Genomic DNA, 115,343 nt, shown 5'->3' on the forward strand with positions numbered 1-115,343 from the left:
GAGAGGCGTTCTACTGAAAAGAGGGCTGATCCGACCGAGTTGCGAAGGTTACTGAGTCTGATAACGAGAAGCAAGATGACTGCGCTACAGGCCAGGATTTGCACCGCAAGCACTGATTGAAACAACCATGGGAAGCTGAGGCAGATGAACCCCATGCCGATATGTACAAGCTTACGTGCACTCTCGGGGCATAGCTTGCCCGACCTGCGGCCCCAAGTTGCCAATAGGAGAATGACTCCAAGCAAACTTATGGTGATCAATATGGAAATGGTAGGGGGCACGGAGTTAGCTTTTGGTGTGGACGGATTCTTCTACGATGAAGGCTGAGTAAAAGAAGGCCTTGTCTTCATGAAAGAGCGACTGGCTTAGTTCACCGAGAGCTTTGAGCTTGCTCGCCATCTGACTTGGTCGTGACCGGGGTGCCAGCATGTTCCAGTAGGCTAGACGCGCGCCATGCGAGCTTCCTGAGTGAATCCTTTGAAGGAGACTTTCCGTGTTGTCTTCAGACATATATTCAAAAATATCGCTGAGGTTGAAAGCATCGTATATTTGCTCGGGGTCATTGAGAACGGCTTCCAGCGGTCGGGGGTCGATCGTGACACGATCTAAGTTCTCCCGGATGGTGTTGAAGTTTTCCTCGCGTAATGCATGAGGGAGTGCGGTCCCGTATCGGCCCATGAGAATCCACTGGAGGTAGGGGTTCTTTGCGGGCTCGAGTGTGACTAATGCATGGCGTGTTCGCATCAGGATGCGGTCAGCGACAGATCCTTCCACGTACTTGAAAAATGCCGGGTCTCGTCCGAGGCGCCCCATGACAAAGCGGGAAAAGAATAACTTAAACAGAAGCCTCCAGCGCCAAGTGTTCCACTTCTCTTCATAGAAGGCATTGCGATCCCTTGCCGATTTAGATGTCAGCAGCTCAGCCGTGTGCTTGTATGAATGCACCCAGGGCAAGAACTTGTCGCGGAACAGCGTGAAGTAGTTTTCAAATTTTCCAGCTCGGCCAAACCCATTTTGGATGTGTTCGTGAAAATGATGCCAATACTCCTGGGTTGTCGAATCAAGGTCAGGGAGACACTTTTGATAGAGCTCGACTCGCTCCTCGGGCGTAGCATCGAGTTCTCCTAGAAGGGTTAGAAACTGCTTGTGGCTGAGACATTTGTAGGCCGCGATGCGCAACTTGATACAGGAAACCTGAGCGGGGTTCATTTCCGAGATGGTCACCTTGCGAGCACCTGCAGCAAGCAAAGAAAATGAGTTATCCCCAGCTGAGCCAATACTCAGACAATGGCGGCCTTCTGGTTGTAGCGCGCGAATCAGGATATCAGCATCCTCCCAGCAGTTTGCATAGCGAACATGGTTGAAGTCGGCATGTTGTTGGATTTCAGATTGCATGAGGGTGGAATTTACGGATAGTGCTGTATTCAGGGCTTAGGGTTGAGAAGTTTGACTTCACCGGTGCTTCCGTTCATTTCTATCAGATCCCCAGATTTGAGGATGGTGGTAATGCTGCGAATGGAGACGACACATGGGAGTTGAAGCTCACGAGCTACGATGGCGGAGTGAGAAAGAAGTGAGCCCCGCTCAACCAGAAGGCCTGATGCCGCAGGGAAGAGCACGACCCAGCCTGGGTCCGTCTGCTGAGCTACCAGGATTTCTCCTTCTTGAAGCGTGACGTTTTGAGGATCGGTGACGACACGGACGACCCCTCGCACGACCCCCGGGCAGGCTCCAGTGCCCTGAATGGTATTCTCATCCATTGGTGAAGTCCCGGTAGCGCTGCGGGTGGGTGAAAATGACGAGTAATGTTCAAGAGGTCCTCGAGTTTCAAACCGATCAGGTGGTGGACAAGTAAACGATGCTTGTTCCAGCTTCCTTGATTCGATAGTCGGGCGAAGCGCTTCAACAGACGTGGTGTTTTCATAGACGCCCATGACTTCGGAGATCGTGAGAAAAAAAACGTCACGCGGGGTGGCTATGTGGTTTTCGCGATGAAGCCGCTTACCGAGTTCGACGATGATTTGACGGACCCTTCCAAAGAGGCGAGTGCGTTCAAATCGTAGATTCTCGCGGTCGCGCACACGATCTTTTGTGTTTTTGAGAACCCAAAGAAACAGCTTTCGTTTGATGCCGGATAGTGACTTGGTAACATCGGCAACCGGTTCTGGTGACTGATTGGGCGTGGATGATGCCATACGATCGCTCTGGTAACGTTGAGCCATGACTCCGATGCTGGTGAGTAGCGATTGGGGGTTGTCGCCGACGGTGGGTGACTCCAGTTTGAGTTCTTCCAGACAGCGGTCGCCGAAGTCTTCGAGGTAGCTGACGAATGCTTGATAGATCGGGGGGCTGCTTCCTAGGGCTGTGAGCTTTTCATCGCTGCTGAAATCCGGGCAGGCTAGGATTTCTGTGAGCTTGTTGTCATCGGCGCACAGCTCTGCCATTGCGAGGATTCGTCTGGGTGGCTCCGCACTGATGATTTCTCCGGCGTCGATGAGTAAGGTGTTTTGCAGAGTGCCATCACCAAGCCATTTTTCACAGAGTGATTTTAAGACACCGTAGTAAATCATAGCAAAAAAATCATTGATGAGTGGAGCGTCCCACCGCTTGAGTAATTGCGACTCCAGATCCCGGTAATGACCTGCGAGCTCGCACCCATTCATTTCGGTGAGTGGTTTTGGTTGGGACTCCAGCGCCTTGTTGAGTCGCAGGTAGAAAGCGTCACACTGCTTTTCCAGTGATCGATGGTTTTTGATCAGTCCGATGAATGTATGGATTAAGGCCGCGGCGTCTTTGATCTTGGTGGTCTGCGTCCTGTGGAGGATCTCCTGAACGACTTCGTCGGGCATGGGTTCCTTGACCCCCATCATCTGTTCCATAAACGATCGGTTGACGGTGAATCCGGGTAGCATGGCCAGCACATGATACCAGCTGTTCAGATTGTAGTAAACGTGGCCATGGATGTGTCCAAGCATGTTAGGGAACACTTCGCCGTTATCCGCGATACGTTGTTTCGGTACCGAGAGTAAGGTGCAGAACTCACGGTAAACATATTCATAGGCACGCTCCGCAAATGAAAATGTCATTGGCGAGGTGATGCCTGAGTAACTTTCGGCAATGTTGCTGTTATCCCAGACCGTCAGAGGTAAGGCGGGGTCGGGGGTGTGGTCGAGTGTGGTGATTGGCCGACTTTGGAGTAGATACAGCGTCCCTTGTTCATACGCCCATTCAATGTCCTGTGGACAGTTGAAATACGTGGCACATCGCCGGGCCATGGTCGCGACTTCGATGAGTTGGTCTTCTGTGAGGCAGGGGATGTGACGTCTTTCTGGTTCTACTTTTTCAAGTGACACTCCTTCGTCGCTTTTGCTGCTGGCGGTGTGTTGATGGACCTTGTCGGCAATCTTGCTGTCTACAATTTTGTTGTTCCGGTCCAGACTCCATACATCGGCGTCAGCTTCCCCAGAGACGAGTGCACTGCCGGTTCCCCATAGCCCGGAAACTAAAACGTGATCTCTGCTGCCCGTTACAGGGTCGGCGCTGAATGCCACTCCACTGACCTCGGGGGTGAGCATGCGTTGAACCAGTGCGGTCGGGCAGTCAACTTCATCGATATGTTTACTCGATTGATAGGTTTTGAGGTGCTCGCTCTGGTCGCTTTGTTGTACACGTTCAATTCTATCGAGAAGGTCATCGTGTTGGACGTATAGAAAGGTGTCATACTGTCCGGCAAAGGAATGCTCCGAGCCATCTTCTCCCCGGGCCGATGATCGCACAGCATAGTAGCTGCATGAAAGACCCTTGGCCGTGGTGATGATGTCATCAGGATCGCAGGGGTGTCCTGCGGTAACTGCAAACCATGGCGGTATGCGGCAGCCTGTTTCCTTAAGGAGCGCGAGAGCCTTGGCTTTTCCTCCCAGCAACTCGTAATACTCAGTTTGGTGAGGGTGAATGATCATAGTGGCTGGGTGATAAGGGGAATGATCCCCAGTGAAAGATAAAGAGCGAGTGTCCAGACTCCGGAAATGAGTTCAAAGGTCTTCGACGGTGTCCGGTGGGCGTGTCGGGTATGTTTGAACGCCCATAACAGCAGAAGACAAAGGACGATGAAAACGGGCACCGCAAAATGCACGAAGCTAGCCGCGATCACGGCGAACACCGTGGTGCTCAACAAACAGCCAAACCAAACCCACGCGGCGGTTTGTTGCCCCCATAGTTTACTGTAAGTAGGCACACCTGTTTCTTCTCCACCGGCTTGGCGTAGCTTGCGTCCGATCTCAATGACCAATCCGTTGCAAAAACTGGCAGCTAGAAAAAAAACGAGCCCGCCCCATGGTTTCTCACCACTGGGAAGCCAATGGCAGGCCGTGGCATAGAAATCCACGATCGGCATGATCAGCATGTGAGTCCAGAGATAGGTGACGGGGCGGCTTTTGAGCCAACCCCGAGCAAAAAACTCCACACTCATTAGAGCCAGATATGCCCAGGCAATCACGAGGACAATCACGAGTGCGGGCGCGTAGGCCCAGGCAATCACGAGCTGGATGATGGCTGCAATCACAAAGATGACACCAAGCTCTGAGAGCTTGACCAAGCCTCTGGGCACGGCGCGATGGGGCCGATAAGTGGCATCCTCCTCGGCATCTTTGAATTCATCAGCGATTCTCAGTTGAAGAAAAAACAACAGACAGGTGACAAAGGCTATGGCAAAAGTTTGCCACACTGGCGGCGCCCCTGTCAGCATCGAGGAATAGGCCACAGCACAGGAGCTAAACGCGGCGACGAGAGGGCCGTGCTGGAAAATAGGGAATCGTTCTTTCTGGTAGGTCCACCAACGCATACTAGAGTTATAATAGGGGACGTTGCATTTATGAAATCGATTGTTTTTTTATATTTATCGTTTTTGTTGATGTTTATCTTGCGAGTTTTCGATGAGCTCGTGTGAAGTCACCTGTGGCAAGAGCCGCAATAATCGAGAGTTCACCACCAAGTAAAAGCCCTGCACATACCTCGGCGAGTGCTCCGCTGTGCCCTGATCCGTAAAGCCCCATGAGTTCCAAGCTGGCTTTTTGGCTCGGTAATCCGGTGCCTCCGCCGACCGTGCCCACCATAACACTGGGGAGACTGACCGAAGCGTATAGATCCCCATCATCCGTTAATTCAAAGCGGGTGACTCCAATCGCAGATTCCGCGACACATGCCGCATCTTGACCAGTCGCAAGATAGAGCGCCGCTAATCCATTGGCAAAGTGGCCATGCACCCCCATGGTGCCGCTCAGCACACCGCCAATGGCGGACATCTTCCAGTAATCCGTCATTTGTTTGGGGGTGGTGTGAACGTATTTTTTTAGAATATGGGCAGGGATGAGAACTTCAGCTGAAACTTTTCGCCCCCGCACAGAGGTATATGCCTGAGCACTGGCTTTTTTGTCTCCTGAGAGATTGCCTTCAACATAGAGTTGTTTGATAGTCACCGGGCAGTTAGATTCGATGAAATCGCAGACCGCTTGAGTGGCGATGGTAACCATGTTCTGCCCCGAGGCGTCACCTGTGGTAAACTCGAAATTGAGGTAAACGTGATTCCCTTCGACGGTCGTTCCTACATCGACAAGTTTACCGTGGTTTGTGGTGCCGTTGGCCACTTCTTGAAATTGTTCGAAAGATTCCATCGCCCATACGACAAACCGTCCGGCAGAAATAATGGAATCGAACGCAAAGGCCGGTGAGCGGTTGACTGCTTGGTAGAGCAACATCGCCGTGCAACCTCCAGCCGCGGAGATCATACAGGCACCCCGGTGGTAGCTTGCAACCAATGCTGCTTCTGATGTTGCGAGAGGTAGCGGGTAGTCGCCTTGGGCATAAAGCCCGTTGACGCGAAGTGGTCCGGCCACACCGAGCGGAATCTTGACCGAGCCTATACAATTTTCAATATTACCATCAAAGGATTCGGCATTTGCCGACGTCCAGTCGTCGAGTAAATCCGGATGAGGAGCCTTTCCCATCCCTTTCCAAAAGCGTTGAACCCGCCGTTGGCTTACGGTTGAATGGGGAAGGTAATGTTTTGCTGGAGGCGAAGTCTTTGGGGTCAGTTGACGTTCCAATGATTCTAGATCCTGATGGTCTAAGAGTGATTTGAGGTGCGCATTCGTCAGAGATCGTTTGCCAGCCATGTGGTGACCCTATCAGTATGGGGGACTGGGTCAAGTGAGGAGCTTGATCCAGTGCGTATCTCCTCGGATAGCAAAAGGAAATCCGCCAAGCCTTGCTCGTTAGTGGGACATCAATGACACGAGGCTGGGTCTTGCTCTCAGGATGGGTGAGGTGGAGTCCATTTCCTATAGATGCGCTGAGTGAACGAGGACCGCCGTTGTGTTAACTTGGAAATACTTTGGATCTGAACTCTATTTAACAAATCGTTTTTCGATCAGTTGGAGGGGGGCACTCTCAGGGGGCGCACTTGAGATACCCATAAGGGCGTATGTGAGCTTGGCTGCTGTGTAGGAGCAGGAGTGGAGCTCTTGTTTTGGAGCGAGTTCGACGATGTCGAGGCCGACGATGTGGCGGTTTTGGGCGATGTTTCGACAGATATCGAGAGCTTGCCACCAGAAAAGGCCTCCAGGCTCGGGGGTTCCGGTAGCGGGCATGAGGGAGGCGTCGAAGGCGTCGATGTCGAATGTGAGGTAGAGGTTGCGGGGGAAGTCTTCGGGAAGGATGGTTATGGGTATGCCGTTCTGATAGATGGCCTCGGCATCAAGAAAACCGATATGGTGCTGTTTGCGGTAGTTGATTTCCTCTTTGCAGAGGTTACGGATGCCGATTTGAAAAATAGGGATGCCTAGTTCGTGAATGCGGCGCATGACACAAGCGTGGCTGTTGGGGTTACCTTCATAGGTGTCCCGGAGATCGGCGTGGGCATCGATCTGAATAACACCGAAATCTTGTCGGGTAGCGTGGAGGGCGCGGACTGGGGCAATCGAAAGGGAATGTTCTCCTCCGAGTGTGACTGGTATTTTTCCTGTCTGATAGGCTGAGCGACAGGCTACTTCGAGGTTTGAGAAACAGGATTCGTCATCTCCTGAACAGTCAATAGCCTCCGAGGTGTAGATCCCTAGTTCTCCAGGGTATGATGTGCCATCATAGGCTTCAAGTTGGTAGGATGCATCAAGAATAGCTTGAGGACCCAGTGCCGTGCCCGCACCGTAGGACACGGTTTGCTCCATCGGCATGGGAATGATGTGGAACAAGGCGTCTTCGGGAGATGACTGAGGAAATTCAGAAGAAAGAAAGTGCATCGATAGTTAATGTGAGGTGTTTGGTAGAAACAAGTGCTTACGAGAGTCGGTCACGATAGTCTTCGTAGGTGAATTGGCGGTCGATGATGACTTCGTCTGTTTGATGGTGATAGCGGCCAATAGCGGGGTGGTCGACGCCGTTGAAATGATTGGTTTTGACCATCGAGTAATGGGCCATATCGGTGAAGACGAGTCGATCACCTACTTTGAGATCTTCATCAAACGACCAGTCACCGATGACGTCTCCTGCAAGGCATGTGGTGCCACCCAGGGTAATGGTATGTTTTTTTTCTCCAGGATCACTAGCTCCAAGGATTTCCGGACGGTATGGCATTTCTAACACGTCTGGCATATGTGCCGCGGCGGAAGTGTCCAGAATGGCGATAGGGTGACCGTCTGAATTAAATCGATCAATGACACGGGTGATGAGAAATCCGGTATTGAGCGCCACCGCTTCTCCCGGTTCGAGGTAGACTTCGAGGTCGTAAGCGGCGCGGAGGTGCTGGATGAGTCTGACCAGTCGATCCGTATCGTAGTCGGGACGAGTGATGTGGTGGCCTCCTCCGCAGTTCAGCCATTTCATCGTTTGAAGATAGGTGCCAAACTTGGCTTCGACGTGTTCGAGGGTGCGTTCGAGCGTATCGGAATTCTGCTCACACATGGTGTGGAAGTGGAGTCCGTCGATGCCTTCAAGGATGGATGCGTCGGCATTTGCCAAATCGGTAGCAGTGATACCAAAGCGTGACCCTTTACGGCAGGGGTTGTAGATGTCAGTTTCGACTTCTGAGTATTCTGGATTGATGCGGAGTCCGAAGGATGCGGTTGTCTCCGGTTGGTTGACGTGGTGTTGGAATCGTTGCCATTGGCTCAAACTGTTGAGGGTGATATGATGGCAGTGTTTCCGGAGAAAATCCATTTCAGGATCACGGTAGGCAACACAGTAGGCGTGAACTTCACCCCCAAACTTCTCCATGCCGAGTCGTGCTTCACTGAGTGAACTGGCAGTGGTACCACAGAGGGTTTGAGATATCTGTGGGAAGGTGGACCACATCGCGAAGCCTTTGAGGGCAAGGATGATCTTCCCCCCGGATTCTTGTTGGACATGGTCCAGAATTTTGAGGTTTCGCGCCAGCAGGGATTCATCCATGAGGTAGCATGGGGTGGGAACCTCGTCTCGCTGGCTGATCTCTAGAATAGAATGTGACATCGCGCTGTTGTGTCAAAGAAGCTCTTGCCTGTCCTTAGCCTAGGGGTTGTGTTTTTGAAGCTGCTCTAAAAAGGGTGCGCCATCAACTACCTCCCAAGGAAGACCATATTGGTTCAGAGCCTCCATAAATGGATCGGGGTCGTTTTGCTCCATATTGTTTACGCCGGGCTTTTTCCAATGACCATCGAGAATCATTTTAGCCCCAATCATGGCAGGAACGCCCGTGGTGTAGGAAATCGCTTGGGACTGAGTTTCCGCATATGCTTCTTGGTGATCACATACGTTGTAGATGTACTTTTGCAGACGCTTACCATCTTTGACACCGTCAATCACACAACCGATGCATGTTTTCCCTTTGGTCAGTGGCCCGAGCGAGGCAGGGTCAGGAAGAACGGACTTGAGAAACTCAAGAGGGGCGATTTGTTGGCCTTGGAAATCGACCGGTTCAATCGACGTCATCCCCACGTTTTGCAATACGGTGAGGTGGTTGATGTAATTCTTGGAAAACGTCATCCAGAATCGGAGTCGGGTTACGCCGTTGAGGTTTTTGCAGAGTGACTCCATTTCCTCATGGTAGAGGAGGTAGATATCTTTGGTTCCAACCTCGGGGTGGGGGAAATCGAATGCTTGGTGGATCTCCAATGGTTCTGTTTCCTTCCATTCTCCTTCTTGCCAGTAGCGTCCTTTGGCTGTGATTTCGCGAATGTTAATTTCTGGATTGAAGTTCGTGGCAAATGGGAGTCCGTGATCCCCGGCGTTGGCATCGATGATATCGACGGTGTGGATTTCATCGAAGAAGTGTTTCTGGGCATACGCACAGAAAACATTGGTGACTCCAGGGTCAAAGCCTGACCCAAGTAAGGCTGTTAGCCCGGCATCAACAAATCGGTGGTGATATGGCCATTGGTATTCGTAAGAAAAACGAGGGTCGTCCTTCGGCTCATAATTGGCAGTGTCGAGGTAGTCGACACCGGCTTCAAGACACGCTTCCATGAGTGTGAGGTCTTGATAGGGAAGGGCTACATTGATCAGGATGTCGGGTTTGATTTGGTTGAGGAGTGCTACGGTGGCCGCTACGTCATCGGCGTCGATGGCGACGGTGTCAATCGGGTAGTCAATCTCGGCTGCGATACAATCGCATTTAGATTTTGTGCGTGATGCGAGTGTGATTTTTCCAAAGGTTTCGGGGAGTTGTGCGCACTTATGGGTGACAACTCGACCTACGCCGCCGGCTCCGATAATGAGTGTGGATTTCATAATGGGTAGATGGGTAATGAGTTAAGTGTTGGGTGATTCGTAATAGGTATAGCCCGCAATACTTTCTCGGTAAGAGTCCATGATTTGACGGCGCTGACTGGGGGTGATTTTCCCTTCTTCGACCGAGCGCTCCGCAAGGCTTCGGAAGCGTTCAACAAGGTTTTTTGTGTCGTATTCTACATAGGACAGAACATCGGCAATGGTGTCACCGGCAAGTTCGCGGCGGTATTGCACCTTGCCATTTTTAACCCCGACACTGACAACGTTGGTGTCGCCGAGCAGGTTATGCAGGTCCCCCAGGGTTTCTTGATAAGCGCCAACAAGAAAGACGCCAAGAAAGTAATTTTCATGATCGTTGAGTGGGTGCAATGGAAGATGATCCTGATGCTCACCCTTGATAATGAATTGGTCGATCCGGCCATCGCAGTCGCAGGTGATATCCGCTAGAGTGGCCCTGGCGGTAGGTTCTTCGTTCAAGCGATGAATCGGCATCACCGGGAAAAGCTGGTTAATAGCCCACGAGTCAGGGAGCGATTGAAACAGGCTGAAATTGCCGTAGTAGACATCACGGAATGGATTGCCCTCTGCGAGGGCTTCAGGTGCTTGTTCCATGGTGTCTGCGATCTCGTGAATGCGAGTCATGATTCGCGTGAAGAGAGAGTTGCAATAAGCGCGTTCACGGAGAGAAACGTTTCCGTGCCTGAAGAGAGAAAGGATTTCCTCTCGGTAGTAGATAGCGTCATTATAACACTCCTGAAGATTAGCTTCCTCTAGATAGCCTTCGACCTCGCTGAGCTTCATCGTATGGGGGTGCGGCTTTTCTGGTATTCTATTCGGGATCGAATCGGCAGATGGACTATTGACATCCAGGATGTTAAAAATCAGGACCGAGTAGTAAGCGGCAACAGCCCGACCTGACTCACTGATGATTGTGGGGTGATTGAACTGGGCTTCGTCACACACGGTTTTAACCACCTCTACGATATCAGCGGCATACTCTTGAATCCCATAGTTTCGGCTACTGTGGCTATCACTCCGTGACCCGTCGTAATCGATCCCTAAACCACCGCCGATATCAAGCAAGCCCATGGTAGCCCCCTCATGAATGAGGTCGGTGTAGATGCGTGATGCTTCCGTGGCGGATTCGCGGATTGATTGAATATCGGGAACTTGGGATCCCTGATGATAGTGGAGGAGGCGGAGTGTATTCAGCATGCCGTGATCCCGCAGTGTGTCCACCGTATTCAAAATCTGATTGGTGGTGAGTCCAAAAACGCTGTTCTCCCCACTGGAATGTGACCAATGACTATTGTTGCATGTCGAAAGTTTGGCTCGAACTCCCAACATGGGCCGAACTCCGAGTGCTACCGAGCGCTCTAGAATGAGGTTGAGCTCGCTGGGCATTTCAATCACCAAGATGATTTGTAGTCCCATCTTGGTACTTTGCAGGGCAAGGTCAATAAACTCCTGATCTTTGTAGCCGTTGCAGATGATGTAGGCATCAGGATCATGCATATAAGCCAAAGCTGCAAGAAGTTCAGGCTTGCTGCCGGCTTCTAACCCGTAGTGATACAGCTCGCCAAATTGGGTGATTTCTTCGATGACCTGCTGCTGTTGATTGACCTTGATCGGGTAAACACCCCGGTAACACCCTTGGTAGCCTGATTGAGTGATCGCCGAATTGAACGCTATGTTGAGGTTGCGAATCCGGTCGGCAAGTAGGTCGTGAAAACGGAGTAATAACGGGGTGTCAAGACCACGTTCTCGGATACCATCGACAATATCAGGCAGACTGACAGCTGTCTTTTGATCTTCATCGTGAAGGTGGACATGCAAATGGCCATTTTCAGAGATACTAAAAAAATCATTGGCCCAGTTGTCGACCCCATACAGCTCGTTTGACTGCTGGGTATCCCATGAAACTTGGTTTGATGGCTTGTTCATGATGAAGTAGGGGTGTCTGGGCGACCTTGATTTTATGTGTGTTATATGGCGCGGAATATAAGTATGTGTTTTTATATTTGAACAGCATAATTGTCATGAAATTTAGCGGGCGGTATTTCTCTGTAATTTAGCATGATCTTATTGGAATTTAATTGACTAATGAGTGTTTAAACTCGATTGCTATGCAATCAGTGTGTTCCGCACTTTTTCGTCAACCATCAGCTCAACTATTCCCATGCGATTAACGATACTTTCGAGAGCTCCCCAATGCTACTCCACTCGCCGGCTTGTCGAGGCGGCTAAGAACAAGGGGCATAAAGTGCTCATTCAAGACCCTCTGCGTTTTGCGATGGATATGGAGGAAGGTGAGCCCGATCTCTATTATAGAGGAAAAGCGATTCGTGTCCCGGATGCCATTTTGCCTCGGATTGGAGCGTCCATTACCCGTTATGGAACAACGGTGGTGCGCCAGTTCGAGCAAATGGATGTCTATACCCCCAATACCGCGAATGGCATCGGCAACTCACGTGATAAATTAAGAAGTATGCAGATATTGTCGCGCCACGATATTGGTATACCGCGTACGGCTTACGTTAGCCATAAGAGCGACGTCGCGGGGGCGATCGAACGTGTGGGAGGCACCCCCGTGATCATTAAATTAATCGAGGGAACTCAAGGGGTGGGTGTCATTTTGGCGGATAAACCGGAAATTGCGAAAGCGATTATTGAAACACTCCATAGTGCCAATCAAAATGTGCTGATTCAGAAATTTGTCGCCGAAAGTAAGGGCAAAGATGTTCGGGCATTTGTGATTAATGATCGTGTGGTCGGGGCTATTCGCCGGACAGCTCAGGGGCAGGAATTCCGCAGTAATGTCCATCGTGGAGGCATGGCTACAGCTATTGATCTTGATCCAGCCTATGCCAAGGCCGCGGTTCGAGCAGCCCAAATCATGGGTTTGAAGGTCTGTGGCGTTGATATGCTGGAAGGTGTCAACGGTCCGCAAATTATGGAGATTAATTCATCACCAGGTCTGGAAGGGATTGAAGCCGCTACAGGCCTGGATATCGCAGGTGAAGTGATCGACTTTATTTGCGATCAGGCCAACATGCCGGAAATTGACTTAAGGCAACGGCTTACAGTGAGTCGAGGCTACGGGGTGACTGACATCATTATTCACGATGGCAGTATTTTTGTCGGGCAGACGATTAAGCAAACTGGTCTCAGAGATCAAGATGTTGTGGTATTAACTCTTAAACGTGGTGATTCTGTGATTTCCAATCCCAAATCATCACGAAAACTTGAAGCTGACGATACGCTGCTTTGCTATGGCAAAATTGAAATTATGAAATCCATGATTCCAAACAGGCCTAAGCGTCGCCGCAAACTCAAGCCTCTCCCTTCAACTCCTGTCACCGAAGGGACTACACATGACGAACATTTAGACTCATGAGCGATACACCTCGTAAAAAGCGACCTATTGGGAGTTGGCTAAGAAAAAAAATCAAGCCTGGAGAAAAGAAGCGCCTCCTGCTCAAAGCGGGAGAAGGGTTTACTGGCGTGGGGGTTCACCTTCCTTTAATGGTTTGGCGTGGGCTCGAAGATGGCCCCGTCTTAGGAATCACGGCAGCCGTACATGGAGACGAAATTAACGGCACAGGCGCGATCAGAAAACTTATTCAAGAGCCTCCCTTTGAGTTGAAGCGGGGAGCATTGATTCTCGTGCCGGTGGTCAATATCACAGGTTTCGAGCGTCACAGCCGTTATACCCCAGATCGTCGTGATTTAAACCGGACTTTCCCTGGCAATGAAAAGGGTAGTTTGACCGCGCGACTGGCTCATTTGATTATGGAGGAAGTGGTTGGCCGGTGCGATTATATCATCGATTTACACACTGCTGCTGTCCGCAGAACAAACTTCCCTAATGTCCGCGCAGATATGGATGATCCGGATTGTGCACGGCTGGCTGAGTCCTTTGGAGCTGAAGTTATTGTGAACAGCTCTGGACCTGCTGGGTCATTGCGCCGTGAAGCATGCAGGGCCAGATGTCCAACGATTATTCTTGAAGCAGGGGAGGCTTTAAAGGTTGAGCCATCTGTGCAGGACATGACTCAACGAGGTCTTACACACATCATGGCTGAGCTAGATATGATTGATGTTGCAGATGACCTTCGGCCCGATACAGCTCCTCATCAGATGATCGTGCAAGGTTCAAGCTGGGTTAGGGCTGGAAGCGGTGGATTTTTAAAGTTTCACGTAGCTCCGGGAGATACGGTTCAAAAAGACCAACCGCTCGCAACCAGCACAGGTTTGCTTGGGAAGGAGCATGAGACCATTGTCTGCCCGCATCACGGTATCGTGCTTGGCATGACGACGATGCCAGCTGTCTCACCTGGTGATCCTATTCTTCACATTGCTTTGCCTGATACCCGGAAGCAGTTCCACTCACTCGAAAAAAGTGTTGATCGAATTGAAGAAGACACCCTCGAAAATCAAGTCAGGGATCATCTTGCCACGAGCATTACGGTGGTTGAGCACACCTTGGTGGATGAAGATGATGAAGTGGAACTCAAAGAAAGCGACGAGATATGAAGCAGCTCACAACAATAGGCTGGAGAGAATGGGCGAGTCTGCCCGAATGGGGGGTAGAGGTGCGTGCTAAGGCCGATACTGGAGCGCGTAGTAGTGCGATCGACTGTTCCAAGATTGAGGAGCTTCCTGGCAATCGGGTTCGTTTCACAATAAGACTCTCACGCAAAACGAATCGAGATCTTACACTTGAAGCACCCATAGCAATGCGTAAGCACGTTCGTAGTAGTACAGGCCACGGTCATGACCGATTATTTGTAGAGACGATCCTAAGGATAGGAGGTAGAGAAAAAAGCATTCTAGTTAGTCTGACTTGTCGCCAGCGAATGATTCACCGTATGCTACTCGGTCGTGAAGCCCTTTCAGGCGATTTTCTAGTCGATAGTGGTGTCGATCACTGGGCGACCCCTCGAAAGAAAAAGAGGCAATAGTAGTTGCTAGGTCTTCAGCCACTCAAATGCATATTAAACGACGTGAAATCGATTCCCTTGAAATTCGGTCTTGGCCGGGAATGATGGTATGTTAATCTCCGATTTCCTGGCTTCACCCATCTCTCTTTGTTCTATGAAATACTGTTCTGTTTTTACGTTACTGTTGTTGGTTCTGATCTCCGCTTGTGCAACAGCTCCTCAATACGACGGCCCTGGAGCCTTTGACAAAACCGCTGATGCCAAAGCTCAGGTCTCCCGTTCTCTTTCCTCTGCTAAGAAAAGTGGCAAGCACGTTTTGCTCATCTATGGAGCCAATTGGTGTTCGGACAGCACGCGGACGGTGGCTCTGTTGCAGTCTGATCCAGAGATATCCCGTATCCTACGGGATTCGTATTTAGTGACTCGCATCGATGTCGGACCAAGTGATAGTGGCCGCAATGCCGATTTGGTAGCCAGATATCACGCGACTATCAACAAAGGCATTCCTGTTTTCGTAGTCCTCGATGGCTCCGGTCGCCTCCTGAATGATACACGTCAGACACGTCTCCGTGATTCAGATCACAAGCGCCCGGAGCGCATAGCCGACTTTCTAAAGCAGCATGCTCCTACCTTTGAAACTCTGTCTCCTTAAGTTAAAATAACTTTGGTGTAGCCTCTAAAATCAGGGCAAAAGGAACCCCACCGATCGGTGAAGATACAATGGGTTATAAAGTATGCAGACTGGGGCTTGAACCCAGGTTTGACTTGATGTTGCTTGCTTATCATCAATGGGCTGTAGGATTTCTATCTGGGCATGTGTTAACTTGGCAATACTTAGAGTCTACATTTTTTCTAACATTTGATCGCTTTTGTTGGCTCGAGAAGCTGATGGTTCTATTGATGACAGTATGGTTTGATGGGGCGCATTCGAAGCGTATGAGGCTAAGAGGGCGAGCTATACTCCTTCACAGAAGCGGAGAGTGGTGCATATCCAGATATGAATGATAGAAAACGCATTGCTCTTGCTGGTATGTTGTCGTTCACCAATGCTCAATGGCATTGATGATGAGTATGATGATGAACAGAACAGTGCTCCTGCTTGTGTGGCTCAGCCTTGCCCTCGCTGTGCATGGTGAGAATACGATCACGACGCCGCAGGAAATCGAAAACCCTGAGGTGTTTGAAATAAACAAACTGCCTCCAAGAGGAAATGCGTGGCCATGCCCCGATTTGGCATCAGCTCGACTATGGCGCGATGGTATAACGGATTCGCCGTGGATCCAAAGCTTGAACGGGGAGTGGAAGTTCCGCTGGCTGGCTCAACCCGTGGTAGAGTCATCTGCATGGACAAACTCCAATTTCGACGATTCAACATGGAGCCATATTCCGGTTCCGTCCACCTGGGAGAGTGAGGACTATGGCAAGCCACTCTATTCAAATTACAGATACCCTTTTCGTGTCAACCCGCCACAGGTGATGGGTAAGCCGAAGCCCAAATTTACGTCATTTAAGCATCGGAATCCAGTGGGTTACTATCGTAAAACGTTCAGTGTGCCAGCCGAGTGGGACGGTCACAGAAAGGTACTTCATTTTGGAGGTGTTCGATCGGCAATGTTCGTGTGGTTGAACGGAAAAAAAATGGGTTTCTCACAGGGGTCACGTTTGCCCGCAGAGTTTGATATTACAGATGCTTTGCTTCCAGGTGATAATCAGTTGGCAGTGCAGGTGTTCAAATACTCAGATGGCTCGTATTTGGAAGATCAGGATTTTTGGCGCTTGAGTGGCATTTTCCGAGATGTGTTGATTACTGCCGTCCCTGCCGATGGACTATGGGATCTCTATGCGCAGTCGGATTATGACCCCAAGAGTGGCAGTGGTTCAGTGAAGCTCCACGCGACCAAGATGCCGAAAGCTTCGGAGGTGGAAACAAGGGTGACTTTGTATTCGCCCGATGGTGAGGTCGTTGGGCGAGGTATGAGAGAGATTCTTTTAAACAAGGTTCGCCCTTGGTCGCCTGAATCGCCGCAGCTTTATGTCGCCCTTGTTGAGGTGAAGCGTGAGCAGCGAGTGATCGAAGTCTTCCGTCTGCCAGTCGCGTTTCGCAAGTTGGAAATTCGCGATGACTTACTCGTGTTTAATGGTCAGCCATTCAAAATACGCGGGGTCAATCGTCACGAGTGCGACCCCGCTAACGCGCTAGGTGCTAACCTCTTGAACATACATTGTGGCGATGGCCGCCTTGAGTGATCGGTCGCTGCATGAGCCCTTCTCCAGCAGCGAGGTCTGGAACGTTATGTCACTGTTGCGCACCTAGGGAACATCCAGCTTGATCATGTCTACAGCAGTCTGGAATGATCTTGATTTAAAACCGTTGGCATAGCCGTTGCGCTGCTCCGCGTTCCTTTCGTAGGGGGGCGGCTCCAATATGATGGATGCGCCCAAGCAGCATGGCGGTGTTCATAAGAAGTTCAGCGATTTTCGAGAGACTATTTTCAAGCCCGTCGGCGAGAAGAAGGTTGATGATTTCGTCGTTTTGGGTAGTTTGGTTCTGTCCGTTCATTGCTTTTTTTTGCCTGTGTTAGAACCGTCATTCAAAAGCTTTGGACGGACACTTGCAACCCTGAAGGGGATGGCGCGCCGCCCGCAACGGCAGCCGATTCCGCGATGCTCCATCGGCTGCCGTTGCTGCGGGCTCAGGGTATAGCAGCTTTTACTGACAAATTTTTACACTATCATCGTCCATCAATATGCAAGTTCAGCTTCCCAGAATAATCTTCGGTTCCAGTGCGCTGGGCAATCTCTACGAACTTGTGCCTGATGAGGTGAAGCGAGAGATTGTTCAAAATTGGGTGAATACCACCGATACGGCGTCATCCCGGTCGCCATATACCGTGATTGACTCTGCCGGTAAATACGGTGCCGGGCTGGCTTTGAAAAATATTGGTCGTTTCCTCAAGGAGCTCTCAGTGGATCCAGGCCAGGTGGTCATCAGCAATAAGCTTGGCTGGAAAAGTGTTCCGTTGACGACTTCAGAGCCAACTTTTGAGCCGGGAGCGTGGGTTGGACTGGAAAACGATGCCGTGCAAGCGATTAGCTACAATGGCATTCTGGAGTGTTATGAGCAGGGGGATGAACTCCTTGGTGACTACAATGCCAAGCTTCTTTCGATTCATGATCCTGATGAGTATCTCGCCCAAGCGACGTCACCCGAGGAGGCAGAATTGTATTATCGGGATATTCTGGATGGCTATCAGGCACTTGTCGAATTGCGTGAGGCCGGAAAAATTTTAGGCATTGGCGTCGGCTCGAAAGATTGGCGTGTGATCAAGCGGCTGTTTGATGATGGAGTGCCTCTCGATTGGGTGATGTTGGCCAATAGCTTTACCTTGCTTACCCACCCTCAAGAGGTTATGGAATTCATGGAGCAGTTACATCAGGCGGATGTAAAAATCATCAACTCGGCGGTGTTTAATGCTGGATTTTTGATTGGCGGGAAGTGGTTTGATTACAAGATGGTCACTCGTGAGGGAGAACCTGAACTATTCGAGTGGCGAGATCGGTTTACCGAGGTGTGTTCAACCCACGGGATTTCACCTGCCTTGGCCTGCTGCCAGTTTGCTCTTTCATTCCCAGGAGTTGTTTCACTGGCGTTGAATACAAGTCGGCCGACGCGTGTGCCGGAGAATGTTGCGCTTGCCCGCGGTAATGTATCGCCCGCATTTTGGCAGGAGCTCAGGGATAAACGATTATTGGATAGCGACTACCCCCATCTTTAAATTTCATGAAAATTGACGCACATCACCACTTTTGGAAATACGATCCCGTTGAATACGACTGGATTGATGACAGTATGTCTACAATTCGACGTAGCTTTTTACCTGATGACCTCAAGGCTGAGATTGACCAGGCTGGGATTGATGGCGTCGTGAGTGTCCAAGCGCGCCAAAGTCTGGAAGAAACGGACTGGCTGCTTGGGATGGCAGCTGAAAATGATTTTGTCAAAGGGGTCGTCGGGTGGTTGCCTCTGGCGGATGAGAGCATTGATACGATCCTTGACCGATATAAAGGCGCAAGCAAGCTCAAGGCTCTGCGTCACGTTGTGCAGGGGCTTCCTGCGGGGTTCTTCGACGATGATGACTTTAATCGTGGTATTCGCAGTTTGACCGCGCGAGGACTGGTCTATGATATTCTTATATTTGAAAACCAACTTGAAGAGGCGATTCGTTTTGTGGACCGTCATCCCAACCAGGTGTTTGTGCTCGATCACATCGCCAAACCTCAAATTAAAGACAAGCTTCTTCAACCATGGCAGGAAAACATGCGTGAATTAGCCAAGCGCGAGAATGTCACCTGTAAGCTTTCCGGGATGGTGACCGAGGCTGATTTTAATGCTTGGACAGAGGAGCAAATGTTACCCTATTTGGAGTCAACCCTTGAGGCGTTTGGCCCTGACCGCTTGATGTTTGGGTCCGACTGGCCAGTGTGTCTTGTTGCCAGCAGATATCAGCAATGGGTTGATCTGATTCAACGATTTATCGATCCTCTTTCAACACAAGAACAGGCTTCCATCATGGGCGGTACAGCTGTTTCGTCCTATCAACTCGACTAACTCATTTTCCAACTAATTCTTATTATGAAAGCTATCAGCATCACTGAGCCGAACCAATCCGAGCTCGTAGACATACCAGCTCCGGCCGCACCTGGCGCCGGTGAAGTGCTTCTTAAAGTCCGCCAAGTGGGCTATTGTGGATCGGACCTGACGTCTTTCCGTGGCCTTAACCCGATGGTGAGTTATCCCCGTATCCCAGGACATGAAATTGGAGCCACGATCGAACAACTGGGGGCGGATGTGCCTGAGCCATGGGTAAAAGGACAGAAGGTGCTGGTTTCTCCCTACACCAGCTGTGGCAAGTGCGCTGCATGTAAGGCCGGTCGGGTCAATACTTGTAAATCGAATCAGACCATGGGTGTTCAGCGTGACGGAGCGATGACCGAATATGTGGTGGTCCCTCACGAAAAGCTTTTTACCTCTGACAAACTAAGTCTCGAGGAAATGGCACTGGTGGAGCCGCTGACGGTTGGTTTCCATGCGGTGGCCCGCGGTGAGGTGACATCCGAGGACACTGTCGTTGTTTTTGGCTGTGGCGCAATTGGTCTTGGAGTGATTGCTGGTGCAGCCGCTCGCAATGCCAGAGTGGTTGCCGTTGATATCGATGACGAAAAACTGGCTCTCGCCAAACGTTGCGGTGCAACAGACACGGTTAACTCAATGAATGAGGATCTGCACGAGCGCTTGCAGGAAATGACCGATGGAGAGGGGCCTAATGTCATGATTGAAGCGGTTGGCTTGCCTGCGACATTCAAAGCTTGTGTTGAAGAAGTATGTTTCGCGGGGCGCGTGGTTTACATTGGCTATGCCAAGGCTGCCGTTGATTATGAAACCAAGTATTTTGTGATGAAGGAGCTCGATATCCGCGGATCACGCAATGCCATGCCCGAGGACTTTGACGCTGTCGTTCGTCACCTCGAAAGCGGAGTATTTCCGACTGATGCCGTGATTACCAAAACGGTCTCTTTGGAGGATGCCCCTGCGGCACTTGCTGCATGGAGTGAAAACCCCGGTGAAATCACCAAAATCCACGTTAAATTTTAACTTATAACAATCAGATATGAAACTTAACCGACAAACCGCTGCGAACCTGCCCGTTCGTCCTGAACGTATTATTCAGTTTGGCGAAGGCAACTTTCTCCGTGCCTTTGTGGACTGGATCATCCAGCACATGAATGAGAAGCAGAACTTTGATGCTTCCGTGGCTGTGGTCCAGCCGATTGCCCAAGGGTTTGCCGATATGATTAATGATCAAGATGGTCTTTATCACGTGATCCTCGAAGGCATGAAGGATGGAGAACCTGTTCGTGAGAAGCAGTTGATCGATTGTATCAGCCGTTGCCTGAATCCTTACAGTGAATTTGAAGCTTACCAGCAACTGGTCGAAAGTCCTGATGTCCGTTTTGTGATTTCAAACACGACAGAGGCGGGGATTCAGTGGGCCGACGGCGAAACGCTTGATATGAAGCCTCAGCCGTCTTTCCCTGGTAAGATGACCGCTCTGCTTCACCAACGCTATCAGAAATTCGATGGGGCCAGTGATAAAGGGCTGATAGTTCTCTGCTGTGAGCTGATTGAGGACAATGGTGACCGACTCAAGGAGATGGTTCTGAAGCATGCAAAGAATTGGGGGTTTGCTGATGATTTTGTCGGTTGGCTAGAGAATAGTTGTGCCTTCTGTTCCACCTTGGTTGACCGAATTGTTCCTGGCTTTCCCCGTGATACGATCAAAGAGATCCAGGCTGAACTTGGCTATGAAGACAATCTAGTCGTTGTCGGGGAGCACTACCATAACTGGGTTGTGAAAGCGCCTGAGTGGGTGGCGAATGAGTTTCCTGCCGACAAAGCCGAGCTGAATGTTAGCTTTGTCAATGAAGAGCAGCAGCGCGAAATTCGTGACCAGAAAGTGCGGATTCTGAACGGCTCGCATACAGGTACTGTCGCTGTGGCTTACCTAAGTGGTTTGGATGCAGTGCGTGAAACCATGGAAGATGAAACGCTCGGTGCTTTTGTCAACGAGATGTGTGCCGAGGAAATAGTTCCAAACATTCCAGGCGATCAGGAGTATTTAACTCAGTTTTCCAAGAAAATCCTTGAGCGGTTCTACAACCCGTTCATCCGTCATGAGTGGTTGACTATTTCGTTGAACTCAATGAGCAAATGGGAGACTCGTGTGCTTCCCAGCCTTCTGGATGCCGTAGAGAATAACGGAACGCTGCCCAAGCGTATTACGCTTTCTTTAGCCGCGCTTATTGCCTTTTACCGTGGAGAACGTGGTGATCAAAGTTATGAGTGTAAAGATAATGCTGACATTCTCGAACTCTATGCGAAAGTGTGGGGCGAATATGACGGTTCGGCCGAAAGTCTTCAATCACTGGTTAGTACGGTGCTGGCCTACGAGGAAAATTGGAAACGAGATTTAAATGAAATTCCAGGGCTTACCGATGCCGTGACGGGTCATCTTTCCAGCATCCTCGATCAAGGGATGTTAGCGACTCTGAAGACGCTCTAATTTGAGTCTACAAATTACTGATCACGATGATGGCAACTCCACTCGAAGAAATTGCACGTTTTCCCATTGTCGGGGATAATGCAGCGATCGCCCTGAAGGACCTGAAACAGGGGACTTGTATTCAGAATGGTGAAGATGTGCTGGAGTTGCAACATGATGTGCTTACGGGGCATAGGTTTGCGTCAGAGGCCATTCCCAGAGGCTCTTACATCACATCATGGCACTATCCTTTTGGCAAAGCCGCATGTGATATCGAAGCTGGTGAATATCTCTGTAATGAGCATGTCTTGTTTCGACTTTCACTGCAGGAGGATACCCGTTTTACTGCTCTTAAATTGCCGGCTGAGGCTAATTTCACAGATGACATTGATGCCTATAGCTTTGACGCTGGTGCCTGGGAAGCCCCGGCCGCCGTCGATGAATACCAGAACTCCGGATCATTTATGGGATACAACCGAGGGGCGCGAGGAACTGGAACGAGAAACCATTTGGTGATTCTCGGGACTAGCGCTACGAACGCGCCATTGGTGGAGAAACTAGAGCATGCATTCAAAGATGGCATCGAGGGGTATGAGCATGTTGATGCCGTTGTCGGCTTGCGTCATACCGAGGGGGCTGAAACAAATTCTGTCGAGCGGGAGCGCACCTTGCGGACTTTGTCTGGCTTGATCAGTAATCCGAATGTAGGGGCTGTTCTTTCGATTGAAAGCGGTCTGGAAGGTGAACTGACTAACGAGGAGTTAGAGCAGTGGATGAGAGCGGACGGAATCCCAGTGGATGATATGGATATTGTGTGGATGAAATCCCACGAGACATTTACCCGTAATCTGGCGGCCGCCAGTAAACATGTCAAAAGCCTGCTGAAGCAGCTCAATGCGCATCAGCGGTCCGAGCGTCCGCTGAGCGAGCTGAGGATCGGTCTGCAGTGTGGAGCGTCAGATGCGTTTTCCGGCGTATGTGGAAATGTTCTATCAGGCTCGATTGCCCGGGAAGTGATTCGTTACGGGGGGAGTGCGAACCTTACGGAAACACCCGAGCTTTCCGGAGCTGAGGATTACACCTTGTCATCGATCACGGAGCCTGAAATAGCCCCACGTTTTTTATCGATGATGAGCCGCTTCAAGGAGCAGCTTGGCTGGCACGGAGGGAAGGTGGATAAAAATCCATCCGAGGGAAATCTGCTTGGTGGGTTGTATAACATCACCTTGAAGTCGCTTGGTGCGGCAGTGAAACGCGACCCTGATATCCCGATCCGGCATTTGATTGAGTACTCTGAGCGTATGACCCAGCCCGGGTTCTACTTCATGGATGGCATGGGCGGTGACATCGCCAGTTATACCGGCCAGGCTGCCGCTGCCTGTAATATTATTCTATTTGTCACCGGTCGTGGGACGCCGACGAACTCATCGATCGTACCAACGGTCAAGATTGTCAATACCACGGAGCGGTACAAACTTATGGCGGATGATATTGATATCAATGCCGGTCAGTACCTAGACGGCAAATCCATGGAGAGCCTGACAAGTGAGGCGATGGATCAGGTTATTTCCATTGCATCCGGTCAAAAAACGCTGGGTGAAAAACGGAACCAGAATATCGATCTTCTCTGGCGTCAAAAATATTTTCAATCATCACCCGATCAAAAGGCTGAGTCTTATGCATCCCGATTCGATGGAGCCCCTGTTGCCTGTGATTTAAGCTCATATAAACCGATCGAGATCGTGTTTGATGGGATTCAAGGGCCAGATAGAGTCATGCCTAAAGAACGGATTGGTTTGATCATTCCGACTGTGGGCTGTTCGGTAGCTACTTCCGAGCAAGCTGTAGCAAAACTCAACAGTGGTCCACTAGTGCAGAAGGGGGCAATCGACCGTTTTGTGACACTGACCAACACCGAGGGCTGTGGCACCACGACTGGGGCCGAGGTGTTAAACTTTATCCTGAGTTACGCCAAACATGATATGGTTGACGCCTGTGCTTTTGTTTCGCTGGGCTGTGAAATGGTTTCGCCTGGATTTATCAAGTCGGCGATGCGGGGCGGTGATGTTAGTTTTCCCGAAATATCATCCAGTGCCATCGTCGCCGGTTATAATCCGGAAGATTACGGATGGTTGACCATTCAGGAATGTGGAGGCACCGAGGGAACGGTGGATTCCGTGGCTAACTGGTTTGAAAAAAAGTTGGCTGACCGGAAGGAGCCTATTCCAGCGAAGGGCTCGGGGCGGGATTTACGGATTGGTCTCACTTCGACAGGGCCGCTTTCTGATGAATCGGCTCAACGGCTTGCCGAGTTTGCTGCCAGTGTTCTCGCTGCGGGCGGAACGGTGATTATCCCGGCTCATTGCAGCCTTGTTCAGAACCCAACTTTTCAAGAGGCTTTATCTGTCCATCAGGCAGCACCCAGCCTGACGTTCGCCCAGGTTCCGGAGACGAGAGGGCTACATATCATGCAAAGTATTACCGAAAACCCAATCGAAACGGTGACTGGCCTGGGGGCTGCGACGGATGTGATTGCACATTACTCGGATGATGTGGCTTCTCCCGCACATAGTCTGGTGCCCACGCTCAACATCAGCAAAGACAAGGTGAACGATGATTTTGACGCCGAGCTTTCCGAGGATTTGGCTAGCTTGATCGCGGAAGTCCTGTCGAATGATTATCAGCCAAAACAGAACCATCTGGCCAATAGTGGCAATCAAATTCCCCGGGGGCCTCGTGCACACGCCATTTAAAAAAAAATGCCTTGTCCCCAAACTTTGGTGTAGACCCCTAATTTGGTGTAGACTCGGATACTAAAAAGCGCCTTACTCGTTAAGAATAAGGCGCTTAGAAAAATGGTACGCAGACTGGGACTCGAACCCAGGACCAATTTGATATTACATGCTCATTGTCAATGACTTACATGGGTTGTTGCTGAGCATGTGTTAACTTGGAAATACTTAGAGTCTACACTTTTTCTCATAAATTAGGAATTCAGGCGTGGGATAGCTGCGGAGGTATCAATAGGAGTCCCATTTCTGAGCGGCCGATTATTCGCTATTGAGTGAAAGCTCTGATCATTTTGAGTGGGGCGTCTTCGAGCATTTTGCCCATGCCTTGGTTGTGGGCTGTAATGACGGCGACGAGATCGAGCTCGGGGAACATGAAGATAAACTGACCTCCAGCGCCTCGGCCGGCTTTGCAGATGTATTTTTTGCCATTCACTTCCGGGTGGGTCACCCACCAAAAGAACCCATAGTGGTTTTCACCATAGGCTTGGGCGAGGGGGCTTGTTGCGAGCTCAACGAAATCAGCGGGGATGAACTGCTGACCGTTCCATTTGCCGTTGTTGAGAACGAGTTGTCCGAATTTGATCATATCGCGTGAGCGGAAGCTTGAACCGGCAGCTGATTTCGGAAGTCCGGAAATGTCATCTTGCCAATGGTAGTTGGTGATGCCCATTTTTGCGAGAAATTCAGTTTGGATGAAGGCCTTGGCTGAACCGGGAACAACGGCATCCAGAACCTGTATCGTGATGGCAGGGTCGGAGGCTTGGTATTTAAATGCTCGCGGTGCTGGGGGGATGGGTTTGCTGTGTTGGAGGTAAGCCTGGATTTGACCTTGCCCTTTGAGTCGGGCAGGGGTGGATCTAAGCAGTTTGATTTTTTCCTGAGATAGGCGGATTCCCGAGCGCATGGTCATGGCCTGCTCAAGGGTGATTTGATCCGCACCTTTGACCATCGTCGTCGGATCGGTTTGTTTGAGAAATTGAATGACCGGCGTGTTCAGGTCTTCCATGGTTAAATGTCCAAGTTGAATTGCACGGCCAAGGGCAAAGGCTGTGTAGGATTTGGTAATGGACATCTGGTAGTGAGGGTAGTTCTGTCGACCCCGACGGAAGTAGGACTCAAAGATTAGTTTGCCTTGATAGCTAATGAGGAAACTGTCTGTGTTGCCAATTTTAGGATCGGATGATTTTTTTGAGATTTGATTGGCGAACTGAAGAATGAGTTCTTTGTTGCCACCATCGGGACCGAGTCTTCCAGGTGTGATGCCGTCTTTGAGATCACGGGGTGAGGGCGTGATGAATGGATGGGGGAGATAGGGGATCTCTTTTTCCCGTGCATAGGAGACATCCTTGGCGTTGAGATCGGTGATTTCAGGGGCCAAGCCCGATGATGCTTCGCTGGGCGGACTCCCGTGGAGAGGTGAGAGAGCGAAAAGCAGAAGTGCGGAGACAAAAGGTTTCACGTTGGGTGACGGTTGAGATGACGGTGTTGTTAGTCGGCGGGGAATCATGTGATGGATGGAGAGAACAGATGCTTCCCATTGCTTTGAATAACTTTTTGATACCAAATTGCCGACTCCTTGGGGGTGCGTTTGAGCGTTTGGTAATCGACGTGTATCAGGCCAAAGCGTTCGCGGTAGCCTTGGGCCCATTCGAAATTGTCCATCAGGGACCAGTGGAAATATCCGGCAAGGGGGATGTTATCTTCGTGGGCTCGGCTATATTGGGCCAGGTAGCGGGTGAGGAAGTCTATGCGATGATGATCTTTGACGTTTCCTTCCGTATCCACCCAGTCCATCGAGGATAGTCCATTTTCAAAGACATAGAGTGGAAGCTGATACGCATCGTAGAAGAAGCGAGATGCCCAATAGAGCCCGGATGGGTGAACTGGCCAGCCGATCATGGTGCGGGGTTCTCCCGCCTGCTCAGGCAAGGCTTGCCAGCCTTTTTCGTTGTCAGCGGGTTCAACCACAATGCCGAAGTAATAGTTGTAGCCGAAAAAATCGAGAGGTTGGCAAATTTCCTCCATGTCGGAAGCCGGGAATTGATCCAAAAAGCCAGGAAGGTGCTTTTCCAATATTTCCGGATAGCGGCCATGAATCATGGGGTCGGGCCACCAGGCGTTGTTCAGGTAGGTGGTGTGTTTGTCGCTGCCATCTTTCCATTCCGGATGAATGGTGGCTTTTCTTGCTGCTTCGATATGTGCTGGGTCGTGCTCGTCTGCAGGGATTCCAATTTTGGTGGCAATGGCAATGCCTACCTTGGCATCTTTGACGAACTCTCTAATTTTTTTTGTCGCCCGGCCATGGGCAAGATTGACATGGTGTGCGGCTTGAAACACTTCTTCATGGGGGAGCGATACGCCCGGGGCATGGGTGCCATCAGAATATCCGAAACCGAGGAAAATTTGGGGCTCGTTAAAGGTAATCCAGTCTTTGACCCGGTCTCCAAGACATTGGACAAGCGTTTCGGTATAACGGGTAAACCAGTCTGCAATATCGCGGTTGAGCCATCCACCTTTGAGCTGAAGGGCTTGGGGGAGGTCCCAGTGGTAGAGGGTTACATAGGGACGAATACCATTGGCGAGGAGTGCATCGACCAGTTGACTGTAGAAATCCAAGCCCGCTTGGTTGATTTCCCCCGTGCCATCAGGAAAAACCCGCGACCAGGAAATGGAAAAGCGGAATGCTTGGAGACCCATCTGGCTCATGAGCGCGATGTCATCGTGCCAGCGGTTGTAAAAATCACAGGCTTGTGAGGTGGTATCCCCATTGAGCACATTGCCTTCTTGGCGGCAAAAGACATCCCAAATGGAGGGGCCTCGCCCGTCTTGATTCCAGCCTCCTTCGATTTGGGCTGACGCGGTGGCGGCACCCCAGACAAACGCGTCTGGGAAAAAAGGGTCTTGAGTGTGTAAGTTTGGCATGGATGAAACAATGGAATCTGTAGCAGAGCTTTGTGGTGATGGAAGAAGGCCTGTTACTTGGGCGCTGGACCTGTCGAGGGGCGGGCGATGAGTTTGCCCTTGAAGATAGTGGTGGCTTCGTCCGGACTCATATCTTGTTTTTCGATCTGCTTGAGCAGGACCATCGCTGCATGTTCACCCATTTGTTCCAGTGGCTGGGTGACCGTGGTGATGGCAGGTTCGGCTTCGGCTGCAATTTCATGGCCATCAATTCCAGCGATGCTGATTTCCTTTCCTGGCAGCATACCATAAGCGCGCACGGCTTCACAGGCTCCCAGAGCACTGTAGTCGTTGGCTGCAATGATAGCCGTGGGAGGGTTGGATAGGCTCAAGATACGGTGTGCGGCTTCTCTCCCGGCACCATAACTGAATTCCCCTGATTGGAGCCAATCATTGTGCCATGGGAGTTTGAGCTGTTGCCGGATGGTATGAAAAGCATTCGATCGCTCCGTGGCATCGACGATTTGTTCCGGGCCTTCAATGAAGCCTATTTTTTGGTGTCCCAGTTTAGCGAGGTGGTTAACGAGGAGTTCCATGGCGTGGTAATTATCCAGATCAACCCATGGTACTTGGCCGTTTGTTGCTCGTCCGCCAATGACAAGAATGGAAGTAGCAGCCTTGCTGAAGCTGGAAATGAATTCGGCTTGATTGGATGGTGGCGCGAAGGCGAGCATGCCTTCCACGCGCCGCTGGTCGATTAAGCGAGAGAGTCGCCTCCCGTCTGCAAATTCTTCTGATCCGGTGTCAAAGATGACAGAGCGGTAGCCCGCATCTTCTAGATAACCATGAGCGCCTTTGAACAAGTGGGCGAAATAGCGGCTTCCCATTAGATTACTAACATCTACGGCGACGCCGATTAAGCGGGAACGACCTGAGGCAAAATTACCCGCTAAAGCGTTGTATTCGTAGCCTAGTTTTTTGGCCGCAGCCATTACCTTCTCTTTCGTGCTCTTCCTCACATTGACCGACCCCGTGAAGACTCGTGAGATCGTCATTTTGGACAAGCCTGTCTCTGCAGCGAGGTCGGTCATAGTTGAGTGCTCGTTTTGTTTGCGTGATTTTTTTGTTTTTTGGCTCATGGGTGATGAGATCGGTTGAAGTTTGGTTCGCCTGTCAGGCGCGATTTGTAGCGATGGCGAATGAGTGTTATGTAACATATCCTACAAAACAAGCCTATTGTTACTAATATCATTCATTCCGTGTAACTTAATGGATTGTTTGGCGCTATTGACGATGTTATCGAATTATTTTGATGCCATGTGGATTGTTTGCTTGCCATAAGATTCATTTTTGATAACGGTAACATTACCGAGCGGGGGCATGTGCTGCTTATCGCTTCCTCGAGTCTTTAAAGTGTATCCCGTATCAATGAAAGCGTTAGTCGTAAAACGATTCTTAAGGATTCTTGTTGCGGGGTGTAGTTTTGTCCTGTTGAGTCCACAGGTTGCTGTGGCAAAGGTCATGCCGAACATTTTGTTTATCTTTTCCGACGACCATGCAGTGCGTACAATTTCTGCTTACGCTGGGAAAAATGGAATCAATCAGACGCCGAATATTGATCGTATTGCCAATGAGGGGGCTGTTTTCACACGAAGCTTCTGTGGTAATTCCATCTGTCAACCGAGTCGGGCATCTATTCTGACCGGAAAGCACAGTCACAAGAATGGTGTGCTGAGCAATGGCTCAAGGTGGGATAACCAGCAACAGATATTTACGCGTCTATTAAGTGCGGGTGGATATCAGACCGCGATGATTGGGAAGTGGCATATGCACCCTACGCCCTCAACGGAGTTTGACTACCACTGCACACTCACTGGGAATGGTGGGCAAGGGCGTTATTATAATCCTGAGTTTATCAATCATGATGGGAAAACGGAAACTGTCATGGGTTACTCAACAGACGTGATTACGTCGAAGTCGATTGCGTGGCTCGAAGGTCGAGATAAGTCAAAACCCTTTATGCTGATGACTCAGTTTAAATCTCCCCACACCAATGTCATGCCGGCGTTACGCCATCTGGACAAGTATAAGGACGTGACCTTCCCAGCTCCTGCAAGTTACCACTCGGATAACAAGGGGCGGATCGATTACCTTGACCACACTTGGATGAAGATGCACGGTATGAAAGCTCCGGATGTTTTAAAGACAGGACCAGCCAAAGGGACGTATTCGCTTGCCGTAGAAAACAAGGCTTCTCAGCGAACCCGGAAGAATCACAAAACGTCAAATTTGCCTAAGTACTATTCTTACATGACGCCCAAGCAGTTGGATGCCTGGCATGCCCATTACGATCCGATCAATGCTGAATACGGTCGTCGTTTAGCTGCTGGTATGGTAAGCGAGGAGGAACAGGCTGAGTTTCCCTATCAGCGGTATCTCAAGGATTACCTGCGTTGTGTGCATGCGGTGGATGAAAATGTGGGCCGATTACTCAAGTATCTCGATGACAAAGGGCTCACGGAAAACACGATCGTTATTTACAGTTCGGATCAAGGGTTCTTTTTGGGGGAGAATGGCTGGACCGATAAACGCCTCATGGATGAGGTCACGATGCAGATGCCATTTATCATTCGCTGGCCGAAGGTGATCAAGGCAAGTCAGAGGATTGATTCCATGATTCAGAACATCGACTACGCACCGACGTTCCTCGAAATTGCCGGATTGAAGGTTCCGAAAGACATCCAAGGTCGTTCGCTGTTGCCGATATTGAAAGGAAAGACACCATCTGACTGGAGGACGTCACTTTACTACAGTTACCATCAAGCGGGTGCTTACAATTTACCCAGGATCGAAGGGGTGCGCGGCGAGCGTTACAAGCTGATCCGCTACTACGATCACCCGAAACTCAAACTGGGCGAACAGTGGGAGTTGTTTGATCTTGAAAACGACCCGGCCGAACAGAATTCTCTAGCCAAGGACCCTGAATACGCCGAGGTGATACAAACAATGCGTAAAGAGCTGAAGACTCTTCGTGAACAATACGGTGTGGAGGGCGTATCCAATCAATAATCGATGAAGCATATACCACGACATCCAGTCTCAGCGACTGATCGAATATCCAACCAGCAGTTGGTTGCCTATGGCCTGGGGGGACTGATCCCGATTGCCTTGTTTAATATTGCAGGGCAGTTGATGGGGTTGATTGGCAACATCGGTCTAGGCCTGAGTGCATTCTGGTTAGGTGTGGTGCTGATTATTCCACGCTTGTGGGATGCTGTTTCAGATCCCGTGATGGGGCACTTTTCCGATAACATTCGGACCCGGTGGGGGAGACGTCGTCCCTTTTTGCTGATGGGTGGAATTGCCGTGGCTCTGAGTTTTGTGCTCATGTGGTGGGTTCCCAAAGGCCCGGCTATCGAGGCGTGGTTTGGTAGTGAAGCTGCCTATGAATGGTTTCAGTTAGGTTACATTCTTGTCTTCCTGCTGATCTTCTTTACGGCATGCACTATTTTTGAAATTCCACATGGCGCGCTGGGTATGGAGATGTCAAAAGACCCGCATGAACGAACCCGGCTTTTTGGGGCCAAAAGCTTTTGGGGCAACCTTTTTGCCATGGGCACCCCCTGGCTTTTTGCCCTAGCCAATCTTGATTTCTTCAAAGGCACGGGAGGTAATGAGGCGGATGGGATGCGTTGGGTATCCATGCTCATTGCCGTGGTGCTAATCCCTCTGTCAATCTGGTGGTTTGTGGTTTGCAAGGAGCCTGGTTTTGAGCGGGTTCAAAAGCAAAAGAAGGAGGGGTTTTGGCATAACATGAAAGTGGCGGTAAAAAACCAGACCTTTCGCCGTCTTGTGGTCATCATTTTTGCTCTGGCGATGGGGTTTAATTTTGTTGGCTTGCTCAACTACTACATCACCATCTTCTATCTCTATGGTGGGGATAAAGCTGCGGCGGGCCCCCTGTTGGGGATCAACGGCACAATCTGGGCTGTTACCGGCTTGCTGGCAGTTTTTCCTCTTAATTGGGTTGGACGGAGTCTGGGAAAAAAGTGGACGCTGGCCTTGGCGATTGGACTCATGAGCCTGGCCCAGCTTTCGAAAATCGTCTGTTATAACCCAAGCTCACCGTATCTTGTCATTATTCCAACTGTTCTGCTTTCCGCCGGCATGCTGATGTTTTTTACCATGGGATCATCCATGCTGGGTGATATCTGTGATGAGGATGATTTGGCAACGGGAACCCGATCTGAAGGCAGTTATTATTCCGTCTACTGGTGGTTCATCAAACTCGGCACGGCTTTTGCCAGTTTTGTGACTGGCTCGCTGATTGTTCTCTCCCAGTTTGATGAGAAGCAAACCAAAGGGGTGGATGAACTGGAGGGGGCAGTCAAAAAGGCCCAGGAGCAATTTGAAAAAGAGAATCGGGAGTCGGCAAGCGGGCAACTCGAGCAAGCGAAGAAGATCTCATCTGAACTGATCGCTCATTTTTCAGAAAAGGGGGATGCGTTCCCGCACAGCCGGGATCATTACGACCTTCTTATCGAACAGACACAATCCGTCAACCATCAGCTTGACCATATGCTAGGGAGCCAAACCGAGGATCCGGTTTCCGCAGCATCCTTTGTCGGACTGACCGATCAGATCGAGCCGATCACGCAGCAGACGCCGACCGCTTTGCTGAGGCTTCGCATCTTTGAAATTGGCTTGCCGCTGGTGCTATGCGTGGTGTCATTTTGGCTGCTTCGCTTTTATCCGTTGACAGACAAGAGATCCTACGAAGTCAAACATTTGCTCGAAGAACGAAATAAACTGGGAGAGGAGGAAGAATGAAAAAATCGTTATTGATGGTTCCATTATTAGCAGGATTAGCAGGAGTAAGCGGACTTTCTGCTTGTAAGAAAGTTGAAAAAAACGAGGAAGTGACAGTCGCGCAAGCCTCTGCTTCTTCTGATGCTGTATCGGCGGAAGATGATGCTTTTCTCGCCGACCTCGAACGCCGATGTTATCGCTATTTCGAAGAAACGGCAGATCCTGATACTGGCTTGATTGCTGACCGCTGGAAAGCCGATGGCTCGGATACCTGGGACACGGCGGGTATCGCGGCCACTGGGTTTGGCCTTACGGGTCATGCCATTGCCGTCAAACGTGGCTGGATCACCAAGGATGAAGGGATTGCCCGTTCTAGGAAAGTCCTGCTCTTTATGCGCGACAAGGTGGAGCATAAACGTGGTTTTTACTATCAGTTCATCAACCGAAGCACGGGAGAACGTGAGCCGAACTCTCCGGCATCGACGATTGATAATGCGCTCTTTGTTGTAGGTGCTCTGACGACTGCGGAGGCATTCCCTGATAGTGATATTCCAGCCATTGCCAATGAGATCTATAACCGAATGGACTGGGCATGGATGTTGGATGGAAATGAGTTTCTTCAGCATGGCTGGAAGCCTGAAGAGGGGTTTCTCAAAGCCGAGTGGAAAACCTATTGTGAGCACATGGTGCTTCTCTTGTTAGCCGTGGGAGCGGAAAAGAACCCCATTCCACCCGCATGCTGGGATGTCTGGGAGCGTGGTCCATTACTTGAATTTCAAGGTGAGAAATTTGCCCATTACCCACCGCTCTTTATTCATCAATACTCACAGGCGTATTTTGATTTTCAAAATTACAAAGACAAACACCTCGATTACTGGAGGAATTCCCAACTTGCGACCTTGGCTCAAATCGATTACATGAAACGCTTGGCCGAAGCTTATCCGGACCAAATGGGCCACTACAGTGATGATTTGTGGGGTCTGACCGCTTCCGACGGCCCGGATGGTTACAAGGACTGGGGGGCTCCCTACAAAGATCCTCGCTTGCGGCCGTGGCGTGGGGTTGACGGCACACTCGTACCTTCCGCGCCAGGCGGGTCGTTGGCGATTTGTCCGGAGCCGTCGATTCACACGCTGAAAGTCCAAAAAGATCGCTTCGGCGATCAAGTTTACGGCCGTTACGGCTTTGCCAACGCTCATAACCCACGGACGGGCTGGGTCAGTGAATATTGCCTCGCCATCGATACCGGAATCACCTTGTTGATGGCGGAAAACACACGATCCGGATACGTCTGGAACACCTTTATGAAGCACCCTGCGGCGGTTCGTGCCTTTGAACGCGCTGGTTTCAAAAACATTCAAAAACCAAACAAATAATGACTCAATCTGTCTTAGAGATCAAACGAGACTGCCAGACCTCGACAACACTAGCGAAACACGAGCAGTTGCTTGCTCATACATTGGGTGACCCATCAGGTCTTCATTTTCAGTTTCTTTCTGGTGGTCGATTGCATGCGGTCCGCTATGGTGCGGAGTTTTTACTGAACCTGATGCTGGGCTGTCCATTGTCAGGGAGCTTGCAACGGCTCTATGTCGAGTTGGATACCGCTGGGCAACGGCGTGTCGTCACCGTGATGGGGCCCGGATCCCAGGCCGAGTTTGCGATGGATGCCAGCCGGGCTCAATGGCGGGTTGTCGACGGTGATACGACGATTGTGACCACACTTAGAATCCATGATTCGGGTAAGGGCTGGGATTTGATTGTGGCCGTTGACAATCAGGCGGACGCTCCGATTACTTGGCGGGCGTTTCATGGTCTGGATGTCGGGTTGTCCCATGTTGGGGCCTTGAGGATCAATGAGGCCTATGCCAGCCAGTATCTCGACCATCGTGCGCTTGATCATGCCGATTATGGCAAGGTGGTGGCGAGCCGTCAAAACCTCGAAGTGGACGGGAAACATCCGGTGATGCTTCAGGCTTGCTTGAGCGGATGCGCAGAACTCGCCACTGATGGGCGGGATGTTTTTGGCGGACCGCTCGAACGGTCTAACCTGTTGCCCCTGCGCATGCGCGAGGGCTCACAACGTATGCCCGGGGTCAAACAAGGTGAAATGTCTTATGTCGCTATGCTCTCGGATGATCTTTCGGCTGCTGCGGGAGCTCGTTCAAGCTGTCAATTTGTGGGCGTCTTGATTGAAGATCACCAAGAACCTACGTCGGATGAAACTTTGCACCATCTCGATCAAGTGTGCTCTGCCGATGGCGCAGATCGACCGGTCGAGGCCGTGTTTTCCAGAAGTCAGCGATCCCTGTTTGATGCACCGAACGTGGTCCACGGAGTGGACATGCTGGACGATGAGCTGAAGGTGTTTTATCCGGATGCGTGGAGCCTTGAGGAACGTTCGCCAGAGGGGACATTGTGGTCATTCTTCACGGGTGATGATGCAAGGCATGTTGTGACCCTCGCCAAGGAATCATTGATGGGCCGGCCTCATGGCACGATTTTACGTTCCGGAGCTGGTGATTTCCCCGCACCGGAACAATTATCCAGCACCTGCTTCGCTGCGGGGATCTTTCATTCGTTACTGAGTGCCGGACACGTATCGTTTAACCGTATGCTTAGTTTCCCCCGTGAGGCCTGTGGCCTGATGACGGCGTCGGGGCAGCGTATCTGGATGGCCAATGATCAAGAGGGCGAAACCAAATGGTCTCTCCTGGGGGCTCCTTCTGTGTTTGAAATGGGAATGACCATGGCCCGTTGGATTTACGTTTTGCCGGAACGAACCGTGGAGGTTGTTTCCTACGTGGATGATGAGAAAAGTGAGTGTGGCTTGGATATCAGGGTGATTTCCGGAGCCGATACTGAGTTCCTCATTACCAGTGGCTTGATTGGTGGTATTGCCGAATACGATGCCCCCGCGCAACTGGATATCGACACCAGCCGTGCGTTGGTTCGATTAACTTCCGCTCCTGATAGTATGTGGCGACAACTTGATACCGAGTCATCCTTTGTTCTGCAGGCTGAAGACCCGGAATCAGTCGCCGATATTTCAGGCGCTGAAGCGCTTGGCGGAAGTAGCTCGCATGCGATGCTCGTGGTGCAAACAAAGTCCGTGAATAGCGCACGCTTCACCATGAGGGCCGAGTTGGGGGTAACGGATGGTTTTGATGGTGAACGTTGGACGCAAATGGCGAGTGCCCTGAAGTTTAAAGGGGATACGCCTGAGGTTGAACGCCTGAATAACATTGTTCCTTGGTTCGTACACAACGGTATGATCCACTTTACTGTTCCCCACGGGATTGAACAATACAACGGAGGCGCTTGGGGGAGTCGGGATGTGACGCAGGGATCTGTGGAATTGCTCCTGTCCTTTGGTCGATATACCAGCTGCCGGCGTGTCCTCATTGATGTGTATCGTCACCAATACGCAGAGGGGCACCACTGGCCGCAGTGGTTTATGTTGGAACCATTTGGCGAGATCATGCAGTCCCATAGCCACGGTGACATTCCGATGTGGCCGATCAAGTCACTCTGCGACTATCTTGAAATAACTTCCGACTTCGCCATTTTTGACGAACCCGTGCCATGGACCAACCCCGATGGAAGTCAGTCGAGTCAAGTCACGACCTTCAAAGACCACGTCCAGAAAAATCTCACTTGGTTGCGTGAGCACTGCGTGCCAGGTACCGCATTGATCAGTTATGGAGACGGCGACTGGAATGACTCCCTGCAACCTGCAAAAGCGGAACTCAAGGAGAATCTTGTCAGTTCATGGTCGGTCGCTTTGTGTTACCAGACGGTCAGCCGTCTAGCAGAAGTCTCACGCCAGAGCGGCATCTCCTTCGATGGCCTGGATGGCTTCGCCGATGCAATCCGCCGCGACTTTCATGATCGTTTGATCATTGATGGGACTGTCTGCGGTTTTTACCTCTTTGATGGTCATGGGCATGGGCAGGGGACACCACTTCTCCACCCACAGGACGACCAGACTGGGATTCATTACCGACTTCTTCCCATGACACGTTCCATGATTGGTGGGCTTTTCACTGCGGATGAAGCAGAACATCACAACCGCTTGATCGAAGAACATCTGCTGGCTGCGGATGGAGCCCGTTTGATGGATCGGCCACCCCGGTACAAGGGGGGGCAGAATGATATGTTCCAACGCGCGGAAACGAGCCCCTGCTTTTCCCGTGAAATTGGAATTTTCTACACCCACGCGCACTTGCGCTATATCGAGGCGATGGCCCGTCTGGGTAAAGCGGATGAGATGTGGACGGCCATAGGGAAAGTCAACCCGGCCGGGATTGGCGATTCCGTGCCTAATGCCTTGCCTCGTCAAGCCAATGCTTACTTCTCGAGCTCCGACGCTGCGGTGGCCACCCGCTATGAAGCGGATGAAAACTACGCGTCTATCAAGTCGGGAGATATTCCCGTCGAAGGAGGATGGCGCATCTATTCCAGCGGTCCGGGAATCTTTCTTCAGGTTGTCATGAGCTGTATGGTCGGGATCCGTCGCCGTTATGATCACGTCGAGATCGACCCGGTGCTCCCCCGTTGTCTGGACGGACTTGAAGTCGTGGCCCCATGGGGTGACAGATCGTTGAATATCACCTTCAAGATCAAAGGTAATGTGAGCGGACCCGAATCGGTGAAGCTGAATGGCTCGCTACTCGAGCCAGTGGGGAGAACGGAAAACCCATACCGCAAGGGAGGCTGGGTGATTGATGGTAAGAGCTTTGACGCTCTTTTTCAAGAAGAAGGTAACGAACTCGAAATCCAACTTTAAACTATGAAAAATACAATAATTGCGGTGTTTTCCGCTATGATGATACTTCCCGTTTTTGGTGAAGTCGTTGTGAGTGTCAATGAGGGAGAAAGTGCCCGCGAAATGATTCAGAAATCGATTGATTCTCTACCCAAAGAAGGTGGCTCCATCTTTATTCCTGCGGGTCGTTACGAACTTGACGGTATGGTGCATATCAATCGCTCAAACGTCACACTACGCGGAGAAACGGGGACCTTGTTGGTACTCGGTGATGCCGTCAAACAGCCGAATATTCTCATAGGTAGCGATGCCGCACATCCAGATCCTAAGAAGAAGATTAAACATATCACGATTGCCAACCTTGAGTTAGACGGGAATAAAGACAGGCAGGATAGTGAATACCATCCGACCAAACCATGGCTCCGGAATAACACGATCGATATCCGTGGCGTCGATGACTTGCGGGTTGAAAATGTGGACTGCCATCACGCTCGGAGCGGGGGGATCGTTGCCAGCTGGGGGTGTGAGCGGATCTGGATCCGTGGATCATCGTTCCACCATAACTTTTTCGATGGCATCGCCCTCTACACGAGTGACGGCATCATGGTGTCGGATTTCTACTGTTATGAAAATAAATCAGCTGGACTCAGTTTGGACAACAAGCTGAAGAATGTCACCTTCACCAACGGTCATATTTATAAAAACAATGATTGTGCCATCTTTGCCCGGGACTGCACGGCGGTGAATTTTCGTAATCTAAACATCCACGACAATGGCGAACATGGTGCTTTTTTAGCCCATCAAGTTTACCCGGAGGGGCATAAGAAGGAAAATCAAATCGTGCCCGACAGCGGAATGCACGATTGTTCATTTACGTCCTGTTCCTTTACCAACAACGGCGGCCATGGAGTGTGTTTTTCTTCCTCCTCGAAGATGTCCAGTGGGAATAGCATTATCGGATGCCTTTTCAGCCATAACAAGGAGTCGGCCGTGAGCAATGTGGAAGAGGGCTTTCTGGTGCAATCTGGAAACATCGAGCAGAAGAAAGGGGACTATCGCCCAATCAAAAAAACACCAGCGAAAGGGCAATAACTGCAAAAAGTGGCATTCCTCACTGCCACCCTTACGAAATCGATTCAGACCAATACCTATAAGATCAAGATGAGCATTCCAATCAAACTCGCTCTGCTTCTAGCCGCGTCATCACAGGCTTTGGCTCTCACTTTGCCGACCGTCTTTACCGACCATATGGTTCTCCAACGTGGTCAGAAGGTTCCTGTGTGGGGGACGGCAGATCCCGGTGTCGGGGTGACGGTTTCTTTTGCCGGGCAAATCGCATCAGGTACATCAGATTCCCAGGGGAAATGGCGAGTTGATCTTGCTCCGTTGAAGGCGAACAAACAGCCTGGTGAGCTCATCGTAAAATCCGCTGGAGAGCAGACTGTGATCAAGGATGTGCTGGTTGGAGAAGTCTGGTTTTGCTCCGGCCAGTCGAATATGCAGTGGTCCATGCGGCAGAGTGGTAACCCGGATGCGGCGATCGCTGCTGCCAATTTCCCTCTCATCCGACTCTACAAGACCCCACTTGTGCCGTCGAATACACCATTGGACCAAATCAATGCAAGCTGGCAGGTTTGCAGCCCTCAAACGGTTGAGCACTTCTCAGCGGTCGGTTATTACTTCGGAAGAAAACTTCACCAGGAGCTTGATGTGCCTGTGGGGCTTCTTCTCAGTGCTTGGGGGGGGACAAGGATTGAACCATGGACCCCACCTTGTGGTTTTGAAGGGATCGACGCTGTTGCTGATATCCATGAGATGGTTAAAAGAACCCTGCCAGATTCACCGGAGTATCAAAAAAACATGCAAACGTATCTCAAGGATTTAGATGCGTGGCGTGACCAGGCAGGGGAGTCCTTGTCTCGTCAAGTAGCGGTAACAGAACCTCCCAAGTTTCCCAAAGAGCTGATACTCGGTGGCAATCACCAGACGGCAACGAAGCTATACAACGGCATGATCCATGCGCATGTTCCGTTCGCCATCAAAGGGGCAATTTGGTACCAAGGTGAATCCAACTACCGTGAAGGCGCACTCTATACGGAAAAAACCAAGGCCCTCGTCCGTGGTTGGCGAAAACTTTGGGGCTACGACTTCCCTTACTATTTTGTCCAGATTGCACCATACAAGTATGGAAATGACGCTCCGGAAAAACTCGCGGAGTTCTGGGAAGCTCAGGCGAATATCGTCAAGACGGTTCCCAGAACGGGAATGACCGTCGTCAGTGACTACACCACGCTCAATGATATCCACCCTCCGAATAAGTTGATTCCGGGCACGCGACTCGCGCGTTTGGCTCTTGCCCACGATTACGGTAAGGATGTTGTCTCCACAGGACCGGTATTCCAGAAAATGATCGTGCAGGGGAGTTCTTTGAAACTCTTGTTTGATGCTGCCAAAGGTTTGAAAACCCGTGATGGCAAAACACCGGACTGGTTTGAGCTTGCAGGCGAAGATGGTGAATACCATAAAGCCGTCGCTCAGATCCAGGGTGAGGCGGTGATCGTTAAATCCGTTGAAGTTGCCAAACCCTTGGCTGTCAGGTTTGCCTGGCACAAGCTGGCCACTCCCAATTTAGTCAATGAAGCTGGCATCCCCTGCGCCACATTCCGCGCCGGTAAACTTCCCATCCCGCCCAACTCGGCCTCCGCCCATGTTCCCGAAGCCAAAGAATACCGCGTGATCTATCAGATTGATCTTCCGAAAGATGCCAACTACGCCAAAGGGGGAGCCCAATACCAGATCGATAACAGCACCAAGGATAAGTCTCCTTTTCAGAGAGTTGCCTACTATCTCGAGCTCGAGAGCCGCGATGGGAAAAAACAATACGTGTTTGCTTCGATGAACAAATTCACCGATGATTTGAAAAAACTGGGCATCCCGACAGCCTCCAGTGGCGCCCGTTTTATGCAGAAAGTGTCCGGGTTAACGATCCGGACCAACGTTCGTGGTTTAACTCCCTGCACGAATTCCGACGGCGGAAATATCGAGTTTTGGCCAGGTAATTATGGCCCTGCCAATACCACAAAAATCCCAGGAGCCAGTGACAAATTATACGACTTCGGCGACCAGTCGAACTCCCAAATTCCAGGATACGGATCCATGCAGATTCACCACTGGAAAATGAAGCAAACCGCCTTTGCTCTGAATCACTGGGGGAATAACGGCATGCTCGATGTGGGTATTGGTAATGCCAGTGTGAACAATACGGATTGGACCTTTTCCGCCAATGGTGGACAATATAAAACGATCCGGCTCACCGTCATGGTGAAGTAAGTGATGAAGCTGTCAATAAAGGCCAATACGGTGGTTTTAGCCCAGTAAAGTTAGCCCTCAGAAAAGGAGTGCTTTGTGAAGCGCCCCTTTTGAGTAAATGGCTTGTTGCCTCTCTTGAATAACAATCTTCAACAGCATAGCTTACTGTGGAGCTGAAACGTTCCGTTTGGAATGAGTCCGTTTAAAAGATGCATGGGAACTAAAAAACGGGAGAGCCGGAGCCCTCCCGTTTGATTAAACACACAAATGAAAATGATGAGTTCCTGCGTTGCAGGGACTTTTGTCTTTCTTAGCCTTTACGGCGACGCAAGATGAGTGCGAGGCCTCCAAGTCCGAGAAGGGCTGTAGTGGAAGGCTCGGGGACCGCATTGACGGTGAGAGCTGCAACAGGATCATCATCTGCTTCAAAGGTGAACATGCGGATGTTGTCGATGTCGCCTGTAAACGGATTTACCCCGCCACTCGCAACTGCCAAGTGACCATTATTGGCTTGATCAAAAACAGGAGCTTTATCTTGCGCAACCGGGCTTCCGATCGGCTGGCCGTCGATGTAAAAGGCAGACACTCCATCATCTCGGATTACAGCAAGATTTACCCACTCATTTGCCACTGCTGCAGCACCTCCCCCCCCAATGAATGAAACATTCTGATAACCTGCCATCCAATTTCCATCATTACGCAAATAAAACTCAAGTGCGCCAGTTAAGGTTCCGGTTCGAAAAACTTCAGCGATATTCGTACCAGCACCTTGGGTGAGATTACTCGTGCGCACCCACAACTCGACAGCAAAATTATCGGTCGCGAATCCAGAGAAGTCTGCTCCCCAGTTAAAATCAGCATCAAACGAAGTGTAGGTGCCAGATACCGGGGAAGGGTTCGTGGTATTTGCTGTCGGAGATCCGCCTCTTCCCGTGAAATGAGATGATCCAACAGAATCTTGAGGTATGCCAGACTCAAGGGTCCCTGTCTCACCCAGTTCATAGAGGTGCGTTTCTGTAATAGCGGCCTGGGTCATAGTCGTGGCGCCTGCCGTGAGTAATAAAAATAATTTTTTCATAATCGTTGTTGTTGGTTTTTGAGATGTGGTTCTGCAGATCGCTTTTTGAGAAATAGAATAATACACCCAAGAGTTATGTGATAGGTAACATTTTGTAGGAGGGGGGCAAGATTAAAGTTTCATTTTTTTATCATGCGAAATGAAGTTTCCTGGTTTTACGAGGGGTCGATAAAGGTAATGTTTACTATGCTTCATCTTGAATAGTTACCATTAACATAGTTTGTGTTTTGGAGGGGATGTCGATGTGGAGTTCTTTTTGTGAATGGGTTTTGATGGGTTTGCCGTTGAGGGTAGCGGATTTGATCTCGCGTGGGAGAATCACCCTGAGTGTTTGTGCTTTGGAGGCCTCGATGGTAGCCTGAACGTTCGCTCCTCCTTTGGACCAAATAAGTTGATTGAGAGAGATACCGCCGCGGGCACGCATCCCTCGCACGGTGCCAGTTGGCCATTCCTTGGGCAGGGCAGGCATGAGTTTGAGGACGCCGGGGCGGGAACTGAAGAGCATTTCTTGCACGGCGGAGACAAAACCCATGTTGGACTCGATCTGGAAGATCGGGCCTTGGCTCATGGTGACAGGGCCACCGCGCCAGTCATTGTGGGTCGTTAATAAGTTTTCTAACACACAGGCTTGGGCGAGCCATTTCAAACACTGGTAGGCCTTGGCTCCCTCACCGCCGCGGGCGTAGAGGTTGGCACTGTGCATGAGTGACCAACCGGTGTGATGCTCGAGCCCAGCTTCCAGGCGTCGATTGACGATGTTGACAAAGGCGTCGAAGAGTTCCGGTGAGCTGTCCTCCTTGTTGATTTCCATGCCCGGCATAAGCGAGTAGGCGTGGGTCATGTGGCGATGCGCGGGATTGTCGAATAGATCGGGGTGAAGCCATTCTTTGGCCGCTCCTTCGGCGTTGATTGCGTAGGGGCGGAGTTTTTTGCACATGGCTTTCCATGTGGGTAACTCCTCGGTGTAGACGCCTGCGATCTCGGCACCTGTGACCAAGTTGGTCAGCATCTCGCGGATGGCGGCATATTCCCAAGTCGAATTCATTTGTGTGGCGAGGTGGCGACCTCCAATGCGCTCGCCGTCTCGGGCGAAGGGGCCGTTTTCAGGGGAGTTGCTTGGTATGATGTCGTAATAGCCATCTTTATTGAGCACGAGATAATCCTCATAGAAATGAGCGGCCTCGCGCATGAGGGGGAGCGCACGCTCGGTGAGGAAGGTAGCGTCATCGGTGAACTGGTAATAATCCCAATAGTGCTGCGCTACCCATGCGTTGATGCCTGGTAGGTGAATGAGGTGGGGGCTGTTTATTTTAACAATACCATCCTCTTTTCCGCAGGGGATGGGGTTCAGGTAGATCCCGCGAGTGCCGTAGAGGCGTTTGGCATTGATGCGTGCTCCTGGCAGCAGGGCGTCGAAGAGATCGAAGAATGGCAGCATCTGCTCTGCCATATTGCCGTCCATGATATGCCAGTGAATCATGGGCATATTGATGTTCATGAGGTGGATCGCCCACATCGGTGTATAGTCGGCGTTCCACAGTCCGGTGAGGTGGACGGGGTCGCCTCCGGCGCGGCTGCCCACCACGTTTAAATAACGTCCCATCGCCCAAAGGCGTTCAGTGAGGGCAAGAGGAAGGTCGCCTTGATAGGCGCGGGCGAGCAGGGCCTCGTTGGGCAGTTGCCGCTCACTTGCGGTGGCGTTGAGATCGACCGTCGCCGATGAAAACAGGGCTTGGTGGGCTAGAACGTGTTTGGTGAGGAAGTCTTGATAGGTTCCGCTGAGGGCTTCGAGCTCGTTGTCCAGACGGTCAAAAGCATCGCTGGCATCCGCATAATGAAAGGTTTTAACTGCCAGTAAAGCGTGGCTTGCTCCTGACAGCTTCAGTCGGCCGTCCTGGTTGTTTAATGTTCCATCGTGCGTGATGACGCGTGCAACGGCTCCGAAGTCCTTGAGCGCGGACGGGGTGCCCGGGTTGCTTGCCTTGTAATGAATAAAGTCACCACTGGCCGTTGTTTGTGCCTTGAAGCGTGCAGGGTTTCCGATGCCGCGCGCCGTTTCCGGGGCGTGCAGGCCCAGGCTTAGTGCTGCCTGAAGTTTTCCTGGGTGATCACATTTCAATTGGATAAAAAGAATGTCCTTCTGATTGTTGGCCCGGGATACGAAGGTCCGGCGCTCAAAGCGGGCCCCATCGGATTTCCATGTTACGGCGGCTTCGGCTTTGTTCATGTCGACGGATCGACGGTAGTCTGAGTAATCGACTTTAGGAGAGGTGATGTGGACATCGCCGATCATCAGAGGGCTTCCATTAGATGCTTTGTAGTCGCTTTGTTTGATTGCTTCGTAGTAAATTTGTCCAGCCTTGGTGAAGGCTCCATTCGGTTTGTAATCTTTACTGGTGAGCAGGGATCGAAGGTGCTTCAACTTGCCACTGACGTTGGGTAGGTTGGTGGGGCTGCGCTTCATCCACCAGTGGTTGGCGTGCATCATCATCACACGTTCATCTTCAACTCCACCGTAGACCATGGCTCCAAGCTCACCACTTCCGACGGGGTAGGCGTCACGCCAGTGATCTTTGAAATTCATCCCCTTGAGCTCATGGTGTTTCCAGTCCGCCGGTTTTGTGCTGGAGAGTTGATACGGCAGGGGGGATTGTGTCGGAACTGTTGAGCTCGGCTCGATCGGGCTTAGCTCCTTGAGCGGGCGAAGAATGATACGTTTTACATTGATCGGTGCCCACTGGTCTCGGTGTGGGCTGATCGTCAGCGAGTGCCGTCCCTTCTGCAGTGTGAAAGATCCAAGCTGCAGGGTCTGGTATTGGTCGTAGCCACCGGTGGATTGGGTGACGACCGCTTGTCGTTGATCTCCGACAACGAGGTCGAATCGGCTGCGGGGTGAGTCTTGGGCGATTTCGGCCTCGAGCGAAAAACGTGCATCATGATTGGTTTTGAATTTCCACGATACCCATGATTGGGGGGATACCCAATAGGCGATGTTGTTTCCGTGCGGGCTCTTGGCCACGCCGGTTTTTTTCTCGTCGGGGTTGTGGATGCTTGCACTGTCTGCGATGAGGTTGAGCATTCCGTTATCTGCCTGACGAATGGTTTGCGCTTGGGTGGGTGTTAATAGGCCGGCTACCAATAGGCTGAGTAGCATGAAGTGTTTTTTCTTGTTGGTCATGGTCTTGATCTTGGTGAGGCGCTCTTGTTGGGGATTAGAGGGCGCAGAGGGGTTCTCGGTAAAGGGTGGGCTGGGTAAAGGGTGGGTGAAATTTGTCTGTGTTTGATTACTTGTTCAGATCCTTGTCGTCAGGCTTGAGTTCGTCTTGGGATTGATTCCAGAGGCGGTATGGGTCATCGAGGCGGCGCATTTCCGAAAGCAGCAAGGCTTCCATTTCTGCAAGTTTGGCTGCGTGTTGCGGCTGCTCTGCGAGATCGGTCAAATGGTTGTTCTTTTTACCGTGTTCGGGGAGGAACTCATGGGGGTTTTCTTTGAGGTTGAAGAGTTGGGTCTCGCGCACCTTGCCATCCATGGTGTCGTATTTGATCAATTTCCAGTCGCCCTTCTTGACAGCACGGATACCAGGCTTAGTCCCGCCGCAATACACTCCAAAAAGGGTCTCGCGAACGACGTCTTTTTTGCCTGTTAGCACGGGCTTCAGGCTTCTGCCTTCAACGGAGTCAGGCGTGGCTACTCCAGCGAGGCCGCAGAGTGTCGGCAGAACATCGAGAAGATAGGCGTTCCCTTGGACGCGTGTTCCGGGCTGGATTCCAGGGCCTTTGACGATGAACGGCACGCGCCACGTATGTTCATACAGGTTTTGTTTCCCCTGTAGTCCGTGGCGGCCAATGGCCATGCCATGGTCAGCGGTGTATATGATGTAGGTATTGTCCAGTTCTCCCATCGCCTCGAGCTTTTTCAAGACCCGAGCAATTTGCCTGTCGATATTTTCGTTGCAGGCAAACTCGCGGCCCAGTTCATTGCGAATGGTGAGGGGGTCTCGACGTTCCCATACGCCCGACACCTGAACCTCGTCACGCAAGTGCGGGTGCCCATGAGGGAAGGGATGTGCTTCAAGGTGATTGACGGGCAACTTCGGTTGTCTCGGGTTGGCAGGAGGGAGGCTGTTTTTGTCTCGATGGTTGGTGGCTCCGTATTTAGCGATCAATTCGGGCGTGCCGTCGCGGGTATCATGGGGGTGGGAAAACCCGAAGTAGATCAGGAAGGGGGCTTTGTTCTGCTTCTTTTCCCTCTCGTTAAGGTAGTCCATCACTTGGTCGCCATGCCAAGCGCTTCCACTTTCGGCGGTTCCTCCTCGTTTGGTTGCGTCGCGGACGACTTGAAATTTTCGGTTGGCCGCCGCGTAGCTGTTGCCTTTTTTACACGTACGCATCGTATCGTAGTTCGCACGGTTAAAAACGGCGGCCATGACATTTTCCTCAATGTCATCCGGGCAATGTTTACCTTTCTGCGAATTGGGCAGGTGCCAAAGTGTGCGACCGGTCATAATCATATGGCGTGATGGTGTACACACCGCTCCACTGAATGAACCCATGTGGTAGGCCCCATCAAAAACCATGCCCTCCGCTGCGAGTCGGTCGATTGCAGGAGTGTCTTGGATGGATTCAGGATTGTAAATTTTCAAATCAAAGGGGGATTGGTCATCGACGAGGATAAAAAGGATGTTTGGGCGATCCTTGGTAAAATTCTCGGCTGAAACGGTCAAGACGGTTGTTCCCGACAGCAGGACGAGGGACAGGGTCGTCAATCCTTTTCGTATCGATGTGTGCGCGAACTGATGGCATGGGAGAGATTTTAATCTCTGGAATACACGAAGAGGTAATCTCTGTTTAGTGTTCATCGTCATGTGGGTATGCTTGTTCTGGCCCTACGTCAACAAGAAATGTTATCAGTAACGCTATTTCGACTTTTCTTGTGACAGGCGGTTGAAAAGATCATCATCCGGTCGCCGTATCCATCGAAGCCGACGACTTGGAGATTTTAATCTGTCAGAATACACGACACCTCCATTGTTAATCATTTAGAAAAGGTGATTCCGATGATTCGAGCCTCTCTCCCCTTGGGTGGGGACGGCGAGTTGATGACGATTTTTTCATTTTCCACTTGTGAATCTGCTTAAATTAGTTACTGGTAACAAAGTCGTCGTTACCCTTGATGGGATGAATGTGATGAGGAATGAGAGACAGAGAAGGCCTAGCCTGGTGATTCGAGCCAATCGTGAAAACCCAAACCATCATCTTTGGAATAACCAGGGGGTGTGGTGGTGTAATATGACGGTTCACTTTTGTGATGGGACATCGGAGCGGCATCGGTTTTCATTAAAGACCCGGGATATGGAGCAGGCTCGAGCGAGACGTGATCGGATATTCGAAGATATTGAGAAGCTCTCCTATGAGTTGAAATAAGATGACATTTGCTGCGATAAGCCATTGAAGACTTTATACGAATCGACAAGATAAACAGAATATTATAGTTAGATAGCTAAGGACCATGAACCTAATACTTCCAATCCATCATGCCAATCTCAGGCGATCTGCCCTGTGTGTAGTCTCCTTGTTGTTCTCTGGCCTATGCAGCGTGTGGGGGGATGAAAAGGCGCCCAATATTGTGATCATTCTGGCCGATGACATGGGTTACGCGGATGTGGGCTTTAACGGCTGCAAGGACATTCCGACACCGCATTTGGATGCTCTGGCTGATTCCGGAGTCCGGTTTGTCCAAGGTTATGTTTCTGCTTCGGTTTGCGGGCCGTCACGGGCAGGTCTCTTAACGGGGCGGTATCAACAGCGCTTCGGTTGTGGAGAAAACGCTCCCGAAGAAGGGTGGCCGGATCATCCGCGTTGCCGCGATGCGGGGGTTCCCCGCTCAGAACAACTACTCAGCGAACTGCTCAAGCCCGCGGGTTATCGTACGGGGGTGATCGGGAAGTGGCACCTAGGTCTGGATGAACCGCTCAGGCCAAACAGCCGTGGGTTTGATTATTTTTATGGCTTTCTCAACGGTTCTCATTCGTTTACGCATGCTCATAAAAAGTGGGGGAAACACCCTGAATTGTGGCCGATCTACCGGAACCGTGAACCGTTGGATTACCGAGGGTATTTGACGGATACCTTCACGGATGAGAGTGTGCACTTTATCGAACGAAATAAAGAACGTCCGTTTTTTCTTTATGTGACTTATAATGCGGTGCACTCCCCGTGGCAGGCTCCTGCCAATGTCGCTGACAAGGTTCGGCACATTGCCGATAAAAACCGCCGTGTGTATGCCGGGATGTTGGTTTCTCTGGACGATGGTGTGGGCCGGATTATCAAGTCGCTCAAGGATCAGGGGGTTTATCAGAACACTGTGGTTGTTTTTCTTAGTGACAATGGAGCCCCTAAAAGCTCGTCGGCGAGTAGTGCCCCCTTGCGTGGATTCAAAGGGGATACCTATGAAGGTGGGACCAGAGTGCCCTTTGTCATGTCCTGGCCTGCTAAAATCCAAGCAGGTACTGTTTATGCACACCCAGTCAGCTCCCTTGATTTGGTCCCGACCATGGTTCAGCTAGCAGGTGCGAAGCCGGCAAAGAAGAGATTGGACGGCGTGGACCTCATGCCTTTCATTCTTGGTGAAAAGCGAGATCGTCCACATGAGGTGATGTTTTTCCGTCGAGATGACGATTATGCGATCCGTCAGCAGGATTGGAAACTGCTCTGGAACAACGGGGCACCTTCCGGCACCAGAAAAGTCGAGTTGTTTAATCTCGCAGATGATCCGAATGAAACAACGGATTTGATCAGTCAATATCCTGAAAAAGCTAAAAAGCTTCAAAAACAGTTCGATGCCTGGGATGGTAAGTTGCCCGATAATGCATGGTGGGGTGGCCCTAAAAACCGAAAACGCTAATCCTTATACAATACAGCAAGCGATGAACATTCAATCGACTCTTGGCTGCCTGATGGCTTGGCTTGTGTTAGTCGCGTCTTCCATGGCCTCTGACAAGCCAAACATCATTTTTATCCTGATCGATGACCTCGGTAAGGAATGGCTCAGTTGCTATGGTGGTGAAGGTATCAAGACGCCCGCCATCGATGAGCTTGCCAAGGAAGGCATTCGCTTTAATAACGCTTACTCGATGCCGCAGTGCACGCCAAGTCGGGCTTGTTTTCTGACCGGACAGTATCCTTTTAGAAATGGCTGGGCAAACCACTGGGACGCCCCACGATGGGGAGTGGGGTACTTTGATTGGGAGAAAAACCCATCGATCGGGCGGACGTTGAAATCCGCTGGATACGCCACCGCTGCAGCTGGCAAATGGCAGCTCAACGATTTTCGTGTTCATCCCGATGCCATGGTGAAACACGGCTTTGACGAGTATTGCATGTGGACCGGAGCCGAAGGGTCGAAGGTGCCGGGACATACGCATAAAAGCGCCCAACGCTACTGGGACCCCTACATCCATACCAAGGAGGGCAGCAAAACCTATCCAGGGAAATTTGGACCGGATATCTACAACGATTTCATTCTGAACTTCATCACGGAAAACAAAGACAAGCCGTTTTTTATCTACTACCCGATGGCACTGACACACGGGCCGTTGGTACACACCCCTCTGGCTCCCGACGCGAAGTCGAAATTGGAAAAGCACGTCGCCATGGTCGAATACACCGATTTCCTGCTTGGTAAGATTGTTAAGAAACTTGATGAGCTTCAAATTCGTAAAAACACCCTTGTTATTTGGACTTGTGACAACGGAACTTCCGGATCGATTTCCAACAAACGAGAAAGCCGCTTGGTCAAAGGAGGTAAAGCCAAAACGACAGAGAATGGGGTGAATACACCGTTCATCGTCAGTTGTCCTGGGCTGGTTCCTCAAGGTAAAGTCAGCGATGCCTTGGTCGATTTCACTGACATGCACAAGACCTTCGCCGACCTGGCGGGGGTAAAACAGGAGCCAGGTTATGCATACGATGGCTACTCTATGATGGATGTCTTTCTCGGAAAAAAAGAGAACTCGGCACGTCCGTGGATTCTGGGTATGGGGTGTCACCCCGCCAAGCTAACCGATCAAGGGGTGGAGACCACACACCTGTTCCGCGATCGTGTGATCAGAGAGAAACGATTCAAACTCTTTGTCGGGCCCGACCGCAAACCGGTCAAAGTCGTCGATGTCATCAACGACCCCGATGAACAGATCAACCTGCTCAACAACCCGGAATACAAGGAGGTGTGCGACCGACTCATCGCCGTCATTCCAACATTACCCAAAGTCGACAATGACCCGCAGTATCGCCCCATTCCATCTGAAGACTGGGAGGCAAAGTCCAAGGCGAAAAGCCAGCTGCATAAAAAGGGACATCCGGATTACGTTTCAGGTCCTAAAAAGGAGCGAAACCGGAAGAAGAACAAAGCGAACAATTAGCCCTAAAACCTAATCTCACAGTAGAATGAAAAAATTAATCAAACCCATGTTACTTGTCACGATATTGTGTGCCTGTGCCGGTGACGTGCGAGCCGATGGCGTTACTTACAAAGAACAAAAAGACATCGCGTACCGGACAGGGGCGAAAGATGCTTACGCGAAGGAGCGTTGCGTTCTGGATATCTATCACCCTGAGAAGGCCGAAAAAGGATTTACCACGGTTGTCTGGTTTCACGGCGGCGGGATACAGGGCGGCGAGAAATTTATTCCCGCGTCATTGAAGCAGAAAGGCATCGCCGTGGTTGCTCCCAACTACCGATTGCACCCTAAAGTCAAAGCTCCGGTATACATTCAAGATGCCGCGGCTGCGGTAGCCTGGGTATTTGAAAATATTGAGCGCTTCGGTGGTGATCGTTCCAAGATCTTTGTTTCCGGACAATCGGCCGGCGGCTATCTGACATCGATGGTGGGCATGGATAAACGATGGTTGAAGGCTCACGGTATTGACGCGAATGATATCGCTGGTTTGATCCCGTTTAGTGGTCACACCATTACCCACTTTACCGTCCGCAAAGAACGCGGCATTAGCGGCAAACAACCAGTGATTGACGATCTCGCTCCGCTCTATCACGTACGAAAAGACGCACCACCCTTGTTGCTGATTACCGGTGATCGCGAGTTGGAGTTGTTAGGCCGTCATGAGGAAAATGCCTATATGATGCGCATGATGCGTGTGGTGGGCCATCAAGATACTCGCATTTTCGAGCTCGACGGTTATGGTCACGGAATAGCGGAAGCTGCATTTCCGCTGTTACTCAAAGAAATCAAGCGCGTCATCAAGCGGCAAAAGTAATCCATAAAATTCCTATTTTGATAATTCTATGATCCGTTTCTTCATCATACCGATTGTCTGTCTGCTGAGCCAAGTATGGGCCAGTGAGGGCAGGAAGCCCAATATCATCCTCATCGTTGCCGATGACTTGGGCTATGCCGATGTGGGTTATCACGGCTGCAAGGATATTCCGACCCCTCACATCGATTCGATTGCGCACCGTGGTGTTCAGTTTACCCATGGCTATGCCAATGCCGCGGTCTGTAGTCCTACCCGTGCCGCGATGCTGACCGGCCGGTATCAACACAGGTTTGGGTGTGAGTATCACATCGGGCAGTTCAGGCGCTCACCTGAGCTGAAAATCGGACTTCCTCTTGAAGAGAAAACGATCGCGGAACGGTTGAAGCCGCTGGGTTATGCTACGGCGATGTTTGGCAAGTGGCATCTGGGAGGAGAGGTTTTGCAGGATAGATCCATTATGCCGAGTTCACGTGGGTTTGATGAGTTCTTTGGCATTTTGGAAGGGGCGTCACTCTACGATGATGTTAAGAACAGGGAGCGTAAATATCGTCGGGGATATGAATTGGTCGACGGGGAACCTGAATATCTAACGGATGCATTTGGGCGTGAGGCGGTTTCCTTTATCAAACGCCATCAAGACAAACCGTTTTTCCTCTACCTGCCATTTACGGCTCCGCATGCGCCTCGTCAGATCAAGCCAGAGCACATGGAAAAGTTCAAACATATCAACCCGTTGATTCGTCGTGAACTGGTGGGGATGGTTTACTCGCTTGATCAGAACATTGGCAGGGTGTTGTCGACGGTTCAAGAGGTGGGGATTGAAGATAACACCTTGGTGATTTTTCTCAGTGATAACGGAGGGAAACCCAATGATAATGGCTCGCTGAATCATCCATTGCGCGGGCAGAAGACGCAGTATTATGAGGGTGGAATCCATGTGCCTTTTTGTATGATGTGGCCGGGTAAGATCGAAAGGGAGACAAAGTATCACAACCCAGTGATTGGCATGGATTTGTTTCCGACAATCCTCAAGCTTGCCGGGGGAGAAATCAAACCGGACTGGGATATCCATGGAACCGACTTGATGCCTTATCTGACCGGTAAAAATGAAGGGCGACCCCACGAGACAATATTCTGGAAATCAAACAAACACTATGCGGTTCGTCACAAAGACTGGAAATTAGTTAAACAGGGGGCACAAATGGAATTGTTCAACCTCGCTGAGGATCTTTCTGAATCAAACGATTTGGCGAATAAACATCCTGAGCTCGTCCAACAGCTCCTGAAAAAATATCATGCATGGGACAGTCAAAATATCCCGCCGAGTTTTGGACATCACCCATCCATCGGTGAGAAAATCGAACGTGTCCCACGATAATGAATCATAATTAAAGCAAAGAATATGATGAAATCATTCACTCAGAAAAGCCTGCGTCAGTTGGGGTTACTTACTGTTGGTGTATATATGTCGGCAGCTCCCTGGAACACATTACGTGCGGATTCAGATCGCCAATTTCTTGGAGAGCTAATGAAGGACACTTGGTCATGTCTCGACGCGATGCGTCACCCGAAGACCGGATTGCCCTGTGACACCCAGAAACATGAAGGATCGACGAATACCACCAATATTGGCCTCTATCTCGCTAGTCTCTGTGTGGCTAAGGAACTAGACTACGTGACGCCCGAGGATGGCCGCAATCGCGTGGAGAAAATCCTGACATCGCTCGAGTCCTACAATCGCATGCATGGCTTCATGCCCAACTTCATTGAAGTCGACCTCAGTGCCTCCGAATCCAAAGGCGTGATGGCGGTGTCCGATTTTAACAAATTGGCAACTGGCTTGATCATGGCGCGCCAGACCTGGCCTGCATTGGATAAACGCATCAGTCGCTTTCTGGATAAGATCGAGTGGAGCAGGCTCTACGATGCCAAGACAGGGCTAGTAGGCTGGGGCTATGATTTTGATAACGATCGTTGTGCCGGTTGGGGCCGCCTTTGGCTGACAGCAGACACACGGTCGGCTGCCTTTATGATGGTTGCCACAGGGGCAGCACCACCTGAAATTTGGAAGAGGATGGATCGACAGCACATTCAAACACCATATGGAACCATTTGCCGTGGCTACGGATTGGGGGGGCTGTTTCTCCACGCCATGGATGGAATTTTTCTTCCTGAAACCTACACCGAGGTTGGTGAGTCGGCCGGCAACCTCGCATGGCAGCAAATTCAGTTTGCACGCAAGAAGGCTTACCCGCTTTGGGGGTGGTCGAACTGCTATAAGCCAGATGACGGTTACACCGAAGGTGGCTATCTATCGGAACATGTCGTTACTCCGCACTGTGTCGCTTTGATGATTGAGTATTACCCCAAACATGTCACCGCCAACTTGCGTAAAATGACAAAGCTCGGTGGCACGGTTCCTCCCAAAGGCTATGAGGGAAAAAAATGGGGGCTTAGGGATTCCTACAACATGCAGACCAAACGCTGGGACCATCGCTACCTCTCTCTTGATCAAGGCATGCTCTTTCTCAGTTTGGCGAACTATCTGCATGATGGGGTCGCCCGCAGTATCTACGGTCGTGACCCCCAGGTAAAGCAGGGGCTCAAGCTCTTGAACCCCTACATGCAAACCAATCCCACTCTAGCCGACCGCTGGCAACAACGGGACGCAAAATTTGGAAAACAGAAACCTCACACACAACCAGCATCGAAACCTGCCGTGCATCACGTGCCGTTATCAGCAGCCAAGTCGAATAACCCGAAGGTGCTGACCGTTCACAAGCAGGGTGGGGAGGCCGCCCTGATCAAACTCGATCGCCGGGAGAAGGAGGTTGATTGCAAAGTGACCATTAAGTTTCCTGCGCTCGACCTGCAGCGTCTGGACAAGGTCGAGCTCGATCTCTCCGTTCTGGATTCCTCACCCGGGCCTATTGGAGCACTTCGCCTGCTGGTTACCGACCGTTTTGGCCAGCAACGCTACGCCCACTTCGAGCTTTCCAAGGATCAATCAACCTACACCATCCCCGCCAAAGACCTCTGGGGGATATGGATCGATGGCGCCAAGGTTGATACGATCCAGCTCCAGTTCTGGAGTAATGCCTGGTTCTATACCACCAAGCGCTGGCAGGCGCAGAGGAGCAGCCTGTTGCTCAAATCCATCCGCTTTCATTGCCAATTGTAGTTCGCGATTGCCGGAAATTATCTTTGTTTGCTCATTATGGGACCCACCCACCGGAATCGAGAGGCATTCGCTTGCGATCGGGTTTGACCGATACAGGGCGGGGAAGGCATTGGAACTTTTTTTGATTTGCAGGATGATTTTTTTCTTGTCGTTGGCAGGGGGGGGGTGGTATCGGTAACACGGTGCAGGGCAGAAGAGAGGTGGTATGCGCCCGCCTCTGTGGCTTTGTGAAATCCAATACAAAAAGCAAAACCCAATGAAAACGAATAAGTTCAATAAGCTTGTTAGCATTCGCCAATGCGTTGCTGCTTCAATTCTTGCCTCTTCAAGCCTTGCTGGTGCCGCGACGATCACCTGGACTGGTGCCGGTAACGGGATAAGCCTTTTCGAGACCAACAACTGGGACAACCCTGGTGGAGTCATCTCTGTTAGCAACTTTAAAGACGTGCCCGTTCCCCACGATTTTGTGATTAATGACGGTGCCGCTACGGTGGGCGGCACAGGTGGTGTAAGCGGCACGCTGGATCTCGACGGAACAGGTACGATCACGGTAAGCGCCGGGGCTTTCAAACTCGGTGCCGGGGCAATCATTAAAGACGGTTCAGCGACTTTTGCGAATACAACTGGATCGAACTCCCAGCTCCAAGGAGTGTTTGATAACGTCGATGCTTACAGCGGCTGGGGCACGGGTCTGATCGGAGGCTTGGCTCTCACCAACGGCTCCACATTCGATACAGGCTGGTTTTTTTCAGGCTCTGCAGTAACCTCCAGCCTGGACGCCGGTTCCATCCTGACCATCCGAGAAGACGCCTCAGGCTCCTATGGCAGCAATATCGTTGATTTTCTGGATACCAATTCCATGATTGTATATAGCAATGTGAACCGTACGATCGCCGAGGTCACATCCGAGCATCTGCCGAACTTTACAGTTAATGGCGCACCCGCAGTTGTGGGGAGCAATATCAATATCTACACAAACGGCAGTGGACTTACCACGGTACAGGCCATTCCGGAACCTTCATCCCTTGCCCTGCTCGGTCTCGGCGGAATCGCTCTCATTCTTCGCCGTCGCAAGTAGGTGGAGGAAGGCGCGTCTTTTTCACCCCATGACAAGCACTCCGAACACCTCCCTCAAAAAGCAAATTCCTAGCAGTTAGCTTTCGGAGTGCTGCGGCACGACGCAGCTTTTATGCTCTGTCACGCAGCCATGATTCCCATTTAGAATCCTCGGTGTGAATCTTGCAAAGGGGCATATCCTGCGGTTTTCACCGCGTGCGTCAAGCCGCACCTACCACAAAGCTTCGTCAAGCCAGAGCACTCCATATCAAGCCCCTCAAAACCATGAAAGGGTAAGGTTGATCGGCTTACTTCCTTCGGCGCAGGGTGAGCGTTAGTCCGCCGAGCGCGAGCAGCATTGCCGAGCTTGGTTCAGGGATGGCGATCACGCCGAGCGTTCCTGTGGTGTAGAGCTTGGATGTATCAAACTCGAGCCCCTCATCGAGAGCTGTGCCAGTGATGTTGATGGCATCGAATTCGCCGCCAGCAATGGTCCAGTTTTCGAAGATCAAGAAGCTGTCTCCGTCGGCTGCTGTGTATCCAAGATCAAGATCTAATGTGCCGCCGTTGATCGTCAGTGCGTTGGATGCATCACCATCGACCACGTCGAACAGGCCAGCACCAAACTGAGCCACGGAACGCGGCTTTTTATTGAAACCACTATTTTGAATAAAGGCACCGCCTTCGCCAGTGTCACCACCGCTTGTGCTGTACGTAAAACCTCTGCTCACCGTTGCCCAGGGCCACGTGTTGACACCAGTAGCCGTGATGATGTCGCCCTCGAAATTGACCTTCACGTTGGCTCCATCCAAGTAGTATTCCAGAGTTCCGCTTTGGTTGGCATAATGCGAAGGTTCGCTATTCAGGGTTCCGTTTGTGATGATTGCCGCCTGGTCTCCACCTACTGTGAGACCTGCAGCAGTGTATGGAGGATATTACTCGTTGGAATGAGCAGGGGTATTCGTATTACATTGAATTTGAAAGCCATTGGCTTCTATTCAGAATAAGAGTCACATTGTTGTTCAGTGATATGGGGATGAGTAGGTTTTGATAAGCATTCAAAATGACGATGAAAGTCTTATAAATCGAGGTTTTTCGCTTAGGAAGGTTCTGATAATAAACAGCATTAATCATTTTTGTATTTTTTTCTTGATTGGGTGGGATTGCATGTTATCAGTAACATATCGACCGGACGTTCATTCACTTTTCGGTCCCAAAACACATTAAATCAAAAGATAATATGATGAAAATGAACATGAAAAATAAGCCGGTTTGCATCAGTCAATGCGTTGCTGCTGCAATTCTTGCCTCTTCAAGCCTTGCTGGTGCCGCTTTGTCTGTCACCCCGATTACCAATGGTGATTTTGAAACCGATCTCGGTTCGACTGTTGGCTCAGGCATTGCTAATTTTACCCAATCTGCTAGCGATTGGTTTGAGAAAAACGGTACCACCAAGGGGGATGCTCTACAGTGGGATGTTGGCAATGCAACCATCCCGGACAGTGCGAATGGTGAGGTATGGGGTTTACTTAACGTTTCCACAATAGCGCAGACCCCTGCGAGCTCTCCCGGTGCTTTTTATCAAGCTATTGGTACCAATGAAGCTAATTTCGACGTTTATGTGTCCCTAGACCTTGGTATTCGTGATAATCTTCCTTTCACTACTGTGAATGTGAATCTCTGGTCGGGCAATGTGACTGGTGCGGATGGATCGTCGCTGTCGGGGTTGGGCGCAACACTGCTGGACACCGTCACGATCGACGACTCGATCTTTAGTTCTGGTGGCACTGTCCCGGAAACTGTGACTTTATCGAATTTGAATCTGAATACGGGCACCTCCGGTGTTGCTGGTCAAACGCTGTGGCTGGAGCTTGCTGCCGTCAATCCAGGAGGTATTGATCCCAGCAACCAAGCGCTGGTTGATAACGTGTCGGTGTCTGCGATTCCAGAACCTTCATCCACTGCGCTACTTGGACTTGGAGGTCTGGCTCTCATTCTTCGCCGTCGCAAGTAGGTGGACGAAGGCCAGTCTTTTTCCTATTTCAAACGACCAGACTCTGAACCAGGGCTGGTCGTTTTTTATCAAAGTGGCCTAACCATTGCCGCTAATTTTCCAGTAAACATAGCAATGAACTTAAACCGTTTACCTTGCCTCGCAGGTAAGATTTTATTATTTACTTTTGGTTCCTTGTGCGCCGATGTCAATGATGGTTCAAATGCCAGCTTGGATATTTTAAAAAAGGGGGCTGTGGATGCAGAGCAGCGTGTTGCCGACCGCAAAGACAAGGATGGCAATTATATCATGGAGTTGCAAAACGAAGTGCTGCCGCGTGCATTGCAAGCTCATGGCAAGCCATACAAAAACCGCCCGGTCAGGCGCTGGGGCAGCAAGTTGTCGGTTGCCGGTAAAGTCTATGATAAGGGCGTGAGTGTTACTCCGGATAGCGTGATTCCCTTTGTTCTGGATGGTCAGTCAAAGCGCTTTTCTGCGCTTTGCGGAGTTGATGACGAGTCAAAAAACGCCAATGTCATCTTCCATGTGAATGTGGATGGCAAAGAGGTATGGTCCAGTGGCGAAATGAAGAAGGGGGAGCCCGCCAAAACTCTGTCCATTGATCTTAAAGGGGCCAAGGAAGTGCAGCTGCTGCTCAGTGGTAGAAACCCGAAACACCAGGCACATGCCAACTGGATCAAGCCAACGATCACTTACGGCGGCAAGCGTCCGGAAAATGAATTTTCATTTTTAAAAGACGCGCCGCGTAACGATTGGGAAAACGAGCTGGTTTTTGGCCGGAACAAGGAGCCTGCCCGTGCCACTTTTTACCCATACTCCGGCAAGGATGCCGCCATTAAAAATGATTACCTGAACTCCGATCGTGTGTGTTATTTGAACGGGGACTGGAGTTTTTATTGGTCTCCAACTGTGGAAAAACGCCCGATGGACTTCTACCGTGATTCAGCGGATGTTTCCGGTTGGCACAAGCTCCCGGTGCCGTCGAACTGGCAGATGTATGGGTATGGCAAGGCCATTTATACCAATGCCATGTACCCTTTTGATTATAAGGTGTTCCCCTGGATTTCCACTCCTGAGCCGCTTAAAAAATATGTTCGTCATGTGGGTAAAGATTGGTTTGCCGCGACAGCAAGCAGCCCTGTGGGTTCTTATGTCCGTCTGTTCAACATTCCGTCCGACTGGAAGGATCAGAGGATTATGCTCCATTTCGCCGGTGTGCAAAGTGCCATGAATGTCTGGTTGAACGGTGAAAAGCTGGGCTACAGCGAGGGCAGCATGACGCCTGCCGAGTTTGACATCACCAAACGTCTCCGACGCGGCGAAAACCGCCTGGCAGTTGAAGTTTTCCGCTGGAGCGATGCCAGCATGATCGAGGCACAGGACTTCTGGCATCTCAGCGGCATCTACCGCGACGTTTATTTGAAAGCCGAGCCGATGGTGCGCATTCGCGATTTTTCGGCCGTGCCGCAACTCAGCGACAACTTCACCAACGGCACGCTCGACGTCACGGTCAAACTAGATAACGCCACGGGAAGCACTGCGATACGCAGAGTCTCCGCAATGCTACTGGACGCAAACGGTCAACGCGTCGCCCAAGCAAGTAGCGACTGGCTAAGCATCGCAACTGAAGACGACACGCAGGCAGACCTGGCACTGAGCGTAACGAACCCCCTGCTTTGGTCGGCTGAAGAGCCCAATCTCTACCAACTCGTGCTCAAACTGGAAGGTCAGCGCGGACAAGCAACCGAGTTCCTGACGACAAAGACTGGTTTCCGAAGTATCGAAGTCAGCGGTAAACAAGTCCTGATCAATGGCCAACCCATCCTGTTTAAGGGAGTCAACCGGCACGATATCGATCCCGATTTCGGCCGCACTATGAGCCGCGAGCGCATGTTGCAGGATGTCCTGCTCATGAAGCAGGCAAACGTAAATATGGTTCGCACAGCTCATTATCCGAATGATCCCTACTTCTATGAGCTGTGTGACCAGTATGGTCTTTACGTCATGGACGAAGCCAATCAGGAATGCCACGGCTATCTAGACCTATCGAAAATACCAAGCTGGGCGCCCGCCTATGTGGACCGTGGCGTCTCCATGCTCGAGCGTGACAAAAATCACGTGTCGGTCATCTTCTGGTCGCTTGGCAATGAGTCCGGTAACGGCGTGAACATCGAGGCCATGGCCAAAGCGATGCGGCCGCTCGACCCAAGCCGTTTGATCCATTATGAGGGGCAAAATGAAGTCGCTGACATCGACAGCAAAATGTATCCAAGCATCGACTACATCCAAAATCAGGTGCTGAGCAAAGACACAAACAAGCCTTACTTCTACTGTGAATACGCTCACGCCATGGGTAACTCCGTCGGTAACCTCGAGGAGTATTGGGAGCAGATTCGGGCGAATGAACGCCTGATCGGTGGCTGTATTTGGGACTGGGTGGATCAAGCCTTCCGCGCTCGCAAACGCCCCGGCGACAAGAGGGCGACCTTCTCACACCTCGCCGACTTCGGCACCGAGGCTGACGATTACTGGGGCTGGGGCGACCTGTTCGGCGGGCATCCGGCACACGGGAACTTCTCCGTCAACGGTATCACCACTCCGGATCGCCAGTTCACGGCCAAACTTCAGGAGGTAAAGTATGTTTACCGCTCCATCCTGCTTTCGCCGAAGCAGCTGGAACAAGGCACACTGAACGTGACGAATGAATTTGCCTTCACCAACCTCAAGGAATTCCCGATCTCCTGGGAGATTTTACAGGACGGCGTTACGGTCGATAGAGGGGGGCTTGCTGGCATCGACATCGCCCCACTCACTCAGGGGCAGCTCAACATTCCGCTCAAGCAGCCAACGCTTCAAGCGGGCTGCGAGTATCACCTCAATGTCAGTTTCCAGCTCGGCCACGATACTGCATGGGCAGACAAGGGCCATGTCATCGCCAGCCAGCAATTCGCCCTGCCGTGGAAGGTTGCGACCGAATCAAAGACACAGTCCAGCCAAGCTGAACTATTGGCAACCGATACTCCGGCGACACTGCGCTTGGTCGCGCCGGGCTTTGCCGTTGAATTCAGAAAGAGCACCGGCATGCCGAAGCTGCTTAACTATAACGGGGAAGCGGTCTTAACTTCAGAACTTAAGCCAAACTTCTACCGCTCCCGACTCGATAACGACAACTGGATTTATAACGAGTGGGACTGGGCTGGATTCGACCACTTGAGCGTGGAAGCAAAAGATTTCCGCTACAAAAAGATCAGCACGGGCCAAGTTGAGGTAAGCGCCAGCGTGGTTTCCCGTCCGCAACATTGGCGGGATAACCCGCAGATCTTCCACCTGACATGGACGGTGCATGCCAACGGGCACATTGAATGCGCGGCTAAATACGAGAAAGTAAAAGGCATCGAGAATATGCCACGCATTGGCCTGACCTTCCAGGCAAACGATTCGCTCGATCAGTGGAGTTGGTTCGGTCGCGGCCCCTTCGAAAACTACCGCGACCGTAATCGCAGTGCTTTTGTTGGCGTATATTCCCTGCCAGTCGATGAGATGGGCGAAGCCTATGTGAAGCCTCAGGAGAACGGTAACCGCACCGATGTGCGCTGGGCTGAGCTAGCCAATGCATCCGGCAACGGCATAAAAATCCGCTCCCTCGGCGAGCCACTCAACATGAAAGCCATCCCCTACACGGATATCGAGCTTCATCAGGCCGACTACTCCGACGATCTGCCGGAAACCGGTCGAACCTTCGTCTATATCGACGCGGCACACATGGGCCTCGGCAACAGTAGTTGCGGACCGCGACCGATGGATCAATACCGACTGAGCGATCGTTCACTCTCGTTTGGATTCAGTATCGAGCCCATGAAGCCACTCTCCCCGAAAGCAGCCGTCCCAACGCCGACACCAGCAGTCACCGTAGAGATTCCGGATTACAGCGCCTCAAGCGCGGAGGACAAGAATCCAACCAAAAACGCATTTGACGGCGACCATAACACACGCTGGTGCGCCGCAAATGGTGAGGCCAGGAATTGGCTTTGCGTTGATTATAAGATCCCAACTGCGGTCTCAGGCGTAGAGATCCAATGGGAGCAACAAAATCAAAAATACGGCTATGTCATTGAAGGTTCCGATGATGGCAACGCATGGCAGAAATTGGCAGAGGGTGATGCGACTTCAAAAGACTCCAAGCATCACTTCGATGCCAAGAAACGTTTCTACCGAGTCAGAATAACCAAACTCCCCGGACACTATTGGGCCAGCATTCGAGAACTCATGTTCATTAAAACGACAGATTAAAAAGGAAAGAAATGATGAAAGATATAAGCGCGTATGAGCTCAACTAAAAAGCATATTGCATGCTTGGGCCTGCTTTTGATTGGGGTGAACACGGCTTTTACCAGCGATAGTCGCCCGAATATTCTGTGGCTCTTTTCCGACGACCACGCATTTCAGGCGATCGGGGCCTACGGCGGACGACTTCAGTCGTCCAACCTGACGCCTAACCTCGATTCCATCGCCCGCGAAGGGATGCGCTTCGACAAGTGCTACGTGGGCAACTCCATCTGCGCCCCTAGTCGCGCCACGCTGCTGACGGGCAAGCACAGCCACTTGAACGGAAAAATTGATAACCTCGGTCCGTTCAACCATGATCAGCAGCAATTCCAGAAAATTCTCCGTCAGAACGGATATCAGACGGCGATGATCGGTAAAATCCACCTGCACGGCAAGATGCAGGGGTTTGATTACTGGGAAGTGCTACCGGGTCAGGGACGCTATGAGAATCCGATATTCATCTCTGAATCGGGCAAAAAAACATACGAAGGCCACTCGACCGATGTGATCACCGATCGGGCGCTCCAATGGCTTAAAACCGGCCGTGATGAAACGAAGCCGTTCATGGCGATGGTTCACTACAAAGCGCCGCATCGCAACTGGATCCCTGCCGAACGGTTCCGTAAGAAATTTGAGACCATGAGTTTCCCTGAGCCGGACACTCTTTTTGATGACTACAAAGGCCGTGGTACCGCAGCGCGCAAACAGGATCTGTCTATTGCGAAAACTATGACGATGGGTCATGACTTTAAGGTAGACCGTTGGGCGTATCGAAAAAAGGAACTGCTTGAATCCGGACTGATCGGCAAAGAGCTGGTACGTGCCAAATACCAAGCCTACATGCGCGATTATCTCGCCTGTATTGCAGGGGTTGATGAAAATGTAGGACGGTTATTAGATTACCTGAAGGAGAGCGGACTGGATAAAAACACCGTCGTCATGTACTCGGCGGACCAGGGCTTCTATCTGGGCGAACACGGCTGGTTCGATAAACGCTTTATGTACGAGGAATCGTTCCGCACCCCGCTGCTGGCCAAATGGCCGGACGTCATTCAGCCCGGATCCGTCAACACCGATCTGGTTCAGAATATCGACTTTGCCGAGACCTTCCTTGACCTCGCCGGCATCGGGGCGCCCGCCGATATGCAGGGCGAGAGCATCGTCCCCCTGCTCAAAGGCAATACTCCTGCCGACTGGCGTGACAGCCTCTATTACCACTATTACGAATATCCCGGCTGCCATAGCGTCCGCCGTCACGAGGGCGTAGCGACCCAACGTTATAAACTAATCCGCTTCTACGGGCAGGATGTACCGAACGCCGAGGAGTGGGAGCTGTACGATTTGGAGCGCGACCCGCGCGAAATGAAAAACGAGTATAATAATCCCGAGTACAAAGCAGTAATGCAAACAATGAAAAAAAAGCTCACCGCACTGATTAAAGAATACAAAGTGCCCCAGTAAAACCGACCAATGGTGAGCAGCAACAAAACAAAATAACTTTATTCTATGCTTATAAAAAAAATAGGATGTTTCATCTTGGCGACAACGCTAGTGACCTGTTCACAGGCAATGGACAACAACGTGGCCGATACGATCAGCGACGAAAAAGCAGAGCAGTTGGCGGATTCTATCCTGGCACAGCTTACGCTCAAAGACAAAATCCGGCTCTGTCATGGTAGCGGAACGTTTACCCTAGGCGCTATCCCGCGCGTCGGCATTACGAAAGAGTTTAAGATGAGCGACAACTCCAGCACGGTCCGCCCGGATGTGGAGCGTCTCAGCTGGAAAAACGGGAATGAAACCGCAACCGCCTTCCCCTCCCTGTCCGCACTGGGGGCAACGTGGGATCGCGAGCTGGTCTATCAATTTGGCGATGCACTGGGCAAGGAGGCGCGTGCCCGTGGTATGGATATGCAGCTTGGGCCGGGCGTAAACATCCACCGCACGCCCGTCTGCGGACGGAACTGGGAATATTTCGGGGAAGATCCGGCACACGCAGCCAAATTGGTTGTGCCGTATGTGAAAGCTGTTCAGAAAAATGGCGTCGCGAGTACGGTTAAGCACTTTGTAGCGAACAACCAGGAGCTGGCACGTCACTCCTGTAGCTCCGATCCGGACGAACGCACCCTGCGCGAGATTTATCTGCCGGCGTTTAAAGCGGCTATTTGTGAAGGCGGCTCGCTCGCCATCATGAACGGCTACAATAAGTTCCGCGGCGAAAAAGCCAGCCACAGCGACTACCTGAACAACAAAATCCTCAAGGGCGAATGGGGATTCAAAGGGCTCGTTGTATCTGACTGGGGTGGATTGACCGACACGCTGGGAGGCGCGCTGGGCGGCACCGATATCGAAATGAGCATGGGCGCGAATATTCGCCACTTCAAACAACCGCTGCTCGATGCAGTCAAAAACGGCTCGGTTCCTGAAGAAATCCTCGACGACAAAGTGAAGCGCATCCTCTATGTCATGGCGAAAACACAGTTTATCGGAAATGACGGCACCCGCGAAAAAGGTGCGTTGGAAACCCCGGAACACACCGAACTGGCTCGCGTCGTTGCCGAACAGGCCGTCACCCTGCTGAAAAACGACAAGAACGTTCTGCCGTTAAAGAGCGATGCGATTAAAAACCTGCTGGTAATCGGCGACAACGCCATCCGCAAACACTGCCCGGGCGGCGGAAGCGCGACGGCCAACCCAAAATATGAAGTCAGCCCGCTGGAAGGAATCAAAAATCGGGTCGGAAGCGGAGTGGATGTACAGTTCCGTAATGTAAAAGACAGCGACGGCAACATCGCACAGATTCCTGACGTATGGATCAAAACACTGGATCCGAATTCAAAACGCATAGGTCTGGGTCAGCCAGCATTCAAAGCTGAATACTTCAACAACACCAATCTGGCAGGAACGCCGGTGCATGTCCGCTACGACAAAGAGATCAACCTCAAAGGCGGTAAAGCATCGTTCCCACAAGGGGTCAGAAAAGATAATATTTCCGTGCGCTGGACGGCAAAAATCAGCCCGGTACAGAGTGGCGACTACACCTTTGGCGCAATGGTCGATGACGGGGTTCGCATCTTTATCAACAATCAGCCGATTGTGCAAAAATGGCAGGCAGGCGGAACGCGTCTACTCAAAGGCGAAAGCATTCGTCTGGAAAAAGGCAAAGAGTACGACCTGCGCGTCGAATATCTTGAATATACCGGCGCGGCCGTTTGCGAGTTCGGCATGATCGAAGAGGCTGTGTACGACTTCACTCAGCTAGCGAAAGAAGCCGCGGCAGCCGATGCGGTCATCTACTTCACCGGCAACCAGCACTACGGCTCTAAGAATGTCGAAACGGAGGCTGTAGACCGTAAAACTATGAACCTGCTGAAGTGCGACAATCAGGCTATTGAGGAAGTACTAAAGGCAAAGCCGGAAACCGTCATTGTCAACCTGAGCGGTGCGGCAGTGGAAATGCCTTGGATTGATCAGGCTGCCACGCTGGTGCAGTACTATTTCAGCGGACAGGAAGGCGGCAACGCCATCGCCAATGTGTTGTTCGGCAACGTCAATCCGTCCGGCAAACTCACCTTCACCATGCCGAAAAAACTGTCCGACTCACCGGCGCACGCACTGAACGACTACAACGACAAAGCGGTGGAATATAAAGAAGGCGTCTTCGTGGGCTACCGTTGGTACGATGCCAAAAAGATTGATCCACTCTTCCCGTTCGGGCACGGCCTGAGCTACACCACCTTTAAAGTCGGCAAACCACAACTATCCAAATCGTCGATCAAAGAAGGCGCGCCGGTCACGGTTAAAGTTAATGTGACCAACACCGGCAAAGTGGCTGGCGCAGAAGTGGTTCAGCTCTACATCGCCGCACCGAAAAGCGATATCGAACGCCCCATTCGCGAGCTGAAAGATTTCGGGAAAGTGTTCCTCCAGCCGGGCGAAACCCAAGCCGTAACCATGCAGATTGAATGGCAGGATCTGGCCTACTGGGACATGGAGCGCAGCCACTGGAACGTGGTTCCCGGCGCTTATCAAATTGAAATCGGCACATCGTCACGCGACATCAAACACCGCGCAACGCTGTCCGCCGGAAAAACGACGACCGCTGAAGTGTCCGATAAAGACGCCATGGATTTGGCTAACCAGATTCTCAAACAGCTGACACTGGAAGAAAAAGTATCGCTGACCCACGGTAGCGGCACCTTTACGGTCACCAATATTCCGCGTGTCGGCATCACGCACGAATTCACCATGAGCGATAACTCCAGCACCGTGGCCACGGACATCGAACGCAACAGTTTTCGCGGAACTCCGGTGGGGAACAAGCAGACGGCAACGGCGTTCCCATCCATGTCCGCACTGGGTGCGACGTGGGATCGTGACCTGGCCCACCGACTTGCGGGCGCACTCGGTCGAGAGGGACGGTTCCGAGGGAAAAGCATGCAGTTGGGGCCGGGCGCAAATATTCACCGCACTCCGCTCTGCGGGCGGAACTGGGAATACTTCGGCGAAGATCCGGCGCATTCCGCCAAAATGGTGGTTCCGTATGTAAAAGGTATTCAGGCAGAAAATGTAGCCGCTACGGTCAAACACTATGTCGGCAACAATTCAGAATGGGGCCGCATGGGTGTTGATGTGGATCTCGACGAACGAACCTTGCGCGAAATTTATCTTCCCGCCTTCGAAGCCGCCGTTAAAGAAGGTGGCGCGCTAGCGATGATGAGCGGGTTTAACAAGGTGAATGGCGAATATTGCAGTCACAGCGACTACCTCAACAACCAGATTTTGAAAAAAGAATGGGGCTTCAAGGGGCTCGTTGTCACCGACTGGGGCGGCGTGCACGGGACGGTCGCAGGGGCGCTCGGCGGTACGGATCTTGAAATGGCTGCGGGAGCGGGCATCCGCTTCTTTAAACAGCCACTACTCGACGCCGTTAAAAATGGAACGGTTCCGGAATCGGTCGTCGACGACAAAGCGCGTCGTGTTCTCTATGTCATGGCGAAAACCAAATTTATCGGCAACCACACCGATCGTGAACCGGGTATCTATGAAACGCCGGGGCATACGGCTATCGCCCTTAAAGTGGCCGAAGAATCAGTCACGCTGCTCAAGAACGAGAACCATATTCTGCCGTTAAATCCCGATGCGATGAAAACCGTGCTGGTCCTCGGCGACAACGCGATTCACAAACACTGCTCAGGGGGCGGAAGCGCGCGGGCACGACCGAAATATGAAATCAGCCCGCTGGAAGGAATTAAGAATCTGCTCGGCGATGGCGTTGAGGTCAAATTCCGCAATGTCCAAGGCGCGGAAGATCAGGTCAAGCAGATCCCGGAAACCTGGATCCGCACACTGGACCCGACGGCCAATCGGACCGGACTGGGACAGCCCGCCTTCAAGGTTGAATATTTCAACAATACGGAGCTCTCAGGAGCACCCGTTCACGTCGGTTACGACAAAAATATCCAGTTCAACAAAGACAAAACACCGGTTCCAGAAGGCGTGCGGCGCAAGAATATGTCGATTCGCTGGACCGCAACCATCAGTCCGAACCAGAGCGGCGAGTATCTCCTCGGCGCAGCGATCGACGACGGCGTCCGCATTTTCGTGAACAATAAACTCGTGGCTGAGAACTGGAAAGCTGGCGGACGGCGTATCGTCAAAGGCGCCATCTATCTGGATAAAAACAAGGAATATGAGCTGCGCGTGGAGTACCTCGAATTTGCCGGAGCCGCGATTTGTGAGTTCGGCATGATCCAAGATGCCGTGCGCGATTTCAGTGCCCTAGCCACCGAAGCAGCAAATGCCGACGCCGTCATCTACTTCACCGGAAACAACCACATTTATGTCACCCCCGTGATTGAGAGTGAAGGATGTGACCGTAAAAGCATGGATCTGCACAAGCATGACGATCAGGCGATTGCCACGGTGCTGAAAGCTCGACCCGATATGGTCATCGTCAACCTCAGCGGATCGCCAGTCGCTATGCCATGGATCGACCAGGCCAAGGCATTGGTTCAGTATTACTTCAGCGGGCAGGAAGGCGGCAACGCCATCGCCAACGTACTCTTCGGCAAAGTGAATCCGTCTGGAAAACTGACGTTTACCATCCCGAAAAAACTGTCCGATTCTCCCGCACATGCACTGGATGATTACAATGACAAGTACATGAAATACAAAGAGGGTGTCTTCGTGGGCTATCGCTGGTTTGATGCCAAAAACATCGAGCCACAATTCCCGTTCGGACACGGACTGAGCTACACCACCTTCAAGGTCGAGAAACCGAACCTCTCCCGCGAACAAGGAAACGTGATAGTGAAAGCTTCTGTAACCAACACCGGCAAAGTCGCCGGAGCGGAAGTCGTTCAGCTTTACGTTGCGCCGCCAAAAGGCGAAGTCGAGCGCCCAGTGCGCGAGTTGAAAGATTTCGGCAAAGTGTTCCTGCAACCGGGCGAAACCAAAACCGTCGAAATGCAGCTCACAGAACGCGATTTCTCCTACTGGGACATAGCAACTCGCGACTGGAAAGCCACCCGTGGAACCTACCGCATCGAGATCGGCACTTCCTCGCGCAACATCAAGCAAACGCGCACCTTTAAATATTAAAAATAATCTCCTGCTCAATCGCCCTAAAGGCCACGCTGTAGGGCGATTGGGCAAACCCTTAAACTGCGAAAAGAGGTACTATGTTGAACAAAAGCGCAATGATACTGGCCGGGCTTTGCCTGGCTGGAGCTAGTGTGGCCACCGAAACGAGACCACCCAATGTTATTTTTATTTATGGTGATGATGTCGGTTACGGTGATGTCGGCGTATATGGCTCCGAAAAAATACCCACGCCGAATATCGACCGACTGGCCAAAGCGGGCATACAATTCCTCGATGGACACTGCACCGCGGCAACATGCACGCCATCGCGCTTTTCGATGCTGACCGGCCTGTATGGGTTTCGACAGGGAGTCGGCATTCTACCACCGGATGCCCCGCTCTGTATTCCCACCAACATCCTGACGCTGCCGAAAATGTTCAAAAAGGCAGGATACGATACAGCAGTCATCGGGAAATGGCACTTAGGACTCGGTCAACAAGGAGTGAAAACCGACTGGAATGCAGCGGTCAAGCCTGGCCCCCTTGAGATCGGCTTTGATTACTCGTTCCTGCTACCGTCAACCAACGACCGAGTGCCCTGTGTTTACCTTGAAAATCATCATGTAGTGAATCTGGACCCGAATGATCCACTGTATGTGACGCATGAACCAGTGGCACCTGCTGGTTTTACGGGAACCGTCTATCCGGACGGACGCAAAAATCCGGAAGCGCAGACCTACTATGCAGCGGATCATCAGCACAGCTGTTCGGTCATCAACGGTATCGGACGCATCGGCTATCAGTGGGGCGGGAAGTCCGCGCTCTGGAACGATGAAACCATGGCGGATGAATTTGTTAATCAGGCGAAAAAGTACATTGCCGCTAAAAAAGATAAGCCGTTCTTCCTCTATTTCGCCTCGCAGGATATCCATGTGCCGCGCGCGCCTCACCCCCGGTTTCAGGGAAAAACATCCCTCGGCAAGCGTGGCGACGCCATGGTGCAGTTTGACTGGGTAACTGGCGAGATCGTGAAAACGCTTGAAGAACACGGGCTGCGCGAGAATACGATCATCATTTTCTCATCCGATAACGGGCCGGTTTACGACGACGGCTATAAGGATGGATCCACGGTTCGCCAATCATCACAAGAGGGAGACCACGGTCACGACGGATCAGGCCCCTACCGAGGCGGCAAATATCAGATCTATGAAGGCGGCACCCGAGTCCCCTTTATCATCAGCTGGCCTGCGAAAATCAAACCGGGCACCTCGAATGCACTGGTCAATCAAATCGATTTTATCGCATCGTTTGCCGATCTGCTCGAGGTTGAATTAAAACCAAACGAAGCGGTGGATAGCCGCAACATGCTCAAGGCATTTCTCGGAGACGATCCAATCGGCTTGCCGTTCATGCCCGAGGAGTCCTTCAGAACCTTAGGACTGAGGCGCGGACCGTGGAAATATGTGACCGGTCATCAGGAGGAGCTCTACAATCTTGAATCGGATATCGGCGAAGCCAACAATGTGATCGCGCAATATCCGGAAATGGCCTCAATCATGCGTCACACGCTTGGGCGCATCCGGAAAGAGGGACGGATACGTAAGCTTCCTGGCGACATTGAGCTGCCTGAATATGCTGCCTCAACGGAAGAATCTCACAATCCGGTTGAGCACGCATTCGACGGAAACGAAGCGACGCGCTGGGCCGCAACAGACCGTAAGGCCGGACACTGGTTGAGAGTTGATTATAAAAAACCGACCGCAGTCTCAGGCGTGCAGATCGTATGGGAACACAGCGATAAAAAATACGGATATATCGTGGAAGGTTCTGACGACGCTACATCGTGGGAAACACTGGCAGAAGGATATGCCGACACCCATGGCTCAAAACATAACGTCTCTGCCGAAAAGCGCTATTACCGAGTTAGAACAACCACCGAAGGCCCCTACATTTGGCCAAGTATCCGAAAACTCAATTTCGCAACCGAGCACGCCGAACAGACGGTTGCGGGCGAAGTGTCTGACGAACAGGCCATGAAGCTTGCGAACGAAGTGCTCGGCAAACTGACACTGGAAGAAAAGATATCGCTCTGCCACGGCAGCGGAACCTTTACGATCACTAATATCCCGCGCGTCGGGATTGAGCGTGAGTTCACGATGGTCGACAACTCCAGCACCGTGGTCGGCGATGTGGCGCGTATGAAATGGGGGACCACCGAGGAAGGCAAAAAGCAGACCGCCACCGCCTTCCCTTCCCTCTCCGCTGCAGGTGCGACTTGGGACCGTGAGCTGGTTCGGCAATTCGCGGATGCGCTGGGCAAAGAGGCACGCTTCCGCGGCAAGGATATGCAGCTCGGGCCAGGTGTGAATATTCACCGCACACCGCTCTGCGGCCGCAACTGGGAATACTTCGGCGAAGATCCGGCCCATGCCGCCAAAATGGTCGTGCCTTACGTTAAAGGGCTACAGCAAAACCATGTCGCTGCGACCGTGAAGCACTTTGCGGCGAACAACTCGGAATGGAACCGTTATCGAGTCGACTCGGATCCGGACGAACGCACCCTGCGCGAAATCTACTTCCCCGCCTTCGAGGCCGCCGTCAAAGAAGGCGGCGTACTGGCCGTGATGAGCGGCTACAATAAAGTACGCGGTGAATGGTGCAGTCATAGCGACTACCTGAACAACCAGATTCTCAAAAAAGAGTGGGGATTCAAAGGATTAGTGGTAACCGACTGGGACGGCCTGCACAGCACGATGAAAGGGGCACTCGGCGGCACGGATCTTGAAATGAACATGGGCGCTAATATCCGCTACTTCAAAAAACCGCTGCTCGAGGCAGTGAAGAACGGAACCATCCCGCAGGCAGTGCTCGACGACAAAGTCCGGCGCGTGCTGTATGTGATGGCGAAAACCAAGTTTATCGGCACCCACACCGACCGCGAAAAAGGCGCGTATGAAACACCGGAACACACCGCCATCGCGCGCAAGATCGCTCAGGACGCGATCACCCTACTCAAGAACGAGGATGACGTACTGCCGCTGAACCGCGAGGCAGTAAAAAGCGTTCTCGTCATCGGCGACAATGCCATCCGCAAACAGTGCCCCGGCTGGCACAGCGGTCGCGCCAACCCTAAACATGAAGTCACCCCGCTCGAAGGAATAAAAGAGCTTCTCGGCGACAACGTGCAGGTGACATTCCGCAACGTAAAAAGCGCGGGCGATCAAATTAAACAGCTCCCGGAAACCTGGATTCTAACACAGGATCCGAACTCCAAGCGCGTCGGGTTCGGACAGCCGGCATTTAAAGTTGAATATTTCAACAACACCGAACTCACGGGTGCGCCGGTTCATACCGCATACGACAAGCACATCGATTTCAACAAGCGCAAAAAACGGCTCCCGGAAGGGGTGCGCCAAAACAACATCTCCATCCGCTGGACCGCAACCATCAGCCCGGATCAGAGCGGAGAATACGTACTCGGCGCCAAAATCGACGACGGGGTGCGCATTTTTGTAGACGGCCAGCTGGTCGCTGACAACTGGCGGCCCGGTGCAAAACGGATTGCCAAAGGAACGATTCAGCTGGAAAAAGACAAGGAGTATGCCCTGCGCGTGGAATACCTCGAAATTGCCGGCGACGCGCTCTGCGAGTTTGGGCTGATCGAATCTGCCCAGAGTCTTACCGCGCTGGTTGCGGAAGCGACGCAGTCCGATGCCGTGATCTACTTCACCGGAAACAACCACGACATGAGCCAGCCGGTCTGTGAAGGCGAAACGGTCGACCGCAAAAGCATGGCACTCTACCCGCATGACGACCGCGCGATTGCCGCGCTGCTGAAAGCCAAACCGGATGCCGTTATCGTCAACCTCAGCGGGGTCGCGGTCGCGATGCCGTGGATCGATGAGGCCAAGGCGCTGGTTCAGTATTACTTCAGCGGACAGGAAGGCGGCAACGCCATCGCCGACGTGCTCTTCGGTAACGTCAATCCGTCCGGCAAGCTGACGTTTACCATGCCGAAAAAGCTGTCCGATTCTCCGGCACATGCACTGGATGATTACAATGACAAGTATATGAAATACAAAGAGGGTGTCTTCGTGGGCTACCGCTGGTTTGATGCCAAAAACATCGAGCCACAATTCCCGTTCGGACACGGACTGAGCTACACCACCTTCAAGGTCGGAAAACCGAAACTCTCCCGAGAAAAAGGAAAAGTGATAGTGAAAGCTTCTGTAACCAACACCGGCAAAGTCGCCGGAGCGGAAGTCGTTCAGCTTTACGTTGCGCCGCCAAAAGGCGAAGTCGAGCGCCCTGTGCGCGAGCTGAAAGATTTCGGCAAAGTGTTCCTGCAGCCCGGCGAAACCAAAACCGTCGAAATGCAGCTCACAGAACGCGATTTCTCCTACTGGGACATAGCAACTCACGACTGGAAAGCCACCCGTGGAACCTACCGCATCGAGATCGGCTCTTCCTCGCGCGACATCAAGCAAACGCGCACCTTTAAATATTAAAAATAATCTCCTGCTAAATCGCCCTAAAGGCCACACTTTAGGGCGATTACCATACGGGAGTCATTGGGAAGTGGCACCTGGGTCTGGATGAACCGCTCAGGCCAAACAGCCGTGGGTTTGATTATTTTTTATGGCTTTCTCAACGGTGCTCATTCGTTTACGCATGCTCATAAAAAGTGGGGGAAGCACCCTGAATTGTGGCCGATCTGCCGGAACCGTGAACCGTTGGATTACCGAGGGTATCGAGGGTATCGAGGGTATCGAGGTCACACGCCTGGGCGCATGGATACTGGTGCCATCGCTCTGACGGCGGCTCTTTCATCGATGCCTTACCTGCCAGACGAGGTCTATCGCTGTGCGATCGAAATGTACAAACGGGGGAATCTTCTTTGGGGGGCTTTTGGCTTTTACGATGCTTTCAACCCCTCCAGAAACTGGGTGGCAAATGCCTATCTTGGGATTGATGTAGGGCCAATTGCTCCCATGATCGAGAACCAACGGACGGGAATGTGCTGGGCGGTTTTCATGCGCGCTCCTGAAGTGAGAAAGCTGACCCGGCTTATTCAATAGCAGCTCTTGTAGCAGGATTGGAACATGTGAGCTCATAGGTTATTACGACTGAAAAAAAAGATAGCTTTTTTCTTGCGATGTTACCTATATCATATAAATGAAATCTTATTGGATAGTTGTAATGCGAAATGTTATCGCACTGATGCAACGTCCACCTCATCCAGCCCAATATACAACACCATGAAACCAACATCGACATTAACTCTTGTTGCCCTGTTTGCAGGTGCATCAGTGACTCAAGCTGCGACAACTCTTATTGCAGGGGATACAGGAGACGGCAATTTTGAAGCGTCAGCTTCTGGCTCAGCACTTGATGCGAGTGGTCACTGGGTCCAAAATGGAAGCAATCCAATCATTCAGGAGGCCGTATGGGCAGCAGAAACAGGTGATAAGGGGGCGTGGATCAGAGGTTGGGTCGCCAATCTCGACGGTAACTTTCATCAAGATGAAACAGTTTCTGCAGGTGGGCAGTATGTTTTGGATGCCGGATTCAAATTGGAAAGCAACTTCAAATCCAACGGAGGTACGGTTGGAATGGCGCTCATATGGCTTGATGGAACAGCTACCGAGATTTCACGTGTGACTGTTGATGTGTCGTCTCTCGCCAGCGACAGTAACTGGCACCACTATGATACATCAACGGTTACCGCTCCGGCAGGAACCCTTCAGGCACGCGCCTTCTTTTATTACGCAACAGATGACAATATTGAAAATGGATCCCAGGCTTCGGCCTTTGTTGATAATGTCTCACTGGTAGCCGTTCCCGAACCATCGTCCGCGGCATTGCTCGGGCTCGGTGGCGCAGCCCTACTTATGCGCCGACGCAAATCATTTTAGTTCTCCTGAACCAAATATCAGGATAAATATTGCTTATCAACCAGTCCCTGTCACCGGGGGCTGTTTTTTTTGAAATGCAGCAAGCTCAAGGAGCGTTTTCATCATACAATGATGTTTTTTTTCAGCTTACGTGCAATCCGGGCTCGAAGGATGCCACCCATCCAGGGCAAGATTGTTGAAATTAAATATTGCCATCTGACGCTCTGGCGATACATTGTGATGACTAAATGATACCGTTAACATTAACGCTGTGAAAATTTCAACTGCCGTCATCCAGATTCGCCAACGTCCCGTTCAACGGGGAGGCTTTGCTCTGGTGGCTACGATGTCGGTGATGGTAATCTTGTTGATGGTAGCGCTCTCCATGTTGAGCCTGTCGACCATTACACTGCGTGAGTCCGGGCAGGATGAACAAGTGCAGGTGGCCCGAGCCAATGCTCGCTTGGCTTTGATGCATGCCATTGGGGAGCTGCAGCTCACCATGGGCCCTGATCAGAGGGTGTCAGCCGAAGGGGCAATGACGGGAGAAGCCGGTCATGGTAAGTCGCATTGGGTGGGGGCCTGGAGTTCGGAGGATGAGGATGGGGACGATGAGCCTGATGGAACATTTGAAGGTTGGTTGGTTTCTAGGGCCTTAGGGGGGGAAGTTTCCTACGAGAGCATCCAGTCGAATGCTCCGACAGGCGATCAAACATGGGTGCGTCTGGTGGGTGCAGGTTCCGCGAATACGAAGGTCGATACCAAAAGCGAAGTGCTTGTCGAACGGGTGCGAGTGATGGGAAGAGAATCAGGGATGGCCGGTTCGCGCCTTGCAGGTCACTATGCATGGTGGGTCGGCGATGAGGGGGTCAAAGCCAGGGTGGATATGCAAAATATCCAGCAAGATGCTAATCTGGCTTCGCAGGGGACGCAGCGATCTTCAATCGAGGTCATCCCGGGTTTTGAATCCGTGGATAGCACGGGGCATGAAATCCGCAAGATGGTGACCACCGGTACCGCAGGTAAATTGAGAGGTGCCTCCGTTCAAGCATTGAAGGATCATTTCCACAGCATGACGGTGCACTCGTTGGCATTGCAGACGGACACGAGACAGGGGGGACTAAAAACGGATTTGTCTTTGCTTTTTGAAATGACGGATGAAGATTTCGAGGCCATTGATCCCGCCAATTACGCGCCCTACGTCAATGCACAAACACCGGTCAGTGATGCAAAAGAAATACCCAAAGGACTCTTGTTTTATGATCAGGGAATACATGGACCTACGATAGACCTGCTCCGTAATCATTATCGTCAGTATAAAACAATCAGGGGAGATGGTGCGTCTCCCATGAAAGTGGCCCATGCCAGCTTCCCTAATAAAACCGAGTTTGGCCAGGGAATGTGGCGTCGTACGGCCTGTATTCATGCTTGGCACTGGGGCTTACATACCGATCCTAATACGAGCAAAAGAATCAAACCCGTTTGGTGGGGATCTGGAGATTTTCCAGTGACGCGTTTATTGAAAGGCAATGTCACTCCTTATCTAAACCGTGTGATGATGTATTTCAGTGTGCAGGCGGTGCCTCTTGCTGATGCTACACCTGATGATTTTAGTGATGATACATACAATCTGCACTTGAAGCTGCAGCCAATTCTTTATGTGCACAACCCTTACAATGTCAGAATGCGTGTGGACGGTATGCGCTATCTGAAGAATATTTCTGAAGCGCAGCTGTGGATTCGTAAAAATCGAAGTTGGCCAGAGAAGATTGATTTCGGATCTTTGTTGGATGCCAATGATGAAGCCAAGCCTATTACCAGCGGCGATCGCAATGGTGAAGCTCAGTTTGTGGTCGACCATGCTGTGGATTTTGCTCCAGGCGAGATGAAAATCTTTGTGCCAAGCCGCCAGCAGAGTTGGGGAACTGCGATGAAAATGAAAGAGCTCGGGGATGCCTTTCAGCCTGATGAAATGGCACTCACCGTCGATCTGACCTACGTAACGGGAAATGGGGGTGGGCCGACAGCTGCCATTTCACAGATCCCTTCGGGCTCTCAGCTCCAGATATCACTGCGGTGGGGGGCATACGCCAAGGAAGATTTTGAACTCTATGAACATGCACGGGGCGGATACAATACAGTGTGGAGCGGTTTGTCGCAGTGGCGCCCACAGTATTCGACGGGGGCGTTGACCACGAACGGTTGGAGTGATGCTTGGAACGCTCCTTCCCACCATGTCGAAGACCTGATGACGATCACTCCCGTTGTTGTTGATGACCGGTTTGTGAAGCCAGCAAAGTTTGATCGCTACGAGACGACCCCAAATGGAAACAGGTCGGTAGCTACGGTTGTGGGCCCATCTTCTTTCGTGATGGGCAACCCGCTGAGCTCTTCGGATTCGAATGTGCTGGGGGTGATTTCGAATTGCAACAGGATTCCAGGGGCTGGGATGTACTCGAATATTACCCATTCTCACATGGATTACGGGCAAGTAGGCTACCCGTATTTTCAAAATGCATTTATCGATAACTACGGAACATGGGGGAGCAACAATGGAGCGGCAGGCGAGCGTTACTCGACCGTGCTGGAAGTCCCGACCGCCCCGGTTTTTTCTCTGGGAGCGCTTCAACACGCAAACATCGCGGTAGAAGGATACCAGCCGGGTTTGGCGATAGGAAATTCATTGCCGAACTTGACCATGAGAGATCACACAAAAATAGTAGAACCCGTCTTTGGTCAGCAAAATTACGATTTGTCCTATATGACCAACAGAGCCCTCTGGGATGCTTACTTTTTTTCATCCATCACACCCCGGCCTGAAGACGCGTCATATGCTTCGCTAACCCTCGCCCCGATCAAGGATATTGAACGTGTTGTTTCAGAATTTGTTTCAGGGAAAAAGCCTTTGGGGAATAGCCGCATGCGCTTGATTACTGATCAATCGCAGGGGGCGAAGAGAGAACAAGAATTGAAGCATTTTCAGATGAGCGCCGCGCACCTTGGAGTTGCGGGTGGTTTCAACGTAAATTCCACATCAGTGGAAGCTTGGAGCGCGTTTTTGTCAGGTTATCGGGATGCCACCCTTCGTACTGCGAGTGGGGTCGATAAAAATGATGAGGTGAGTGCTTTTCCCCGTATGACCTTGTCGGTGGATAAAGGGGGGCAAGATCCTGTAGCTGATAACGAAAGGGCGTGGACGGGTTTTTCACAGCTAAGTGATACACAGGTCGAGGAACTGGCCAAGGAGATCGTAACTCAACTACAAAGCAGGGCGAAACTTCGTAAGGGGGAAGCTGCTGTCACCCCATGTTTGACCATGGGGCAGTTTGTCAACCGGATGTTGACTGGTAATGACGAGGTAAAACAACGAGGTATTCTTCAGGCGGCTATTGAGGTGAGTGGCCTCAATGAGACCATGGACAACTATGGTACCTATGATTGCTCCCTTTACGGCTCACAGCCTGAGCAACACGCATACCTTGGAGATGGAAAAAATACGGGTATCTCGGCGGCTAGTTCGTCACCTTCCTATGTCTTGCAGGGCGACATACTTCAAGCTCTTGGCGCTTCCATGACCGTTCGGTCAGACACCTTTATTATTCGGAGTTACGGTGACGCGGTTGATGCCAATGGAGAAGTGACGGCCCGTGCTTGGTGCGAGGCTATCGTTCAGCGAGTTCCTGAACCTGTGATTGCAGATACCGATGATGTTTGGCAGCCTGCCGATCAAACGTTTGGGCGGCGGATGAAAATTGTATCATTCCGATGGCTCAGCAAGGAAGAGGTTTAAAGGTAATTTAGAAAGAGAGTTGTATGCACTATAGGTATTTATTTGTCGTACTGTTTACGATTTTGCTGGATTCTGGGATGGCCAAAGGGAAACAAGTGGATATCCAGTTCAGGACCTTTTCTGTTTCGGGAGACCTCAAGGGGATTCATTATTACACGGACAATGGTTCTGTCGAAATAGAAGTACCTAGTGGTAAGCGGTCGGCTCCGTTCAAGTACAGAGGGGAGAGGGAAATGATTTTTTTCAGAAAGCGTGATCAAGTTTCCGGTCAAGAAATTGTCCCTCTCGCCAAGGTAATGCTGCAGGGAAATCTTCGGAACCCCCTGCTTGTTTTTATTCGCCAAGGTAAGGACGGGGAGTCAGATTTACCCTACAGTCTTAAAGTGCTAGAAGACGATCCTCGTGATTTTACTGATGGGACAGTGAAGCTGATGAATCTTACAAACAAACCATTGCACATTGAGTTAGGTCAGGGCAGGGAGATAGATCGGGTGCTGAAACCATATCAGATTCTAAGTTATCGTTTACCTGAAGGCTTCAAGGGAAACCTGCCGCTGAAAATTTCGATGCGTTACGGTAAGCGTATGGAGCCTCTGATACGCTCCAGAGTTTTTCCAAGCATCCATGCGAGGGATATCTATTTTATATGGCCTAACCAAAGGAAAGGTGCGGGGAATAAAGTCAAAATTGCCACCTTGCGTGAACGAGGTGATACCGCTGGGGTGAGATTGGACCTCTAGTCAGGCCAGCCTCAATGATGCGCGGGGGCATTTGGAAGCAACTTTCAGTCTGCCTAATTATGTGTTGGCAAGTGAGCCATATCCCCAAAACGGAGCAAGCCCTTGAGTGTTGATACTCAAGGGCTTGCATATGGTACGCAGACTGGGACTCGAACCCAGGACCAATTGGTTAAAAGCCAACTGCTCTACCAACTGAGCTATCTGCGCTTTGGTTGGATTTGGTGTCGTTCGGCTGTTTGAGCCGCGCGGCGGCGGCAAAATACATTTTTTTCTCAGGATGGCAAGATACTTTTTACCTTTTTTCGCATTTTTTTGATGCCATAAAATGCCTCTGTGTCTTGTCGCTGGATCAAGCTAGAAAGGAGGAAGCTCCTGGGCATCATTCTCGATTACAGCAAGGCCTTCAATCTCAATGAGCCAGCCCGGTCGGCAGACCGGCGCTGTGACAATTTCGAAGGGAAGTTCTGGGAATCTACGTGCAATTTCCGGCCGCACGACAACTTCGTCCGCAGGGTCTCGCAAATAGACAATGAACACTTGCATGTCGTCCAGCGTGGCGTCGGCCTCGAGGAGCAGGGCCTCGATGTTTTCCAGTGTTCGTTCAAGTTGGCGATGGATGTCCCCGCGGTGCAAGGTGACGCCTTGGTCATCAATGCTCGCTGTGCCTGAAATGAAGATCTGGGTACGATCCCGGTAATCAATGGCTGTCGCGCGCTCAAAGGCAACGCCATACACGTGTGTTGGGCTGAGGTGCTTGAGTGCGTGGAGATAGCGAATTTGCTCTGGTTTTAGCCCCCCAATTGCGTATGCATCCAGCAAGGTGTTGGTTGGTGCATCCGTATAGCCCCCCTCAATTCCTGTGCTTGCAATGTAGTGGGTGTCTGCAGACAGGCCTTCAGCTTCAAATACTTCGTTGCGGGCATCCACCATCCCGGCATAATTATTGTCTACATTCTGAACAAAAAACCAGGTCCTCACCACATGGTCGGCCAGTGTCATTTGCTCGGACTTGAGAAAATCTCCATATTTTTTGAAGATCCCTTGAGTTTGGGCGTGAGAATCCACAGATTCCGGAGAAGTGATACCTGTGCTCCAATGGTGAGTGAGGTCTTTTCTTTTCAGACTCAGGGTCCGGTTGTTGTAGGATTTAGAAAGCTTTTCTCCCGGAATACGGAGGTGGGATGCCCAAAGGGTGACTTTTGACGGGGGCGCTGGAACTTGACGAACCCAGGAAATGGCACAGTTCTGGTTTGGCACATCGGGGTCGGAAAAGCTTTGGCCTCTGAGTGCGGCTTCCTGATTAATCAGGTCACTACAGAGAAATCGACGCCAGACGGCGGAATCCATCTCCAGGCCCATGGATTGAACGGCTTGTTCGTATGCCTCGCGGACCCATTTGAGTTGAATATCAAAATGGGCGTATTCGGTGGGGCGGATCATCCACTGGATCTCTTCCACTCCATCCTTGCCGCGGAAGCGCGAAAATTGGATAGCGACGGGCAGTGGTCGGTGGGAGTCCGGATTGGGCTCGCTAAGATTGTTTTTTAGGATCACGGGTGACATAGGTCTGTAGGTGACATTATTACGGATGTCGAGCCCTTGTCCTTGCAAAGAATTGACAGGCGGAACCGTGTTTGGATCTAGGGAGCCGAGTTTGGATCCAGATATCGTGTTCAGAATGAATCAAGCCATTGCGTCACAGAGCCGTGACCACACGCCGGGATAGAAGTACAACGGGAAATGACAGCGCACTCAGCAGATATGAGGGCGCGCCTGCGGATGGATTAAAAATGGGAGTTCTCTGCCTAGAGGTCTCGAATTTCTCTGAGGGCATTGAGTGCGGCAATCGCTTCATCTTGCCTCAGATTGACATGTTCCTGTGCTCCAGTGGCCGTACGTGCGCTGAGAGTGATGCTAATGTGTGGGTTCTCACCTTCATCGGCGCTGACACTGACAATTTGGTGCGGGTTGACGAGGTATGGCTTCCCATGGGCTAAAAATTCAATCAGCTTCATCGGTTTAAGGGGGTGGGGGGTTATGGGATCAACATGGAGGGGTATCCAAGCAGTCCAATACATATAGTAAATGAAATCTCAAATTTCAAAAGTAAGAAATTGAAAAAATAGACTGATTTGTCTCGATGCCCAGAATGAGGGAGAGAAGGAGTATTGAAACTTTGGATAGATTTTAATTTTTATTCTTTTCATTCTGTTATCTTGGGTTGATGAAAGGGGGGAGCAAGGCCCCGTCGTATGACAAGCGCATGATACAGACCATCCACAGTTTAGAGGAGCTTCCTGCCATTTCAGACTCGGTTCATTTGGCTCTTGGAGTCTTCGATGGTGTTCATATCGGGCATCAGGCGGTGATTCAGCAGGTGGTAGAGTCAGCTCGCGCCCAGGGCGGGATTGCCGGGGTTTTGACCTTCGAACCGCATCCGATTCGGGTTTTAGCCCCGCAGAATGCTCCGCGACGCATTTTGGCGTCGATTCAGCACAAAGAAGATCTTTTGGCCGAACTGGGCGTGGAATTGCTTATCGTCATTCCCTTTACTGAGGCGTTTGCTGAATATGAGGCCGAAGAGTTTTTATTGGAATTGAAAAACGCGTGCGGCTCACTCAAGACCTTGAGTATGGGGGACGATTGGAAGTTTGGGCGTAAACGCCGGGGTGATGTGCAGTTACTCAAACACTTCGGTTTGGCGTATGGCGTTGAAGTCAAGACAGCGAGCCCGGTTAGGCTCGAAGGTGAGCGGGTAAGCAGCACCCGTATTCGACAGGCCATCCGGGATGGCAACCTCGACGCTGTTTCAGAGATGCTGGGTCGCGAATTCAGCGTTTGGGGCACCGTGATCGAGGGCAAGCAGTTGGGACGTTCGATAGGTTTTCCCACGGCCAACTTACGAGTTTATAACGAACAGCTACCGCCTGACGGCGTGTGGGTGGTTGATGTCACTCTGGATCAAGGGGAAATTGTGAGAGGGGCCGGGAATCTGGGGGTTCGTCCCACAGTGGATGGCAAGCAGGGGCGGAGGCTTCTGGAGGTGCATCTGATCGATTGCGAGAGAGACCTCTACGGTCAGGGCATGGAAGTTCGTTTTTTGCATTGGGTGAGGGGGGAACAAACCTTTGAAGGACTGGACGCATTAAAAGCCCAAATCGCAGAAGATGTCGCATTTTGCCGAAATTGGAGCGGAATATGATAATTGCTCGATAACAGGTTGACCTTGTCAGTGTCCGAGGCTAGATCATCCCCGACCCATAAACCATTATGAAAACACCAATCACTGTTTCCGTGACAGGTGCCGCCGGTAACATCGGCTACGCACTTCTTTTCCGTATTGCTTCGGGCTCTATGTTCGGCCCCGAGCAACCCGTTAACCTCCGACTGATCGAAATCGAGCCAGGCATGAAAGCCTTGCAAGGTGTGATCATGGAGCTTGATGACTGTGCTTTCCCTTTGCTCAATGATGTTGTTGCTACCAGCGACCTTGAGGAAGGATTCAAAGGCGCCAACTGGGCACTGCTTGTTGGCTCTGTGCCACGCGGTCCTGGAATGGAGCGCGGTGATTTGCTTAAGGTCAATGGCGGTATCTTTACCGGCCAAGGCAAAGCGATTGCAGCGACTGCAGCCGATGACGTTCGCGTGCTCGTCGTAGGAAACCCATGTAACACCAACGCTCTGATCGCCATGAACAGTGCTGAAGGCGTGCCAAATGACCGTTTCTTCGCAATGACCCGTTTGGACGAGAACCGTGCCAAATCACAGCTCGCAGCCAAAGGTGGAGTCCACAACAGCGACATCACCAACATGTGCATCTGGGGTAACCACTCTGCGACCCAGTATCCTGATTACACCAATGCCAAGATCAACGGCAAGCCCGTGACCGAAACCATCACGGATACCGAGTGGCTTCAGGGTGAGTTCATCTCAACCGTGCAACAGCGTGGTGCCGCCATCATCAAAGCTCGTGGAGCATCCTCCGCGGCCTCTGCTGCCAATGGCGTTGTGGACACGGTTCGCAGCCTGACCAATCCGACTCCTGAGGGTGACTGGACCAGCATTGCTGTTTGTTCTGACGGCTCCTATGGTATTGATGCCGGCCTGATCGCTTCGATGCCCATCCGCGTAGACGCTGAAGGCAACTGGGACGTTGTTCCTGGTGTTGAACTCGATGCGTTCTCCAAGGAGAAGCTTGATGCTACCGTGCAGGAGCTTCGCGACGAGAAAGCGGCTGTAGCCGACCTCCTCTAAACGCTTTCCATTCGTTGTTTACAATTTCATATCGCGGAATGCAACCAGTGTGCATTCCGCGATATTTTTTTGTCCGCAAAGAAGGACGAAAAACTTGGCGATCAGAGTCAACTCAGCGAGCTAGCCCATCAAAGGGGAACGATGGTGAGGATCGACAAAGCAAATGAATCGGGAGCGGCGATTCCGATGATATACAACGTTCAGGAAAATTGTTGATTCGCTGATGAAAGAGTGAGGGGCCGCGGAAGGGTATTTTATACCACTCCGCAAAACAGACGAGACGATTGATCGTTGTTGAGGTATTTGGAAAAGCACTGCGTGATCCATGAGAGTTCCGGATGAATGACTCCTTTGGCTTTGTTTCTCCTTAGTCATGGTGCCCGCACCATTCCTTCGTCGCGCCTTACCAAAGAACTCATTCATCTCGGCTATCGTCCCGTCTGTTTTACTACTTGGTATTACTTCAATCCACCATCACTGACTCCAGAAGATTAACCCATCAGAATGCTTGGGGGCTGCCTCGTCAAAAGGCGTTTTAAGCCCTCTGTGGGCATTCAAGAAAAAGCTATCTTTGATAGACAGAAGCACATACGGCACCCAGTATACTACGACTCATGAGCGAAACCATACCATTTGAACAAGAAAACTCTCAGTTGACCGAGGTGAGGAAAGAGATTAGTCGGGTCGTGGTTGGTCAGCAAGATCTTGTTGACCGCTTGTTGGTGTGTTTGCTTTGTAACGGGCATGTTCTGATTGAGGGGGTTCCGGGCTTGGCCAAGACGTTAACCGTGAGCACCATGGCTCAAACCTTGGGGGTGGATTTCAGCCGAATCCAATTTACCCCGGATTTGCTTCCAGGCGATCTGATTGGAACCTTGATTTACAATCAACAAAGTGGTGAGTTTACACCACATAAAGGGCCCGTATTTGCCAATATTGTGCTTGCGGATGAGATCAACCGCTCTCCGGCAAAAGTTCAAAGCGCATTATTGGAGGCCATGCAGGAAAAGCAGGTCACCATCGGAACCGACAGCTATCGTTTGGATGAACCGTTTTTGGTTTTGGCGACTCAAAACCCAATCGAACAAGAGGGAACCTATCCGCTTCCCGAAGCTCAACTGGACCGGTTTATGATGAAGGTTCTGGTGGATTACCCAAGTCTTGAAGAGGAACATGCGATCATGAGCCGCATGTCTGTGAATCAACCGACACTTGAGGTTCAGAAGGTCATGGAGTCGGCAGATATTTTAAGCATGCGCGCCAGCCTTGACCAAATCCACACCAGCGAAGTGCTTGAGCATTATGTCATCAAGATTGTGGATGCGACACGTCACCCTGAAACTTATGGTTTGAGTGAACTGAAACCACTGATCAATCATGGTGTATCTCCGCGAGCGAGTATCTTTCTATTGAAAGGAGCGAAAGCACACGCCATGCTGGAAGGTCGGGATTATGTTATTCCTGAGGATGTGAAGTGGATTGCCATGGATGTGCTGCGCCACCGGATTTCGATTACGTATAAAGCCGAAGCCGAAGGGAAAAACGTGGAGTCGATTCTCAGTAAAATTTTATCTTCGGTCGAAACGGTCACCGAGACGTAGGATGCCATTGGAAATTTTACTATGGGTGAGCGACCGTAATCATTGATCATCAGCTATTTTGTTTGTTTCCTCTGCCGGGGCTTGTCCCTTGTAACCGTTGGTATTTTATCCGACTCATCTCCACACCATGCTGAACCAGAAAGAGCTCGAAAGCAAAGTCAGGCATATCCAGATTTACAGTCGGAAGGCTGTGTTGGAAATGCTGGCTGGAGAGTACCGAAGTAGCTTCAAAGGCATGGGTATTGAGTTCGAAGATGTCCGGGGGTATCAGCATGGTGACGACGTCCGCTCCATTGATTGGAATGTAACAGCGAGGATTGGCCGTCCCCATGTGAAGACGTTTATGGAAGAGCGGGAACTCACCTTGTATTTCCTGGTTGATGTTTCGGCTTCGGGTGAATTTGGAAGCTCGGAAATGAGTAAAAAGGAAGTGATGGCCCGGATTGTTGCCTTGTTGGCATTTGCCTCGGTTCACAACCATGATAATGTGGGCTTGATTCTTTTTGCCGGTGATGTCGAGTTTCACCTTCCACCACGCAAAGGGAAAAATCAGGTGATGCGAATGGTCGATCATCTGATGCGGCATCCAACCAAGAGCAAAGGAACCAATGTCAAAGCAGCATTGGAATACTTCCAACAGGTGCGTCGAAGAAGGTGTGTGGCCTTTCTTTTTTCCGACTTTCTTGATACCGGTTATGAACGGACATTGGGGGATGTAGCTCACGCACATGATTTGATCTGTGTCTCGATCCGAGATCCACGTGAATCCGAGTTGCCCTCCGCCGGGATGCTGGAATTCAGAGACGCGGAAAGCGGGGAACTTCGAACCATTGATTGTAAGGACGGAGGGCTAAGAGCGAGATTGACGGAACAATCCGAGCGACATCAACGGCAATTGAAGGATCTGTGTCACGAAGTGAATGCAGAGTTGTTGGATATATCCACAGATGATGATTATCTATACGAAATCATTCAATTTTTCAGGGAACGCTATACGAGGAGTGCCGATGTTTGATTCTCTGAAACCACTATGGAGGCGTTCTCCGGTAAAGGTATTCCTTCATTTGTCGGCCTGTTTGATGGTATGTTTTTTCAGTGCATGCCAATCCGAGCAGCAACCGCAGGCGGAAAACCAAGAGGTCGGGGTAGTTCAGGAGTCTGACGTCACCTTGGCCCTGCGGGTATCCGAGACACGCATCCAAACAAGTCAAGGTCTTGAGGTTAACCTGCAAGCTCGTCACCGGCAGGGGGTGCAACTGATTTTCCCCGAATGGGGGCACCGCTGGGGGACATTTGATGTGTTGGAGCATCATACCAGTTTACCTCATCTCGATGAGCATGGATGGATTCAGCAGGATGTGAGCCTGACCTTATTTCCTGATGCTCCTGGTAAGCAAACTGTCGAGGCGCTCCCTGTAGAAGTGATTCAGTCTGATGGAAGGCGGAGGTCCATCCATACAGAGTCTATTTCTGTGGAGGTTGTGTCGGTTTTACATGAACCCGGTTCAGAACCCAAACTTCAAGATATTGTGGAGGAATCCCGACCGGAGTACCGACTCTCCACTGGCCGTATGCTGGTTTATCTGATCGCCCTCGCGTTATTCGTTCTGGTGTGTCTGGGGATCGGAATCTTTCTCTATCGGAAATTTTTTCGTGGGGGTGATCGATCTTCTAACGCAAGGCAACTTCCTGATAGTCGATTCCTGCTGACACAGGACCCTGAGGAAGCACTGATGAATCTTGAACCTATTTTATCCAGGGAACTCTCAGCTGTTTATCACTGGAAATTATGCTCCAACGATTTTCACCACCTTTCTGAACACCTTGATGTAAGCAAGCCGATACATGCTGAGTTGCAGCAATTGATATCGAAGTACAATAGCTATCAATACGCTGGGGCGCGTAGTCAAGGTGACGCAGAACAGCTATGCCGAAGTTTTTTCTTTTGGATCGAGCAGGTGATCCAAGAATCAAGCAATGGTGTCATGGTTGAAGGGAAGGGGGACATGCAATGAATTGGCAGAACTCTGAATGGTGGTTTCCTACGGCTTTTTCATCACCACAATGGTTTTGGCTATTGCTGCTGCTGCCAATCATCGCTTTCTATCAGCGTCGCTTAAGGCGACAGGATGCCATTGTCTATTCCTCGGTTGCTTTGTTTGGTGAGCATGTAAAAACATGGCGTCAGTATTTATTGTTTATTCCGCCACTTTGCCTCCATCTCGCCTTAATCTGTTTGATCGCCTGTCTGGCTCGTCCGCAAATTGAATCGACTGGAACCAGGCAGGACCGCGAGGGGATTGCAATTCAGATGTTAGTGGATGTTTCGAGCAGCATGGATATGGATATCCAGACGCCTGACGGACCCATGACCCGAATGGAGGTTGCAAAAAAAGTGATGGAGCAATTTGTCATTGGTGATGGTGACTCCCTGAGCGGCAGGCCGGACGATACCATCGGCGTAGTTTCCTTTGCTCGATATTCCGACAGCATCTGCCCTATGACGCTCGGGCACGATGCCTTGGTTCATATTATCCGGGAGTTGACGATCAATGATCGCCCGAACGAGGACGGGACCGCTTATGGTGATGCAACGGCACTTGCTGCAGCTCAACTCAAACAGCAAGACCGCGAAGATGGCGCGATGAAAAGTAAGGTCATTTTGTTGCTCACCGATGGAGAAAATAATTGCGGAACCCAGATGCCTCTACAAGCCGCATCCATGGCCAAAGAATGGGGTATACGCATTTACACCATCAGTTTGCAAGAAACCGCGAAGCCTAAAATGATCCAAACCGATGCCGGTAAGTTTTTCCGACCAGACACCCGATCGGAGTCGGACCGTGTGCTCGAAAAGATGGCAAGCTCGACCGGAGGCGTCTTTAGAACGGCCCATGACATGGACTCGCTCCAGTCGGTTTACAAGGAAATCAACACGCTCGAGAAGACCAAACTCGAAGAAGTCGACTACATCGAATATGATGAAGCGTTTACCTTTTATGCCCTGTCTGCCTTACTTCTCTTGTTGGTTCGCTATGCCCTGAGTTCAACGATTTTGAGGATTTCACCCTAAAGCACGACTTTTTATGAAAGAGCTTATCTTTTACCAACCCTGGATGATCGTCCTATTGCTGCTCGTGCCGGTAATGGTCGTGTTGTTTCAGTTGCGTCTGGCGAAACAGCGCCGAGACCTCTCAAGATTCGGACAAAGTGACCGGGGAAGCAAAGCGAAACGTTCTCATTATTCGATGGAGCCGTGGCGTCTGGGATTGCTTATTGGAGCTTGCCTGATGGTTGTTATTGCCCTGATGCGTCCGGCTGTCAACCCGCACCCCAAACTGATCCAGCGGGACGGCCGGGACCTTGTCTTTTTATTGGATGTCTCGAAAAGTATGCTCGCAGATGATTTGCAGCCAAACCGACTGGAGGTCGCGAAAAATGCAATTGCTGAGTGTGTGGTGAGTCTGCAGGACCACAGGGTGGGCTTGGTCGTTTTTGCCGGTTCGTCATCCATTGCCTGCCCCTTGACAACGGATCGAAATTTTTTCCTGAACAGTTTGGAAAAAGTGGGTCCGGATAGTGTGGCTCATGGGGGGACCCGTATCGGTGACGCTTTGCTTAAGGTTTGCGATAAGTTGTTTTCCGATCAGGACCACGGCTACAAAGACATCGTGCTGTTGTCGGACGGAGGTGACCAGAGCAGTGGTCTGGGGCAGTCGATTGATCAAATGAATGCCTTGCAGATCCGTCTGATTGCCATTGGTATGGGAGACCCTGATCAGGGGGCTCGCATTCCATCAAGCAAAGGAGCATCTGACTTTGTCATGTATCAGGGGCAAGAGGTTTGGACCAAGATGGATGGAGCTCAATTGAGTGGTCTTGTAAAGCGGACGGAGCAGGCTGCGTATTTACCTGTTGGAAAACGCAGAATGAATCTCGCTCATATTTACAAACGCCTAAGTGAACAAGGGGGGACGCAAATGATGGCAGAAGAGAGTGTGATTGATTACGACGAGATCTTTCAAGTGTTCATCGCATTGTCGATTTTTCTTTTGGTGGTAATGGCCTTCACTCCACACACCTTTCGTCGAACCTTGATCAAGTCCTCGATGGTACTGGCTTTACTTATTCCCATCATCGCCGGGGTGGGGCAGGCCGAGGCCGGGGAAACCGAGGCTGCTTTTTCCAAGGGAAACAGCTTTTACCGAAAAGGTCATTACGAGGACGCCATCGCACAATATGAGTCGGCCTTGAAAAACCGGGGGGGGGAGACGATGACACGAGACTTGAGTTACAATCTGGGCAATGCCTATTACCAGCTTTCAAAGCAAGTGGATAATGACTACACAGCACTCGCGTTAATCAATCAAAGTGTCGATATGTACCGGCGCCTACTCAGGCAGAATGATTCCGATTTGCAAGCAGCCATCAACAATGAGGTCGTGCGCGCAGCCCGTCGGAAGATGGAACAAAAAATCAAGCAGGACGAGGAACGCAGGCAGAAGATGCAGGCTGCAATGGAGCTCATTCGTCAACGCCTCATCTCCCTGATCGAACGACAGGGGGAGAACCTGCCCCAGGCAGATGAACCTGAGGACCAACCACTCGAGGAGTGGGTGTCACGTGAGCAAAAAATTGCCGATGGAACAGACCGAGTGTCGGCGCTGTTGATTCGTTTTAACGAAACCTTTTTTGAAGGAGTGCCCAAGGATCTGACGCCCATGGCGCAATCCCAAAAGCATGTTTCCACGGCCTTTCTTCATCAACGTGAGGGCATCATGGTATTTTCAGCCAGCTGGCCGGGAGCCCTTGAAAAAGGGAGGGCGTCGATGCAGTCTCTGCAAGATGCTTTGGCGGCATTACCCCAGGATTCAGAGGGGAGTGGTCAGGATGGAGATCAGGAGGAAGGTGAGTCGGATGAAGAAAGCGAGTCAGGTGATGAGGGCGAAGAAAGTGACGGGGATGAGGGGGAGTCGGAATCATCAGAAGCTGATGATGGCGAGATGTCTGAATCCTCGCAAAGCAAAACCGACCTTGAGTCCATCGATTTACCGCCGCCTAGTAATTCACCGGAAGAGGTGATCCGGATGAGTCAGGAAATGCAGGAAGCCCGGCAGGCGGCCGGAGCTAAGAAGAAAGGGAAACCCGTAGATAAAGATTGGTAAAAATGATGAATATGTATCAACGCATACCCAGGGTGTGGGCCATCCTGTTGACAGGGCTTATTTGCTCCCAGGTTCTTTTGGCTCAGAGCCCGAAGATTCATGTGGGCAAATCAACGAAGTCCTTTTTTGTAGGTGAGTCATTTACTTATGAGATCCTTGTCAGTGGAGCCAAAAAGGTCGAGGTGTCAGAACCTGAGAGCAATGATGAGCTGAGCATTCGTTTTCTTGAGAAGGTCGAAATGCCACAAACCAATCCTCCGTCCGTTGCGGTGCGGTATCGAATGATCCCGATGATTCCTGGAACCATTATGATGCCAGTGCTTGAAGTTCAAGCCGACGAGGAGGTGTTGCTTACGGAAGAGGAAGACATGATCGACGTGGCGAAGCCTGAAGTCTACCCGGGGTTAAGACTGGAACGTGAGCTCCCTCAAAGGGATCTCTACGTCGGTGAACCCTTTCAGGTGAACTATGTCTGGAAGTCACCCTTGCCGCTGAGCGGCTTTCGCGCCATCCAGCTTCAAATTCCCTTGTTTTATGATCATCGGTTTTCCATCCGTTCACCGCACCACTGGATTGACGGTGATGACAAAGCTGCCATTGGCTTCCCGGTATCCAATACCCGATTGATTGCCCGGTACGAGGCCATACAAGAAGCCGGAGTTCACCTCAACACGGTGTCATTTGCCAAAATTGCCATCCCTAAGCGGGAGGGCGAAATTTCACTCCAGCCGGCGACCTTGCTTGGCTCCTATATCGCTCCACCCGAAAATCAGAAGCGGGTCCGTGGCTGGCAAACCAATTACCCGAGCTACTTTAACAACAATTTTTTCGAGTCGATCGATCATGAGTCGTTTGCCAAATATTATGTATCCTCTCCGAGGCAGACATTGAGGGTTTTACCTTTGCCTCTTGCCGGTAAACCTGACGATTTTGCCGGGCAAGTGGGTAACCGTAGCGTGACGGTTGAGGCTAGCCCCAAGGTGGTAAGTGCTGGAGACCCCATCACTCTGACCATCGTCGTTGAGGGATGTCCGTATCCTGAAGTCGTAGAGCTTCCATCGCTATCTGAGCAACTTGCCTTCACCCGTCAGTTTACCATCCCCCCCAAACAATCCAGAGGTAAGATTGAAGGACAAAGCATTACTTTTGTTCGAACCTTGCGGCCCAAGGGGCAGGATGTAACCGCGATCCCGGCCATACGTTTGCCATATTTTGACCCCGCATCCAAACAGTATGGCGTCGCAGCATCCGACCCCATCCCCATCACGGTCAAGGCAAGTGAGATGGCAACGGCCTTTGATGCACAGCTCAGCGGTTCGGACTCACTGCGCAATCAGGTGATTGCCAACAATGAGGGGATCCAAGCCAATTTTCAAAGTCTCACCCCTGATGGTTTATTTGGTTTGAGCCGTTTCCAGTGCCTGCTTGTATTCTCACTGATGCCTCCTCTTGTTTTTGCTGCAATCTATCTGGCGAGCAGATCCTACCGCTTGAGATTAAATGACCCGGTTCGGGCCAGATCAGCTTCCGCGATGCGCCGTTTTCGTCGGAATCTAGCGAGAGTTTCCGCAGCAGCCCCAAACGATCAGGACCACCGCTTACTCTTACCCTTGAACCAGGCAATGCGCGGGTACTTTGCCGATCAATTGAACTTGGTCGAGCAGGCTCACACTTTTTCGGATTTGGAGAAACGACTCGGTGGACGTATTGATCCGGAACTCTTGGAACAACTCAAAGAGCTGTATACCAAATGCCAGGAACCTCAATTTTGTGAGAAAGCGCCCCCCCCAACAAGCGATGACCTTCGCAGCTTGATCCGCACCGTTCAAACCACCATTACACGTATTGATCAATCGATATGAAATTCATTCTTCTCTTTCTCACCCTGCTGGTAATCTCAGCAGTATCCGCTGTCACTTGCGCGGAGGAGTCTTCAAGCGACGCCTTTGTCCGAGCCAATCGTTTGTTTGATCAGGCGAATCAGGAGTCGTTGGTCAACCCGGCAGAGGCCAAGGAGCTTTATCTGGAGTCAATTTTGCTCTACCAGCAGTTGCTTGATCGCCAGGAGTTCAAGTCTGCGGAATTGCACACCAACCTGGGCAATGCCTATTTTTTTGCGGGAGAGCATGGTTATGCCGTTTTGAATTACCAACGCGCACTGCACATGGACCCTTTGCAGGGGGAAGCCAAACACAACCTGCAGTACGCGAGATCATTGGCCATTGATGAGTTAGAGGAATCCCGGAGTCAGAAAATCACCAGAGTGTTGAGTTTTTGGCATCGCTGGCCGTTCGGTCTTCGCCTGTTGATCTTTGGCTTTGCTCATTTTGCGGTTTGGGGACTGTTGGCGGCCTACCTCTTACGAAAGATTCCTAAAAACGGGTGGACTTTGGCTGGCGTGAGCGCGGGAGCATTTCTTGTTCTTGTGTTTGGCTCCTCACTGTGGGTGAGTTATTGCGCTTGGGATAATGATGTCGACGGAGTGGTGGTGGAACGCGAAATCGTTGCTCGTCACGGAAACGGCTATATTTATGGCAACGCCTTCAACTCACCTCTACACGCAGGAACCGAATTCACTATCCTTGAAGAGCGGGGGGATTGGTGCCATGTCCGTCTCTTGGACAGGAAAACCTGTTGGCTGCCTCAATCGGCGATTCGGAGGGTGAAGGAGGATTGAAGGGAGACTTGACGCAGCAAGCCCCTTTGGTGGTTTGAGGTTAAGACAGAAGAAATACCATTTGTTACTGGAAATTCGTCCCATATGGTGCATTTCCTATGCATCACATTTCCTATGACGACTTTTCAATTACTCATGGATTCTTCCGATCCGCCTGCGTGGCAAACCGTTTGGGGGTTTTTCAGCCAAGGTGGATGGTTTATGATCCCCATCCTGTTGTGTTCCATTATCGCGGTGGCCGTGATCGTTTTCAAGCTGATGACGGTTAGCAAGGCTCTTGTCATGCCAGACAAACTGGTATCGGAGGTGGAGCAAATCGAATCCTATTTGGAAGCCGGGCATCTGAACCATTTGGATCAGATTTTTTCCGCGGGGGATACGGCTTTGGCCCGACTTTGCGATGTGGCGTTACATAATGCCGGCAGGCGCGAGGGCAAGGTGCAAGAGGCCGTGCAGTCGGCAGCCCGCGAGGAAATTGTCAAAATGCACGCCGGTATGTCAGCACTTGAGGTTGTGATTACGATTGCGCCATTGCTTGGGCTGCTGGGAACGGCCAGCGGACTGGTGGTTGTCTTTGCCCATGTCGGCCAATCTGCAGATCACGCCAGTGTGGGGCAGGGGATTTCAATCGCATTGAATACAACCGTTGCGGGACTCGCTGTCGCTGTTCCCACGGTGATTGCCCATAGCCATTTCAACCGTAAAATTGAAACAATGGCAGCCCGGTTGGAAGTGATCATGGGGAAAGTCATTTCGGCATTCCACCATCAACAAGCCTTTTTTGGTCGTCACGACGACGCGTAATCTTTTAGCTGACACGTTGTGGAATTCTATCGCCCCAAACGAAAAATCCCCTTGGTGCCGATCTTGCCCTTGATCGACATCCTGATGATTTTGTTGATTTACTTCGCGGTGGAATACGATCCGAAGAAAAAACGTGAGGTTCTGCAAATTGAACTGGCTCTGGCCCAGGACTCGGCAACCACGCAAGTGGTGGAGCCTGCAGCTGTGCTCGCCGTTGCCGCCGACGGGTCGATCACTCTGGACGCCACACGCGTTATCGATGGTATGCTGGTCAACTACCTCAAGTTGTTCCGTGAACAGTATCCCGAGCGAAAGCTCGAGCTGGAGCCGGATAAACAGTTACCATTGGAAACCTTCATCATCGTACAAAACGCGTTGATTGAAGCCGGAATCAACCCTAAGGATGTTCCTACCCGGGTGAAAATCCCGGAGTCTGCTCTCGACGAGTAAACAAAGTGCCGTTAATAGAAACCATCACCGCCCGGCACGGGCCATGTCTTATGATCCTTGAAATTACCCAATACGGAAACCCCATCCTGCGAAAAAAATGTAAAGCTGTCGAAGTCGTTGACGATGATCTACAGCAATTTGCTCAGGATATGATTGAAACCATGGTGGATGCCAATGGTGTGGGACTTGCGGCTCCTCAGGTAAACCAGGATATTCGCATGGCGGTCGTTGATGTTTCCCATGACCCGGAATGTGTTTCTTTTCTCAAAGTGAATGGTGAAGATGTATCCATGGATCAGGTGATGCCCCTGGTGTTCATCAATCCGGAGCTCGTGCTCGACGGTGAAAAAGAAAGCGACACCGAAGGTTGTCTCAGCATCCACGATATCCGGGCCAATGTGAAGCGTCCGAGTGTGGTTAAAGCCACCTTACCGCAACTCGATGGCTCGGTGATTGAACTGGAGGCAGACGGCTTGCTTGCTCGAGCCATCCAGCATGAAGTGGATCACCTGAACGGCATTCTCTTTATCGATCGGATCAGCCCGGCGGCCAAGGTGAGCGTAAAGCGTAAATTACGGCGTCTGGCGGCGCGTTAGCCTCCAGCCTCGGCGGCTTTTTTGAGTTTTGTCTCTACCCCCCCTTGAAGTACCCATGTCTTCTCCTCAATATCAGGAAATTGAAGGACTACAGGTTCGTGTGGATGATGTTATCTACATGCCCAGCCTGGATGCACCGGCAGACAAACCGCATCCCTTTGTATACTTTATTACCATCGTCAACGACTCGGTTGAACGGGTTCGGATCATGGGCAGGAAGTGGGTGGTTCGCGAGCAAGACGGGGAAGTCACCGTTGTTGAAGGTGATGGGGTCGTCGGTCAATCTCCCGTGCTGGAGCCCGGCGAGGATTTTTCTTACAACAGCTACCATATCACGGCGAGGCAGGCCTCAGTTCAGGGGTCCTTCTTTGGTGTCACCAACACCGGCAAACACGTCCGTGTTTCGATTCCGGCATTCACGCTGGAGATTCCTGATTGGGCGTGAGGCGAGACCTTCTGTGGAATGAGCAATAAAGAGCACCTGCACCGCTTTAGCTCACGAGAAGCCCCACAAAAAAATTCCTAGAGAAATTTTTCAGCCTGAACGATATCGTGGGGGTAGGTGATTTTGGGATTGGGCCCCGGATTGGGGACCAGGTGCGTCGAGCACCCAATCAGCTCCAGCGCGGAAACTTCATCGGTTACACGCGCCCCTTGTGAGAGCACGTGTTGGTAAGCTTCCTTGAGTAGATCGGCCTGAAAGATTTGTGGAGTTTCCATCAACCACAATTGTTCCCGGTCCACCGCTTCAATGACGACATCCTCGGCATTGGCGCGTTTGACTGTTTCCGTGACCTGCCGCGCTGATGCGGAGCATCGATAGATCTGGGCATCGTGAAATACTATCGAAATTTGGGAATTGGCAATCAGTGGGCGAGCTCCATCATGGACTGCGATATAATCAATATCAGCATTGTCTTCCAACAAGCTTAGTCCGGCCGCTACCGAGTCATGCCGGTCGCGGCCTCCGTTGACTCGGCGGATTTTTTTACCGGAAGAGGTCAGCGATTCGAGGTCGAGTGCGTCAAACCTCTCCTTGGGGCAGACGACAACAATCTCCTCGACATCCTCACAAGAGAGAAATGCCTGAATGCTGTGCTCAAGCACGGCTTTTGACCCCAAGGTTGCTAGCAGCTTGTCAAAGCCCATTCTACGACTTGATCCTGCAGCGACAATGATGGCGGCTAATTTCATGTTTTTTTGTGAGGGTGAGTGGGACGGAGGCGATTAGCTGAGACGTTTCATGACTTCCTGCGAAAGGATTTTTCCGTCAGCCCGCCCTTCGGTTTTTGCCTGGAGAAGCTTCATGACTTTGCCCATGTCCCGTTTGCTCTCGGCTCCGGTTTCGGTGATCGCAGATTCTACGGCTGCCACGATTTCATCCACGCTGAGGGCTGCTGGCAGGTAGGATTCCAGCACGGTGATTTCTGCCTTTTCGTTTTCGGCGAGTTCGCTACGACCGGCACTTTCATATTGGCTGACAGAATCCAGGCGCTGCTTGATTTGTTTTCGGATCACGTTGACGACTTCGTTTTCCTCGAGTTGCGTTCCGGCACCTCCTTTGTCGATGCTGGCGTTGGTGATTGCGGATTTGAGTGCGCGCAGCACATTGAGTGCAATCTTGTTGCGCTCACGCATGGCCGTTTTGATATCGTCGGTGATTTGTTGGGTCGTGTTGTTCATGGCTTCATTGTTCTGTGGCAGTCGAGTGCCGTTTTTTTTAGATGCGCTTGGATGGCCGGGATTACTGGACATCAAGGACGATCAAGTCGTCGGGAGGGATCAAGTCTCCTGCACGGCAACCAAGCAACTGCTGGTAGAGAGGTGCTTCAGGGGACAGGGTGACGAGTTCACCTCCTTCGTAGGGGATGGTGAGGCCTCCGGCAGAGGGTGTCAGTAAAAAGTAATACCATTCCCCATTTTGTTCGAGCTCAACCAAGGAGCCAGGGCTAATTTCAGATCCCGGGTCCTGTGCATCGCATACCATGGATTCCAAGGCATGCAGTGATCGGGCTAGTTGCTGAGCCTGTTCAGCCTGGGCCTCGGCAAGGTAGGATGCCTCCAACCCTCGAGTATCGTATTTTCCTTCCTGCTTGGACTCTTCACCGGTTGCTGCATGGTGGGTGCTTTTGGCAGCTTCCGTCATGCTTTCCCACTGTCGGCGAAGCTGTGCGCAAAGCTGATCGACGATGGCCTGTTTATCCATGTTGATGATATTTAGCTCAGGTCTTCGGCTGTAACGGACGTCTGTTCGCGGCACCCAAGCCACACTGCCTGATCGACCACCCGGGAAGCTCCGTCGTCGAAGCGGTAACCGTGGCAATTCGGGCAAATCACCGTTGCTGAGCCAACGATGGAGTCGCAGCCTTCGCAAACCTTGTAATTGCCTGGGTTATTGGCAATTTCCTTGGCTTTTTCAATGCGTGATTGATTGGTGGATGATGGCGTCATTGGTAGAAATACTAATAATACGGGACGGATACTTGTCTATGACAAATGCCGAAAAAAGCGGCACCGGAAAACACCGGGACCGCTCATAAAATGGGTGCTTTGGCTGATTGCCGTTAGCTGGCCAGATGCTTACTGGTTTTGCTCTTGAGGTTGGCCGCTTTGTTCTTGTGGATAATGCTGTTCTTCAGGCATTTGTCCACGGCAGAGGAGAACTCGGAATAGCTTTTCTGAGCGGTTTCCTTGTCGCCGGCTTCAGCTGCAGCAAGGGTCTTCTTGCGAAGGGTCTTCATGCGGCTGGTGAGGGTCTTATTGCGGTCTGTGCGAGTTTTGTTTTGACGCACACGTTTGAGAGCGGATGGATTGTTGGCCATAGTTTAGAAAGGTAAAGGTCTTTGTAAAGTGAGCGCCGGATGATTCGACTGCTGAACATTGATCGGTCTGTAGAACGCTGATCGCGGGGTTCAATAAGGTCGTCTGCACCACGAATGCTCTGATTCGGGGCGGCGAACCTACGTGTTTTTTACCCCATGTCAAGCTCGATGCTCAGGAAAATGCTACATTTTTCTTAAATAATTGAGATGGGGGCGGGTCAATTACCCGCAACCGGCTGTAACGCTTCGTCCGGAGAGTAGTAAACTTGGCCTGCAGGCGTATGAACGAGAGGTCCGCGAATGACGTCAACGGTGGAGCCCACTCCCAAATACCGGTAAAGATCGATCACGTCTTTGGATTTCATCCGGATGCATCCATAGCTTCGGGGGTTGCCGATTGTTCTTTCTTCGGGGGTGCCGTGGATATAGATGAATCTGCCGTAGGCATTGCGCGTGCTGCGTTGCTTGCCGTTTAGCCAGATAATTCGGCTCACAATGGGGTCGCGCCCTGGAGCATTAGGTTTTAGGACTTCGCCAGTGCGCTTGCGACTTTTGAAGACGGCTCCGGAGGGGGCGCCTCGGCCAATTTTTTTAGCAACTTCCATTCGGCCTACCGGGGTGCAGTGGCTACCTCTACGGTCACCCAAGCCAAACTTGGAGGTGGAAATGGGGTAGGTCTTAACCGGTTCGCTCCCTTGGACGAGCAGCATTTTTTGATCTTTGACACTGACGATCACCCGGTTTTTCGGGTCTCCATAGCTGCAGGCTGTCAGTATGAGACATGCCACGAGGCAGAATATACCAAGTGCTTTTGAGAAAGGTCGATCGTAACAAGGAATCACACTGACGAGGAGCGACATCGGAATGCCGCAATCATTGTCCCGGCAATCATTCGGACTCAGCACCCGAATGATAAATGATACCGGGGGGACGGTTTAGTTTTTTGCTTTCTCTGCGGCTCTGGCTGCAAAAACAGTAGGGAGCTGCTGCTTGATTGAGCTGATCGAGGTGTAGAGAAAACCTACGGGGAAAGGCATTAGGAGCACTGAGGCCACCCAATTGGCATTCACCATGTTTTCGACGACCACGACGATGAAGAAGATACCAAAGGCGAGCTCGACGATAGGCGTCAGGGATTTGATGGCTTTATAGCGACTGGACTTGGGAGCCTTGGATTTTTCTACGCCGTTGATTCCATATTTCGGCGTACGGACAAATCCGGTTTCATGGTTGAAAATGGCTTCAAGCACGGCCTTGGCGTTATTGACAGACATGCCAATTCCAAGAGCCAGCAGCAAGGGAAGGTAAAGAATGTCCTTCAACCAGGTCTGCGGGCGGAGTGCCTTTTGACTCATGATGTAGAACATGGCGACAGAAACACTACCGAAGAAGAAAATGGGGAAGTTCAGCATATGTTCGGACCATCCCATCTCAGTGAGCCATCCAAGATCTGGCTGATAGTGTGATTTCGGGTAGATCAGGAAACAAAGCATCAACAACGCGAGATAGGCAAAGTTGGAAGTCAGGTGAGCCGTTGCCTCAAGCTTACAGTAGAGAGGAGCTTTGCTTTTCCAGATATCGACCAAGATTTTTTTGCAAACCTGGATGGAGCCTTTGGTCCAGCGGTGTTGCTGGCTCTTGAATCCTTCCATGTCAACAGGAAGCTCGGCAGGGGTGGTGACATCATTGAGGAAAATGAACTTCCATCCTTTGAGCTGGGCTCGATAGCTGAGGTCCATGTCCTCGGTAAGAGTGTCGTGATCCCAACCTCCAGCTTCAGCGATACATGATTTGCGCCACATACCTGCAGTTCCATTGAATGTAAAGAAACGGCCACTGCGGTTACGCGCCGTTTGCTCAAGCTCGAGGTGCCCATCGAGGAACATCGCTTGCACGCGGGTTAGCACATTATAAGTGCGGTTGATATGCTCCCAGCGAGTCTGGATCATACCGATTTTATCATCGGTGAAATAATGAATGGTTTTTTGCAGCACGTCCGGGTTCGGGACAAAATCAGCGTCCAGAATGAAAAGGAATTCTCCTTTGGCTGATGCTGTTCCATTTTCCAGGGCCCCAGCCTTATAGCCTGTGCGGTCGGTCCGGTGAATGTATTCAGCATCGTAACCGCGCTCCACCAATTGGTCGATTTCCTTGCGGCAAATCTCACTGGTTTCATCAGTCGAGTCATCGAGAACCTGGATGTGCAGCTTGTCCTTGGGGTAGTCGAGTTTGGCGACGGAGTCGATCAGGCGCTCCATCACATGCATTTCATTGAAGCAGGGGAGCTGAACCGTCACTACCGGAAGCTCTTTGAAATGAGTTTTTGGCTCCGGGCGTTTATGAGCGTGCTTCAAATACAGCGCCAGAATCATCAAGCGGTGAAAGCCGTAGCCTGCAAGACAGATCAGGACGAGAAAGTAAGAGATATACCAGAGCCATTCCATAATAATAGTGTGTTTGTGGGGTGAAAATTAAAGGATTGAGATGCAAGAGCTGTCGAAAAATCGAAAAATACGACGTATTGTTGTTTCTTTCTCTGGGCGTCCGGCGGGCGGGTCATAACCAAATACCAGTCACGCTGTCAAGCGAAGACTGACAAGATAACTTCTTGATTTAATAGAAAAATCGCCCCTCGTTCAAGTTAAATGCAAAAAATGCATATATTTAATGAAAATTAATGACCCCTCATTTGGTGGGTAAGGTCTGAGATAGTAGTTTTTATTAGAGAACTAAGGGGGGGGGAGTAAGCTTACGTTCTATTCCAATAATTTAAGCTCCAGGGACTTATCATCATCTTCCTTCTTCTTTGTATTGGTGGAAGCGTTTGTTGCTTGAGTCCCCCGGGAAAAGGACATGTCAAAGATGCGGCCATCCATATTGAACATTCGGCCGGTCCAGCGAAGCTTTCCATTGATGGTTTGCTTTTTGAGTCCAATCCTAGCGCTAATCGCTCTTCCTTCGACATCGCTATTGTTGCCATCCCACTCGCTGAGATAAACCTTCCCTTGTGCATAGTTGTAACCTTCCAAATCGTATGATTGTCCGGTGTTCAGATTGCTGTATCGACCGAGAACTCTACCATTTTTATACCAATCGAGATGCACGCGAATACGCGTCTTACCGAGAGTCCCTGAATAACTGGAAGAACTGCTCAGCGATTCTTTGCCGGACGGCTTGTATTTGTGCATTGCGATAGGGATCGAGAGCAATTCGGTGACGTGCATCGTGCCTACCCAGCTGAGCCCATCTTGCCGTTTGAGTTTTACCAGTGGCAGGCTACCGATTTGCCTGTCTTTATCCCAAACTTCCATGATGACCCGCCCTTGTTGTGAGTTGTCGCCATACAACCTGAGTTCTTTTTGTTGGTCTCCCTGGATAAAACTCCCTCTGACCTTTGTCCCCATCCACTGGATTGCAAAAATGCCTTGTGTGTTTCCATAACTCCCTTTGTAGATGGAGTGGGGGACATCCCAGGGACGATCACCGTAACTTGATTTCAGAGAATCCGCGTGCAGGGTTCCAGTCAAAGTTAGTCCAATGAGTAATCCGGAGAACCAAGGGGAAAGATACTTTTTCATGGTGAAAAGCAATAACATGGTTCGCCTTGGCTGGTCAAGACGGCGAACAAATATCACTCGAAGAAGTCGATGGTGATGAGGCAGCCTTATTCAATTAGTGCGAGACCTGGACTCTCATGAACTGAGGGTTCCCGAAATAAGGCGTAGGGAAGCGGTAGAGTAACGTTTCCGTTCCGTCATTATGCATTGTGCGCTCGTGCAGGATAGCCCCAGCTTGCCAGTCCTTGCAATCGCTTGAGATCAAGGGCTGAACGGTCGCCGGTATTGCGGGGTTCCGGGTGATGCTTAGACCAAGGTATGTTTTTAGCTCATTGGTTTCATTCTCGAGTTCGAGCATGGTAACATGCGTCCGGGGCCTCACACATGCATCTTGGTCGTCCGCACACAGTGTTGCTTCCAGCAGAGCGATCGATCCATCCCGGTCGCGATCTTCAGCAATGGCAATCACCGTGGCATCATCACCTCCGGGAGAGCCATGAGGCAGCGTACTCGGCCTCCAGAGAGCCGGAGAATTGAGATCGCCGCCTGCCTGCGGGTAAATCATAACGAGGCTGTAACCTTCTCCATCAGGGGAGGATGGCCACAATAAATCGCCGGGGAGCTCACGATCCGTTCCATCGCCATAGCTCATACTTATCAGGACCACACCCTCGGGGTCTTCCAAAACAAGACGCTCGCCGCTATTCTTAAGACCTCCACTGAAGGTGCCGGCAATAGACGAGCCTCCTGAATACCGTATCCGGAACGCGTCTTGGTTTTTGACGACCACCAACCTCTCATTTGGCCGTAGAATACTATCTTCAGGAAACACAAAATCAATACCGTCGGTGAAAGTTGAGCCGTCAAGGCGAAGCGGGGAGCTTGAAATATTCATTATTTCAAGAAACTCGAAATCACCATCGTCGAGAGTCGGTGACTGGGCAAGTTCATCGGGTGTTGGAGGTGACGGGTGGTAGTGAATTTCCGATAGGACAAGCGAGCCAGGGCTTGGCGCAAGTGGGGTGTTTGATACGATAAAGGATGCCGGGTGGAGCGCACTCCAGATACCACCACTGAGCACACGGGCCTGCAGCAAGGTGTCATGTTGCAATATTAGATCAGCCTCGGCCGACGCTTCTTTTGTTGCTGTCAGGCTAAGGTCGAAGCTGATATCCGAGCTGGTGGCCTTTACTTGATGGATCTCAACAGCGATCACGTTCTCCCCCTCGAGTAGTGTGTCTATCGGCACACTGAATTGAGTGTATGCCTTTTCTGCGTCGCCGCCGATGGCTGCGTTGGCGAGTGTCGCATACTGGATCACACCATCCGGCATGTTTGAACGGAGAATTTCCACACCATTGAGGTAAACAACGGCTCCATCATCTCGAAGCAAACTCAGACTTAAGGTCTGCATGTCTGCGGCGTCATCGACGGTGAATTTTTTTCTGAAGTAGCTGGTGATGTATTTATTGTTGCTATCCGAGCCGTAGCTGAGCTGCGTTACCTCGTCGCCGTCGCCATAACCGAATTGCGCAAGTCCGGAGGACCAAGACATGTCGTTAAATGCGGATGTGACCCATGACGTTCCTTGATCGATGCCATTGGAGAGATATTTCCAAGTGCTTCCTTTGTCGATCAGTGTTGTAAAACCGGACGATACTCCCGGAGTGTTTGAGGCTGCAGGGTTGATAGACCCTCCAGTTAGTCGTGGGTCGCTACCATCCGTGGTATAATACACCACTCCTCCGCTGGGATTGGATATCGTGACACCGAACCCCGGGCTCACCACGCCGCCATTCTGGTTATACTCCGGAGCATCCACCGTAGGGTACCAACCTTTTTGGCGCAGATCAGAAAGTCTGGATGCTGTTTGAGCAGGGAACTGGTTGTTGACCAGATTGTTCTGATAGTTGAGCCAGGATGTCGGGGTGCGATACCCCCAGCGGGCGGATTCACACAGAAAACTCAAGCTTGTTTCATCGACTCGGCGCTGAAGCCGGGCGATGTTTTTTTGTGGGCTCAATGCGCCTTGGTGAAAATAGTGCTGGTAGATCCGGTCAGCAAGAAAGACGGTAAAATCAGGATGATTCTCAGACCTGAGGTATCCCAAAAGGTTGCCAGGCCCTCCGGCATCGTTATTTTGTGCAATTCCCGTGGGGTTGAGATAGCCGTCGGCATCATTCAGGTAAATCCGCATCTTCAAACCGTCGTCCACAGGCTCGAGAAAACTCCGATATTCATTTTCAGAACTGCCAAAGTCATACATCAAGATGAAATCAAGGTAGTTGGCAAGATCCACCCGACTCTGCAGGCTGGTCCAAGGGGTTCCGGCTGCAGCGCGTTGCTTGATGGTTTCCCAGCCACTGCCATCGCCGTCGTAGGCAACGCCCGGCGACCAACCTCCGACGTTGGCGTTGCCATTGATGGCTTCATAATCATCCTTCTCACCGCCGAAATATTCTGACGCCATGGAAGCGCTCCATCGTTCTCTCAGGTGGTATTGCCCCCAGTAGACTCCATTTCGGATAATGTGAACGAATCGACCATGAGGACTGATCTGTCCCATCTCCAGCATGGTGTCATCGGTAAATCGGTTTGATAGATAGGCTCCTCGCATAGCCATATCATGCGATCCGGTGCGTAGATCCAATGCATCAAACGAGTCGACGGCTCCCAATCCATTTTCAAACCCATCGAACAAGGGGAACTTTAATTTCCCGGGGCCGTATGCCTTGCGAAAATAGAGACGGTAATTTTTTTTAGCGAAATTGGTATAGTAACCGCCAAAGTGGGAGACTCCGGCATCCACCTGAAAACCTTTGCTTCCGTCTGGAAAAATCATCTCAACGGAAGTTTTGCGTTCAGAACTGTTGTCGACGGCATCCGGATCATCAATGGTCAGCGAAATCACCGGCAAGGCTTTCAGCGAGTCCAACATTTGCGGTGAATAGCTAGGATCCTGCGTGATCGCAGCGTCCATCACCGCGGATGCAATAATGTCAGTGGCAAACAGATAGGTCTGGGTGTCAATATTGGTTGCTTCGTAGCCATCCTTGTATGCTATGGCACGTATCACCGTCGTTTTATCGATAGGGATGGGGGAGGAGTAGATCGCACCATGATCCGGGCCGGGTTCGGTGCCGTCTTCCGTATAGCGAATGGTGGCACCCTCCGTATCGCTGGTGATACTCAAGGAAAAAGGCTGCTCATGGAATCCACGTTTATGGCTGAATGTTGTGTCGCCCACAAACCCCAACACGCCGGCCGGATTGTCCGCTCCAGGGGTGGGGGTGGCAAAAAAACGGAACTGACCGGTGTCGTTGTAACCGTAACTGCAGTCTTCTTTGATTTCAGGAAACGTTGCGACCGTCGGATAGTTTTCCGGCCACTGTTGAATCAGGCGATCATTAGACGAATCGACCAAGGCCAAATACTCACCCTGTTGATTGAGTTTGAAATGCGTGTGTAAGTCAGGATCACTTTTGTTTTTGCCTGATGCAAAAAGAAGAAGGTAGCCGTTTGCGGGGATGGGGGTTCCGGAAGGGATCTGCCAGCGTTGGATCAGCATCGGATCATCTGTGAGGGCATACTGCCCAGCATCGATGACGTGCGGGTTTGGGTTGTAGAGCTCGATCCAATCTTCAGCGTCGCCGTCCGCATCCTCCAGCCCGTCATTATTGGAGCTTACTATTTCATTGATCCTCGGAGGGGATGGCGTGGTATCGACAAATGCTGTGACGTTCTGGCTGCTTGTGCCATGTTCATTCGTGGCTGCGAGCGTGTAGGTGGTATGAACATCAGGGCTCAACGTGATGGTTCCTGACGGTTCGACGACTCCGACGTCCGGAGAAAGCGTGACGCTGTCCGCTCCGGTGACTGACCAGGAAAAGACAAGCTCTTCCCCGGAGGTAATCCGAATGCCTGTGGGTGACGACAGTGGCCCCGCGGAGGCTGTGAAATGGTTGATTTCAGGAACGGGCGATCCCAGGTCGTGAAGTGAAAGGATGTTGTATTGAGGGTGCGTGCCATCTGAGCCCCCCACAAAACGCAACACTTGTCGATCAGAGTCAGCCGTAAAGGTTCCGATGACAAATTGTGATGGGGGGCCGCTGTCGAGAATCACTTGAGCTGAACCCGCACCGCTGTCATACGTTTTTTTTCTCCCCTGAGTGGATGCTGAACGAGTATCCGCCATCCAAACCTGCAAACGGTATCGGTGACCTGGGACCAAACCTGGTAGATCGATCGCTTCCGTGCTACTGGCCCATGACATTGTTCCGAGGAGGCGTTCGTAATCGTTGTCCCCTCCACGGTTGTGAGGGTCCATATTGGTAACCACTCCACGACTTAAGTTGACCCCGGGCGCAAAATTTAAATTTACACCATCGACCTCCAGACGAATGCTATCGTTTCCGCCGCTCCACAACAGGACCGGCTCACCATCGGCATTGAAATCATCCAATGATCCTGTGATGTTTTGAGGCGCTTGCCACAGGATCTCCGCCCCATACGCACAAAGCGATGAGAGAATAAAAAGCCCGAAAAGGTAAGGGTGGCGCTTCAAAACGATGTGGCACCATAACGACTCCCTTAGGCAATGCAATAATTATTGCAGAATTGGATGCGAAGCATGGTCGCATACGGGTAAGCTGCACACCACGGTTCAGGGGGGTAAAAAACTGGCCCCGGGGCACTTCCCGGAGCCAGTGAAAAACAAAGAGGGTTTGGATAATTCAATACGCGATTAGATCTCGACCGATTGGATGGTCTTGATGATCCGGGAAGCGATCTTGTATGGGTCACCCTGGGAGTTTGGACGACGGTCTTCGAGGTAGCCCTTGTAGGCATCGTCTTTGACGAAACCGTGAGGAACACGGACCGAAGCTCCGCGGTCAGCAACACCCCAGGAGAACTTGTCGATGGACTGGGTCTCGTGGAGGCCGGTCAAGCGCTTGTCGTTGTCTGGACCATAAACGGCGATGTGCTCTTCGCAGTATTCTTCGAACGCATCCATGAGCTTGAGGAAGTATTCCTTGCCGCCCACTTCACGGAGGTGCTTGGTGGAGAAGTTGGCATGCATTCCTGAGCCGTTCCAGTCACCGGTGATGGGCTTACAGTGCCACTCAACGTCAACTTCATACTCTTCGCAAAGGCGGAGAAGGAGGAAACGGGCAACCCAGATATCGTCGGCTGCTTTCTTGGAGCCTTTGGCAAAGACCTGGAATTCCCACTGTCCCTTGGCAACCTCGGCGTTGATGCCTTCGTGGTTGATGCCGGCATAGAGGCAGAGATCGAGGTGTAGATCGGTGATTTCGCGAGCCATTCCGCCCACGTTCTTGAATCCGACACCGCAGTAGTATTCGCCCTGAGGATTAGGGTAGCCGCCTTTCGGGAATCCAAGAGGTACTCCGTCTTGCATCAGGAAATACTCCTGTTCGAATCCGAACCAGGTGTCTGGATCGTCGGCGATGGTTGCACGGGCGTTGGATGGGTGAGCGGTTCCGTCAGGAAGCATCACCTCGCACATGACGATGATGCCATTTTCGCGAGTTGCGTCAGGATAAAGGGCGACTGGCTTGAGGACGCAGTCGGAGTCTCCACCTTCAGCCTGTTGAGTGGATGAACCGTCGAAGCCCCACTCAGGAAGCTGGTCGAGGGTCGGGAATTCGTCAAAGTCACGAAGCATGCACTTGGTGCGGAGGTTCTGGACGGGGGTGTATCCGTCGAGCCAGATATAATCGAGTCTGTATTTAGCCATGATTTCTGTATTAATAGTTGTTGGTTGTCTGGGTTTGCCACCTCGATCATCGAGCGGCATAACACCTCCGTTTAAGCATTTGGTGTGCCAACTTTAAACAAAGGTGATAAATTATTTTTCATCTTGGGATACATCGAGTGTAATCAAGGTTGTATCATCCGTCCCATCATTGGAAACGGCGCGCGATATAAGAGCCTGCGCCAGAGAGCTTGTCGAGTCTGGGTTTTTCAAAAATGCGGAGTGAATGTGCTTTTGCCAGAGCCCGTCAATCAGACCATCGCTACATATGAGAAATCGGTCACCAGGCTGATACGCAACCGATGCGACGTCCGGGCTGACTCCCTGATGCCCACCACCTACCACTTCGTAGAGCGCGGATCGTCGTGGATGACAGCGATATTCGCGCTCGCTGATCTCACCCCGATGCATTTTTTTCCAAACAAAAGTATGATCTTCGGTGAGTTGCCGGGTTTCGGGGGGCTCTCCTCCACCGTGATCGCGGTGCAGATAGATTCGGCTGTCTCCCACATGGGCGAGGTAGAGGTTGTCAGGGGTGAACCATGCCAGGGCGAGGGTGGCGGCCATTCCTTTTTTGCTCGGATCCTCGGCAGCCTCGGCATTGATCGCGAGGTGGACCGCGCTAATTGCCTGCTTAAGGTGGCTCAGATAATCCGGCCTCAATCCAGAGGCTGCAGTTTTGAAGGTCCTCGGGATCATGGCGCTTAAGGTTTCGAGTAGCATGGCCGACGCAGCATCTCCCGCCCGACCGCCGCCCATGCCGTCAGATACGGCAAAAACCACATCATGGGACGCCAGAGAGTGACTGCCATCACTTTCCAAGACCCGGGCACCGTGGATATCGGATGAAAACGCCAACCAGGAGTCGTCATTAATCGGTTTGCGGGAGCCGGAAATCGACTCTGCGGTCCATGAGATGGTGGCTGGGACTGGCGGCGCTGTGAGTTTTTTTGCGCCGGGGAGAAAAGGATTTGTTTCTGGTTGAGGGGAGGGAGGCATGTTGGATGAAAGAAGTTCAGTCGATCAGTCGACCAGTCGGCGTCAATGATCGGAGGTCGGCGCTTTTTCTTCGCGCGGGTTTGGCAGCAGCGTGGCGAGTTCGAAATCAATCACGCAGAACTGACCAGCCTTGTCATCGTAGGTGATGTTGCGAGGAAATGGATCATCGTGTCGAACCCCAAACTCTTGCTCCAACTTGAGAAACAATTTGTCTGATTTCTTTTGTGATAGGTTCGGGGCCGGGCTCCCACAATTGCTTGTTACGAGATGAAGTTCATCTTCCCCGGCATCAATAAATCGGGGGACAAAGTCACACCCTCTTTCCTCAAGAGCCTTTAAAATACGGATTTCGTTAGCAAAGCGCGACTCCTTATCCGTTCCACGAAAATACTTGTGAACATTGCCGTAGAAGTCAATTTTCACAAGTGAGCGAATTCCGTCTTTGAGGTTGCGCATACCAATGCTGTACCACGCCATGATAGAGGCTGCAACGATCAAAACCGTCACCCACGTCAAATAAATCGGCTTATTTTACCCTTCCAGCCATTGATTGGCGAACTCATCAAGTTGAGGTGGCTGAGTCTCCGACACATGGCGTGTATTCAGCCACGTCTCCTTGCCAAACCATGTTCTTTGGCGTTTGGCATATTGTCGGGTGGCGGCAGCTATCCGCTCTTCACATTCTTCACGATTCAATTCGCCGGACAGCATCGCTTTTATCTGAGGAATACCAATCGCCTTCTCGCAGGTTGTCGAAGCACCGGCAAGGTTACGAACCTCGTCGATCGCCCCGTGATTAAGCATCCAGGTTGCCCGTTGGTTGATTCTTTGCCTGAGCTGCTCCCGATCCCAGAGTAGATAAACGCCCCGCAGATGTTTCTCGGTTTCCGAAGATGTCTTTTTCCAGTCGCTTTTAATGGTCGACATTTTCTTTCCTGACAGCAGGCAAATTTCAAGAGCTCTGATCACATAGCGTCGATTTTGGAGGTTGGTCACCGCTGCACCTTCGGGGTCGAGTTTTTGGAGGTGCTCAATCAGGCTGGAATCTGATCGCCCCTCTAGTTCGGCTCTCAGCCCGGGGGCGCTCGACGGCACCGGGGACGGCCCGTGGGTTAAAAACTTCAAATACATCCCGGACCCGCCAGTAACGATGGGGGTTTTTCCCTTTAGAATGATGGATTCGATGACTGGTAGCGCCATTTCCCTGAAAGACATGGCATCGCAGACCTCATTAGCGGCGAGGACGCCGTAGAGGTGATGGGGGACCTTTGATTTCTCCTCCTCTGTTGGTGCTGCCGAGAGGATTTCAATCCCTCGGTATAACTGGTAAGCGTCAGCATTGACAATTTCCCCATCCAACTTCTGCGCCAACTGAATCGCGAGCGATGATTTTCCGGATGCCGTTGGGCCGCAGACATACACTGGGGATGGAGGAGTCATTGTGTACGAAAAACCCCGCCTGGAGATCGGCGACTCGCAAGCGGGGTAAAATGAATGAAAGGTTGGAGCTACTTATTCAGCGCTTTCTTTTGCTGGCTGCTCATCTGTCGTTTCCGAGGTTTCGGAAGCTGTGACTTCTTGAGTCTCGTCGTTCGCCTTGTTTTTATTAGGGCTAGGCTTGTTGTTTGCGCCATTCACTACGAGGTTGCGCCCCATGAATGGTTGGTCATGCAGAACCTCGACGGCACGCTTTGCCTCATCAACATTTTGCATCTCGATAAAGCCGAAGCCTTTGGAGCGATGCGTATGCTTGTTGTAGACGATTTCGACCTTGCGAACGGTGCCAATCCCTTTGAAAAGGTCTTCCAGAGAGCTTTCATCGGCATCATATGAGAGGTTGCCCAAGTAGAGTCTTGAGGTCTCAACGGGGAAGTCTCTTTTTTCGCCGCGTCCACTCTTAGGTGAGCGGCCTTTTGCGTTGCGAGTGTTGGACTTGCCGGTTTTAGCAGGCTGATCGGGAGCTCCGTCCTGATTGCCGCTTTTCCTGCGTGGCGGGCGGGTTGGCTCTTTGTAAAGACCGAAAAATTTAAGGATTTTCTCCCATAAAGTTAGCGGTTCAGGTTTTCTATGGCGACGACGCTGTGGGCTTTGAGCTCCACGATTGCGATTTCCTCCATTGGATCCGCCTTGGCGGTTTCCTCCTCCCTGATTGTTCCGATTCCGGTTTCGATTGCGGTTTCGGTTACGATTGTTGTTTTGGCGGTTTTGGCCACCTCCGTTGCGGGGTCGGCCGTTGTTTTCTTGAGACATTGTAATAATAAGTCGTTGGTTGTTGCTTGCGTTGCACCAGTGGGCTGAAGGCAACCTCAAGGGTTGCCTCTGCAGTCGGGGCGGCCTGATCCGCAGAAACCGACATCGGGGTATTCATTTGTAAGGATGGACCTCTGCCCATAGTGGCGCGCGAGTTTGTCATTGCCAGGCATCTTTCGGGCATCCAGCCACCTACCACCGCGTTGTTCAGATAAGATAAAACGGTTGGCAGACGGTACAGGGGAGTCGCGAACACTCGTAAGCGCTCTGACCAAGAGGTCAGGCAGGCAATGAGTGTTAGTAACAGGCGCGAATTCATAATCCTTGATGCAGGCGGCGGCAAGTTAGCTCCGAATTATGAAATGACAAGAACCGAATCAGGTGTTGTCAGATTCTTTTATTTAGGTAATCTCTGCGCGCGCCACCCACTCGACGTCCATATATGAAGCCTATTTTCCTGATATTATTCACGCTTTTGACCGCTTTTCTGCCGCTTGCCCAAGCGAAAGAGAGTTATCTCGTGATGGAGGCTCACAGCAACCGTGTCTTGCTGGCATACAATTCCGAACAAAAGCGCCCGGTCGCCAGCCTGAATAAGATCACCTCCGTTAAGGTGGTCTTGGATTGGGTGAAAGCATCCCAGGCAAACCTTACAACTTTGATTCCAGTCCCTCAGGCGGCTCTCGCTCTGGGTGGACCCAACCCCATGGGTTTGCAACCGGGGGATCAGCTTTCCATCCGGGATGCCATCTATTCCGCCATGCTGGGCTCTGACAATATTGCCATGTTCGCCCTGTCCCAACACGTAGGTCAACAACTGCTTATCAGGCGGCAAATTGCCGGAGATCCACAAAAGACGTTTGTCGCCGAGATGAACACGCTGTCCAAGGCTCTGGGGATGCGCCGCACAAAATTCAAATCCTCGCATGGCTTGGAAGTGGGTTACTGGAAGGGGCATTCAACGGCGGCGGACATCGCCCGCATCTGCGTTCATGTGATGCGGGATACCGGTTTTGGTTTTTACGTAAAACAACGCTCGCGAAAAATCTCAGTTGTTTCACCCGGCGGACAACGTCGGTCCTTCACCGTGCAAAACACAAACAAGCTGTTGGGGCAACTGAATGTCAATGGCATCAAGACGGGCATGACTGCTGAGGCTGGACAGTGCCTGGCGATCAACGCCCATAAGTCACCGTTGGTAAAAAAACTTGAGGATGGCAAAACACAGATTCGCGGACGCGATCTGGTTGTCGTCATTTTAGGGAGTTCCGACCGCTTTGGGCGGGCTCGTCAACTCATCCCCCAAGGTTGGAACGCCTTCGATCAGTGGGGGGCGGCCGGGTATCCGATATCGGAGAGTCGGCGCGAGTATCTTGTTGTGCCACAATTGTAAGCCGATAAGTATTTTCCGTTACATTTTCAGAGAGGACAAAAGAAACCATACAGAAACAGAAAGAAAACAATATGCGAATTGGAGTATTAAATAGTGGCGGGGATTGCCCCGGATTGAATGCCGTAATCAACGGAGTGGTAGGAGCGGCATCGAGGTTGGGCTGGGAAGTTCTCGGATTCATCGACGGTTATGAGGGGCTTTTGCCGGAAGGGGGCGACTACATCACCCTGACTCCTGATGATACCATCGGCATTGCCAAGCTGGGAGGCACCATCCTTGGCACAACCAACAAAGGGCACTTTGCTGCCAAGGTTGGCGAGGGGGATGTGGCTAAAATCCCCGAGGAAATCATGGCGAAAGCCCGTGGAAACATGGAAAAACTTGGAGTTGAAGCGCTCGTGATTATTGGCGGAGACGGCTCCCTCACAACAGCCCTGCAAATGAACCAGGAAGGTTTCAATGTCGTTGGTGTCCCCAAGACAATCGATAACGACCTGCAGGCGACTGCCATGACTTTCGGTTTCGATAGCGCTGTTTCTACGGTGGTGGACAGTCTGGACCGACTTCAGACCACTGCTCAAAGTCACAAGCGGGTCATGGTACTCGAGGTGATGGGGCGTCACGCTGGTTGGATCGCCCTATGGGGTGGGATTGCCGGGGGAGCGCACGTCGTGCTGCTGCCTGAGGTGGAATTCAGCCTGGATAAGGTTGCCGACTTCATCAAACAGCGTGAAGCTGAAGGTAAGCGAAGTTCTCTTGTGGTGGTCGCTGAAGGGGCCAAACTGAGTGGTGGTGAGCTGGTCATTCGCGGCGAAGGCGCTGCCAGTGAGGTGAGTCTCGGCGGCGTTGGTGACGTTGTTGCGCATCACTTGGAAGAGATGACAGGTAAGGACACCCGTTCCTGCACCTTGGGGCACTTGCAGCGCGGAGGGTCTCCCACTGCGCTCGACCGCATTTTAGGCGCTCGTTTCGGGGTTAAAGCGGTAGATCTTATCAGGGAAGGGAAATTTGGCAGCATGGTAAGCTACCAGGCGTATCACGTCGATTCCGTCCCGATTGAGGACGCTGTCCATCAGCTCCGCCTCGTGAACCCTGAAGGGGAGATGGTGCAAACCGCCCGAGCTCTCGGCATCTGCCTTGGGGACTAGTTTTCTCGTTGAGTTATCGATAAGGGACTGAACCACTATTATGAAAGATCCACTGCTTAAACTGCTTAGCACCAAAGCCAGATACTCTTCTGAGGATTTGGCTGAGGCGCTGAGTCTAAGCCCTGAGGAGGTCGATTCGAAAATTGCCGCCTGGGAAAAAGAGGGCACCATCTTAGGTTATCACGCCGTCGTTGACGCTGAAAAGGCGGGAGAGCTTGGTGTATCTGCTTTTATCGAGGTTAAAGTGACGCCTGAAAGGGGTGGGGGCTTTGATCGTATGGCCATGCGAATCGCTCGCTTTGATCAAGTGGACTCCTGCTATCTGATCAGTGGAGGTTACGATCTCCTCGTGGTTGTTGACGGGAAAGGTCTGCGCGAGGTTGCTCGATTTGTCTCTGAAAAATTGAGCACCATTGATGGGGTTCTCTCCACGGCAACCCATTTCAGCCTCAAAGCCTACAAGGAAAAGGGATTCGTTTTTGAACAGGAATCTGACAACGGAAGGCTTTTGGTAAGTCCATAACGATGAAGTGTTTCTGCTTAAACTTACATTTTTTTTGTAATTGTAATTTCCCGTGTAATTGAATTGATCTATGGATTATTCTAAGAAGATTTCCCGGCAGGTGGCTGGGATTCCCCGATCAGGGATTCGCGACTTTTTTGAACTGGTTCAGGGGCGTGAGGATGTCATCTCACTGGGTGTCGGGGAGCCGGATTTTGCCACCCCTTGGCACATTCGCGAGGCCGCCATTTACTCTCTTGAAAAAGGTCAAACGAGCTACACGTCGAACTTGGGAATGCCTTCACTGAGGAAGGTCATTTCGAGCTATGTCAGTGGTTTTTTTGAGGTGGATTACGAGTCGGACTCGGAAGTTCTCGTTACAGTGGGGGTGTCTGAGGCGATTGACCTCGCGTTAAGGGCTTTACTTAATCCTGGGGATGAGGTGGTTTACCATACGCCTTGCTATGTTTCCTACCTGCCGAGTGTTTCGCTGGCATACGGTGTCCCGGTCGAAGTGGCGACGCACGAGCGTGATAATTTCGCCCTCAGGGCGGATATGCTCGAGCAGGCAATCACACCTAAAACCAGGGTTCTCATGTTAAATTTCCCGACTAACCCCACCGGGGCGGTTACGCCTCGGTCAGAGTTGGAGAAAATCGCGCGCCTCTGCGTAAAACATGACTTGATTGTGTTGAGTGATGAGATTTACTGCGAGTTGAGGTACGATGCCCACGATCCGCACTGCTCAATCGCTTCCTTGCCGGGGATGAAGGAGCGTACCGTTTTGCTTCATGGTTTTTCAAAGGCTTTTGCAATGACTGGTTTCCGCTTGGGGTATGCATGCGCTCCGCAACCGTTGATTGAGGCTATGATGAAAATACATCAATACGCCATGTTGTGTGCTCCCATCACCAGTCAGGCCGCCGCGCTCGAAGCTCTTGAACATGGCGAGGCTGCCATGCTTAAAATGAGGGATAGTTACCACCAGAGGAGGGATTATGTTGTCTCGAAGCTCAATGAGATGGAGGGTATCCGCTGTCATTGTCCGGGTGGTGCTTTCTACGTCTTTCCGGATATTCGTGAAACCGGGCTCAGCAGTAAGGAATTTGCCATGCGTCTGCTTGAGGCTGAGGATGTGGCCGCCGTCCCCGGCGATGCCTTTGGTGATGCTGGGCAGGGTTTTCTGCGTTGTTGCTACGCCACCTCGTTTGACGAACTTAAAGAGGCGATGACCCGCATGAAGCGCTTTGTTGGAACCTTGTAGGCTCACTCTCGTATGAATCACATTCAAGCATGGAAAGAGGATAAAACCGTGGCGCATGTGCTGCCGTTGGCTGCTTTCATGCTGCTAATGATCCCATACCAGCTGACTGGTTGGCCTGAGTGGGATCACCCAAATGCCCCATGGTGGCGACACTACCCTGAGCAGTGGTTGTATCCTCTTCAGTCGCTGATAGCCATAGGGTTACTCCTATATTTCCGCAAAAACTATGAACTGAAATGGGGGCGGGGTGTTTTTCTTGGGGTTTTCATGGGGGTGATCGGAATTGGCTTTTGGATACTTCCGACCCAGGTGCACAGTTGGCTTGATATTGAAGGTGAGCCTGACGGGTTTTTGAGGTTTCTCGGGGTGATGCCACGAACCGACGGGTTCAATCCTCAGGATCTCTCAGATAAATTCAACGGCTCGCTTTGGGTTTACTGGTCGTCGTTGATTTTTCGATTCTTTAGGGCTGTGGTTGTAGTATCGCTGATCGAGGAAATTTTCTGGCGAGGGTTTCTAATGCGCTTTTTACTCAATCCTGATCGAGATTATTGGAAAATACCCTTTGGAAAACCATCATGGAAATCCTTCCTGATTGTTACAGGTTTATTTATGCTGGCTCACGCGCCAGTCGACTATGTTGGGGCGTTTATTTTCGGATCGCTTATGTATTGGTTGGCTGTCAGAACTAAAAGCCTATTGGCCTGCGTGGTGATGCACGGGGTCGCCAATCTCATCATGGGCTGGTACGCTATCTCCTTTGGTAAATATGGGTTGTGGTAGATTAACCTGCAATGGTAGAGTGATTTGTGATCATATTTACTCTTAAATGTTAATTGGTGGAGTCGATTGTTCAGCCTGCAATTTGGGTGTTTTCCGCAAGTATTGTTCGTTGCAAAAACGGTTGTCAGTTGCGTAGTTACCTTTGTTGACAGATTTCCATGTATTTGAGTCTAGCGTGATGGGGTGAGATCCGATACTCATTTGCAGCGAAAGCGAGCTGGCAGAACCGGCACCCTAGAAAAAGATCTCACGAGAACATGAAAATTGGAATTGCTCAAATCAACGCGATCGTCGGGGATTTTCCCGGAAATGCCAAGAAGATCATGGCTGCCTACCGTGAGTGCCTCGAATTGGGAGCCGAGTTGGTCGTTGCTCCGGAGATGGCATTGGTGGGCTACCCGCCACAAGATCTGATGTTCAAATCTCAGTTCGTGCCAAAATGCCTCCAAGCTCTCGACTATTTGGCGGATGAGACAGCTGATATCCCGATGCTTGTGGGGTATGTCGACCACAATACGGAGAACAGCGTGGGTAAACCGTTTCGTAACGCCGCTGCATTTCTGCACAAGGGGAAGGTGTTGCATAAGATCTGGAAGACCCTGTTGCCAGCATATGACGTCTTTGATGAGCGGCGCTACTTCGAACCTGCGGACCGCGTTGAACCTATCGTTTGGGGTGGTGTTCGTCTGGGAGTGACGATTTGTGAAGATGTTTGGCCTGTTGAGCACTTGGAGCATCCGCTCTACCATCGTGACCCCGTTGCCGAACTGGCATCTCAAGGGCTTGACATCCTGATCAACCTCAGCGCTTCACCTTTTCACTTGGGTAAGCCTGAAAGGCGTCTCGACATGCTGAGCCGGGTAGCGAGAGAACACCACACACCATTGGTTTATTGCAACTGTGTCGGTGGTAACGACCAGTTAATTTTTGACGGTGCTTCCATGGCCTTGGATGCCAAGGGCGAATTGATCGATTTACTTCCCGCAT

Annotated in this window: 83 protein-coding genes and 1 tRNA gene (2 of these 84 only partly in view); 51 read left to right on the forward strand and 33 right to left on the reverse strand. The window is 51.3% G+C overall.

The window, feature by feature from the left end:
* The 9 genes from HW115_RS00935 to speA all read right to left on the reverse strand — a co-directional run.
* A protein-coding gene (locus HW115_RS00935; RefSeq protein WP_178930702.1) for a diacylglycerol/polyprenol kinase family protein crosses the window boundary here: on the reverse strand, positions 1-155 show its beginning. It extends 1,027 nt beyond the left edge of the window; 155 of the gene's 1,182 nt are visible here — the first part of the coding sequence; its start codon is at positions 153-155; its stop codon lies beyond the left edge, outside the window.
* A 130-nt stretch (positions 156-285) separates the two neighbouring features.
* Complete coding sequence (locus HW115_RS00940; RefSeq protein WP_178930703.1) at positions 286-1,395, reverse strand: BtaA family protein; 1,110 nt, start codon at positions 1,393-1,395, stop codon at positions 286-288.
* A gap of 29 nt (positions 1,396-1,424) precedes the next feature.
* Positions 1,425-3,959 (reverse strand): PEP/pyruvate-binding domain-containing protein, encoded by a 2,535-nt coding sequence (locus tag HW115_RS00945; protein WP_178930704.1) that lies wholly within the window; start codon positions 3,957-3,959, stop codon positions 1,425-1,427.
* Complete coding sequence (locus HW115_RS00950; protein WP_178930705.1) at positions 3,956-4,840, reverse strand: UbiA family prenyltransferase; 885 nt, start codon at positions 4,838-4,840, stop codon at positions 3,956-3,958. Before HW115_RS00950 ends, HW115_RS00945 begins: the two co-directional genes overlap by 4 nt.
* Positions 4,841-4,913: 73 nt before the next feature.
* Positions 4,914-6,170 carry a hydroxymethylglutaryl-CoA reductase gene (locus tag HW115_RS00955; RefSeq protein ID WP_178930706.1) on the reverse strand — a complete coding sequence of 419 codons (1,257 nt, stop codon included), beginning with the start codon at positions 6,168-6,170 and terminating at the stop codon, positions 4,914-4,916.
* A 231-nt stretch (positions 6,171-6,401) separates the two neighbouring features.
* Positions 6,402-7,292, reverse strand: coding sequence for an agmatinase (gene speB / locus HW115_RS00960; protein WP_178930707.1), 891 nt, complete (start codon positions 7,290-7,292; stop codon positions 6,402-6,404).
* Between the two features lie 37 nt (positions 7,293-7,329).
* Entirely contained in the window at positions 7,330-8,499 is a 1,170-nt protein-coding gene (gene nspC, locus HW115_RS00965; protein ID WP_178930708.1) for a carboxynorspermidine decarboxylase, read from the reverse strand.
* A gap of 39 nt (positions 8,500-8,538) precedes the next feature.
* Positions 8,539-9,756 carry a saccharopine dehydrogenase family protein gene (locus HW115_RS00970; protein WP_178930709.1) on the reverse strand — a complete coding sequence of 406 codons (1,218 nt, stop codon included), beginning with the start codon at positions 9,754-9,756 and terminating at the stop codon, positions 8,539-8,541.
* A gap of 21 nt (positions 9,757-9,777) precedes the next feature.
* A complete protein-coding gene (gene speA, locus HW115_RS00975; protein WP_178930710.1) occupies positions 9,778-11,700 on the reverse strand; it encodes a biosynthetic arginine decarboxylase in 1,923 nt (640 codons plus the stop codon).
* 235 nt (positions 11,701-11,935) lie between these two features.
* On the opposite strand from speA, the gene HW115_RS00980 reads away from it, so the two are divergent.
* The 11 genes from HW115_RS00980 (at position 11,936) to HW115_RS01030 (ending at position 24,552) form a co-directional block, all read left to right on the forward strand.
* On the forward strand, positions 11,936-13,153 hold the full coding sequence (locus tag HW115_RS00980; protein WP_178930711.1) for a RimK family alpha-L-glutamate ligase: 1,218 nt from the start codon (positions 11,936-11,938) through the stop codon (positions 13,151-13,153).
* 107 nt (positions 13,154-13,260) lie between these two features.
* Complete coding sequence (locus HW115_RS00985) at positions 13,261-14,292, forward strand: succinylglutamate desuccinylase/aspartoacylase family protein (RefSeq protein WP_319609211.1); 1,032 nt, start codon at positions 13,261-13,263, stop codon at positions 14,290-14,292.
* A complete protein-coding gene (locus HW115_RS20280) occupies positions 14,289-14,720 on the forward strand; it encodes an ATP-dependent zinc protease family protein (protein ID WP_178930713.1) in 432 nt (143 codons plus the stop codon). The genes HW115_RS00985 and HW115_RS20280 overlap by 4 nt, the downstream gene beginning before the upstream one ends.
* Before the next feature lie 133 nt (positions 14,721-14,853).
* Positions 14,854-15,351, forward strand: coding sequence for a thioredoxin family protein (locus HW115_RS00995; protein ID WP_178930714.1), 498 nt, complete (start codon positions 14,854-14,856; stop codon positions 15,349-15,351).
* Between the two features lie 419 nt (positions 15,352-15,770).
* The gene (locus tag HW115_RS01000) at positions 15,771-16,946 is read left to right on the forward strand and encodes a sugar-binding domain-containing protein (protein WP_178930715.1); all 1,176 of its coding nucleotides are present in this window, start codon (positions 15,771-15,773) and stop codon (positions 16,944-16,946) included.
* A 178-nt stretch (positions 16,947-17,124) separates the two neighbouring features.
* Complete coding sequence (locus tag HW115_RS01005) at positions 17,125-17,403, forward strand: hypothetical protein (protein WP_178930716.1); 279 nt, start codon at positions 17,125-17,127, stop codon at positions 17,401-17,403.
* 43 nt (positions 17,404-17,446) lie between these two features.
* On the forward strand, positions 17,447-18,475 hold the full coding sequence (locus HW115_RS01010) for an aldo/keto reductase (RefSeq protein ID WP_178930717.1): 1,029 nt from the start codon (positions 17,447-17,449) through the stop codon (positions 18,473-18,475).
* Between the two features lie 5 nt (positions 18,476-18,480).
* Positions 18,481-19,308 (forward strand): amidohydrolase family protein, encoded by an 828-nt coding sequence (locus HW115_RS01015; protein WP_178930718.1) that lies wholly within the window; start codon positions 18,481-18,483, stop codon positions 19,306-19,308.
* Positions 19,309-19,332: 24 nt separating this feature from the next.
* Positions 19,333-20,352 (forward strand): zinc-binding alcohol dehydrogenase family protein, encoded by a 1,020-nt coding sequence (locus HW115_RS01020; RefSeq protein WP_178930719.1) that lies wholly within the window; start codon positions 19,333-19,335, stop codon positions 20,350-20,352.
* Between the two features lie 16 nt (positions 20,353-20,368).
* Positions 20,369-21,820, forward strand: a complete 1,452-nt coding sequence (locus tag HW115_RS01025) for a tagaturonate reductase (RefSeq protein WP_178930720.1) — start codon at positions 20,369-20,371, stop codon at positions 21,818-21,820.
* A gap of 26 nt (positions 21,821-21,846) precedes the next feature.
* Positions 21,847-24,552 carry a UxaA family hydrolase gene (locus HW115_RS01030; RefSeq protein WP_178930721.1) on the forward strand — a complete coding sequence of 902 codons (2,706 nt, stop codon included), beginning with the start codon at positions 21,847-21,849 and terminating at the stop codon, positions 24,550-24,552.
* A 304-nt stretch (positions 24,553-24,856) separates the two neighbouring features.
* On the opposite strand, the gene HW115_RS01035 is transcribed toward HW115_RS01030, so the two are convergent.
* The 3 genes from HW115_RS01035 to HW115_RS01045 are packed head-to-tail and all read right to left on the reverse strand — an operon-like array spanning position 24,857 to position 28,631.
* On the reverse strand, positions 24,857-26,050 hold the full coding sequence (locus HW115_RS01035; protein WP_319609213.1) for a serine hydrolase domain-containing protein: 1,194 nt from the start codon (positions 26,048-26,050) through the stop codon (positions 24,857-24,859).
* A 44-nt stretch (positions 26,051-26,094) separates the two neighbouring features.
* Positions 26,095-27,513, reverse strand: coding sequence for a GH1 family beta-glucosidase (locus HW115_RS01040; RefSeq protein ID WP_178930723.1), 1,419 nt, complete (start codon positions 27,511-27,513; stop codon positions 26,095-26,097).
* A gap of 53 nt (positions 27,514-27,566) precedes the next feature.
* Positions 27,567-28,631 carry a LacI family DNA-binding transcriptional regulator gene (locus HW115_RS01045; protein ID WP_178930724.1) on the reverse strand — a complete coding sequence of 355 codons (1,065 nt, stop codon included), beginning with the start codon at positions 28,629-28,631 and terminating at the stop codon, positions 27,567-27,569.
* A gap of 382 nt (positions 28,632-29,013) precedes the next feature.
* Between HW115_RS01045 and HW115_RS01050 the strand changes: the two genes are divergently transcribed.
* From HW115_RS01050 to HW115_RS01075, 6 genes are all read left to right on the forward strand, one after another.
* A complete protein-coding gene (locus HW115_RS01050; protein WP_227021202.1) occupies positions 29,014-30,561 on the forward strand; it encodes a sulfatase family protein in 1,548 nt (515 codons plus the stop codon).
* Positions 30,562-30,564: 3 nt separating this feature from the next.
* Positions 30,565-32,322, forward strand: coding sequence for an MFS transporter (locus HW115_RS01055; RefSeq protein WP_178930726.1), 1,758 nt, complete (start codon positions 30,565-30,567; stop codon positions 32,320-32,322).
* 14 nt (positions 32,323-32,336) lie between these two features.
* The gene (locus tag HW115_RS01060) at positions 32,337-33,677 is read left to right on the forward strand and encodes a glucoamylase family protein (protein ID WP_178930727.1); all 1,341 of its coding nucleotides are present in this window, start codon (positions 32,337-32,339) and stop codon (positions 33,675-33,677) included.
* Entirely contained in the window at positions 33,677-37,090 is a 3,414-nt protein-coding gene (locus HW115_RS01065; protein ID WP_178930728.1) for a GH36-type glycosyl hydrolase domain-containing protein, read from the forward strand. Before HW115_RS01060 ends, HW115_RS01065 begins: the two co-directional genes overlap by 1 nt.
* Positions 37,091-37,093: 3 nt before the next feature.
* Positions 37,094-38,161 carry a right-handed parallel beta-helix repeat-containing protein gene (locus HW115_RS01070; RefSeq protein ID WP_178930729.1) on the forward strand — a complete coding sequence of 356 codons (1,068 nt, stop codon included), beginning with the start codon at positions 37,094-37,096 and terminating at the stop codon, positions 38,159-38,161.
* Between the two features lie 69 nt (positions 38,162-38,230).
* Positions 38,231-40,399 carry a sialate O-acetylesterase gene (locus HW115_RS01075; RefSeq protein ID WP_178930730.1) on the forward strand — a complete coding sequence of 723 codons (2,169 nt, stop codon included), beginning with the start codon at positions 38,231-38,233 and terminating at the stop codon, positions 40,397-40,399.
* A gap of 289 nt (positions 40,400-40,688) precedes the next feature.
* Here HW115_RS01075 and HW115_RS01080 read toward each other — a convergent pair whose 3' ends face one another.
* The 3 genes from HW115_RS01080 to HW115_RS01090 form a co-directional block, all read right to left on the reverse strand.
* Positions 40,689-41,456 carry a LamG-like jellyroll fold domain-containing protein gene (locus HW115_RS01080; protein WP_178930731.1) on the reverse strand — a complete coding sequence of 256 codons (768 nt, stop codon included), beginning with the start codon at positions 41,454-41,456 and terminating at the stop codon, positions 40,689-40,691.
* Between the two features lie 184 nt (positions 41,457-41,640).
* On the reverse strand, positions 41,641-44,634 hold the full coding sequence (locus tag HW115_RS01085; protein WP_178930732.1) for a glycosyl hydrolase family 95 catalytic domain-containing protein: 2,994 nt from the start codon (positions 44,632-44,634) through the stop codon (positions 41,641-41,643).
* 106 nt (positions 44,635-44,740) lie between these two features.
* A complete protein-coding gene (locus tag HW115_RS01090) occupies positions 44,741-46,201 on the reverse strand; it encodes a sulfatase family protein (protein WP_425498127.1) in 1,461 nt (486 codons plus the stop codon).
* 764 nt (positions 46,202-46,965) lie between these two features.
* On the opposite strand from HW115_RS01090, the gene HW115_RS01095 reads away from it, so the two are divergent.
* The 6 genes from HW115_RS01095 (at position 46,966) to HW115_RS01120 (ending at position 54,988) form a co-directional block, all read left to right on the forward strand.
* Complete coding sequence (locus HW115_RS01095; protein ID WP_178930734.1) at positions 46,966-48,360, forward strand: sulfatase-like hydrolase/transferase; 1,395 nt, start codon at positions 46,966-46,968, stop codon at positions 48,358-48,360.
* Positions 48,361-48,382: 22 nt separating this feature from the next.
* Complete coding sequence (locus HW115_RS01100; protein WP_178930735.1) at positions 48,383-49,876, forward strand: sulfatase family protein; 1,494 nt, start codon at positions 48,383-48,385, stop codon at positions 49,874-49,876.
* Positions 49,877-49,901: 25 nt separating this feature from the next.
* On the forward strand, positions 49,902-50,729 hold the full coding sequence (locus tag HW115_RS01105) for an alpha/beta hydrolase (protein WP_178930736.1): 828 nt from the start codon (positions 49,902-49,904) through the stop codon (positions 50,727-50,729).
* A 28-nt stretch (positions 50,730-50,757) separates the two neighbouring features.
* The gene (locus HW115_RS01110) at positions 50,758-52,107 is read left to right on the forward strand and encodes a sulfatase (RefSeq protein WP_178930737.1); all 1,350 of its coding nucleotides are present in this window, start codon (positions 50,758-50,760) and stop codon (positions 52,105-52,107) included.
* 24 nt (positions 52,108-52,131) lie between these two features.
* Complete coding sequence (locus tag HW115_RS01115; RefSeq protein WP_178930738.1) at positions 52,132-53,910, forward strand: glucoamylase family protein; 1,779 nt, start codon at positions 52,132-52,134, stop codon at positions 53,908-53,910.
* Between the two features lie 256 nt (positions 53,911-54,166).
* Positions 54,167-54,988: a PEP-CTERM sorting domain-containing protein gene (locus HW115_RS01120; RefSeq protein WP_178930739.1), complete on the forward strand. Its 822-nt coding sequence runs from the start codon at positions 54,167-54,169 to the stop codon at positions 54,986-54,988.
* Between the two features lie 286 nt (positions 54,989-55,274).
* Here HW115_RS01120 and HW115_RS19910 read toward each other — a convergent pair whose 3' ends face one another.
* Positions 55,275-55,763 carry a PEP-CTERM sorting domain-containing protein gene (locus HW115_RS19910; RefSeq protein ID WP_178930740.1) on the reverse strand — a complete coding sequence of 163 codons (489 nt, stop codon included), beginning with the start codon at positions 55,761-55,763 and terminating at the stop codon, positions 55,275-55,277.
* Between the two features lie 443 nt (positions 55,764-56,206).
* Here HW115_RS19910 and HW115_RS19665 point away from each other — a divergent pair, with 443 nt between their 5' ends.
* The 9 genes from HW115_RS19665 (at position 56,207) to HW115_RS01170 (ending at position 78,315) form a co-directional block, all read left to right on the forward strand.
* Positions 56,207-56,980: a PEP-CTERM sorting domain-containing protein gene (locus HW115_RS19665; RefSeq protein ID WP_227021204.1), complete on the forward strand. Its 774-nt coding sequence runs from the start codon at positions 56,207-56,209 to the stop codon at positions 56,978-56,980.
* 114 nt (positions 56,981-57,094) lie between these two features.
* Positions 57,095-61,270, forward strand: coding sequence for a glycoside hydrolase family 2 TIM barrel-domain containing protein (locus HW115_RS01135; protein ID WP_178930741.1), 4,176 nt, complete (start codon positions 57,095-57,097; stop codon positions 61,268-61,270).
* Between the two features lie 33 nt (positions 61,271-61,303).
* Positions 61,304-62,767 carry a sulfatase family protein gene (locus HW115_RS01140; RefSeq protein WP_178930742.1) on the forward strand — a complete coding sequence of 488 codons (1,464 nt, stop codon included), beginning with the start codon at positions 61,304-61,306 and terminating at the stop codon, positions 62,765-62,767.
* 120 nt (positions 62,768-62,887) lie between these two features.
* Positions 62,888-67,909, forward strand: a complete 5,022-nt coding sequence (locus HW115_RS01145) for a glycoside hydrolase family 3 C-terminal domain-containing protein (RefSeq protein WP_178930743.1) — start codon at positions 62,888-62,890, stop codon at positions 67,907-67,909.
* Positions 67,910-67,989: 80 nt separating this feature from the next.
* Positions 67,990-72,399: a sulfatase-like hydrolase/transferase gene (locus HW115_RS01150; protein ID WP_178930744.1), complete on the forward strand. Its 4,410-nt coding sequence runs from the start codon at positions 67,990-67,992 to the stop codon at positions 72,397-72,399.
* 87 nt (positions 72,400-72,486) lie between these two features.
* Positions 72,487-72,969 (forward strand): glucoamylase family protein, encoded by a 483-nt coding sequence (locus HW115_RS01155; protein WP_227021205.1) that lies wholly within the window; start codon positions 72,487-72,489, stop codon positions 72,967-72,969.
* Positions 72,970-73,149: 180 nt separating this feature from the next.
* Positions 73,150-73,806: a PEP-CTERM sorting domain-containing protein gene (locus HW115_RS19670; protein ID WP_227021206.1), complete on the forward strand. Its 657-nt coding sequence runs from the start codon at positions 73,150-73,152 to the stop codon at positions 73,804-73,806.
* 250 nt (positions 73,807-74,056) lie between these two features.
* A complete protein-coding gene (locus HW115_RS01165; RefSeq protein ID WP_178930746.1) occupies positions 74,057-77,575 on the forward strand; it encodes a hypothetical protein in 3,519 nt (1,172 codons plus the stop codon).
* 77 nt (positions 77,576-77,652) lie between these two features.
* Positions 77,653-78,315: a hypothetical protein gene (locus tag HW115_RS01170; RefSeq protein WP_178930747.1), complete on the forward strand. Its 663-nt coding sequence runs from the start codon at positions 77,653-77,655 to the stop codon at positions 78,313-78,315.
* Between the two features lie 131 nt (positions 78,316-78,446).
* Here the strand turns inward: HW115_RS01170 and HW115_RS01175 are convergent.
* The 3 genes from HW115_RS01175 to HW115_RS01185 form a co-directional block, all read right to left on the reverse strand.
* Positions 78,447-78,522, reverse strand: a tRNA-Lys gene (locus HW115_RS01175).
* Positions 78,523-78,669: 147 nt separating this feature from the next.
* On the reverse strand, positions 78,670-79,878 hold the full coding sequence (locus HW115_RS01180; protein ID WP_178930748.1) for a Rid family hydrolase: 1,209 nt from the start codon (positions 79,876-79,878) through the stop codon (positions 78,670-78,672).
* Between the two features lie 242 nt (positions 79,879-80,120).
* Positions 80,121-80,330: a hypothetical protein gene (locus HW115_RS01185; RefSeq protein WP_178930749.1), complete on the reverse strand. Its 210-nt coding sequence runs from the start codon at positions 80,328-80,330 to the stop codon at positions 80,121-80,123.
* 248 nt (positions 80,331-80,578) lie between these two features.
* Between HW115_RS01185 and HW115_RS01190 the strand changes: the two genes are divergently transcribed.
* The 13 genes from HW115_RS01190 to HW115_RS01250 all read left to right on the forward strand — a co-directional run bounded on the left by HW115_RS01190 (position 80,579) and on the right by HW115_RS01250 (position 94,307).
* Positions 80,579-81,517, forward strand: a complete 939-nt coding sequence (locus HW115_RS01190) for a bifunctional riboflavin kinase/FAD synthetase (RefSeq protein ID WP_178930750.1) — start codon at positions 80,579-80,581, stop codon at positions 81,515-81,517.
* A gap of 68 nt (positions 81,518-81,585) precedes the next feature.
* Positions 81,586-82,569 carry a malate dehydrogenase gene (locus HW115_RS01195; protein WP_227021207.1) on the forward strand — a complete coding sequence of 328 codons (984 nt, stop codon included), beginning with the start codon at positions 81,586-81,588 and terminating at the stop codon, positions 82,567-82,569.
* Positions 82,570-83,183: 614 nt separating this feature from the next.
* Entirely contained in the window at positions 83,184-84,170 is a 987-nt protein-coding gene (locus HW115_RS01200) for an AAA family ATPase (protein ID WP_178930751.1), read from the forward strand.
* Between the two features lie 127 nt (positions 84,171-84,297).
* On the forward strand, positions 84,298-85,185 hold the full coding sequence (locus HW115_RS01205; RefSeq protein WP_178930752.1) for a DUF58 domain-containing protein: 888 nt from the start codon (positions 84,298-84,300) through the stop codon (positions 85,183-85,185).
* A gap of 64 nt (positions 85,186-85,249) precedes the next feature.
* The gene (locus HW115_RS01210) at positions 85,250-86,185 is read left to right on the forward strand and encodes a hypothetical protein (protein ID WP_227021208.1); all 936 of its coding nucleotides are present in this window, start codon (positions 85,250-85,252) and stop codon (positions 86,183-86,185) included.
* Positions 86,182-87,243: a vWA domain-containing protein gene (locus HW115_RS01215; RefSeq protein ID WP_178930754.1), complete on the forward strand. Its 1,062-nt coding sequence runs from the start codon at positions 86,182-86,184 to the stop codon at positions 87,241-87,243. The genes HW115_RS01210 and HW115_RS01215 overlap by 4 nt, the downstream gene beginning before the upstream one ends.
* 13 nt (positions 87,244-87,256) lie before the next feature.
* Entirely contained in the window at positions 87,257-89,335 is a 2,079-nt protein-coding gene (locus tag HW115_RS01220) for a vWA domain-containing protein (RefSeq protein ID WP_178930755.1), read from the forward strand.
* Positions 89,336-89,346: 11 nt separating this feature from the next.
* Positions 89,347-91,197, forward strand: coding sequence for a BatD family protein (locus HW115_RS01225; RefSeq protein WP_178930756.1), 1,851 nt, complete (start codon positions 89,347-89,349; stop codon positions 91,195-91,197).
* Positions 91,194-92,012: an SH3 domain-containing protein gene (locus HW115_RS01230; protein ID WP_178930757.1), complete on the forward strand. Its 819-nt coding sequence runs from the start codon at positions 91,194-91,196 to the stop codon at positions 92,010-92,012. The genes HW115_RS01225 and HW115_RS01230 overlap by 4 nt, the downstream gene beginning before the upstream one ends.
* Positions 92,013-92,147: 135 nt before the next feature.
* Entirely contained in the window at positions 92,148-92,816 is a 669-nt protein-coding gene (locus tag HW115_RS01235; protein WP_178930758.1) for a MotA/TolQ/ExbB proton channel family protein, read from the forward strand.
* 18 nt (positions 92,817-92,834) lie between these two features.
* Positions 92,835-93,266: an ExbD/TolR family protein gene (locus HW115_RS01240; protein WP_178930759.1), complete on the forward strand. Its 432-nt coding sequence runs from the start codon at positions 92,835-92,837 to the stop codon at positions 93,264-93,266.
* Between the two features lie 50 nt (positions 93,267-93,316).
* The gene (gene def, locus HW115_RS01245; RefSeq protein ID WP_178930760.1) at positions 93,317-93,862 is read left to right on the forward strand and encodes a peptide deformylase; all 546 of its coding nucleotides are present in this window, start codon (positions 93,317-93,319) and stop codon (positions 93,860-93,862) included.
* Between the two features lie 55 nt (positions 93,863-93,917).
* Positions 93,918-94,307 (forward strand): Co(2+)/Mg(2+) efflux protein ApaG, encoded by a 390-nt coding sequence (locus tag HW115_RS01250; RefSeq protein WP_178930761.1) that lies wholly within the window; start codon positions 93,918-93,920, stop codon positions 94,305-94,307.
* Between the two features lie 77 nt (positions 94,308-94,384).
* Here the strand turns inward: HW115_RS01250 and ispD are convergent, their stop codons facing one another.
* The 14 genes from ispD to HW115_RS01320 all read right to left on the reverse strand — a co-directional run bounded on the left by ispD (position 94,385) and on the right by HW115_RS01320 (position 109,266).
* The gene (gene ispD, locus HW115_RS01255; protein ID WP_178930762.1) at positions 94,385-95,056 is read right to left on the reverse strand and encodes a 2-C-methyl-D-erythritol 4-phosphate cytidylyltransferase; all 672 of its coding nucleotides are present in this window, start codon (positions 95,054-95,056) and stop codon (positions 94,385-94,387) included.
* Between the two features lie 33 nt (positions 95,057-95,089).
* Positions 95,090-95,545, reverse strand: coding sequence for a GatB/YqeY domain-containing protein (locus tag HW115_RS01260; RefSeq protein WP_178930763.1), 456 nt, complete (start codon positions 95,543-95,545; stop codon positions 95,090-95,092).
* A gap of 61 nt (positions 95,546-95,606) precedes the next feature.
* Positions 95,607-96,068: a transcription elongation factor GreAB gene (locus HW115_RS01265; RefSeq protein ID WP_178930764.1), complete on the reverse strand. Its 462-nt coding sequence runs from the start codon at positions 96,066-96,068 to the stop codon at positions 95,607-95,609.
* 11 nt (positions 96,069-96,079) lie between these two features.
* Positions 96,080-96,313 (reverse strand): hypothetical protein, encoded by a 234-nt coding sequence (locus HW115_RS01270; protein ID WP_178930765.1) that lies wholly within the window; start codon positions 96,311-96,313, stop codon positions 96,080-96,082.
* Positions 96,314-96,426: 113 nt separating this feature from the next.
* Positions 96,427-96,684 (reverse strand): 30S ribosomal protein S20, encoded by a 258-nt coding sequence (gene rpsT / locus HW115_RS01275; RefSeq protein ID WP_178930766.1) that lies wholly within the window; start codon positions 96,682-96,684, stop codon positions 96,427-96,429.
* Between the two features lie 218 nt (positions 96,685-96,902).
* A complete protein-coding gene (locus HW115_RS01280) occupies positions 96,903-97,472 on the reverse strand; it encodes a L,D-transpeptidase family protein (protein ID WP_178930767.1) in 570 nt (189 codons plus the stop codon).
* A gap of 147 nt (positions 97,473-97,619) precedes the next feature.
* Complete coding sequence (locus tag HW115_RS01285) at positions 97,620-99,128, reverse strand: cellulose synthase family protein (RefSeq protein ID WP_178930768.1); 1,509 nt, start codon at positions 99,126-99,128, stop codon at positions 97,620-97,622.
* A 312-nt stretch (positions 99,129-99,440) separates the two neighbouring features.
* Positions 99,441-100,262 (reverse strand): hypothetical protein, encoded by an 822-nt coding sequence (locus HW115_RS01290; RefSeq protein WP_178930769.1) that lies wholly within the window; start codon positions 100,260-100,262, stop codon positions 99,441-99,443.
* A 94-nt stretch (positions 100,263-100,356) separates the two neighbouring features.
* Complete coding sequence (locus tag HW115_RS01295; protein ID WP_178930770.1) at positions 100,357-104,805, reverse strand: lamin tail domain-containing protein; 4,449 nt, start codon at positions 104,803-104,805, stop codon at positions 100,357-100,359.
* Positions 104,806-104,985: 180 nt separating this feature from the next.
* The gene (locus HW115_RS01300) at positions 104,986-105,999 is read right to left on the reverse strand and encodes a glutamine synthetase beta-grasp domain-containing protein (RefSeq protein WP_178930771.1); all 1,014 of its coding nucleotides are present in this window, start codon (positions 105,997-105,999) and stop codon (positions 104,986-104,988) included.
* A 111-nt stretch (positions 106,000-106,110) separates the two neighbouring features.
* Positions 106,111-107,016: a PP2C family protein-serine/threonine phosphatase gene (locus tag HW115_RS01305; protein ID WP_178930772.1), complete on the reverse strand. Its 906-nt coding sequence runs from the start codon at positions 107,014-107,016 to the stop codon at positions 106,111-106,113.
* A gap of 42 nt (positions 107,017-107,058) precedes the next feature.
* Positions 107,059-107,493 carry a BUD32 family EKC/KEOPS complex subunit gene (locus HW115_RS01310; RefSeq protein ID WP_227021210.1) on the reverse strand — a complete coding sequence of 145 codons (435 nt, stop codon included), beginning with the start codon at positions 107,491-107,493 and terminating at the stop codon, positions 107,059-107,061.
* Positions 107,494-107,547: 54 nt separating this feature from the next.
* Positions 107,548-108,456, reverse strand: a complete 909-nt coding sequence (gene miaA, locus HW115_RS01315) for a tRNA (adenosine(37)-N6)-dimethylallyltransferase MiaA (RefSeq protein WP_178930773.1) — start codon at positions 108,454-108,456, stop codon at positions 107,548-107,550.
* A gap of 72 nt (positions 108,457-108,528) precedes the next feature.
* A complete protein-coding gene (locus HW115_RS01320; protein ID WP_178930774.1) occupies positions 108,529-109,266 on the reverse strand; it encodes an RNA recognition motif domain-containing protein in 738 nt (245 codons plus the stop codon).
* A gap of 442 nt (positions 109,267-109,708) precedes the next feature.
* On the opposite strand from HW115_RS01320, the gene HW115_RS01325 reads away from it, so the two are divergent.
* From HW115_RS01325 to HW115_RS01350, 6 genes are all read left to right on the forward strand, one after another.
* Complete coding sequence (locus HW115_RS01325; RefSeq protein WP_178930775.1) at positions 109,709-110,659, forward strand: D-alanyl-D-alanine carboxypeptidase family protein; 951 nt, start codon at positions 109,709-109,711, stop codon at positions 110,657-110,659.
* A 71-nt stretch (positions 110,660-110,730) separates the two neighbouring features.
* Positions 110,731-111,807: a 6-phosphofructokinase gene (locus HW115_RS01330; RefSeq protein ID WP_178930776.1), complete on the forward strand. Its 1,077-nt coding sequence runs from the start codon at positions 110,731-110,733 to the stop codon at positions 111,805-111,807.
* A 40-nt stretch (positions 111,808-111,847) separates the two neighbouring features.
* Positions 111,848-112,330, forward strand: coding sequence for an Lrp/AsnC family transcriptional regulator (locus HW115_RS01335; RefSeq protein ID WP_178930777.1), 483 nt, complete (start codon positions 111,848-111,850; stop codon positions 112,328-112,330).
* Between the two features lie 70 nt (positions 112,331-112,400).
* Positions 112,401-113,573: an aminotransferase class I/II-fold pyridoxal phosphate-dependent enzyme gene (locus HW115_RS01340; RefSeq protein WP_178930778.1), complete on the forward strand. Its 1,173-nt coding sequence runs from the start codon at positions 112,401-112,403 to the stop codon at positions 113,571-113,573.
* A 12-nt stretch (positions 113,574-113,585) separates the two neighbouring features.
* On the forward strand, positions 113,586-114,356 hold the full coding sequence (locus tag HW115_RS01345; protein ID WP_178930779.1) for a CAAX prenyl protease-related protein: 771 nt from the start codon (positions 113,586-113,588) through the stop codon (positions 114,354-114,356).
* A 257-nt stretch (positions 114,357-114,613) separates the two neighbouring features.
* Positions 114,614-115,343: the 5' end (the start) of an NAD+ synthase gene (locus tag HW115_RS01350; RefSeq protein WP_178930780.1), read on the forward strand. It continues 917 nt past the right edge of the window; 730 of the gene's 1,647 nt are visible here — the first part of the coding sequence; it begins with the start codon at positions 114,614-114,616; its stop codon lies beyond the right edge, outside the window.

Origin of the sequence: Oceaniferula marina (genome assembly GCF_013391475.1) — a bacterium.
GTDB classification, from domain to species: domain Bacteria; phylum Verrucomicrobiota; class Verrucomicrobiia; order Verrucomicrobiales; family Akkermansiaceae; genus Oceaniferula; species Oceaniferula marina.

What these genes read in the sequence shown, in the direction of transcription:
- HW115_RS00940 (WP_178930703.1), bottom strand. Translation starts at nt 1,395, where the DNA reads ATGCAATCTGAAATCCAACAACATGCCGACTTCAACCATGTTCGCTAT.
- HW115_RS00945 (WP_178930704.1), bottom strand. Translation starts at nt 3,959, where the DNA reads ATGATCATTCACCCTCACCAAACTGAGTATTACGAGTTGCTGGGAGGA.
- HW115_RS00950 (WP_178930705.1), bottom strand. Translation starts at nt 4,840, where the DNA reads ATGCGTTGGTGGACCTACCAGAAAGAACGATTCCCTATTTTCCAGCAC.
- HW115_RS00955 (WP_178930706.1), bottom strand. Translation starts at nt 6,170, where the DNA reads ATGGCTGGCAAACGATCTCTGACGAATGCGCACCTCAAATCACTCTTA.
- speB (WP_178930707.1), bottom strand. Translation starts at nt 7,292, where the DNA reads ATGCACTTTCTTTCTTCTGAATTTCCTCAGTCATCTCCCGAAGACGCC.
- nspC (WP_178930708.1), bottom strand. Translation starts at nt 8,499, where the DNA reads ATGTCACATTCTATTCTAGAGATCAGCCAGCGAGACGAGGTTCCCACC.
- HW115_RS00970 (WP_178930709.1), bottom strand. Translation starts at nt 9,756, where the DNA reads ATGAAATCCACACTCATTATCGGAGCCGGCGGCGTAGGTCGAGTTGTC.
- speA (WP_178930710.1), bottom strand. Translation starts at nt 11,700, where the DNA reads ATGAACAAGCCATCAAACCAAGTTTCATGGGATACCCAGCAGTCAAAC.
- HW115_RS00980 (WP_178930711.1), top strand. Translation starts at nt 11,936, where the DNA reads ATGCGATTAACGATACTTTCGAGAGCTCCCCAATGCTACTCCACTCGC.
- HW115_RS20280 (WP_178930713.1), top strand. Translation starts at nt 14,289, where the DNA reads ATGAAGCAGCTCACAACAATAGGCTGGAGAGAATGGGCGAGTCTGCCC.
- HW115_RS00995 (WP_178930714.1), top strand. Translation starts at nt 14,854, where the DNA reads ATGAAATACTGTTCTGTTTTTACGTTACTGTTGTTGGTTCTGATCTCC.
- HW115_RS01000 (WP_178930715.1), top strand. Translation starts at nt 15,771, where the DNA reads ATGATGATGAACAGAACAGTGCTCCTGCTTGTGTGGCTCAGCCTTGCC.
- HW115_RS01005 (WP_178930716.1), top strand. Translation starts at nt 17,125, where the DNA reads ATGATGGATGCGCCCAAGCAGCATGGCGGTGTTCATAAGAAGTTCAGC.
- HW115_RS01010 (WP_178930717.1), top strand. Translation starts at nt 17,447, where the DNA reads ATGCAAGTTCAGCTTCCCAGAATAATCTTCGGTTCCAGTGCGCTGGGC.
- HW115_RS01015 (WP_178930718.1), top strand. Translation starts at nt 18,481, where the DNA reads ATGAAAATTGACGCACATCACCACTTTTGGAAATACGATCCCGTTGAA.
- HW115_RS01020 (WP_178930719.1), top strand. Translation starts at nt 19,333, where the DNA reads ATGAAAGCTATCAGCATCACTGAGCCGAACCAATCCGAGCTCGTAGAC.
- HW115_RS01025 (WP_178930720.1), top strand. Translation starts at nt 20,369, where the DNA reads ATGAAACTTAACCGACAAACCGCTGCGAACCTGCCCGTTCGTCCTGAA.
- HW115_RS01030 (WP_178930721.1), top strand. Translation starts at nt 21,847, where the DNA reads ATGATGGCAACTCCACTCGAAGAAATTGCACGTTTTCCCATTGTCGGG.
- HW115_RS01040 (WP_178930723.1), bottom strand. Translation starts at nt 27,513, where the DNA reads ATGCCAAACTTACACACTCAAGACCCTTTTTTCCCAGACGCGTTTGTC.
- HW115_RS01045 (WP_178930724.1), bottom strand. Translation starts at nt 28,631, where the DNA reads ATGAGCCAAAAAACAAAAAAATCACGCAAACAAAACGAGCACTCAACT.
- HW115_RS01050 (WP_227021202.1), top strand. Translation starts at nt 29,014, where the DNA reads ATGCCGAACATTTTGTTTATCTTTTCCGACGACCATGCAGTGCGTACA.
- HW115_RS01055 (WP_178930726.1), top strand. Translation starts at nt 30,565, where the DNA reads ATGAAGCATATACCACGACATCCAGTCTCAGCGACTGATCGAATATCC.
- HW115_RS01060 (WP_178930727.1), top strand. Translation starts at nt 32,337, where the DNA reads ATGGTTCCATTATTAGCAGGATTAGCAGGAGTAAGCGGACTTTCTGCT.
- HW115_RS01065 (WP_178930728.1), top strand. Translation starts at nt 33,677, where the DNA reads ATGACTCAATCTGTCTTAGAGATCAAACGAGACTGCCAGACCTCGACA.
- HW115_RS01070 (WP_178930729.1), top strand. Translation starts at nt 37,094, where the DNA reads ATGAAAAATACAATAATTGCGGTGTTTTCCGCTATGATGATACTTCCC.
- HW115_RS01075 (WP_178930730.1), top strand. Translation starts at nt 38,231, where the DNA reads ATGAGCATTCCAATCAAACTCGCTCTGCTTCTAGCCGCGTCATCACAG.
- HW115_RS01080 (WP_178930731.1), bottom strand. Translation starts at nt 41,456, where the DNA reads ATGAAAAAATTATTTTTATTACTCACGGCAGGCGCCACGACTATGACC.
- HW115_RS01085 (WP_178930732.1), bottom strand. Translation starts at nt 44,634, where the DNA reads ATGACCAACAAGAAAAAACACTTCATGCTACTCAGCCTATTGGTAGCC.
- HW115_RS01095 (WP_178930734.1), top strand. Translation starts at nt 46,966, where the DNA reads ATGAACCTAATACTTCCAATCCATCATGCCAATCTCAGGCGATCTGCC.
- HW115_RS01100 (WP_178930735.1), top strand. Translation starts at nt 48,383, where the DNA reads ATGAACATTCAATCGACTCTTGGCTGCCTGATGGCTTGGCTTGTGTTA.
- HW115_RS01105 (WP_178930736.1), top strand. Translation starts at nt 49,902, where the DNA reads ATGAAAAAATTAATCAAACCCATGTTACTTGTCACGATATTGTGTGCC.
- HW115_RS01110 (WP_178930737.1), top strand. Translation starts at nt 50,758, where the DNA reads ATGATCCGTTTCTTCATCATACCGATTGTCTGTCTGCTGAGCCAAGTA.
- HW115_RS01115 (WP_178930738.1), top strand. Translation starts at nt 52,132, where the DNA reads ATGATGAAATCATTCACTCAGAAAAGCCTGCGTCAGTTGGGGTTACTT.
- HW115_RS01120 (WP_178930739.1), top strand. Translation starts at nt 54,167, where the DNA reads ATGAAAACGAATAAGTTCAATAAGCTTGTTAGCATTCGCCAATGCGTT.
- HW115_RS19665 (WP_227021204.1), top strand. Translation starts at nt 56,207, where the DNA reads ATGATGAAAATGAACATGAAAAATAAGCCGGTTTGCATCAGTCAATGC.
- HW115_RS01135 (WP_178930741.1), top strand. Translation starts at nt 57,095, where the DNA reads ATGAACTTAAACCGTTTACCTTGCCTCGCAGGTAAGATTTTATTATTT.
- HW115_RS01140 (WP_178930742.1), top strand. Translation starts at nt 61,304, where the DNA reads ATGAGCTCAACTAAAAAGCATATTGCATGCTTGGGCCTGCTTTTGATT.
- HW115_RS01150 (WP_178930744.1), top strand. Translation starts at nt 67,990, where the DNA reads ATGTTGAACAAAAGCGCAATGATACTGGCCGGGCTTTGCCTGGCTGGA.
- HW115_RS01155 (WP_227021205.1), top strand. Translation starts at nt 72,487, where the DNA reads ATGAACCGCTCAGGCCAAACAGCCGTGGGTTTGATTATTTTTTATGGC.
- HW115_RS19670 (WP_227021206.1), top strand. Translation starts at nt 73,150, where the DNA reads ATGAAACCAACATCGACATTAACTCTTGTTGCCCTGTTTGCAGGTGCA.
- HW115_RS01170 (WP_178930747.1), top strand. Translation starts at nt 77,653, where the DNA reads ATGGCCAAAGGGAAACAAGTGGATATCCAGTTCAGGACCTTTTCTGTT.
- HW115_RS01180 (WP_178930748.1), bottom strand. Translation starts at nt 79,878, where the DNA reads ATGTCACCCGTGATCCTAAAAAACAATCTTAGCGAGCCCAATCCGGAC.
- HW115_RS01185 (WP_178930749.1), bottom strand. Translation starts at nt 80,330, where the DNA reads ATGAAGCTGATTGAATTTTTAGCCCATGGGAAGCCATACCTCGTCAAC.
- HW115_RS01190 (WP_178930750.1), top strand. Translation starts at nt 80,579, where the DNA reads ATGATACAGACCATCCACAGTTTAGAGGAGCTTCCTGCCATTTCAGAC.
- HW115_RS01195 (WP_227021207.1), top strand. Translation starts at nt 81,586, where the DNA reads ATGAAAACACCAATCACTGTTTCCGTGACAGGTGCCGCCGGTAACATC.
- HW115_RS01200 (WP_178930751.1), top strand. Translation starts at nt 83,184, where the DNA reads ATGAGCGAAACCATACCATTTGAACAAGAAAACTCTCAGTTGACCGAG.
- HW115_RS01205 (WP_178930752.1), top strand. Translation starts at nt 84,298, where the DNA reads ATGCTGAACCAGAAAGAGCTCGAAAGCAAAGTCAGGCATATCCAGATT.
- HW115_RS01210 (WP_227021208.1), top strand. Translation starts at nt 85,250, where the DNA reads ATGGTATGTTTTTTCAGTGCATGCCAATCCGAGCAGCAACCGCAGGCG.
- HW115_RS01215 (WP_178930754.1), top strand. Translation starts at nt 86,182, where the DNA reads ATGAATTGGCAGAACTCTGAATGGTGGTTTCCTACGGCTTTTTCATCA.
- HW115_RS01220 (WP_178930755.1), top strand. Translation starts at nt 87,257, where the DNA reads ATGAAAGAGCTTATCTTTTACCAACCCTGGATGATCGTCCTATTGCTG.
- HW115_RS01225 (WP_178930756.1), top strand. Translation starts at nt 89,347, where the DNA reads ATGTATCAACGCATACCCAGGGTGTGGGCCATCCTGTTGACAGGGCTT.
- HW115_RS01230 (WP_178930757.1), top strand. Translation starts at nt 91,194, where the DNA reads ATGAAATTCATTCTTCTCTTTCTCACCCTGCTGGTAATCTCAGCAGTA.
- HW115_RS01235 (WP_178930758.1), top strand. Translation starts at nt 92,148, where the DNA reads ATGGATTCTTCCGATCCGCCTGCGTGGCAAACCGTTTGGGGGTTTTTC.
- def (WP_178930760.1), top strand. Translation starts at nt 93,317, where the DNA reads ATGATCCTTGAAATTACCCAATACGGAAACCCCATCCTGCGAAAAAAA.
- HW115_RS01250 (WP_178930761.1), top strand. Translation starts at nt 93,918, where the DNA reads ATGTCTTCTCCTCAATATCAGGAAATTGAAGGACTACAGGTTCGTGTG.
- ispD (WP_178930762.1), bottom strand. Translation starts at nt 95,056, where the DNA reads ATGAAATTAGCCGCCATCATTGTCGCTGCAGGATCAAGTCGTAGAATG.
- HW115_RS01260 (WP_178930763.1), bottom strand. Translation starts at nt 95,545, where the DNA reads ATGAACAACACGACCCAACAAATCACCGACGATATCAAAACGGCCATG.
- HW115_RS01265 (WP_178930764.1), bottom strand. Translation starts at nt 96,068, where the DNA reads ATGGATAAACAGGCCATCGTCGATCAGCTTTGCGCACAGCTTCGCCGA.
- HW115_RS01270 (WP_178930765.1), bottom strand. Translation starts at nt 96,313, where the DNA reads ATGACGCCATCATCCACCAATCAATCACGCATTGAAAAAGCCAAGGAA.
- rpsT (WP_178930766.1), bottom strand. Translation starts at nt 96,684, where the DNA reads ATGGCCAACAATCCATCCGCTCTCAAACGTGTGCGTCAAAACAAAACT.
- HW115_RS01285 (WP_178930768.1), bottom strand. Translation starts at nt 99,128, where the DNA reads ATGGAATGGCTCTGGTATATCTCTTACTTTCTCGTCCTGATCTGTCTT.
- HW115_RS01290 (WP_178930769.1), bottom strand. Translation starts at nt 100,262, where the DNA reads ATGAAAAAGTATCTTTCCCCTTGGTTCTCCGGATTACTCATTGGACTA.
- HW115_RS01300 (WP_178930771.1), bottom strand. Translation starts at nt 105,999, where the DNA reads ATGGCTAAATACAGACTCGATTATATCTGGCTCGACGGATACACCCCC.
- HW115_RS01305 (WP_178930772.1), bottom strand. Translation starts at nt 107,016, where the DNA reads ATGCCTCCCTCCCCTCAACCAGAAACAAATCCTTTTCTCCCCGGCGCA.
- HW115_RS01310 (WP_227021210.1), bottom strand. Translation starts at nt 107,493, where the DNA reads ATGGCGTGGTACAGCATTGGTATGCGCAACCTCAAAGACGGAATTCGC.
- miaA (WP_178930773.1), bottom strand. Translation starts at nt 108,456, where the DNA reads ATGACTCCTCCATCCCCAGTGTATGTCTGCGGCCCAACGGCATCCGGA.
- HW115_RS01320 (WP_178930774.1), bottom strand. Translation starts at nt 109,266, where the DNA reads ATGTCTCAAGAAAACAACGGCCGACCCCGCAACGGAGGTGGCCAAAAC.
- HW115_RS01325 (WP_178930775.1), top strand. Translation starts at nt 109,709, where the DNA reads ATGAAGCCTATTTTCCTGATATTATTCACGCTTTTGACCGCTTTTCTG.
- HW115_RS01330 (WP_178930776.1), top strand. Translation starts at nt 110,731, where the DNA reads ATGCGAATTGGAGTATTAAATAGTGGCGGGGATTGCCCCGGATTGAAT.
- HW115_RS01335 (WP_178930777.1), top strand. Translation starts at nt 111,848, where the DNA reads ATGAAAGATCCACTGCTTAAACTGCTTAGCACCAAAGCCAGATACTCT.
- HW115_RS01340 (WP_178930778.1), top strand. Translation starts at nt 112,401, where the DNA reads ATGGATTATTCTAAGAAGATTTCCCGGCAGGTGGCTGGGATTCCCCGA.
- HW115_RS01345 (WP_178930779.1), top strand. Translation starts at nt 113,586, where the DNA reads ATGAATCACATTCAAGCATGGAAAGAGGATAAAACCGTGGCGCATGTG.